111 protein-coding genes, 18 tRNA genes, 3 rRNA genes, 1 pseudogene and 2 riboswitches (2 of these 135 running past the window's edge) are annotated in these 115,343 nt (G+C 37.0%); of the genes and pseudogenes, 85 read left to right on the top strand and 48 right to left on the bottom strand.

The window, feature by feature from the left end; genetic code table 11:
* The 4 genes in view from AC3RV6_RS15435 to AC3RV6_RS15420 are tightly spaced (at most 19 nt apart) and all read left to right on the top strand, a layout consistent with a single transcriptional unit that may run on beyond the window.
* On the top strand, positions 1–77 hold the end of the coding sequence (locus AC3RV6_RS15435; RefSeq protein WP_489746857.1) for a TnsA endonuclease N-terminal domain-containing protein. It extends 739 nt beyond the left edge of the window; 77 of the gene's 816 nt are visible here — the last part of the coding sequence; its start codon lies off the left edge, out of view; the stop codon is at positions 75–77.
* Between the two features lie 13 nt (positions 78–90).
* The gene (locus AC3RV6_RS15430; RefSeq protein ID WP_489746856.1) at positions 91–2,214 is read left to right on the top strand and encodes a hypothetical protein; all 2,124 of its coding nucleotides are present in this window, start codon (positions 91–93) and stop codon (positions 2,212–2,214) included.
* Positions 2,215–2,233: 19 nt separating this feature from the next.
* Positions 2,234–3,703 carry an AAA family ATPase gene (locus AC3RV6_RS15425; protein ID WP_489749285.1) on the top strand — a complete coding sequence of 490 codons (1,470 nt, stop codon included), beginning with the start codon at positions 2,234–2,236 and terminating at the stop codon, positions 3,701–3,703.
* Complete coding sequence (locus AC3RV6_RS15420) at positions 3,696–5,204, top strand: TnsD family Tn7-like transposition protein (protein WP_489746855.1); 1,509 nt, start codon at positions 3,696–3,698, stop codon at positions 5,202–5,204. Before AC3RV6_RS15425 ends, AC3RV6_RS15420 begins: the two co-directional genes overlap by 8 nt.
* Positions 5,205–5,301: 97 nt before the next feature.
* Here the strand turns inward: AC3RV6_RS15420 and AC3RV6_RS15415 are convergent, their stop codons facing one another.
* Positions 5,302–6,096, bottom strand: a complete 795-nt coding sequence (locus AC3RV6_RS15415; protein WP_489746854.1) for a hypothetical protein — start codon at positions 6,094–6,096, stop codon at positions 5,302–5,304.
* Complete coding sequence (locus tag AC3RV6_RS15410) at positions 6,080–6,541, bottom strand: hypothetical protein (RefSeq protein ID WP_489746853.1); 462 nt, start codon at positions 6,539–6,541, stop codon at positions 6,080–6,082. The genes AC3RV6_RS15415 and AC3RV6_RS15410 overlap by 17 nt, the downstream gene beginning before the upstream one ends.
* Positions 6,542–6,708: 167 nt before the next feature.
* Here AC3RV6_RS15410 and AC3RV6_RS15405 point away from each other — a divergent pair, with 167 nt between their 5' ends.
* Positions 6,709–7,959, top strand: coding sequence for a hypothetical protein (locus tag AC3RV6_RS15405; RefSeq protein WP_489746852.1), 1,251 nt, complete (start codon positions 6,709–6,711; stop codon positions 7,957–7,959).
* A gap of 163 nt (positions 7,960–8,122) precedes the next feature.
* On the opposite strand, the gene AC3RV6_RS15400 is transcribed toward AC3RV6_RS15405, so the two are convergent.
* Complete coding sequence (locus tag AC3RV6_RS15400) at positions 8,123–10,672, bottom strand: AAA family ATPase (RefSeq protein ID WP_489746851.1); 2,550 nt, start codon at positions 10,670–10,672, stop codon at positions 8,123–8,125.
* A 256-nt stretch (positions 10,673–10,928) separates the two neighbouring features.
* Here AC3RV6_RS15400 and AC3RV6_RS15395 point away from each other — a divergent pair, with 256 nt between their 5' ends.
* The 5 genes from AC3RV6_RS15395 to AC3RV6_RS15375 all read left to right on the top strand — a co-directional run bounded on the left by AC3RV6_RS15395 (position 10,929) and on the right by AC3RV6_RS15375 (position 15,162).
* Complete coding sequence (locus AC3RV6_RS15395) at positions 10,929–12,131, top strand: hypothetical protein (RefSeq protein WP_489746850.1); 1,203 nt, start codon at positions 10,929–10,931, stop codon at positions 12,129–12,131.
* A 182-nt stretch (positions 12,132–12,313) separates the two neighbouring features.
* Positions 12,314–13,147 carry a DUF1835 domain-containing protein gene (locus AC3RV6_RS15390; protein ID WP_489746849.1) on the top strand — a complete coding sequence of 278 codons (834 nt, stop codon included), beginning with the start codon at positions 12,314–12,316 and terminating at the stop codon, positions 13,145–13,147.
* A 28-nt stretch (positions 13,148–13,175) separates the two neighbouring features.
* Positions 13,176–13,607 carry a YhfM domain-containing protein gene (locus AC3RV6_RS15385; RefSeq protein WP_489746848.1) on the top strand — a complete coding sequence of 144 codons (432 nt, stop codon included), beginning with the start codon at positions 13,176–13,178 and terminating at the stop codon, positions 13,605–13,607.
* A gap of 594 nt (positions 13,608–14,201) precedes the next feature.
* A complete protein-coding gene (locus AC3RV6_RS15380; protein ID WP_489746847.1) occupies positions 14,202–14,381 on the top strand; it encodes a hypothetical protein in 180 nt (59 codons plus the stop codon).
* A 127-nt stretch (positions 14,382–14,508) separates the two neighbouring features.
* Positions 14,509–15,162: a M48 family metallopeptidase gene (locus tag AC3RV6_RS15375; protein WP_489746846.1), complete on the top strand. Its 654-nt coding sequence runs from the start codon at positions 14,509–14,511 to the stop codon at positions 15,160–15,162.
* An 83-nt stretch (positions 15,163–15,245) separates the two neighbouring features.
* Here AC3RV6_RS15375 and AC3RV6_RS15370 read toward each other — a convergent pair whose 3' ends face one another.
* Positions 15,246–16,649, bottom strand: a complete 1,404-nt coding sequence (locus AC3RV6_RS15370; RefSeq protein WP_489746845.1) for a tetratricopeptide repeat-containing diguanylate cyclase — start codon at positions 16,647–16,649, stop codon at positions 15,246–15,248.
* A gap of 528 nt (positions 16,650–17,177) precedes the next feature.
* Here AC3RV6_RS15370 and AC3RV6_RS15365 point away from each other — a divergent pair.
* The 3 genes from AC3RV6_RS15365 (at position 17,178) to AC3RV6_RS15355 (ending at position 18,913) form a co-directional block, all read left to right on the top strand.
* Positions 17,178–17,831: a GGDEF domain-containing protein gene (locus AC3RV6_RS15365; protein ID WP_489746844.1), complete on the top strand. Its 654-nt coding sequence runs from the start codon at positions 17,178–17,180 to the stop codon at positions 17,829–17,831.
* Positions 17,832–18,000: 169 nt separating this feature from the next.
* Complete coding sequence (locus AC3RV6_RS15360) at positions 18,001–18,471, top strand: YbaK/EbsC family protein (RefSeq protein WP_489746843.1); 471 nt, start codon at positions 18,001–18,003, stop codon at positions 18,469–18,471.
* Positions 18,472–18,493: 22 nt separating this feature from the next.
* Positions 18,494–18,913: a hypothetical protein gene (locus AC3RV6_RS15355; RefSeq protein WP_489746842.1), complete on the top strand. Its 420-nt coding sequence runs from the start codon at positions 18,494–18,496 to the stop codon at positions 18,911–18,913.
* Positions 18,914–18,967: 54 nt separating this feature from the next.
* Here the strand turns inward: AC3RV6_RS15355 and AC3RV6_RS15350 are convergent, their stop codons facing one another.
* Positions 18,968–19,375, bottom strand: coding sequence for a DUF1761 domain-containing protein (locus AC3RV6_RS15350; protein WP_489746841.1), 408 nt, complete (start codon positions 19,373–19,375; stop codon positions 18,968–18,970).
* Between the two features lie 254 nt (positions 19,376–19,629).
* On the opposite strand from AC3RV6_RS15350, the gene AC3RV6_RS15345 reads away from it, so the two are divergent.
* On the top strand, positions 19,630–20,472 hold the full coding sequence (locus AC3RV6_RS15345; RefSeq protein WP_489746840.1) for an STAS domain-containing protein: 843 nt from the start codon (positions 19,630–19,632) through the stop codon (positions 20,470–20,472).
* A gap of 110 nt (positions 20,473–20,582) precedes the next feature.
* Complete coding sequence (locus AC3RV6_RS15340; RefSeq protein ID WP_489746839.1) at positions 20,583–21,572, top strand: lysozyme inhibitor LprI family protein; 990 nt, start codon at positions 20,583–20,585, stop codon at positions 21,570–21,572.
* 378 nt (positions 21,573–21,950) lie between these two features.
* Here AC3RV6_RS15340 and AC3RV6_RS15335 read toward each other — a convergent pair whose 3' ends face one another.
* A complete protein-coding gene (locus AC3RV6_RS15335) occupies positions 21,951–22,109 on the bottom strand; it encodes a hypothetical protein (RefSeq protein ID WP_489746838.1) in 159 nt (52 codons plus the stop codon).
* Between the two features lie 264 nt (positions 22,110–22,373).
* On the opposite strand from AC3RV6_RS15335, the gene AC3RV6_RS15330 reads away from it, so the two are divergent.
* From AC3RV6_RS15330 to AC3RV6_RS15315, 4 genes are all read left to right on the top strand, one after another.
* Complete coding sequence (locus AC3RV6_RS15330; RefSeq protein ID WP_489746837.1) at positions 22,374–23,603, top strand: carboxylate--amine ligase; 1,230 nt, start codon at positions 22,374–22,376, stop codon at positions 23,601–23,603.
* A gap of 56 nt (positions 23,604–23,659) precedes the next feature.
* Positions 23,660–24,700 carry a lipid II:glycine glycyltransferase FemX gene (locus AC3RV6_RS15325; protein ID WP_489746836.1) on the top strand — a complete coding sequence of 347 codons (1,041 nt, stop codon included), beginning with the start codon at positions 23,660–23,662 and terminating at the stop codon, positions 24,698–24,700.
* A 4-nt stretch (positions 24,701–24,704) separates the two neighbouring features.
* Entirely contained in the window at positions 24,705–25,436 is a 732-nt protein-coding gene (gene cuyB, locus AC3RV6_RS15320) for a cysteate racemase (protein ID WP_489746835.1), read from the top strand.
* A gap of 116 nt (positions 25,437–25,552) precedes the next feature.
* Positions 25,553–26,695, top strand: coding sequence for a DEAD/DEAH box helicase (locus tag AC3RV6_RS15315; RefSeq protein ID WP_489746834.1), 1,143 nt, complete (start codon positions 25,553–25,555; stop codon positions 26,693–26,695).
* A gap of 67 nt (positions 26,696–26,762) precedes the next feature.
* Here the strand turns inward: AC3RV6_RS15315 and map are convergent, their stop codons facing one another.
* Together map and AC3RV6_RS15305 are read right to left on the bottom strand one after the other, a co-directional pair.
* Positions 26,763–27,509 carry a type I methionyl aminopeptidase gene (map, locus tag AC3RV6_RS15310; protein ID WP_489749284.1) on the bottom strand — a complete coding sequence of 249 codons (747 nt, stop codon included), beginning with the start codon at positions 27,507–27,509 and terminating at the stop codon, positions 26,763–26,765.
* A 117-nt stretch (positions 27,510–27,626) separates the two neighbouring features.
* The gene (locus AC3RV6_RS15305; RefSeq protein WP_489746833.1) at positions 27,627–27,968 is read right to left on the bottom strand and encodes a magnetosome magnetite crystal formation protein family; all 342 of its coding nucleotides are present in this window, start codon (positions 27,966–27,968) and stop codon (positions 27,627–27,629) included.
* Positions 27,969–28,048: 80 nt separating this feature from the next.
* Positions 28,049–28,150: riboswitch (TPP riboswitch) on the top strand.
* Between the two features lie 107 nt (positions 28,151–28,257).
* On the opposite strand from AC3RV6_RS15305, the gene thiT reads away from it, so the two are divergent.
* Entirely contained in the window at positions 28,258–28,815 is a 558-nt protein-coding gene (gene thiT / locus AC3RV6_RS15300; protein WP_489746832.1) for an energy-coupled thiamine transporter ThiT, read from the top strand.
* A gap of 15 nt (positions 28,816–28,830) precedes the next feature.
* Here the strand turns inward: thiT and AC3RV6_RS15295 are convergent, their stop codons facing one another.
* Positions 28,831–29,574, bottom strand: coding sequence for a tryptophan-rich sensory protein (locus tag AC3RV6_RS15295; protein ID WP_489746831.1), 744 nt, complete (start codon positions 29,572–29,574; stop codon positions 28,831–28,833).
* A 160-nt stretch (positions 29,575–29,734) separates the two neighbouring features.
* Here AC3RV6_RS15295 and AC3RV6_RS15290 point away from each other — a divergent pair, with 160 nt between their 5' ends.
* Together AC3RV6_RS15290 and AC3RV6_RS15285 are read left to right on the top strand one after the other, a co-directional pair.
* Positions 29,735–31,537: a M3 family oligoendopeptidase gene (locus AC3RV6_RS15290; protein ID WP_489746830.1), complete on the top strand. Its 1,803-nt coding sequence runs from the start codon at positions 29,735–29,737 to the stop codon at positions 31,535–31,537.
* A gap of 6 nt (positions 31,538–31,543) precedes the next feature.
* Positions 31,544–32,089, top strand: a complete 546-nt coding sequence (locus AC3RV6_RS15285; RefSeq protein WP_489746829.1) for a GNAT family N-acetyltransferase — start codon at positions 31,544–31,546, stop codon at positions 32,087–32,089.
* Positions 32,090–32,208: 119 nt separating this feature from the next.
* Here the strand turns inward: AC3RV6_RS15285 and AC3RV6_RS15280 are convergent, their stop codons facing one another.
* From AC3RV6_RS15280 to AC3RV6_RS15270, 3 genes are all read right to left on the bottom strand, one after another.
* The gene (locus AC3RV6_RS15280; protein ID WP_489746828.1) at positions 32,209–32,787 is read right to left on the bottom strand and encodes a beta-class carbonic anhydrase; all 579 of its coding nucleotides are present in this window, start codon (positions 32,785–32,787) and stop codon (positions 32,209–32,211) included.
* 87 nt (positions 32,788–32,874) lie between these two features.
* Positions 32,875–33,015 (bottom strand): hypothetical protein, encoded by a 141-nt coding sequence (locus tag AC3RV6_RS15275; protein ID WP_489746827.1) that lies wholly within the window; start codon positions 33,013–33,015, stop codon positions 32,875–32,877.
* 112 nt (positions 33,016–33,127) lie between these two features.
* Complete coding sequence (locus AC3RV6_RS15270) at positions 33,128–34,357, bottom strand: aminopeptidase (protein ID WP_489746826.1); 1,230 nt, start codon at positions 34,355–34,357, stop codon at positions 33,128–33,130.
* Positions 34,358–34,588: 231 nt separating this feature from the next.
* Here AC3RV6_RS15270 and motA point away from each other — a divergent pair, with 231 nt between their 5' ends.
* Positions 34,589–35,404, top strand: a complete 816-nt coding sequence (gene motA, locus AC3RV6_RS15265) for a flagellar motor stator protein MotA (RefSeq protein ID WP_489746825.1) — start codon at positions 34,589–34,591, stop codon at positions 35,402–35,404.
* The gene (gene motB, locus AC3RV6_RS15260; protein WP_489746824.1) at positions 35,388–36,155 is read left to right on the top strand and encodes a flagellar motor protein MotB; all 768 of its coding nucleotides are present in this window, start codon (positions 35,388–35,390) and stop codon (positions 36,153–36,155) included. The genes motA and motB overlap by 17 nt, the downstream gene beginning before the upstream one ends.
* 232 nt (positions 36,156–36,387) lie before the next feature.
* Here motB and AC3RV6_RS15255 read toward each other — a convergent pair whose 3' ends face one another.
* Together AC3RV6_RS15255 and AC3RV6_RS15250 are read right to left on the bottom strand one after the other, a co-directional pair.
* Positions 36,388–36,609: a DUF1128 domain-containing protein gene (locus tag AC3RV6_RS15255; protein ID WP_489746823.1), complete on the bottom strand. Its 222-nt coding sequence runs from the start codon at positions 36,607–36,609 to the stop codon at positions 36,388–36,390.
* Between the two features lie 90 nt (positions 36,610–36,699).
* Positions 36,700–38,058 carry an alanine/glycine:cation symporter family protein gene (locus AC3RV6_RS15250; RefSeq protein ID WP_489749283.1) on the bottom strand — a complete coding sequence of 453 codons (1,359 nt, stop codon included), beginning with the start codon at positions 38,056–38,058 and terminating at the stop codon, positions 36,700–36,702.
* A 231-nt stretch (positions 38,059–38,289) separates the two neighbouring features.
* On the opposite strand from AC3RV6_RS15250, the gene AC3RV6_RS15245 reads away from it, so the two are divergent.
* The gene (locus AC3RV6_RS15245) at positions 38,290–38,670 is read left to right on the top strand and encodes a YtxH domain-containing protein (RefSeq protein ID WP_489746822.1); all 381 of its coding nucleotides are present in this window, start codon (positions 38,290–38,292) and stop codon (positions 38,668–38,670) included.
* A 104-nt stretch (positions 38,671–38,774) separates the two neighbouring features.
* Positions 38,775–39,692: a YihY/virulence factor BrkB family protein gene (locus AC3RV6_RS15240; RefSeq protein WP_489749282.1), complete on the top strand. Its 918-nt coding sequence runs from the start codon at positions 38,775–38,777 to the stop codon at positions 39,690–39,692.
* 428 nt (positions 39,693–40,120) lie between these two features.
* Here AC3RV6_RS15240 and AC3RV6_RS15235 read toward each other — a convergent pair whose 3' ends face one another.
* Positions 40,121–40,504 (bottom strand): OsmC family protein, encoded by a 384-nt coding sequence (locus AC3RV6_RS15235; protein WP_489746821.1) that lies wholly within the window; start codon positions 40,502–40,504, stop codon positions 40,121–40,123.
* 67 nt (positions 40,505–40,571) lie between these two features.
* Between AC3RV6_RS15235 and AC3RV6_RS15230 the strand changes: the two genes are divergently transcribed.
* Positions 40,572–41,747 (top strand): MFS transporter, encoded by a 1,176-nt coding sequence (locus AC3RV6_RS15230; protein ID WP_489746820.1) that lies wholly within the window; start codon positions 40,572–40,574, stop codon positions 41,745–41,747.
* Positions 41,748–41,783: 36 nt separating this feature from the next.
* Here AC3RV6_RS15230 and AC3RV6_RS15225 read toward each other — a convergent pair whose 3' ends face one another.
* Together AC3RV6_RS15225 and AC3RV6_RS15220 are read right to left on the bottom strand one after the other, a co-directional pair.
* Positions 41,784–42,587, bottom strand: a complete 804-nt coding sequence (locus AC3RV6_RS15225; protein ID WP_489746819.1) for a polysaccharide deacetylase family protein — start codon at positions 42,585–42,587, stop codon at positions 41,784–41,786.
* A 53-nt stretch (positions 42,588–42,640) separates the two neighbouring features.
* The gene (locus tag AC3RV6_RS15220) at positions 42,641–43,543 is read right to left on the bottom strand and encodes a TIGR01777 family oxidoreductase (protein ID WP_489746818.1); all 903 of its coding nucleotides are present in this window, start codon (positions 43,541–43,543) and stop codon (positions 42,641–42,643) included.
* A gap of 105 nt (positions 43,544–43,648) precedes the next feature.
* Between AC3RV6_RS15220 and recX the strand changes: the two genes are divergently transcribed.
* Both recX and AC3RV6_RS15210 read left to right on the top strand, forming a co-directional pair.
* Positions 43,649–44,458: a recombination regulator RecX gene (gene recX / locus AC3RV6_RS15215; RefSeq protein ID WP_489746817.1), complete on the top strand. Its 810-nt coding sequence runs from the start codon at positions 43,649–43,651 to the stop codon at positions 44,456–44,458.
* A complete protein-coding gene (locus AC3RV6_RS15210; RefSeq protein ID WP_489746816.1) occupies positions 44,448–44,780 on the top strand; it encodes a YfhH family protein in 333 nt (110 codons plus the stop codon). Before recX ends, AC3RV6_RS15210 begins: the two co-directional genes overlap by 11 nt.
* 72 nt (positions 44,781–44,852) lie before the next feature.
* On the opposite strand, the gene AC3RV6_RS15205 is transcribed toward AC3RV6_RS15210, so the two are convergent.
* On the bottom strand, positions 44,853–45,833 hold the full coding sequence (locus AC3RV6_RS15205; RefSeq protein ID WP_489746815.1) for a metal-dependent hydrolase: 981 nt from the start codon (positions 45,831–45,833) through the stop codon (positions 44,853–44,855).
* A gap of 134 nt (positions 45,834–45,967) precedes the next feature.
* Here AC3RV6_RS15205 and mutY point away from each other — a divergent pair, with 134 nt between their 5' ends.
* The 4 genes from mutY (at position 45,968) to AC3RV6_RS15185 (ending at position 49,859) form a co-directional block, all read left to right on the top strand.
* The gene (gene mutY, locus AC3RV6_RS15200; protein ID WP_489746814.1) at positions 45,968–47,029 is read left to right on the top strand and encodes an A/G-specific adenine glycosylase; all 1,062 of its coding nucleotides are present in this window, start codon (positions 45,968–45,970) and stop codon (positions 47,027–47,029) included.
* An 87-nt stretch (positions 47,030–47,116) separates the two neighbouring features.
* A complete protein-coding gene (locus tag AC3RV6_RS15195; protein WP_489746813.1) occupies positions 47,117–47,335 on the top strand; it encodes a gamma-type small acid-soluble spore protein in 219 nt (72 codons plus the stop codon).
* A 181-nt stretch (positions 47,336–47,516) separates the two neighbouring features.
* Entirely contained in the window at positions 47,517–48,062 is a 546-nt protein-coding gene (ntdP, locus tag AC3RV6_RS15190) for a nucleoside tri-diphosphate phosphatase (RefSeq protein ID WP_489746812.1), read from the top strand.
* Between the two features lie 75 nt (positions 48,063–48,137).
* A complete protein-coding gene (locus tag AC3RV6_RS15185) occupies positions 48,138–49,859 on the top strand; it encodes an ABC transporter ATP-binding protein (protein WP_489749281.1) in 1,722 nt (573 codons plus the stop codon).
* Positions 49,860–49,997: 138 nt separating this feature from the next.
* On the opposite strand, the gene AC3RV6_RS15180 is transcribed toward AC3RV6_RS15185, so the two are convergent.
* Both AC3RV6_RS15180 and AC3RV6_RS15175 read right to left on the bottom strand, forming a co-directional pair.
* Entirely contained in the window at positions 49,998–51,080 is a 1,083-nt protein-coding gene (locus AC3RV6_RS15180; RefSeq protein ID WP_489746811.1) for an FUSC family protein, read from the bottom strand.
* A 73-nt stretch (positions 51,081–51,153) separates the two neighbouring features.
* Positions 51,154–52,449, bottom strand: a complete 1,296-nt coding sequence (locus AC3RV6_RS15175) for a glutamate-1-semialdehyde 2,1-aminomutase (protein ID WP_489746810.1) — start codon at positions 52,447–52,449, stop codon at positions 51,154–51,156.
* Between the two features lie 125 nt (positions 52,450–52,574).
* Between AC3RV6_RS15175 and bcp the strand changes: the two genes are divergently transcribed.
* Positions 52,575–53,048, top strand: a complete 474-nt coding sequence (gene bcp, locus AC3RV6_RS15170; RefSeq protein WP_489746809.1) for a thioredoxin-dependent thiol peroxidase — start codon at positions 52,575–52,577, stop codon at positions 53,046–53,048.
* 137 nt (positions 53,049–53,185) lie between these two features.
* Positions 53,186–53,626, top strand: a complete 441-nt coding sequence (gene perR / locus AC3RV6_RS15165) for a peroxide-responsive transcriptional repressor PerR (RefSeq protein WP_489746808.1) — start codon at positions 53,186–53,188, stop codon at positions 53,624–53,626.
* A gap of 45 nt (positions 53,627–53,671) precedes the next feature.
* Here perR and AC3RV6_RS15160 read toward each other — a convergent pair whose 3' ends face one another.
* Positions 53,672–54,055, bottom strand: a complete 384-nt coding sequence (locus AC3RV6_RS15160; RefSeq protein WP_489746807.1) for a YgzB family protein — start codon at positions 54,053–54,055, stop codon at positions 53,672–53,674.
* 128 nt (positions 54,056–54,183) lie between these two features.
* Here AC3RV6_RS15160 and AC3RV6_RS15155 point away from each other — a divergent pair, with 128 nt between their 5' ends.
* From AC3RV6_RS15155 to AC3RV6_RS15045, 23 genes are all read left to right on the top strand, one after another.
* A complete protein-coding gene (locus AC3RV6_RS15155; RefSeq protein ID WP_489746806.1) occupies positions 54,184–55,065 on the top strand; it encodes a nucleotidyltransferase-like protein in 882 nt (293 codons plus the stop codon).
* Between the two features lie 501 nt (positions 55,066–55,566).
* Positions 55,567–57,122 (top strand): 16S ribosomal RNA (locus AC3RV6_RS15150).
* Between the two features lie 162 nt (positions 57,123–57,284).
* Positions 57,285–57,361, top strand: a tRNA-Ile gene (locus AC3RV6_RS15145).
* A 10-nt stretch (positions 57,362–57,371) separates the two neighbouring features.
* Positions 57,372–57,447 (top strand) — tRNA-Ala (locus AC3RV6_RS15140).
* 231 nt (positions 57,448–57,678) lie between these two features.
* Positions 57,679–60,634, top strand: a 23S ribosomal RNA gene (locus tag AC3RV6_RS15135).
* Positions 60,635–60,784: 150 nt separating this feature from the next.
* Positions 60,785–60,900: ribosomal RNA gene (gene rrf, locus AC3RV6_RS15130) — 5S ribosomal RNA — on the top strand.
* Together the 16S, 23S and 5S rRNA genes with 18 tRNA genes alongside form the textbook arrangement of a ribosomal RNA operon.
* 46 nt (positions 60,901–60,946) lie before the next feature.
* Positions 60,947–61,021, top strand: a tRNA-Asn gene (locus tag AC3RV6_RS15125).
* Between the two features lie 4 nt (positions 61,022–61,025).
* Positions 61,026–61,117, top strand: a tRNA-Ser gene (locus AC3RV6_RS15120).
* Between the two features lie 27 nt (positions 61,118–61,144).
* A tRNA-Glu gene (locus tag AC3RV6_RS15115) sits at positions 61,145–61,216 on the top strand.
* A 181-nt stretch (positions 61,217–61,397) separates the two neighbouring features.
* Positions 61,398–61,473: transfer RNA gene (locus tag AC3RV6_RS15110), tRNA-Val, on the top strand.
* Positions 61,474–61,501: 28 nt separating this feature from the next.
* A tRNA-Met gene (locus AC3RV6_RS15105) sits at positions 61,502–61,576 on the top strand.
* Positions 61,577–61,580: 4 nt separating this feature from the next.
* Positions 61,581–61,656 (top strand) — tRNA-Asp (locus tag AC3RV6_RS15100).
* Positions 61,657–61,677: 21 nt separating this feature from the next.
* A tRNA-Phe gene (locus AC3RV6_RS15095) sits at positions 61,678–61,753 on the top strand.
* A 22-nt stretch (positions 61,754–61,775) separates the two neighbouring features.
* A tRNA-Thr gene (locus AC3RV6_RS15090) sits at positions 61,776–61,851 on the top strand.
* A 123-nt stretch (positions 61,852–61,974) separates the two neighbouring features.
* A tRNA-Tyr gene (locus AC3RV6_RS15085) sits at positions 61,975–62,059 on the top strand.
* 92 nt (positions 62,060–62,151) lie between these two features.
* Positions 62,152–62,225 (top strand) — tRNA-Trp (locus AC3RV6_RS15080).
* Between the two features lie 18 nt (positions 62,226–62,243).
* Positions 62,244–62,319, top strand: a tRNA-His gene (locus AC3RV6_RS15075).
* A 24-nt stretch (positions 62,320–62,343) separates the two neighbouring features.
* Positions 62,344–62,419 (top strand) — tRNA-His (locus AC3RV6_RS15070).
* A gap of 9 nt (positions 62,420–62,428) precedes the next feature.
* A tRNA-Gln gene (locus AC3RV6_RS15065) sits at positions 62,429–62,500 on the top strand.
* Between the two features lie 8 nt (positions 62,501–62,508).
* A tRNA-Gly gene (locus AC3RV6_RS15060) sits at positions 62,509–62,583 on the top strand.
* A 10-nt stretch (positions 62,584–62,593) separates the two neighbouring features.
* Positions 62,594–62,667 (top strand) — tRNA-Cys (locus tag AC3RV6_RS15055).
* Positions 62,668–62,705: 38 nt separating this feature from the next.
* Positions 62,706–62,786, top strand: a tRNA-Leu gene (locus AC3RV6_RS15050).
* Between the two features lie 721 nt (positions 62,787–63,507).
* Positions 63,508–63,894 (top strand): Fic family protein, encoded by a 387-nt coding sequence (locus AC3RV6_RS15045; protein ID WP_489746805.1) that lies wholly within the window; start codon positions 63,508–63,510, stop codon positions 63,892–63,894.
* Positions 63,895–64,066: 172 nt separating this feature from the next.
* On the opposite strand, the gene AC3RV6_RS15040 is transcribed toward AC3RV6_RS15045, so the two are convergent.
* A complete protein-coding gene (locus tag AC3RV6_RS15040; RefSeq protein WP_489746804.1) occupies positions 64,067–64,531 on the bottom strand; it encodes an ASCH domain-containing protein in 465 nt (154 codons plus the stop codon).
* A 314-nt stretch (positions 64,532–64,845) separates the two neighbouring features.
* On the opposite strand from AC3RV6_RS15040, the gene AC3RV6_RS15035 reads away from it, so the two are divergent.
* The 4 genes from AC3RV6_RS15035 to gloA all read left to right on the top strand — a co-directional run bounded on the left by AC3RV6_RS15035 (position 64,846) and on the right by gloA (position 67,317).
* Positions 64,846–65,010: a hypothetical protein gene (locus AC3RV6_RS15035; protein WP_489746803.1), complete on the top strand. Its 165-nt coding sequence runs from the start codon at positions 64,846–64,848 to the stop codon at positions 65,008–65,010.
* 41 nt (positions 65,011–65,051) lie between these two features.
* Positions 65,052–65,525 (top strand): IS3 family transposase, encoded by a 474-nt coding sequence (locus tag AC3RV6_RS15030; RefSeq protein ID WP_489746802.1) that lies wholly within the window; start codon positions 65,052–65,054, stop codon positions 65,523–65,525.
* Between the two features lie 548 nt (positions 65,526–66,073).
* Positions 66,074–66,775 carry a hydroxyacylglutathione hydrolase gene (gene gloB / locus AC3RV6_RS15025; RefSeq protein WP_489746801.1) on the top strand — a complete coding sequence of 234 codons (702 nt, stop codon included), beginning with the start codon at positions 66,074–66,076 and terminating at the stop codon, positions 66,773–66,775.
* 161 nt (positions 66,776–66,936) lie between these two features.
* A complete protein-coding gene (gloA, locus tag AC3RV6_RS15020; protein ID WP_489746800.1) occupies positions 66,937–67,317 on the top strand; it encodes a lactoylglutathione lyase in 381 nt (126 codons plus the stop codon).
* An 88-nt stretch (positions 67,318–67,405) separates the two neighbouring features.
* On the opposite strand, the pseudogene rlmD reads toward gloA, so the two are convergent.
* The 6 genes and pseudogenes from rlmD to AC3RV6_RS14990 all read right to left on the bottom strand — a co-directional run bounded on the left by rlmD (position 67,406) and on the right by AC3RV6_RS14990 (position 71,377).
* Positions 67,406–68,020, bottom strand: a pseudogene (rlmD, locus tag AC3RV6_RS15015) (23S rRNA (uracil(1939)-C(5))-methyltransferase RlmD).
* A 28-nt stretch (positions 68,021–68,048) separates the two neighbouring features.
* Positions 68,049–68,339 (bottom strand): hypothetical protein, encoded by a 291-nt coding sequence (locus AC3RV6_RS15010; protein ID WP_489746799.1) that lies wholly within the window; start codon positions 68,337–68,339, stop codon positions 68,049–68,051.
* Between the two features lie 303 nt (positions 68,340–68,642).
* A complete protein-coding gene (locus tag AC3RV6_RS15005) occupies positions 68,643–69,584 on the bottom strand; it encodes an anti sigma factor C-terminal domain-containing protein (protein ID WP_489746798.1) in 942 nt (313 codons plus the stop codon).
* Positions 69,577–70,083, bottom strand: coding sequence for an RNA polymerase sigma factor (locus AC3RV6_RS15000; RefSeq protein ID WP_489746797.1), 507 nt, complete (start codon positions 70,081–70,083; stop codon positions 69,577–69,579). The genes AC3RV6_RS15005 and AC3RV6_RS15000 overlap by 8 nt, the downstream gene beginning before the upstream one ends.
* Before the next feature lie 221 nt (positions 70,084–70,304).
* Positions 70,305–70,517, bottom strand: a complete 213-nt coding sequence (locus AC3RV6_RS14995) for a hypothetical protein (RefSeq protein ID WP_489746796.1) — start codon at positions 70,515–70,517, stop codon at positions 70,305–70,307.
* 293 nt (positions 70,518–70,810) lie between these two features.
* The gene (locus tag AC3RV6_RS14990) at positions 70,811–71,377 is read right to left on the bottom strand and encodes a hypothetical protein (protein WP_489746795.1); all 567 of its coding nucleotides are present in this window, start codon (positions 71,375–71,377) and stop codon (positions 70,811–70,813) included.
* Positions 71,378–72,076: 699 nt separating this feature from the next.
* Between AC3RV6_RS14990 and AC3RV6_RS14985 the strand changes: the two genes are divergently transcribed.
* The gene (locus AC3RV6_RS14985) at positions 72,077–72,211 is read left to right on the top strand and encodes a hypothetical protein (protein WP_489746794.1); all 135 of its coding nucleotides are present in this window, start codon (positions 72,077–72,079) and stop codon (positions 72,209–72,211) included.
* Positions 72,212–72,575: 364 nt separating this feature from the next.
* On the opposite strand, the gene AC3RV6_RS14980 is transcribed toward AC3RV6_RS14985, so the two are convergent.
* Positions 72,576–73,232, bottom strand: a complete 657-nt coding sequence (locus AC3RV6_RS14980; protein ID WP_489746793.1) for a B3/B4 domain-containing protein — start codon at positions 73,230–73,232, stop codon at positions 72,576–72,578.
* 56 nt (positions 73,233–73,288) lie between these two features.
* On the opposite strand from AC3RV6_RS14980, the gene queG reads away from it, so the two are divergent.
* Both queG and trmL read left to right on the top strand, forming a co-directional pair.
* Positions 73,289–74,410, top strand: coding sequence for a tRNA epoxyqueuosine(34) reductase QueG (gene queG / locus AC3RV6_RS14975; protein ID WP_489746792.1), 1,122 nt, complete (start codon positions 73,289–73,291; stop codon positions 74,408–74,410).
* Positions 74,411–74,439: 29 nt separating this feature from the next.
* Positions 74,440–74,913, top strand: a complete 474-nt coding sequence (trmL, locus tag AC3RV6_RS14970) for a tRNA (uridine(34)/cytosine(34)/5-carboxymethylaminomethyluridine(34)-2'-O)-methyltransferase TrmL (protein WP_489746791.1) — start codon at positions 74,440–74,442, stop codon at positions 74,911–74,913.
* A 298-nt stretch (positions 74,914–75,211) separates the two neighbouring features.
* On the opposite strand, the gene AC3RV6_RS14965 is transcribed toward trmL, so the two are convergent.
* The gene (locus tag AC3RV6_RS14965) at positions 75,212–76,513 is read right to left on the bottom strand and encodes an NCS2 family permease (protein WP_489746790.1); all 1,302 of its coding nucleotides are present in this window, start codon (positions 76,511–76,513) and stop codon (positions 75,212–75,214) included.
* A gap of 149 nt (positions 76,514–76,662) precedes the next feature.
* On the opposite strand from AC3RV6_RS14965, the gene AC3RV6_RS14960 reads away from it, so the two are divergent.
* On the top strand, positions 76,663–77,487 hold the full coding sequence (locus AC3RV6_RS14960) for an aldo/keto reductase (RefSeq protein WP_489746789.1): 825 nt from the start codon (positions 76,663–76,665) through the stop codon (positions 77,485–77,487).
* A 43-nt stretch (positions 77,488–77,530) separates the two neighbouring features.
* Here AC3RV6_RS14960 and AC3RV6_RS14955 read toward each other — a convergent pair whose 3' ends face one another.
* From AC3RV6_RS14955 to AC3RV6_RS14940, 4 genes are all read right to left on the bottom strand, one after another.
* The gene (locus AC3RV6_RS14955; RefSeq protein ID WP_489746788.1) at positions 77,531–78,367 is read right to left on the bottom strand and encodes an RluA family pseudouridine synthase; all 837 of its coding nucleotides are present in this window, start codon (positions 78,365–78,367) and stop codon (positions 77,531–77,533) included.
* Entirely contained in the window at positions 78,367–78,840 is a 474-nt protein-coding gene (locus AC3RV6_RS14950; protein WP_489746787.1) for a thioredoxin family protein, read from the bottom strand. Before AC3RV6_RS14950 ends, AC3RV6_RS14955 begins: the two co-directional genes overlap by 1 nt.
* A gap of 1 nt (position 78,841) precedes the next feature.
* Positions 78,842–79,267, bottom strand: coding sequence for a disulfide oxidoreductase (locus tag AC3RV6_RS14945; RefSeq protein ID WP_489746786.1), 426 nt, complete (start codon positions 79,265–79,267; stop codon positions 78,842–78,844).
* 130 nt (positions 79,268–79,397) lie between these two features.
* Positions 79,398–80,732, bottom strand: coding sequence for a hemolysin family protein (locus tag AC3RV6_RS14940; RefSeq protein WP_489749280.1), 1,335 nt, complete (start codon positions 80,730–80,732; stop codon positions 79,398–79,400).
* Between the two features lie 485 nt (positions 80,733–81,217).
* Here AC3RV6_RS14940 and AC3RV6_RS14935 point away from each other — a divergent pair, with 485 nt between their 5' ends.
* Both AC3RV6_RS14935 and AC3RV6_RS14930 read left to right on the top strand, forming a co-directional pair.
* The gene (locus AC3RV6_RS14935; RefSeq protein WP_489746785.1) at positions 81,218–82,960 is read left to right on the top strand and encodes an ABC transporter ATP-binding protein; all 1,743 of its coding nucleotides are present in this window, start codon (positions 81,218–81,220) and stop codon (positions 82,958–82,960) included.
* 1 nt (position 82,961) lies between these two features.
* Entirely contained in the window at positions 82,962–84,710 is a 1,749-nt protein-coding gene (locus AC3RV6_RS14930; protein ID WP_489746784.1) for an ABC transporter ATP-binding protein, read from the top strand.
* A 47-nt stretch (positions 84,711–84,757) separates the two neighbouring features.
* On the opposite strand, the gene AC3RV6_RS14925 is transcribed toward AC3RV6_RS14930, so the two are convergent.
* Together AC3RV6_RS14925 and AC3RV6_RS14920 are read right to left on the bottom strand one after the other, a co-directional pair.
* Positions 84,758–84,910 (bottom strand): hypothetical protein, encoded by a 153-nt coding sequence (locus AC3RV6_RS14925; RefSeq protein ID WP_489746783.1) that lies wholly within the window; start codon positions 84,908–84,910, stop codon positions 84,758–84,760.
* A 51-nt stretch (positions 84,911–84,961) separates the two neighbouring features.
* Positions 84,962–85,165, bottom strand: coding sequence for a YheE family protein (locus AC3RV6_RS14920; RefSeq protein ID WP_489746782.1), 204 nt, complete (start codon positions 85,163–85,165; stop codon positions 84,962–84,964).
* Positions 85,166–85,237: 72 nt separating this feature from the next.
* Between AC3RV6_RS14920 and AC3RV6_RS14915 the strand changes: the two genes are divergently transcribed.
* The gene (locus AC3RV6_RS14915; protein WP_489746781.1) at positions 85,238–85,627 is read left to right on the top strand and encodes a ferritin-like domain-containing protein; all 390 of its coding nucleotides are present in this window, start codon (positions 85,238–85,240) and stop codon (positions 85,625–85,627) included.
* 36 nt (positions 85,628–85,663) lie between these two features.
* Here AC3RV6_RS14915 and AC3RV6_RS14910 read toward each other — a convergent pair whose 3' ends face one another.
* Entirely contained in the window at positions 85,664–86,440 is a 777-nt protein-coding gene (locus tag AC3RV6_RS14910; RefSeq protein WP_489746780.1) for an ABC transporter substrate-binding protein, read from the bottom strand.
* Positions 86,441–86,606: 166 nt separating this feature from the next.
* Positions 86,607–87,161 carry a phosphoribosyltransferase family protein gene (locus tag AC3RV6_RS14905; RefSeq protein WP_489746779.1) on the bottom strand — a complete coding sequence of 185 codons (555 nt, stop codon included), beginning with the start codon at positions 87,159–87,161 and terminating at the stop codon, positions 86,607–86,609.
* A gap of 201 nt (positions 87,162–87,362) precedes the next feature.
* Positions 87,363–87,463, bottom strand: a riboswitch (purine riboswitch).
* Between the two features lie 153 nt (positions 87,464–87,616).
* On the opposite strand from AC3RV6_RS14905, the gene AC3RV6_RS14900 reads away from it, so the two are divergent.
* Positions 87,617–88,774 (top strand): DUF445 domain-containing protein, encoded by a 1,158-nt coding sequence (locus tag AC3RV6_RS14900; protein ID WP_489746778.1) that lies wholly within the window; start codon positions 87,617–87,619, stop codon positions 88,772–88,774.
* Positions 88,775–88,785: 11 nt separating this feature from the next.
* The gene (locus AC3RV6_RS14895) at positions 88,786–89,133 is read left to right on the top strand and encodes a YlbF family regulator (RefSeq protein WP_489746777.1); all 348 of its coding nucleotides are present in this window, start codon (positions 88,786–88,788) and stop codon (positions 89,131–89,133) included.
* 49 nt (positions 89,134–89,182) lie between these two features.
* On the opposite strand, the gene AC3RV6_RS14890 is transcribed toward AC3RV6_RS14895, so the two are convergent.
* Positions 89,183–90,355 carry a protoglobin domain-containing protein gene (locus tag AC3RV6_RS14890; protein WP_489749279.1) on the bottom strand — a complete coding sequence of 391 codons (1,173 nt, stop codon included), beginning with the start codon at positions 90,353–90,355 and terminating at the stop codon, positions 89,183–89,185.
* Positions 90,356–90,549: 194 nt separating this feature from the next.
* On the opposite strand from AC3RV6_RS14890, the gene AC3RV6_RS14885 reads away from it, so the two are divergent.
* Both AC3RV6_RS14885 and AC3RV6_RS14880 read left to right on the top strand, forming a co-directional pair.
* Positions 90,550–92,058, top strand: coding sequence for a coproporphyrinogen III oxidase (locus AC3RV6_RS14885; RefSeq protein WP_489746776.1), 1,509 nt, complete (start codon positions 90,550–90,552; stop codon positions 92,056–92,058).
* 87 nt (positions 92,059–92,145) lie between these two features.
* A complete protein-coding gene (locus AC3RV6_RS14880; protein WP_489749278.1) occupies positions 92,146–92,928 on the top strand; it encodes an enoyl-CoA hydratase in 783 nt (260 codons plus the stop codon).
* A gap of 175 nt (positions 92,929–93,103) precedes the next feature.
* On the opposite strand, the gene mgsA is transcribed toward AC3RV6_RS14880, so the two are convergent.
* Both mgsA and AC3RV6_RS14870 read right to left on the bottom strand, forming a co-directional pair.
* Complete coding sequence (gene mgsA, locus AC3RV6_RS14875; RefSeq protein ID WP_489746775.1) at positions 93,104–93,508, bottom strand: methylglyoxal synthase; 405 nt, start codon at positions 93,506–93,508, stop codon at positions 93,104–93,106.
* A 159-nt stretch (positions 93,509–93,667) separates the two neighbouring features.
* Positions 93,668–93,853, bottom strand: coding sequence for a YhzD family protein (locus tag AC3RV6_RS14870; RefSeq protein ID WP_489746774.1), 186 nt, complete (start codon positions 93,851–93,853; stop codon positions 93,668–93,670).
* A 162-nt stretch (positions 93,854–94,015) separates the two neighbouring features.
* On the opposite strand from AC3RV6_RS14870, the gene AC3RV6_RS14865 reads away from it, so the two are divergent.
* The 5 genes from AC3RV6_RS14865 to yhaM all read left to right on the top strand — a co-directional run bounded on the left by AC3RV6_RS14865 (position 94,016) and on the right by yhaM (position 101,904).
* Complete coding sequence (locus AC3RV6_RS14865; protein ID WP_489746773.1) at positions 94,016–94,915, top strand: ABC transporter ATP-binding protein; 900 nt, start codon at positions 94,016–94,018, stop codon at positions 94,913–94,915.
* The gene (locus AC3RV6_RS14860; protein ID WP_489746772.1) at positions 94,908–96,173 is read left to right on the top strand and encodes an ABC transporter permease; all 1,266 of its coding nucleotides are present in this window, start codon (positions 94,908–94,910) and stop codon (positions 96,171–96,173) included. The genes AC3RV6_RS14865 and AC3RV6_RS14860 overlap by 8 nt, the downstream gene beginning before the upstream one ends.
* A 704-nt stretch (positions 96,174–96,877) precedes the next feature.
* A complete protein-coding gene (locus tag AC3RV6_RS14855; RefSeq protein WP_489746771.1) occupies positions 96,878–98,095 on the top strand; it encodes a metallophosphoesterase family protein in 1,218 nt (405 codons plus the stop codon).
* Positions 98,096–98,104: 9 nt separating this feature from the next.
* Positions 98,105–100,951 carry an ATP-binding protein gene (locus AC3RV6_RS14850; RefSeq protein WP_489746770.1) on the top strand — a complete coding sequence of 949 codons (2,847 nt, stop codon included), beginning with the start codon at positions 98,105–98,107 and terminating at the stop codon, positions 100,949–100,951.
* Between the two features lie 14 nt (positions 100,952–100,965).
* Complete coding sequence (gene yhaM, locus AC3RV6_RS14845) at positions 100,966–101,904, top strand: 3'-5' exoribonuclease YhaM (RefSeq protein ID WP_489746769.1); 939 nt, start codon at positions 100,966–100,968, stop codon at positions 101,902–101,904.
* 81 nt (positions 101,905–101,985) lie between these two features.
* On the opposite strand, the gene AC3RV6_RS14840 is transcribed toward yhaM, so the two are convergent.
* Positions 101,986–102,897, bottom strand: a complete 912-nt coding sequence (locus AC3RV6_RS14840; protein ID WP_489746768.1) for a peptidylprolyl isomerase — start codon at positions 102,895–102,897, stop codon at positions 101,986–101,988.
* Between the two features lie 146 nt (positions 102,898–103,043).
* Here AC3RV6_RS14840 and AC3RV6_RS14835 point away from each other — a divergent pair, with 146 nt between their 5' ends.
* On the top strand, positions 103,044–103,136 hold the full coding sequence (locus tag AC3RV6_RS14835) for a YjcZ family sporulation protein (RefSeq protein ID WP_084212358.1): 93 nt from the start codon (positions 103,044–103,046) through the stop codon (positions 103,134–103,136).
* Positions 103,137–103,195: 59 nt separating this feature from the next.
* On the opposite strand, the gene AC3RV6_RS14830 is transcribed toward AC3RV6_RS14835, so the two are convergent.
* The 6 genes from AC3RV6_RS14830 to AC3RV6_RS14805 form a co-directional block, all read right to left on the bottom strand.
* Positions 103,196–103,384, bottom strand: coding sequence for a hypothetical protein (locus AC3RV6_RS14830; protein ID WP_489746767.1), 189 nt, complete (start codon positions 103,382–103,384; stop codon positions 103,196–103,198).
* A gap of 67 nt (positions 103,385–103,451) precedes the next feature.
* A complete protein-coding gene (locus AC3RV6_RS14825; protein ID WP_489746766.1) occupies positions 103,452–104,045 on the bottom strand; it encodes an HTH-type transcriptional regulator Hpr in 594 nt (197 codons plus the stop codon).
* Positions 104,046–104,184: 139 nt separating this feature from the next.
* A complete protein-coding gene (locus AC3RV6_RS14820; RefSeq protein ID WP_489746765.1) occupies positions 104,185–104,547 on the bottom strand; it encodes a YtxH domain-containing protein in 363 nt (120 codons plus the stop codon).
* A 679-nt stretch (positions 104,548–105,226) separates the two neighbouring features.
* Positions 105,227–105,385: a hypothetical protein gene (locus AC3RV6_RS14815; RefSeq protein WP_489746764.1), complete on the bottom strand. Its 159-nt coding sequence runs from the start codon at positions 105,383–105,385 to the stop codon at positions 105,227–105,229.
* A 271-nt stretch (positions 105,386–105,656) separates the two neighbouring features.
* On the bottom strand, positions 105,657–106,196 hold the full coding sequence (locus AC3RV6_RS14810; protein WP_489746763.1) for a tryptophan transporter: 540 nt from the start codon (positions 106,194–106,196) through the stop codon (positions 105,657–105,659).
* A 107-nt stretch (positions 106,197–106,303) separates the two neighbouring features.
* A complete protein-coding gene (locus tag AC3RV6_RS14805) occupies positions 106,304–106,732 on the bottom strand; it encodes an HIT family protein (protein WP_489746762.1) in 429 nt (142 codons plus the stop codon).
* A gap of 118 nt (positions 106,733–106,850) precedes the next feature.
* Between AC3RV6_RS14805 and AC3RV6_RS14800 the strand changes: the two genes are divergently transcribed.
* The 6 genes from AC3RV6_RS14800 to AC3RV6_RS14775 all read left to right on the top strand — a co-directional run.
* Positions 106,851–107,600, top strand: coding sequence for an ABC transporter ATP-binding protein (locus AC3RV6_RS14800; protein WP_489746761.1), 750 nt, complete (start codon positions 106,851–106,853; stop codon positions 107,598–107,600).
* A complete protein-coding gene (locus AC3RV6_RS14795) occupies positions 107,584–108,786 on the top strand; it encodes an ABC transporter permease (RefSeq protein ID WP_489746760.1) in 1,203 nt (400 codons plus the stop codon). The genes AC3RV6_RS14800 and AC3RV6_RS14795 overlap by 17 nt, the downstream gene beginning before the upstream one ends.
* 78 nt (positions 108,787–108,864) lie before the next feature.
* Positions 108,865–109,101 (top strand): IDEAL domain-containing protein, encoded by a 237-nt coding sequence (locus AC3RV6_RS14790; protein ID WP_489746759.1) that lies wholly within the window; start codon positions 108,865–108,867, stop codon positions 109,099–109,101.
* A gap of 146 nt (positions 109,102–109,247) precedes the next feature.
* The gene (uvrB, locus tag AC3RV6_RS14785) at positions 109,248–111,230 is read left to right on the top strand and encodes an excinuclease ABC subunit UvrB (RefSeq protein ID WP_489746758.1); all 1,983 of its coding nucleotides are present in this window, start codon (positions 109,248–109,250) and stop codon (positions 111,228–111,230) included.
* 7 nt (positions 111,231–111,237) lie between these two features.
* On the top strand, positions 111,238–114,111 hold the full coding sequence (uvrA, locus tag AC3RV6_RS14780; RefSeq protein WP_489746757.1) for an excinuclease ABC subunit UvrA: 2,874 nt from the start codon (positions 111,238–111,240) through the stop codon (positions 114,109–114,111).
* Positions 114,112–114,177: 66 nt separating this feature from the next.
* Positions 114,178–115,343, top strand: the 5' portion of a protein-coding gene (locus AC3RV6_RS14775) for a DUF4097 family beta strand repeat-containing protein (protein WP_489746756.1). 10 nt of this gene lie beyond the right edge of the window; the window shows 1,166 of its 1,176 coding nt (coding positions 1–1,166); its start codon is at positions 114,178–114,180; its stop codon lies off the right edge, out of view.

Here is a 115,343-nt window from a genome sequence, read left to right as displayed (position 1 = left end):
TTGCAAAGAAAGAATTTCGAGTGGATATGAGTCAGGTGATAGTTCTTTCTGAAACTGTTAAGAATCTATCTTTATAAGGGGGGAATCCGAATGGAGCTAATGGAGAATATGTTGCTTCAGTACAGCGATGGAAGAATTGTAAGGGTCACTTGCTGTAATCGACTTTCTTCTATTATATATGTCATTGATATGGATGAAGGAAGACGATGGCCGTATCCGTTGGAAAAAGATGTTGTAATTAATGCAGTTGCGGCCGGTGAAATAAATTTGTTGAAGGATGATGCTTATTTTCGACATGTTAATGAAGAAGAATTGAGTGATGCTGAAAAGCAAAGGAGAGATCGTGCTTGGGATGTGATTTCACATGTTTTGCAACAAATTGAGCATGACCAGCATATCTATTTGAGTAAATATCGACAGAAGGCGATTAATAACACAGTTGTTACTTATCAAGTGAGTAAAAATAGAGTGAAGTGTTATTTTATTGAATATTGGAGAGGTGGCAAGGTTCGTAATGCTTTACTCCCCGCTTACTATAAATGCGGTGCAAAAGGTCAGGAAAAGAAAGTGAGCGAATTGAAAAGGGGAAGACCACGAAAGTATGGTGAACAGAAAGGTGTCAATGTAGATGAAAAGATCAAAAAAGTCTTTATGATTGGTCTCAATCGCTATTATTATACTGGGAAGCAGAATTCGTTGAAAACTGCGTATGAATTGATGCTTAATGATTTCTTCACCATAGAGGAGGTTGAACAAAATGGGTTAATCGTTCCTATATTAGAGTCAAATATACCGACGTATCATCAATTCTACTACTGGTATAGGACTATTAATAATCTTAAACATGAGATTTCAAGGCGACATGGTTCCAGAGTGTATCACCAAAAACACCGAGGAATTATTGGGGACTCAACCCAAGATAGCGGATTAGGGCCAGCAACGTTGTGGCAGACAGATTCTACCCCGCTCAATATCACATGCGTTTCAAGTATGAATAGAAGTATTCTGGTAGGAAAACCGTTGCTTCACCTTGTAGTCGATGTATATTCACGTTTGATTGTAGGATTTAACTTATCATTCGAATCGTTAAACGCATATAGCGGAGCCATGATTGCTTTACTCAATAGTATGACAGCCAAAAAAGAATTTTGTTTACGATTTGGAATTGAAATAGAAGAAAGTGGTTGGGATGTGGCCTGCATTCCAAATCGAATATTTACGGATAGGGGAGAGCTTAACGGCACTCAAATTGAAAGTGCAATAGAGGGATTGGGAATATCTATTCAAAACAGTCCAAGTTATCGACCCGAACTAAAAGGGTGTGTCGAACAGGCTCTGAATCAAATCCAACTACAATTGGCCCCTCATGTTGATGGGGCTTCAATCAGCGGAAAAAGAGTTCGTGAGCGTGGGGAAAGTGATTTGCGATTACAAGCGAATTTATCGATTCAAGAGCTGACGGCGGTTCTCATTAAGTTAATTCTTTTTCATAACAATTTTCACGTTCTTCAGGATTATGAATTAACAAAGGAAATGATTGAAGAGGGTGTTGAGAAAATACCCAAAAAAATTTGGGAGTTTGGATTAAGACATCAGAAAGGTCAATTGCGAACACTACCAGAGGAAGTTATAAAAATGTATCTGTATCAATCCGATATGGCAACCATCACTTCTCGAGGGGTGCGTTATAAGAAACTACTTTATGCATCTGAATATAGTTTGCAAAATAATTGGTTTGAATCTGCAAGAAACAATGGAAGCAAACGGATAAAAATTAAATTTGATGCAAGGAACTTATCCGAGATATATACAATAAATGAAGATGGTAGTCTTCATAAATTAAAACTTTTAGATCATCTTATGAAATACAGTGGAAAAGGAATTGAAGAGATCGTGCGGATAATCGAATTTGAAAAAGAAATGGAAACGAAAAGTAAGGAGAAAGAACTTCAAGAAAAGATGAAGCTGTTTGCTGATATTGAAGAAATTGTTGCGGTGGGAAAAAGAAAGACCGATTCCGAGCGGGATGATAGCGTGAGTAAAACACGGAAGTTGAAAGGGATAAAAGAGAATCAACGAATTGAACGGGAGTTACAGCGTGAATTACTGAAAAGGGAAAAAGACTTTGAAGAGCATGTCGCATCATATGAACCCGATGTTACCGAAATTGGTGATTATGATGAATTGGCATTGTTTAAGAATTTGAGAGACTAAGATGGGGGAATGGCAATTGGTGCAAAAAATATATCTGCCCAATGGAATGGAAGCAGTACAAGCACAATATACCGAATCTCCTCTTGAAGAATTTAATCAGAATCCATTTATCCAGGCATTGCCTCCATTAGCCGATAAGGTAACGATTATAAAAATGCTTGCGGTGAATCCAGCTTTTTCTGAAGAAGAAAGGAATATGGACAGTGTCTATCGCTTGCATATGACCCATAGACTCTATCAGTTTTTTCAGCCACTGCCGCTACATCTGGAAGTCTGGGAAATGATACATAGTATGTTAAGGCAGGGATATTTGGCGAGAAACCCATTCGATCCTGATTATAAACGTTATCTAAATGAGTCAGGCAAGCAGATCATTAATCGTTCTTTTGATATTAACAGTAGAAAAAACTTCCGTACAACAGCGGGATGCGGTACGTTGCTTGGATTTTCGGGAATGGGGAAAACGACATCGGTCAATCGTGTGTTGAGCAATATACCCCAGGTTATTGTACACAATATGTATAGAGGACAGCATTTTAATCAAATCCAACTTGTCTGGTTAAAGTTAGATGCCCCACCTACGTCCTCATTGAAAGCCCTATGTTTGCAGTTCTTTTTAAAGGTAGACGAATTGCTTGGCACGAACAGTTATAAGAAACATGTATCACGAAATTCATCTGTGGATATGATGCTCCCACTAATTGGTCAGCTATCACAAAATATCGGACTGGGATTACTTATTATCGACGAAACGCAAAACATAAAGGGTCGTGGAGCAGATCAAATCATGAACTTTTTTGTAAATCTAATTAATTCAGGTGTGAATCTTGCCGTAGTTGGGACACCAGGGGCATATGCACTATTCGGGGATGAATTAAGAATCGCCCGTCGATTAACAGAGAATGCGGAAATTATTTTCAACAACATGGAATATAACAATGAATTCAAATTTCTATTGGAATCAATGTGGCAGTTTCAATGGACAAAAAAGTTTGCTCCCTTGACTGAGGAAATGGAAAAAGTCATTTTTGATGAATCGCAAGGAATCTCATCCTTGATTATTAGAATCTTCGCCTATTCACAGCAAATCGCTATATCAACGGGGAAAGAGGAATTGACCGTTGAACTCGTTAGAAATGTCGCAAGTGAAAAGTTTAAATTGATGAAACAGATGTTGGATGCGATTCGTTCAGGTAATCCTTATAAAATTGCCCAGTACGAAGATATCAGGAGGATAGAATCCAAAACAATGCAAGTAGAAGGTGAGCCAACTAAAAAAGTTAAGGAAGTGGAAGGGCAAGAGAAGAAAGCAATAGAAACACTTCCGCCAGTGAAGAAAGTGAAGCGAAGTATAGAACTTGCAGACGGGGATTTAAGGGCACTATTAAAAAACGGTACTAAAGATGAAAAGTCCCCTTACGAGATTCTCTTGGATAGTGGCTTGATTGACGACATGGTGAGCTGGGATGAGGCTGTAATTCGTGATTAACTTTTTTCCGATTATTTATGACGATGAACTGTTATACAGTGTCATTGCACGTTATCAGCGAGCCTGTGGGATGATTAGCAAGCGAGCTCTACTAAAAGATATGTTTGGGAAATTGGTTGTTTTAAGATCAACGTCTTTCCCACAACATATTGATGCCTTTATTAACAATCTACCTCCAAATTCCAAGCTAACGACTGAAGAATTAATCATGAATCACACGATGTTTCCGTTCTATACATCATTTCTATCACAGAAGAAAGCACAATCAATATTTGAAAAGATGGCGGAAGGGTGCGGGAAAGGGATAGAAAGTGCCATTGGTTTCGGCGGGAGCAAGGTGAAAATACAAAGTTATTTGAGATACTGTCCAGTCTGTTTCAAAAACGACATCACAGAACTTGGCGAAAGTTACTTTAGAAGAACCCATCAAATCGTTGGAGCGATGTATTGTTCAAAACACCAAATCCTATTAAAAGACAGTTCGGTGTTAAGTACAGAGAGCGGGCTGGATTTTATTTGTGCGGATGCTGAGGTTTGCAATGACGAAGTTCCTCCCGATTCATTTGCATTAAAAACGAAGGAGTTGAATCTCCGATATACCCAAGACGCAGAACGTTTATTAAAAGGTAATTATCCAAGAAAGGATCTTCAATATATTATTAATTTCTACATTGATAAATTAAGGGACAAGGGTTTAGCATCTAATAGTGGAAGCTTGTATATGAACGATGTGGAATCACGATTTCTGCACCACTATCCAGCCGAATACTTAGAAATCATGCAAAGTAAGGTTGATCCGATGGTGGCAACGAATTGGCTACGAGCATTCGTTAGAAATAACAATAAGAATAGAAGTCCACTACGACATTTGCTATATCTCCAATTTCTTGAAGTGGATTTGGATGAACTTTTTTCTGCCAATGAAGTAGTGGGGAAGAGGGCAGTAATACAAAAACATATTCCATCTTTTGATGTTCAGGAAAGAAGAACGTTGTGGCTGAAACTACTGATAGAGAACCAAGGGGCCTCCAGGGAAGAACTGAGGGAAAAGGGGAAAGGATTGCATACATGGATTTTTCGACACGATCGAGCTTGGTATGAAAAGGTCACTCCAAGAGTAAGAGTCAGAAAGCCGAAGACGGATCTGATAGATTGGAATAAGCGTGACAGCGAATGCTTACAGCTTGCAATAGACTCAGTAGAACTAATACTTCAAAGTCAGGGGAAGCCGATAAGGGTCACTCCCTCGAGCATTAGAATGACTGTGGGGGCAAGGAACTGGTTTAGTAATAAGAAGCTGACCCAAACCCAGCAATATATGCAAGAAGCAAAAGAGGAAATAAATGATTTTCGTATTAGAAAAATCAGATGGGCCATCGATGAAATGAGCAAGCAGGATGAAAGCATTACCGCTTATAAGGTGCAACTGTATGCGGGATTTGGCGGGCAAGGTAAGGATGTTAGGGAATTGATTGTGAAGGAGTTGAAGGAATATTTATAAAAGGTGACCAATCTGTAATTGGTACGACTACGTTGATCACCTTTATTAGAAATTGAGGAACTTGCCGATTATACAAAATTGGCAGGTTCTTCGACTTTTATATGAAGTGTCTAAAATGCTCTATTAATTGTTGCCCAACATTGTTTAATCCATTAAGTCCAGTTCCTAATTTACCAGCGTATTCAACTTTTTCAATGGCATGTCTAATAAGTGAGCGTTTAGGTTTATCAGATACAATCTCGGCAATGGCGACCTCAATTATTTCTTTCGTATCTTCCTTTACTTCTTGATCCAAATCTACTGTTTCTAACAACTTGTAGAATGTTTCAACTAATTTTTTTAGTTCATGGGTTTGACCGTAGTGGTTATTTTGTGTTGCATTTACTGTTCCTTGGCCCTGTGCAATGGCAACTTGTCCGCCATTTACATTAATATGAATTTTTTCATCATCACCCAATCCTAACCACACCCCTTTTAAATAGACTTCAATATGTCCCACCAACAAGCTAACTACCCTGTTATTAAAGGTGTCTACCATATCTTGAAACTTTCTGCTTGATCCATAAAAACGACAGATAGAAAGATAATCGTTGCAATGTTCGGCACAGTATTTTAATAATTGATAGATAAAGGATATCTCAAAACTTTTATCGGGTTCAATTGCGTAGCCATCGTGTATTTCCCTTGTTTGAACTTCTTTTTCTATGTCAAAGTCAAAAGTATTATGTTCCACTATGAAGCCCAAAATTAAGGGATTACCCTCAATAAACATTAGAAATCTTTTCACATTATTTAAACCGTCATCCTGATCGGTCTTTAACAAACGGCTTGCAATTCTACGAAACTCGGTCGATAGCATTTGAAATTCTTTTTTATCAATCAATAGATCCATGTCTATCACCTCCGCAAAAAGGGCAATACAACGTATCATCAATAAGGGATGCCTTTATTCGACGATCACAGCATGTTAGATGGTAGGTTTCCATATTATCAGACTCAATAATGGTTTTCGGAGCATTCATATTAAATTTTGATCCTGTTTTCACCTTAATTGCTTTGCTGTTCTTGAATGCCTTCTTCGTATCATCAATAAAACCATTTAGCAATTCATACATATGATTTTCCGCTAAACGTAAAGCTTTTTCTTTTACTTCATCCGTATAGAACTTACTCGGCTCCGTGACTAATCCGCAATATGGACAAAACAATTCGTAAACGGCTTCGTCTTTAGAATCTTTACCAGTCAATTTAAAATGATTATCGCAAAATGGACATTGAAGAGTTACATTCCCATCGTCATCCAAGGGGATGGAGAAGGGGATAGTCACATCAGACACTATACATCGCTTCCTTTTAATATATATTTACTGAATATTATACCACTTATAGCAAGGAAGATGCAGTTGTGTGTAATTCATAGTAATATTAGTCTTGTAGACTTGAATCGTAGGGGCATAGTTTCCATTGATAGATAGGAGTGAGTTCAATAAATAGTGAGACTTTAATGGCTGAGGTTGCAAATGAGGTAAGAATGCTTTATTTAAAATCAAATGATTTTAATGGTGTTTCATTTCAAAGTATTCAAAACATATTTAAAGTAGGTGAAAAAGAGCTGACGGATATATTAATAGAGTTATTAAAGCAAAATGAAATTACATTTACCTTTTCAAGTGTTTTTATTAATCCGCATATAAAAGCATTCAAAGATTTATCTGTTGAAAATCAACTTGAATTACTCGGAAATGAGTCAACTCATGGTATTTGCATATATCCATCCACTACATCTTTAGAGAAATTTATAAATGTAGATAATTTGAGGGATGTACCATATACGAAACGGCTCTCCTTGGGCGAGCCCCAATTCGAACCAGTTTATTTTGAATTGTCTGTTTTGGAGAGTTTTTTCAATGATCCAAGATACCTTGTTCATAATGATGATTATTCGGGTAGTGTTTCTGTTAAAAGTGAATATGATGAAGAGGTATATGAAAAGGATAAGATTAACCTACAAACATTTGGTTTGGCATACAATGAAAACTTGGAACGGTTTATTATTGTTTATCTTAGATATCTAAATGAATTATCATCCGAACAGCAACAATACTGGAAGAGGTTCGAGTATAGTGGAAATTGCAAACAAAACATTGACTATTTAAAAAATACATTAGGATATTGGGCTGATAATGTTTCAATATTTCTTGCCTTTTTAGAAGAATTACACCATATTAACGAGATGTCGTTAATTATTGGAAAGCCTAAGTTATTTAGAAGTGACTTTAAGGACAATAGACCAAAAGAGTTTTCTATCTTCTTGCGACCAACTTTAAAAAATTATAATAGTTTCGTACATTCCTTAGATAAAATGCTTTCGGATAATTTGAATAAAGATTTCTTTAAAGGCGAAATTTCCTTGGAAACAGACTTTGAAAGGAAAGATGGCAAGATTGAAGTAAGGAATAAAGGAACTATTGTACTGCTTGAAGAGTGGTTTACAAAGAATTTCATCCCAAAAGATCCTGCACCTCAAAAAAAGATATTTACTACACTGAGGAAAGTAAGAAAAGAAAGGCAAAAACCTGCGCACGCTTTTCAAGAAGATGTATTTAATAAAAAGTATTTCAAAATGCAAAATGAAATAATAATAGATGCATACAGCGCCGTTAGGACATTGCGGTTAGTATTGGCAAACCATCCAAGATTAAAAGGATATGAAGTTCCGGAATGGCTATATAAAGGGAATGTGGAGTTGAATTAATAGGAACTTTACCCTTTTATTCTGTTATCAAGCAGTTTAGTGTATTGGGTTATAATAATGCTGTAAATGCCTTTTTATACAATGATAAAAGACTGTTGATATAAAAATCAACAGTCCTTCAATACCCCGGGAATCAGAATCTCTCAACCCTATATTCTACTATTTACTTATATTGCTTATAGAGTTGTTGTATATACTTCAAATCTTCATTGAATGCCTCTTTATTTGCTCGGTTGTGCTGGGTTTCAGTAGGTTGACTGTGGCCAGCCATCCAACGACAAGACTTTTCAAATAGGTCGTTTACAAGACCTAATTCTCCAACAAACTCCCCTTTTATGGACTTAGTCTTTGAAAACATTATGTTTGGCTCATATCTCCGTATTACTGATTTAAAGAAACCCTCTTCGACAATTAATTCGCACCAAGTTCGAATATCTGCGTATGCTTTTTTCAACGCTTCCTCTAATGCGTCGCCGAAACATGCTTTGGAATTAATTGTTTGCTCCTGTACTTTTATTTTACCCATTACCTCTTTTAAGTTCTCCAACCTACCACTAAATGACTCCGATACGATTCCCTTATTCATTTGGTCAAACTCATCGACCTTAAAAAATTTGTTTTCTTTATTTTTGTCACTGGTGTTGTACAAATAGTAATAAAACATGATATTGTGTGTGAAAACAATAACCTGTCTTTCCAATGATAATTGATAAATTAAGTTTGCAATCATTTCTGACCGTTTATAGTCTAATGAAGTTACTGGATCATCAAGTAGTATTGTATTATAATCTTTACGCATGGTTAAATCCGTAGCAAACTCGGCCATTGCCACAGCTTTTTGTTCACCTTCGCTCATAATTTGAGATACCTTAAACTTTTCAGGGGAAACAAATTTATTTCGCAATGTTTTCCCTTTCTTAGGCACAATCCTTAAATCGACATTAGGTACTTTGAGTTCCTGTGTAAAGTGTTCAAATGTTTTAATATAATTAGCCTGGACAATCTTTTTGAAAGCCATGGATTGTTTTTGAGTCAAGGAATTTGTTGAGAATTTTGTTTTTATTTTGTTGTAATCATTAATAGAATACTCCATTTCATACCATTCTTCTAAAGAACTTACTGATGTATGAAGCTTTTCATTCTTTTTCACTGTTTTCTTGAATGCTTTAAGAGTAAGAATAGTTTCTTCTGTTCCATTACTTGCTTTATTTAGATTGAGAATTCTGTCATCTGTATTTTTTATTTCCCCAATAATTTCCGTCAATATATCCGTAACATCAAATATTGCCTGATCAGTGATAATTTCTTTTGAAATAAGAAGGGAACTAAATAAATCTTTGTTGCGGTTCACTAACTGTATAGCTGTCTTGATTCTTTCCAAAAACTTTTCACTTTCAAATAAGGCGGCCTCCTCCTCGGATAAATTAATCATCATATTCTCTATACTGTGTTTCATAATTTCCTTTTCAATGGAATTTAATAATCCCTTGTTACTGTTAGAAATATGATTTAGGTTGTTCTCGATCGTTTTGACACCAGCTGAATCAAGGGGATGACTACAAAAAATACATGGTTCACTTTCTTGGGGATGAACTTTCTTGATGGATTCGTAATACCTCTTACCCGTTTTGACAAATGAAAACCATTCATCATTGACAATTTCGAGAAAAGATATATTCTTTTGGAACTTTTCATTATACTCGTGTTCCTCTTGTATTTTTTGTTCATAATCCCTGATTAGTTCATTTACTTTTTCTATATTCTCCCGACTTAGCACTGTAGATAATGTAGTAAACGAATCTTTGATTGAATGAAGTCTTGATTTTTGTGCAGATAAAATAGTGATTTTATCTTTAGGATTAGAAGATTCCAACTCTTTAATTTGTAATTCGGTTTCTTCAATCACCTCTTCGTATGATTCGCTTCGTGGATAGTTACTGTTAAGAAAGCCTTTTACATCTTTGGATTCTGTTATTTCTTTCCTGATTTTATCAAGCTCTTCCTGAATAAAATCATAAGATGAATCAGCAAAAGTTTTAACTTGTCTTGTCTTCAGCGAATCAATAGACCTGGAAATTTCTTGGCGGAGCGTGTCCAATAAATCTGAAATAACCTGGAAGTTCTCGAACCCTTTAGGAAGTATACTAAATGTAAGATCACTATTAATCAAAGGTAGAACCGATTCACTATCGAAAACATTTATCTTGCGTAAATCAGAATGTGATTTATTAATGTCTACAAGTTCGCTTTTTTCATTTTCACCAAGTAGATATGTGACTTCGACCGTTTGTGATGTCTGTCCTCCTATGGATTCTTCGTCGTAAACGTTAGGTATTATTGTAAGATCCTTTTCGGAAGTGAAATAGTGATCTGCTAATTTACGAAACATCCGAACATATGATGACTTTCCTGAACCATTTTCTCCATAAAAAACATTAAGACCTTTACCTAAATAAAACTGTGATTCATTGGATAGGGCGTTAATATTTTTTGGGGACTTTATTTCATTTATAATTAGGTTTGCATTATCGAGTTGTTCGCTCTCTGTGTCAGAAAATATATCAACCGTTTCTTTGGTATTTATCAAATGGAGCACATCCTCTAACAGTCGAGGTGAATCAATTTCTCTTTTACTTACGACTTCATTAATAATGTGTATTTTCCACATCTCTCCGTCTGCCCATTCATACAAGAAATGTACCGCTGTTTTCATATTACTCCCCCTCGTATAATTAATGTTCGTAAAAGCCATTACCGATGTAAAAATATTGCTATAATTAAATCAATGATATCATATTAAACAGGTATTGATGATTTACTAAACGGGATGTTCTAAAACTTTATCGACTTAGCCCTCCTTCTTACATGTTCTACGAAGAGGTATTATCCATAATAAAAACCGCTGGAGAATTATTAAATAGTTAAAGGCAACAATCAGTAATATAGAGAGTGCTAAGGAGGTTGAAATTATGATACTTATATCCCGAAAAGATCTTTATGAAATGCTCTGGTCGATTGGAACTTCAAAAACAGCCAAGGAATTAAATGTTCCATATAATAAGCTTAAAAATGCTTGTATTTCCAATGAGATTCCTCTGCCCACAGCATCATATTGGAGTCGTTTGCACATGGGAAAGGAAAAACCTACACAATCATTACTTCCCAATCCAAGTGATAACCCAGAAATTATTATAGAAGAAGTAAAAATGAAAACTGCACCTCCGCAAAAAGTATTATCACCTCAAATAGAGAATAACTCTAAAACGACTGCCAATAATAAGGTTGCTTCTCCAAAAAATGAAATAGCAAAACACCAACTATACTTCTCGTATCTCGAAGCCGAACAATCGCTACTCATTCAGACTTTCAATTCATTAAAAGTCAATAAAACCTTGTCTGCGAACCCGCACAAAGAGATAGTTAAATATCGTCAAAAGAAAAAGGACGGTATTTCGTATTATCGCAGAGAGGCAAAACTACAAATAAACTCTTCATCTGGGGTGATTATTCCTGAGACCTTTCCTTTTATAGATAGCTTATTTAAGGCGATTGAAAAGGCAGGAGCAAAAATTAACAATACGCATGATGAAACACAGGTGCTATTTAAAAGTTACGTATTTACTTTAAACTTCAAATTACCGTCAAATAAAGTGATGTTATCATCTGACGATAAAGAGTATTCGACATATAAGAACTACAAATTTGTTCCAACTGGGAAAATGAATGTTGAAGTAGGGTATTATCTTGAATGGCGGAAGTGGAGTAAACATGAAAAACTTATTCAACAAACCAAAACAGACACATTTGATACCTTGTTAAAGAAAGTATTTCTCTATATTTTTTCACTGCCCCAAAAAATTGATAAAGAAGTAAGAGCCCATGAAATTGAAGAAGAGAAAAAAAGACAAGAGGAAGAACAAAGGGCGGTTATAAAAGAGCGACATGATCGAGAGTACAAGCGTACAGAGGAATTAATGCAAAAGTCAATTCACCACTTCTACTCGCAATTAGTGGGAAAATATATTGTGTCTGAAATGGATGAAACCTCGGATGAATATAATTGGGCTATAAGCAAATCCAATTGGATTAAGGACTCTGAAAAATACCCAGACAATTTATTGACAACTAACGATAAAGAGAAACTAATTAGTTCCAAACTACCGAAAGGTTAGAAAAATTGAAGCTAAAAAGCAGAAACTTTAAAAAGGTATCAAGTACTCACACAATGAGAGTGTAAATAACCATCACCTGTATGTGCTTGTTAAAGAAAAAGGTCAACTTTCAATACAATATCTTTTGAAGACTTTTGCTTTAATAAGAACGATTAGAAATGAAACAGGAGGGGAATTTTCAAATGATCCATATTATTTTCGGTGATGCCTCTGCGGGCAGTTTAAGAGTAGCTTTAAAGGGTTTAGGTAGATACAAAATGGAGAAAGTTATATCCTTTTGGGACATGTTCTCTATTGGGCCAATCTGGCAGTTGCATGAAGAACAGGGAGTAAACGCAAGACTTGATTGGATGAAAAATGTTATGAATGATGAAAATGAAGATTTTCATGTCTTTGTAAAGAGCTTTCAAGAATCTGTAAATCAAATAAAATCTATTTCAGAAGACGTAACGATTACTATATGGATTGCTGATAACCCCCATGAGCAGACTGGACTGCGTTACGTTCTCCATCTGTTAAAGAGTAGGGATAACGATATCATGGTCATCAATACGACCAAGAAACATAGCGAACTTTTTAATAAAGAAGATATAGAATATACTGTATTACATACAGGAGAAATTCATCCTGAAAAACTTCAAGTTATATATGAGCATAGTAAAAATAAAGCTCCTCTTACAAAACATGAACGAGAGGATTTAGAGAATGAATGGCTTTCTCTTTCAAATAACCAAGAAACATTAAGAATATGGAAAAATGATAGAATACAGAGCGTTCCTGAAGACTTTTATGACCAATTTATTATCCAAAGAGCGAGATATCTACATAGACAACCAGAGCTGAATGGCTTCATGAAATCTGCAAGATTAATTGGTGACGTTCTGGGCCATTTGGAACAACATGTAGGTGACTCATTTTTAGAATATCGGCTTAGAATGCTAATAGATGCAGGGGAATTTGAGTCGGAAGGAAGTCTGAGGGCCATGAGATTTTATAGTGTGAGATTGAAACAATGAGGCTAAGAGGTAATATAGGGAGATTAAATTGAGAAAGATAATTTTAATAATATCTATTTTAGGAATGCTGGTTTTAACAGGTTGTCAATTAAGTACAGCAGAAACGATGGTTCTTTTAGATGAAAAGGTTTCAGAAGTGAAGATTTCAAAATCAAACGGATTTGGCGGAATGAATGAAGACATTATGCAATCCTATACCGATGTCGAATCAATTAAAACGTTTAAAAATGCAATCACAACCGCTCAAAAACAAGTGGGAAAAGTAGATGTATCGGAACCAGAATATGATGTGATGGTTGAATACACATCGGTGGAAGGCCAATTGCCAACACATGGTATTCATTTGTGGCTGGCTAAGGAAAATGAAAAGAGCATGCTCATGTACATCGGGGATGATGAAGTTTATCTTACCTCGGCAAAAAACACACAGAAATTAAGATTATTAATACAATCTAATTGAAAACTATGATATTTACTTAAAAAATTTACGAGGTTATTTGCTAATCTACTTTACCTACTAAGCCTTAACCCTTATTTCTTCTATGTAGCTCCAAAATAAACTCCAGCACTTTATAATAAACTCGCACCATCCATTTTCAACTTTTTAAAACAAAGTTCTTTATCCAAAATCTCTTTAACCCTTACCACACCTGCTTTTCTTCGAACCCTTATCTCTACTATCTTTATTATAAAGAGAGAAAAACGTGAACAAAAAGCGTGAAAAAAGGGTGAAAAAGCGGTCAAAACGTGAACGGAAAAGGGTGAAAACGGGGGAAAGGTATGGGGACTTTATTATAAATGGAAACGAAGGAATGCGGGTTTGCGGTGTTTTTTGTGTGGCAACTTAATTTTAATTGGTCAGAAGGTGGAAATAAGTAATAAAACATTCTTATAATATAGTTTTAATTTAAAAAATATTTATACGACAATGTGCACTTACCCCTCGTCCCCGCATTACGACAACGTATTATACGAAGAGGGGGGAAAGTATCGGGGGTAAAATTACAATGCTTTCATGATTCCTTTCTCGCATAAAGTGGAGGGAGGTTTGGACATGTCATTATTTTTTGAAGATGAAATACGAAAAGTAAAAAGGAAAGCGGGTTCTTCAGAGCTTGGGGAAATGATTTCTCAAGATCCGCGTGTGAACGGTCAGATGCCAAGTGGAACTACTAGATCATCTTTTAGGAGTATTAACACAGATCAAGAAACTTCAAGAAAACGTCATTGGTAAAAGGGCTCCAGGTTCTAAAAAAACTGATATATGATTAATAACCTGAAGATTTTATGAAGGGGTAGCTAATTATAATTAGTTACCCCTTTGTAATTAAAATATTACATAATTAAAAATGAGGGTAATTATGCAAGTTAAAATTGGAAATGAAGTAATAGATTTTAATGTACAGTATGGAAAAAGGAAAAAGATGTCCATTCATTTTGATTCGTTTGGCTTCCTAACGTTGAAAGTTCCCAACAATACTAGTAAAGAAGCGATTATTAGTGCAGTAGAAAGTAAAGTGGAATGGATAGTAGAGAAAATGCGTTCAGTCGAGGCGAACCAAGTAACTTCTAATCATAGGAAGTATGATGAACAAGGGATTTTTCTATATCTAGGGAAAGAGCATCTCCTTCATGAATTAATTGAAATAGGTGAGTTCAATGAAGAGGCACTCAAAAATAATCTCAAAAAGTTTTATTTTAATAGTTGCAAGACGATTGTAGAGGAACGAATAAAAATATATCAAGAAAAACTGAAAGTAAAGCCTAAAATCATCGAGATAGTTGAATCAAAAGGTAAGTGGGGTAGTTGTAATACGAATAAAAAAATCACTTTTAATTATCGTCTTGCTATGGCGCCAGTTGACGTCATTGATTACGTAATTATCCATGAACTTTGTCATTTACTTCATATGAACCATGATCGTTCATTTTGGAGACGTGTCGGAAGCATCATGCCGGACTATAAAGAAAAAGAAAAGTTTTTAGAAAGGAACGGGCAATCAATGTCATTTTAATAAGTTTTTAATAGATGCCCATACAACACTAGTTTTAATATAGTGTTGTATGGGCATCTATTTTTAAAAATTGTGCAGATATTTTATATGCAAACTTGATTCTTTCCATTCTTTTTAGCTTTGTATAATGCAACATCAGCATTATGAAATATATCCTTGAATTTTAAAATTGAACCGCTCAAATTATCTGCAATTCCAATACTAACTGTAAGTACTATTCGTTTACCATCTTTTTCAATGACTAAGTCACGAATGGCCTTCGACAGCTGTTCGGCTTTCTTTTTACCGAAATCTAGAGATAGACCTTTTAGAATAATGACGAATTCATCACCACCGAAACGACCAACTAAGTCATCTTCTCTCACAAGCGATACGCAAGTTTTGCTTACTAGTTGAATCAGTTTATCACCAAAGAGGTGCCCATATGTATCGTTCATAGTTTTTAAATTATCCAAATCTAGAGCAATGCATACTATTTGTTTATCATTCCGACGCGCTTCGGTTAATAAAGCGTTTGTAGCCGTTTCTATATAACTCCGATTGTACAATCCAGTTAGGAAATCAATATCTGCTTTACGTTTTACCTCAGAAATATTAATTTTAACATCTAACCTTTTTGCTTCTAATGCAATTTCTCTTTCGCTCAATTGATGTAAAAGTGCAATATAATCCTGTTGCACCAGAAAGCCTGCGTGAATATCTCCCATTAATTCACATAGCTCCATACGCTTTTCATGAAGTCCCTTTAGTAAGTAAATGTCATTGTAACTAGTTGCTAGTTCAACAGCTTTTGATAACGAATTAAATGCCTTTTGATAGTCTTTACTTTGCATAAACCAACGCCCCTGTAAATCATAAACATGTGTTTTTTCTCTGATAAATGATTCTAAAATCGTATTTTGAATCATTTCATCAATCATATACTTAGATTTCTTTAAGTTTCCTAATCCAATATGAGCATTTGCTATATTTAATTTTACTCTTAATTCAAGTATCTCAGTTTGCGGCTCATGTGCTTTTGCCGCTTGTAATCCTAATAAGCCCATTTTAAGCGCTTCACCAAAGTTTTCTTCTTTGGAATAAATGGAACTGTAATTACTATAGCCATTGCTCACAATATTAAATTTTTTGAGCTCTGTCCCAAGTGCAATACTTTTGGTAAGTGTCTCTTTAGCCTTATCATATTCTTTATTATATTCATGCAATAAAAATAAGATATTAAAAGAATTTAATTGATCTGCCTTATCCCCATACTTATAGCTGTAATCGACATGTGCTTCAATACTTTGAAATGCTCTTTCAATCATTCCTAGACAATAATAAGATGCTGCATTATTTATATGTGCAATTAAGATGGATTTATGATTTTCAGATTGGAGCCCGAGTTCCAGTAATTGATTGCAAACTTCTATCGTTTCTTTATAATTACCTTCAACTCTTAATAATGAAGCCTTCTGTTGAAGTTGGATCAAATTATCATTTTTCATGTCAATTACTCCAATCATACTTGTACTATCCGAATTAATTCAATCATACAACAGTTGTAGTTCTTGTGCACCATGTTATTTAGAATCAATTGTTATGAAAGTAGTGAATTATTATAGGTTAATAGACAGGTTTTTAGTAAGATTAATCTCTTGAGTTGTATATGTACTGTCTTTATGGAGCACCTAATTAATTAGCCTGTGCTGTCTTAGAACATAATGATTGGGTGCACAATCACTAATATATTTTGAATTGGAATACTTATCCAGTATAATAAAGGTAGGATTATTATCCTGAACAATCTGGTCTATATTGAAGTTTTTTTATATTTTAGAAGGTTTTATTTATTATTCTAAATAACAGTTCTTTAGCCCTGGATATAAATCTGCTACAGTTAAGGAGTAGTTTGGGCTGTTTAATTAATATACATTTATTCGCTTTATCGGAGAAGCATTTGTACAAGTATTAGGTAAGTATGAGGCATATTTATTATAGACAAATAAATGATAGTTAAAAAAAGAGGCGAATTAATGGGATATAAAGGTAGAGCTTTTGCTGTTGGAGTAGTATTTTTGTTCAATATTCTTCGTTATTTTTATTACCATAAATACTTCGGACTTCCATTTGGAGCAAGCTTTTTTATATTAACAAGTGTATTTTTAATGGTTGCTTGGGTGGGTGGTAAGCAATATGATTTAGCTAAATACTACGCAGAGAAAGATCCATTAACCGATACGTATAATCGACGAATGATAAAAAAAGCGTTTCAAAAAAATGTTTTGTTTTTCCGAAATAAAAACAAAAAGTTTGCTGTAGTTATTATTGATCTTGACAACTTTAAAGAAGTTAACGATAGTTTTGGACATCAAAAAGGTGACGAGTTATTAAGTTACGTTGCAAACGTAATAAAGAAAAATGCAAACAAGGATGATTTCGTCATACGTTGGGGTGGCGATGAATTTTTACACATCGTATCAAACATTAAGGAAGGTTTTCAAAAATATTATGTGCAAAGACTTCAAAAAGAATTAGCACATAGTGAAATTCCTTTAATCCCTTCAGTTGAAGTTTCTATTGGTATAGCTATTTTCCCAGATTTAGGGGAAGACATAGAGGAGTTAGTTCGACAAGCTGATTTATCGATGTATAAAATGAAAAAATATGCGGATATTGCCAATGAATAATAAATCTGATTGGATTATTCAGTACGACGATTCAAACATTTATAGTCATTGGTTGAATATTATGATTACTTATTAACTAAAACATTTAAAAACCTGAAGCACTAGAACAAATTACTATTAACTATTGGGATTAGGAAATTCAAAATTCGTAAAAAACAGGAGGCAGAAAATGGCTATTGAATTAGTAAGAGCATATTTTGCAAATTTAGGAATTGAACATAGAATACAAGAATTGGAAGCATCGAGTGCAACAGTTGAACTTGCAGCACAAGCATTAAATATAGAGCCAGCACGTATTGCGAAGACATTGTCTTTTAAAAAAGGTGACGAATGTATTTTAGTAGTAGCTGCGGGAGATACGAAAATTGACAACCCAAAATTCAAAAAAACATTTAGTGTCAAAGCCAAAATGCTATCTCCTGATGAAGTGCTGGAACACGTTGGGCATGCAATTGGTGGCGTTTGTCCGTTTGGTATTCCTGAAAATGTAAAAGTGTATTTGGATGAATCATTAAAACGATTTGATACTATTTTCCCTGCATGTGGGAGTAGTAATAGTGCAATTGAGCTGACTTGTGATGAATTATATACATATGCTAAAGGTCAAGAGTGGGTAGACGTTTGTAAAGGTTGGGAATAAAAGTGGTTCGGGGGTAAGAGAGTTGAAAGAGACATACAATAAAACAGTAAGTGGGTTATCAATATACTTGTTAAGTGGGATTCTCGCTTCAATATTATCTGGAGTACTTGCTGCTTTATATGATGTCTCATTTTCAGAGGATTCTTGGGGATTTTTTGATGTTGCTTTTTTATTTATACTTTTTACACTGCCTGTCTTCGGTTTAGTCGCTATCCCTTTCGCTTTATTTGTCGACTATTCTAGAAAAACAAAGGCATTGCCAGCTGTTAAGAAGTTATTACTTTATCTGGTTGCAGGAATCGTATCAGGATTTCTTTACGGATTAATTATTTTTAGTCCTGCAAATTACGGTTTCTCAGAATATATAGTGCTGATTTTCTTCGGTGTGGTATGCTCAGTCACCTTTTTCTTCTTCTTGACAATGTTTAAAAAGTGGAAATAAAAGAAGATACGCCACATCCATTACGGATATGGCGTATCTTTTTTCTCATACAACTTACATCATTAAACCATGCAACCCGCCTAACAGCGTAAAGATAACGAGATGATCCCCAATTGCAATGATAAATGATTTTTTCTTAATTAGGCCAAATAATGTGTTTTTAAAATAAACAAGTGCAATGACAATACCAACCATGAAGCCCACCACTAAGCCGTCTAATATGCCGTCTGAACCTATAATATGAACAAGCGTGTACATGATAAATGAGCTGATAAAGGCAACGATAACCGAGACAATATACTTAAACGAACTGCTGTTTTGCTTTTCATCTTTAATATGTGCGGTATTCTGCATTCTTTTGTCAGAGAGTAGAATAGAATAGTAAATTCCGCCGTATATCATATACAAGATCGCTCCAAATAAAATAGCCAAATAATTTAATTCATTAAATTCCAATAACAAATATAAGACCTCCTCTATTTCATGCTTTTACTTTCAACTCTATATTAACATTTCGAATGTAAGTAATAAAAGATTGTGTGTTTGAACATGGCGTTTGAATAAATTCTGTATATAGTAGAATATCACTTTAAATTTAACTATTCGACGCTCACAATTATTTCATTTTTTTGTTGAAAGAACAAATTTCTGATAAACTTATAGCAAGTATGAAATATAGAAGATGAACAACTACACAGTAAGAGAGGTGAAGGCTAATGAGTCAAATAGATTCACAGCTTTACAATTATATTATGGACAATTTATCTGCGATTTCTGATGAATGGCTTTCTCACCGGAACGATAGTGGATCGTCCATTTATTCAATAAATGCGGATCAATCCGTAGAAGCATTATTACGTGAACAAAATCGATTTACTAATTTGACCGTAACAAGTATTTTATTGAATGATAAAAAAGTATTTGATGATAATAAAGAGGAATGGGCATTGAATTTAGCTAAAAGTAGGGTAAGTACTAATACGCCCATACATGAAGTGTTGGATGCGCTTTCTAATGCCAGAAAAGCGTATTGGACGTTTTTGGAACGATTTGTGGATTCGAACATGGAAGAAATTACACATGCAGACCTCTTAAAATGGGGGATGATTATTCATTCGGCATTTGATAAATTGACGATTAAATTCTCAAAGACATATTATGAAATGATGAAAAGTAAGTTTAGAATCCAAGAAAGCTTAATTGAAGAACTTGGTTCACCGGTAATACTCATCAATTCGTCAATAGGGGTTTTACCATTAATAGGAGAAATGGGCACAATGCGTGCTAAAAGCGTCATGGATCTAATCCCAGAAAAATGCTTGAAAGCTGATATCACCCAATTATACATAGATCTCTCAGGTGTTTCTTTTGTTGATACGACAGTAGTTCATCAGATCTATGAACTAACAAAAGTTCTACAGTTATTAGGTGTTAAATCAGTTATTACAGGAGTACGGCCAGAAATTGCACAAACCGCAAATCAGTTAGGTGTAAATTTTTCTAAAATAGAATCATTTAGTTCACTTCAACTTGCTTTTAAAAAAGACTTTATGAATTGAAATTGGCTTTCAGTTCACATATAAATGAGGATGCAAAAGTCTAGTACGAGTAATAATTTGAAATAGTAAGTAATTGTAGCCGAAAAATAGTAAGAATGTTGGTGCGATCTATGAAGAAGTTAGCTGTAGCTATTATGTTAAGTTTCCTTTTAGCTGGATGTGGAAATAGGGTTTATGATAAAGCAATTGAGGATGCAAAACTAGCCTTAGCTAGTGGGGAAATCGATAAGGCATATGGATTATATGAATTGGCGTTAGATGAAAAACCGAAAGATGAAGTAGCGAAAAAAGCTCTTCAACAATTAACCGATATTAATGAAGTGAAAGAGGCAATTGAACAAGCTGATTGGGACGAAGCCTTACAAAAAGCAAAAATAATAATAGGGCTCCAAAAATTACCTATTAGTCTTAAAAAAGAACTTGATACTTTTATAAAGTTAGCCGAAGAAAACAAAGAGCAAAGTAAAACGATTACGAATAAAATACAGGAAATTCAAAGTCAAATTAATAACATGTTTTACGAAGAAGCGCAAAATCAATTAGATGCATTAGTAAATAACGAAGAACTAAAAATTGGATTAACCCAATTCACAGTTGAAGTTGATGAAATAAAAAGCACAATAGTTGCAGGCGTTCAACAACAAAAAATTGACGCGGAAGAAAAGGCTAAAGCAGAGATTGTGGCAAAGGAGGAACAAGCAAAGTTAAAAGAAGAAAAAACTGAAAAGTCGAAAGCCAATAGTACGAAAAATGATTACTTGAATAAATTAAGTCAAATTGAAGAAGGTTTGAGTGACCTAGATTATTTATTCGAAACTGGTATCACGGTTAATTTGGTAGAGGCAACGGCTGAAGTTTACGATAGATATGACAAAGCATTAAATGAAATTTATGGTGTTTTAAAAAAGCAATTACCAAAAAAAGAAATGAAGTCTTTACGCGACAAACAAAGGCAATGGATTAAGGATAGGGACAAACAAGCGGATGAAGATGCTGCATATTATGAGGGAGGCACATTTGCTAGTGTTCAACGTTTAGATACGTTAGGCCAACTTACCAAGCAAAGGTGTTATGAACTAGTCAATCAGTACATGAGGTGAAAAATGCCATCCAAAACTTCGGGCGGCTTTTGTATTAAAATGATAAGGCATTGAACGTGACCTTAGGAACTTCGGGGACCCCGACTTTATTAAAAAACGCCTAACCGAGCAACGTCGCGGCCAAACTATACTACGTTATATTGAAACCTTGCAACGTCAGGCGCAAACAATGAAACGTCGCCCGAACTTCACAACAAAAATGGGAAACCTATCAACGTCGCGGCCAAGCTATACAACGTTATATTGAATCCTCGCAACGTTAGGCAAAAACAATGCAACGTCGGTTACCCTGTATAGCAACTTCCCTCGGGAATACCTAGTAATTATAAAATCCAATACGCGCCGGTTAGGCAAGTATTGGATTTGTTTTGTATTAAATTAGTTATCATCTGGGTTATTATAACTTTGTTTAGTATTATTAAGTTCTTCTTGCGCTTCACGCTTTAACTTCTCTAATTCTTCTGTTGCTTTTTTTTCTGCATTATCTGCAGCTTTTGCCCAGTCCTCGGGATTATTTTCATGGCTTTCCCCACTCATTATACTGACCTCCAATATTTTGTTATTTACCTTTTTATTCTTCCCTATTACTAGGAAATTAAACTTCTGTAGAGTGACTATTAATTTATAAATAAAGTATTTCCACTTAATTCTGGATATATGGATAAATTGACAGAAAATGCTTAATCACGTATATTTAATGCTGTATGAACACTTTCTAACATTAAAAAGAAGTGCATATGTTATATTTTAATTGAACTATTTCCTTCACGGGAACATGTTGCGGGAAAAGGGGAATTAACGATGGAAAAAGTAGACTTTCTGCCAGTAATACTTGGCTCTGATGATAATGCATACGGCATGGCTAGGGCTTTTCATGAAGAATATGGAATAAAAAGCATCATAGTCACGAAAGGTCATATCTTACCGACTATGCATAGTAAAATAATAGAAAAGAAACTATATGAAAAATTAGATGAACCAGAAATATTTATTAAAAGTTTACTTGATTTACATGGTGAGTTAAAAAATAGAGCGGACAAGTTGTTGATGATTGCAAGTAATGAAAATTATGCTGAACTTGCTATACGCCATCGAGATCAACTAGAGCCTCATTTTATTTTGCCTTTTATTAGCGAAAAGCTAATGGATGAAGTTGTTTATAAAGAACGATTTTATGAAATGTGTGAAGAATACGGTCTGGATTACCCAGACACTGTTGTATTTAAAAAAGGTATGGATGTTGAAATGGAATTTCCATTTGATTATCCTATTGTCGTTAAACCTTCTGATAGTATGACTTATTTTAATGCGCAATTTGAAGGGAAAAAGAAGGCTTACGTTCTTAAAGATAAGGCTTCTTTTATAGACACAATCCAAAAAGTATATTCATCGAGTTATGAAGACTCTCTAATTATTCAAGATTATATACCAGGAAATGACACAGTAATGCGTGTATTAAATGCCTACGTTAATCAAAATGGGAAAGTCCAAATGATGTGTCTGGGACGTGTTATTTTAGAAGATTACACACCAGTACTAATAGGCAATTACGTCGGGATCATCGGCGAGTATAATGAAGATACTGATAAAATTTATGCGCAATATAAAAAGTTTCTAGAAGAAATTGGCTTTATAGGCTATGCAAATATAGATTTAAAATATGATAGACGTGATGGGAAATATAAAATATTTGAATTGAATATTCGTCAAGGTAGAAGTAGTTATTTTGTTACGGCAAACGGCTATAATATGGCTAAGTACCTTGTTGAAGACCGTGTTTATAACCGTGAATCACCAATTGAATACGGTAAAAACACGCATTTATGGCATACAATTCCAAAGGATCTTCTTATTCAGTACACGATGGATGAAGAACTTAAAGAACAGGTTGTTGAACGATTTAAAAAAGGTGAATCCTCAAACACATTGTACTATTCAAAAGACTTTGGTTTGTTAAAACGATTCAAAGTGAATGCTTATTATAAAGGTTATTATGAGCGGTTTGAAAAGTATTTTTCGTTGAAGGATTGATGAATGCGGCATTATTTATAGGTGTTTGCATGAAATATAGTGGAGGTTTTTGGTAAATGGCAATTCTCGACAAATCGAATAAAGAAGATGTGAATCGATACGACGATTTCGTTCTTCATTCAAAGTTTCGTTCTGTGACACAGGATCGTCGTTGGTCAGAAGTTAAAGATGACTGGGGAAATGAACATGTCTATCTTGAGGAAGATGGCGAGATCATTGCTGCAATGTCTATACTTATTAAACGGTTACCTTTAGGGTACTCTGTCTTATATGCACCAAGAGGTCCTGTGTGCGATATTTTTGATATGGAATTAGTTCAAGCAATTTTGAAAGAAGCGGAAGCAGTAGCTAAAAAAAATAAAGCAATTATGCTGAAATTTGATCCTGAAGTGTCATATTCGGATGAACTTTATAATCTCTATAAAGATGCTGGTTTCCGTTTAATATCTAAAGATGATGATCAAGATAAGCTTATTCAACCTCGGATGAATATGATTTTACAATTAGAGGATCATGATGAAGAGACAATCATGTCGAAGTTTTCGAAAGGGTGCCGCAGTAGTATTAGAGGTGCTATTCGAAAAGGTGTGAAAGTGCGTTATTCACGTACAGATGAAGATATTGAAATCTTTCATAAAATATACGAAGAGATGGCGTTGCGAAACAAAATTACAACAAGATCAGTTGCCTATTTTAAATTAATGCGAGATTCATTCGATAGTTTGCGCGTATACCTTACATATCATGAAGAAGATGTATTAGCTGCTAGTGTTACGATTAATTACAATGGTAAATTTTACTATCTTTATGCAGGTAGTAATAATGTGAAAAGGAATTTGAATCCGAATCATGTGATGAATTATGAGCTCATTAAGTGGGCGATTGAAGAAGGTGCCGAACAATATGATTTCGGTGGTGTGTTCGAATTAAGTAGCAATGATGGGTTATATAAATTCAAGAAAAGTTTTTGTAACAAGGATGAACCTGCGCAATATATCGGAGAGATTGACAAAGTATATAACCCGTTAATGTACAATGTATTAGAAAAGTTTATCCCACTAGTAAAGAATTTCAGAAAAAAACTTAGACGGCGGTGAACCGTTGAAGAATTCACATAGTAAAGGTCTTGAAAATCAGATGAATAAAAAATCATTAGGAATTATAGGTGGCGTTGGACCACTGGCGACTATGTTTATCGGAGAAATGATTGTTCGGAGAACTGATGCTGAAAAAGATCAGGATCATGTAAATATGACAATCACCAATAATACGAATATACCAGATAGAACTGCATTTATATTAGGAGAAAGTACGAATAATCCTGTGCCATTCATATTATCAGATGCAAATCGATTGAAAGCTGCTGGTGCTGAAGTATTAATTATACCTTGCAATACTGCCCATTCATTCTATGAGCAGATTCAAGCTGGTACTGATTTGCCGGTTATTAATATGATTGATGAAACAGTGAAGTATGCAAAAAGAGCTGGTGCAAACCGGGTAGGAATTCTTGGTACAACTGGGACAATAACAACAGGGATTTATCAATCAGCTTGTGAACGTAACGAATTAACACCCGTTATTCCAGATGAATCTACACAAAAAGTATTAATGTCACTAATTTATGATGATGTGAAAGCTGGCATGCCGATAGATCCGGAGAAGTGGATGATGATGGAACATTCAATGCGTGAAGCTGGTTGCGACACAATGATTCTTGGATGCACAGAATTATCAATTGTGAAAAAAGAGCTTCATTTGGTGGATTGTATTGATTCATTGATGGTCCTAGCTGAAACAGCAATCCAAAGATGTGGCTATAAATTAAAATAATGGGGGGCATTCAGGAGTAATCTTCGTAACTTCTGAATGTCTTTTCATTTTAGAATAACGTGTTGAATGTAATGCTATGGTACACTAAATAGAGTAGAGAGAAAGTGGTGAAGGCGATGTCCTTTGTAGAAAAAATGGATGAAGTATTCCAGGAGAAATGGAAGTTTGACAAGGCGTTACCCATTCAAGAGAAAATGATACCAGAAATGATTGCAGGAAAAGATATCGTTGCTGAATCACCGACTGGAACGGGTAAGACACTTGCCTATGTAATTCCGTTGTTACATTTAGTTGATGGTTCAAAGCAACAAACGCAGGCTCTTATCATTGCACCGTCACAAGAATTAGCTATCCAGATTACGGATGTTATTAGAGATTGGGTTTCAGGGACTAAAATTACCGTAGCACCATTAATCGGTGGGGCTAATGTAAAGCGCCAAGTAGAGCGTTTGAAAAAGAAACCGACAATTGTTGTTGGGACACCAGGTAGATTATTAGAGCTTGTACAATTAAAAAAATTAAAATTATTTGATATTCGGCATATGGTTCTTGATGAAGGTGATTTGTTATTAGCTCGCGAACACAGAGTTCTCATAAAAAACATGATTGATGGGGCTAATCATGATAGACAAGTAGTTGTTGTATCAGCTACGATTACAGAAGAAATTGAACGTGTTGCCGAGGATTTTATGGATAATCCACTTCGAATACAGTTCGGTAAAAAAGATATGCCGAAATCAGGAGAAGTCGTTCAGTCATTTATCAAGACACCACTACGTGATAAAACGGATATACTCAGAGGGCTTTCACATATAGAAGGAATAAGGGCATTAGCTTTTGTTAGTAATGTTGATCAAATTAGAATGAAAGAAATGAAACTTCAATATAATAAAGCACCAATCATCGTTCTACATTCCAATATGCGTGCTAACGATAGACAGCAGGCATTGGAAAGTTTCCGAAAAGGAGAACACAGAATTTTAATTGCGACTGATCTTGCGGCACGTGGGCTTGATATAGATGGACTATCACATGTTATTCACGTTGATATCCCACGTACTGTTGAACAATACTTGCATCGTTCGGGAAGAACTGGTCGAGCAGGAAAATCAGGTGAAGTATTGGCTTTATTGACGCCATCAGAAGAACGTGATTATCGGAAAGTAACAAAAGGAATAACAACGGTAGAGAAAATCTGGCGTAACGGTGCGCTTCAGACGGCAGGACCGAATAAAGAGAGACCTAGAAATAAAAAATAATTAAAAAGGAGTCGTTGCAGAACTCTCTTCTTGAGGATTTCTGTAACGACTCTTTTTTGAAAATTAATTAGAGTTTTGTTAAAATAATTGGTTCGCCTTTTGTAACGATAATCGTATGTTCAATTTGTGCAACAAGTGAATTATCTGGCGTAACGAATGTCCACCCATCATCTAATTCAACGATACTTTCAGCTTTCTGTGATATGAAGGGCTCTACTGCAAGAACCATACCTTCTTTGAGTAGTGTTTTATCCCAAGGATCATAATAGTTAAGAATATGCTGAGGTTCTTCGTGTAACGACTTTCCGATACCGTGGCCGGTAAGATTTCGAATGACAGCAAGTCCATTCTTCTTGGCTTCACGCTCTACCGCTTTTCCAATGCCGCTTAAACTAGATCCGGCTTTCACTTTTGTCATTGCGATATCGAATGCACTTTTTGCAACATCACATAATAGTTGTTTTTTAGCATCTGGTGTTCCAACTACAAAAGAGATACCAGTATCGGCAAAATATCCTTCAAAAGAGCCTGAAACGTCTATATTGACGATGTCTCCATCTTTTATGATACGTGAACCTGGTATGCCATGTGCGACTTCATTGTCGACGCTGATGCATGTATAGCCAGGGAAGTCATATTCAGCGATAGGGGCTGAGAGCGCACCTTTGTCTTCGAATAGACGTCCTCCAATTTCATCGATTTCTTTCGTTGTCATTCCGGGTTTAGTCGATTCTTTCATGGTATCCCGGATTTCAGCGACTATTTTTCCAATCTTTTTTAGACCTTCAAAGTCTTGATCAGTTTTTGCGATCATGATGCTCAAATCCTTTCTTCCGCTCATTTTATTTCATCTTATACTATATCACATGAGACAACACAAAAATGCCTACTTTAACTTAAAAAAGTAGGGAGTTTGTGTTGATAATTTTCATTACTTCAGTATTTTAACTCCTTGAAATACATTCCAAATTAGGATGACCAAAAATAAAAGGCCATATAAAATTGTGAATATAAATGGAGCTATACTTAAAAGGTCAAATTCACCAGTCATTATGGAAGTCATTCTACGTTCGACTGAAAATAATGAAATTGAAAAAATAATAAAACCTAAAATTAATACAATAGCAGGAAGTAGATGTGAAATAAATGAACGTTTTGCATGTATTTTAACTTCTTTATCATCAGTAACTAAATAAATGATAAAAGGCAGTAGTAAGGGGAAGAAGAAAAAACTAAAATAGCATAGCGCGGATAATAATTTATTGTTTGTCATAGTGTCTTCGCTCCTATACAAGTAGTATAGAGTCAGCTTGCTTAATAGTTGGTGGTCTTATACAATATAGGAAGAAGTAATTAACCCACAAGGGGAGCTTTATTAGCTGAGATAGGACATTATGTCCTGACCCTTTAAACCTGTAAGATAATTCTTGCGTAGGGATGTGGATGGAAACCGGTATGAAATAACGAGGGTATTTCCCTGACTTATTTTAGACGTCCCATTCAATCTGGGATGTCTTTTTTTATTCCCAAACCCCTGCGTAAAAGATAGGGAGAGAAATTTATTGGATAGAAAACGTTTACTTTTTTTACTAGAAGTTGCAATTTTAGGGGCTATCTCGTTGATACTTGATAAGATTGGCTTTTCGTTTCCACAAGGTGGTGCGATTACACTTTCGATGCTACCTATAATCGTCATGGCTTTTCGTTGGGGACTTGCAGGTGGGGTATTAACAGGATTTGTTAGTGGTTTATTACAAGCGATTACTGGTGGAACTGTTTTTACACCACTCCAAGCGTTCCTAGATTATTTTGTTGCTTATCCGCTCGTAGGCGTCGCTGCGTTGACGGGAAGCTGGCTAGTTAGAAGTCGGTTAAAAGGCAGCAAAAGAGGGGTAACAACTGCCATTATCGTTGGAACAGTATTAGGTGGGATCCTTCGTTACATCATTCACTTTATAAGTGGTATCGTTTTTTTCGGAAGTTACGCACCCGAGGGAACGCCAGTTTGGAAGTATTCACTTATTTACAATGGTTCTTATATGATTCCAGCAACAATATTATCAGCAATGGTTGCTGTTTTCTTGTTTACAACAGCCCCACGCCTCTTGAAACGTACATAGAAAAATCGCCAACCCTTATTGGGAAGGCGATTTTTCAAACTTGTCTTGTTTGATTAGAAAAAAACTTATCCCAATAACTGCTGTTAAGAATAGGGCTACAGACGTTACAAACAATGAATCAAAACCATTCTTTACTGCAATTCCAATGAAAGTCCACATGAATACGCAGTTTAATGGTATATCTTTATGGTGATATAAGAAATGTAGTGCTATTGCAGCTGCAACGGTTAAGAAAATAACAGTCCAAAGGGAAATACTTACGCCCCAACCGCTCCATTCCCAAAGTGTTAGAACATAATTCATATTTTCAATAAATAAAATAATAATCCAGCCTAAGTAAAGTGAAATAGGAACTCTTTGCAAAAAGCGGTTTTCAGTTTTTGGATACGTAAAGTACAATGCCGTTAAAGTTGCCAGAAGTGCAGCCATTACAACAATCGACCAATTAAAAAAACCATAATGCCAAAGCAAAATCCAAAAGACGCTGAATAAGGAACTAAAATTAAAGTAAATCGATCTTTTTTTCATAATAGGCAAGTTGATCTTCCCTAGATTGGTCCAAAAACCATATAACCAGATAGCAAGGAATGTATGAATAATTCCCCAAATGATAAAAGTGTAGTTTGATGGTGTGAAAAGTACTGGAAGTCTATTGGCTATTTCAACTGTCGTTTTTCCATTTAGTGGTACTAAATTAGCAATTAAATAAAAAGCAACCATAGTAATAAGCGAAAGGGTCATACTAATTAATCGTAGCATTTTCGAATCCTCCTATAGCATAGTATACAGAGGAATCGCCTGTTCTGCGCTGGAAAGTATGAACCTTTCGTCACAAAGTGATTTTTTTGGTAAATAGATGATTCATGATACAATGAAGATGTGTATTTAGAAAACTTAGAAAGATAAAGGAGGAAGTCTAATGCAACAAAAATTGTATTCTGATATATGGGATCTTGATGTATTTTTTAAAGGTGGAAGCAAGTCCTCAGAGTTAAGATCACATCTTGATAAATTAGTAGCAAACATAGATTCTTTAGAGAAAGAAGCGATAAATTTTGAGGTTCCAACGATTAAAGAGGAACAAAGTAAAATTGCTCACTTAATTGAAAGAATTAAAGATGTCGCACTAAATCTATCGCAAGCAGGCGCGGTGATCGGCTGTTTTCTTGCGGCCGATATAACTGATAAAAAAGCGCTAATACTCGAAGGAGAAGTCAGTGAAATTGGTGCGAGATTTACTTCTGCATTACTTAAAATTCAACAGGTACTTTCAAAAATTGATTCAGCTATATGGGAGCAACTTATTAACTCAGTCTTACTAAAAGAATTTAAGTTTGTTTTAAATGAATGGCGTGAAGAGGTTAAGTTAAAGTTATCGGAAGAAGAGGAGAACTTAATTACGTCTTTAAGCATTGATGGTTACCATGGCTGGGGACAGTTATATGATCAACTTGTTGGTGAAATTAAGATAAAGACCATAGTTGACGGTGAAGAGAAAACTTTATCAGTAGGACAGGCGGACAACTTAAGTACCCACTCAGATCCAGCTGTTCGCAAAAACTCTTTTGAAGCATTGGAAGTTGCATGGGGAGAAAAGGAAGATTTCTTTGCTTCAACATTGAACCATTTGGCAGGTTTTAGACTTGCTGTTTATAAAAAAAGAGGATGGAATTCAGTATTACAAGAACCTTTATCATATAATCGCATGAGTGAAGATACTCTGAATGCGATGTGGGGAGCTATTGTTGCACAAAAAGCACCTTTTATAGATTTCTTGAATGTGAAGGCTAAAATGCTTGGTACGGAAAAAATGAACTGGTATGACATTGATGCACCAGTGACAGCGTCTACCAAGGAACTATCTTATCAAGAGGGTGCGGAATTTATTTTGGATCATTTCGGGGAATTTGGAGATAAACTTGAATCTTTTTCTCGTAAGGCCTTTGCAGATAATTGGATAGAAGCAGAGAACCGTCCGAATAAGCGTCCAGGCGGATTTTGTACAGATATGCCAATTTCTGAACAGTCCAGAATTTTCATGACTTATAACGGCTCTATGTCTAATGTTGCAACGCTAGCTCATGAACTGGGGCATGCGTTCCATTCACATGTACTTCGCCCAGTACATTGGATGAATCAGCAGTATGCAATGGGAGTAGCGGAAACAGCATCTACTTTTGCTGAAATGATTGTTGCTGATGCTGCGGTAAAAGCGGCAGAAACAAAAGAAGAAAAGATAGCGTTATTAGAAGATAAGATTCAGCGCAGTGTAGCGTTTTTAATGAATATCCATTCTAGGTACTTATTTGAGACAAGATTTTATGAAGAACGGAAAAACGGAATTGTATCGGCATCGAGATTAAATGAGTTAATGGCTGAAGCCCAACAAGAAGCATACGGGAATGCGCTCGATACAGTACATCCTCATTTCTGGGCATCAAAGTTACATTTTTATATTACAGATGTTCCATTTTATAATTTCCCATATACTTTTGGTTACTTATTTTCGTTAAGTATATATGCAAAAGCACTTGAAGAAGGGGAAGGTTTTGAAGATAAGTATATAGCGCTCCTTCAAGATACAGCTGTTATGACAGTGGAAGATCTCGCAATGAAACATCTAAAAGAAGATATTACTAAACAAGAATTTTGGGCAAAAGGTGTAGCACTTTGCGTAAAAGACGTAGATGACTTTATGCTATTGATGAATGAAGAAGGTTGACTGAGTATGATTTTACTAAAAGGGGATAGCTGTTACTTACGAATATTGACCGAGGACGATGCTACCGTCTTTACAAAGGTGTTAATTGAGAATAGAAGCTATTGGTCTGTCTTTGAGCCTCGACAAGAGGCGGGCTTCTTCACGGTTGCAACTCAAAGAGAAAAGATTAGAGAATCATTATATCAAATGAGGGATCGAAGAGAGTATAACTTTGGTATTTTTGATTTAGCTACGAATAAGCTAATTGGCCATATCTCTCTGTATAGTATTAAAAGATTACCTTTTTCTAGCGGCTTTATTGGCTACTCAATAGACGAAAAAGAAGTCGGGCGCGGTATTGGAACGAAAGCGGTTCGCCTCGTTACGGAATTTGCGTTTAGGAAAGTCGCTTTGCATCGGGTAGAGGCGTACGTATCACCGCGAAATATGGGTTCTATTATTGTGCTTGAAAGAGCAGGGTATGAAAGAGAGGGATTACTAAGGCAATTGTTATATATAAACGGTGTTTGGGAAGACCATTTTATGTATGCGATTTTAGAAGAAGATTTTTGAAAGGGTAAGACCGCTATGCGGAAACTTATAGAAATAATTAAAAGTCGATTCCTGTAAGAAGGAATCGACTTTAATTATGTTAAGTAAGTATGTGTTTATTCCCCAGGAAATATGTCGAATTAATTTCGAGTAGTTACACCAGCATACCCATCAACGATAATATCTAGTTCTCCGGTAGTAGGGTGAATAACTAATCCATGTATAGGAACAGAAGTGTCCATCAACGGATGATTTTTAACGAGATCAACACTCATTTTCACTGTCTCGGTTACATCATCAAATCCACGTAGCCAATCCTCCATATCGATACCTGAATATCGTAATGTCTCAAATAAACTTTTGTCAATTCCGCGTCCAACCATTTCCTTAATAATTACATCAGTATTAATTGAACTCATCCCGCAATCATGATGACCAATAATAAATACTTCATCAGCCTTCAGTTGATAGACAGCGATGATTAGGCTACGCATAATCCCACCGAATGGGTGTGTAACGACTGCACCAGCACTTTTGATGATTTTTGCATCACCATTTTTAAGGTTCATTGACTTACCAAGTAATTCTGTTAATCTTGCATCCATACAAGTTAGAATAACAACACGCTTATCAGGGAACTTAGTCGTTTTATATTGTTCATATTGTTTTTCTGCAACAAATTCCTTATTAAACTTAAGTATTTCTGTAAGTAATGTCAAAGTAGTTTTCCCCAATCTGTATTGTTTTCAAATATTTAAAGATATAAGTATATATTTTATAATAAAAAAGCCGCCAACAGGCAGCCCTTAATAATTTGTCTCGGGTTTTGGATCAATTGTTACTGATTCTGAAGAATCGAACGCTTTAACGAGAAAGTACATTACTAATGTCATTACTATAGCTAGAACAATCATATATCCGATTACAGTTGTATACATCAAGCCCATGTGAAAGACTCCTCTCTAAATTACAGTAATAATAGCTACTTTCATTATACTATAAGTTTAGGATAAAAATAAGGTTTTTTGTTGAATACGTAATTAACTTGTGACGATTTTATTAAGCCCAATTCCCATTGCGGAAAATAGCATCAACCGTACCATCATGATGAATGCCGTCAATATCCATTTCCTCAGAGCCAATCATGAAGTCGACATGTGTAATGCTTTGATTTAAGCCGTGACTTTCCAGACTTTGCCTTGACATAGTTTTCCCATTTTCTAAACAAAATGCATAGGCACTTCCCAGCGCTAGATGATTCGATGCATTTTCATCAAATAATGTATTGTAAAATAATACGTTTGATTGTGAAATAGGTGAATTATGTGGAACTAACGCAACTTCACCCAGGTATTTTGCGCCTTCATCCGTGTCAAGAAGTCGCTGTAAAACATCTTCACCTTGTCCGGCTGAAATGGTAGTAACTCGTCCATCCTTAAACGTGATTTTAAAGTCATTAATTATAGCGCCGCCAAAGCTTAAAGGTTTAGTGCTTGAAACATGACCATTCACACCTGTTTTATGGGGTACTGTAAAAACTTCTTCAGTTGGCATATTGGCCATGAAGCTATTGCCTTTACTGTTTTCACTACCTGCACCACACCATAAATGGCCTTTTGGAAGTTCGATAGTTAGGTCTGTCCCAGGGGCACGGTATTTTAGTTTTACGTATTTCTTGTTATTTAAGTAATCAACTTTTTCGTGTAGTTTTCTGTCGTGATCAAACCAAGCTTGAATCGGATCTTGCGTATCAGCACGAACGGATTTAAAAATAGCTTCCCAAAGTTCGGGGATTTGTTCTGATTCGGGTAGTTCAGGAAAAACTTTTGCAGCCCAATCTTTTGATGGAGCAGCAATGACTGTCCAACTAAACTTATCCGATTGCATATCTTGACGAAAGTTATCAAGTGCGAGTCCAGATGCTTTTTGGAATGCACCAATGCGTGATGGTTCAACATTCTTAAATAAATCTGGGCTTTGAGAAGTGATGCTGATGAATGCCGCCCCTTTTTGAGCAAGTTGTTCACGTTCCATTACTTTCCACTCTGGAAATTCTGAAAATGAGTCAGTAGGTGCCTTTTCGTATCGAAGACGTGAGATTTCATCGTCTGAGAAATCTACGAAAACTTGACGCGCACCTACCTCGTAGGCTTTTTCAGTTAATAGGCGGACAAAATCTACTGTCTCCGTAGATGCACTTATATAGAGGTATTGATTTTGTTGTATATTTACGCCGATTTTAATTGCCAACTCAGCGTAGTTTGACATTTTTTGATTGAATGTATACATAGTTAATTACCCCTTTCTGTTGTGTCTCTATACTACCAATTAGGGAGGAAAGTTTGCAATGATAGTATGTTTTTAATTATAAGTACTGTAACTTTAATAATTTTTAGCTTATGTTGCAGATTAGTGACAGCATGCTTTATAATCTTCCGCTGATTTCTAAAGAAAATGAAAAATATGCCGAAATATAGAATAGAATGAATAAATGAAAGAATGTATTTGGGGGTTCTATGTATGGATTTGTCAACAGTAATTGGACTAGTACTAGGAGTTGTCGCACTCTTTGTTGGGATGTTAATGAAAGGTGTCGCGGCAAGTAGTTTATTTAATTTAGCAGCAATTCTAATAATTATTGTAGGAACAGTGGCTGCAGTTGTTATTGCATTTCCTGTGAACGAATTAAAAACTGTACCAAAGCTTTTCGGTATCATATTTAAAGAGAAAAAATTAGCTTCAGATGCAGCTATTATAAGAATGTTTTCTGGTTGGGCAGATATTGCTAGACGTGAAGGGCTCTTATCATTAGAGGCGAAGACCGATGAGATTGACGATCCATTTTTGAAAAATGGACTTGGTCTTGCAATTGATGGACAAAATGCGGACTATATTCGAGATGTGTTAAGCGAAGAAGTCGAAGCAATGGAGAATAGACATGTTGTAGGTGCGCTTATATTTTCACAAGCTGGTACATATGCACCAACGCTAGGGGTATTAGGAGCGGTTGTTGGACTTATTGCTGCATTATCTGACTTGAATGATATAGATAAATTGGGTGTTGCGATCTCAGCAGCATTTATAGCAACACTACTTGGAATTTTTACGGGTTATGTACTTTGGCATCCATTTGCAAATAAATTGAAGCGAAAGTCTGCAGAAGAGTCACGTCAAAAAATGATGATGATTGAGGGGATTCTTTCTGTGTTAGAAGGTGAAGCACCGCGTGTCATTGAGCAAAAGTTAGCATCTTACATATCAATGTCAGAACGCCTCAAATTAGCCAAAGGGGATTCGGAAGGCAAGGAGGGGGAAAAGGGTGCCGAAAAGACGTAAAAAGAAAAAGGATTCTGGTCACATAGATGAATCTTGGCTGTTACCCTATGCAGATTTAATGACGTTATTACTTGCATTATTTATCGTGCTTTTTGCATCGAGTACAGTCGACGAATCGAAGCTTAGTAAGTTATCAGCAGTTTTCAGCGAAATATTCGAAAGTGGCACAGGCATTATGCAAAATAATTCACCATTCGAAGTACCGATTAAAAGTCCAACAGAAGGTGAAGAAGATATAGATACTCCATATTTAGAGGATCAGCGATCACTTGAGGAAATACAGGACCGTGTTGATGAATATATTGCAGTCCATGAGTTGGAAAATCAATTCGAAACGAAGCTTACCGATGAAGGTCTTCTAGTCACGATTCGAGATAGCATACTCTTTAGTCCTGGTAGAGCAGATATAAAAGAAGAGTACTTAGTTATTGGTGAAGAATTAGCGGATCTGCTGACCTTCGATCCGTCACGACATATTGTTGTTACTGGTCATACGGATAACATACCAATGAACAGTCAGCAGTTTGCTTCCAATTGGGAACTAAGTGTTATGCGAGCAGTGAATTTTTTGAAGATTATTGTGAAGAATGATGAGATTAATCCATTGTTATTTAGTGCAAAAGGTTACGGGGAGTTTCAGCCAATCGAATCAAATGATACTTCAGAAGGTCGGAGTAAAAATAGACGTGTTGAAATATTGATACAACCCCTTGTCTTGAAAGATGGTACAGCTTTTGAAGTTACACAATAAAGTTAACCTAGGAGTCGTCAGATTTCGATTAAAAGGTTAATTATAATTTAATTGACACCTCACAAAGCGGAATTTATAAACAACGCTTTGCGGGGGATTTTTTTAGTTGAGTTCTTAATTTTATGCAATAAAAAGACCCGGAATTTAGAATCACTTTATAGGATTCTATACTCCGGGTCTAATATTATTAATCTCTGGGTATACTATAAAGTATAGTATACCCGTTTGAATATTATTTGCGTAAGGAACCAAGTTCCATTGCAATTGCTTCCATTTCATTAGAAGAAATATGCCCACGTTTCATAATCATTTTATACATATAGTGCAAGTCTTCATATTTAGATGTATTGAAACTATCTGGCTTCATTGCATCCACATTAACCATACGAAGTTTTTCTTGAATCTGCTCAATCATATACGAAACATTTTCTGTTGTCGGGTTTGTTAAATCCATAAGTAATAGCCGCCTTTCATTTGCATAATACTTATCATTTCATTATTTGCCCGATGTGTCAAATTGTTTGTATAGGAACATTCAATTAAATTAAGCTTTTCCTTTAGCCGCTTTTTCCGCTTTAATTTTATCTTGAACTCTTTTTGTTTCAAAGACGATAACACCAGATAAGCCAAGAAGACCAATAAGGTTAGGAATAGCCATAAGACCATTCAATACGTCTGCGAAAGCCCAAACAACGTTAAGAGATGCAGTTGCACCAACAAAGATAAACAGAACGAATGCTAGACGATAAACTTTAATAGCTGTTTTGTTAGGGAATAAGTATTGGAAACATTTCTCTCCGTAATAGCCCCAACCGAAAATTGTAGAAGTAGCAAAGAATAGAAGACCAATAGACACGACTAGAGGTCCTGCGCTGCCAAGGAATGTACCAAATGCAGCAGCTGTTAGTGCGCCTGCTTCAATAGATGTATCTTTCCACTGACCTGACATAACAATCGTAACACCAGTGATAGAACAAATGATAAGTGTATCAAAAAGTACTTGAGTCATTGAAACAAGTGCTTGTGTACCAGGCATATCAGTTCTTGCTGCTGCAGCTGCGATCGGTGCAGATCCAAGTCCTGCTTCGTTGGAGAATAGTCCACGAGCAACACCGAATCGAATTGCAGCTCCGATGGCTCCGCCTGCAGCTGCCTCACCAGTAAATGCAAATTTGAATATCGTCGCAAAAGCTTCTGGAACTAACTCAAAGTTCATAACCATTACGATTGCTCCTGCGATTATATAGAAGCCCGCCATAATTGGTACGAAGAAAGAAGTAACCTTACCAATCGTCTTAATTCCACCGAGAAGAACTGCGCCTGCAACTAGAACAAGTACAACACCAGTAATCCAGTGTGGAACGCTAAATGTTTGGTTCATTACATCTGCAACAGCTTTGGATTGTGTTCCGTTACCAATACCAAATGCAGCTAGAGCACCAAATATTGCAAATAAAACACCAAGCCATTTCTGTTTGAGACCATGTTCAAGATAGTACATGGGTCCACCGGCCATTTGGCCGTTTTCATCTTTTACGCGGTACTTAACTGCAAGGATAGCTTCACCATATTTTGTTGCCATTCCGAAGAATCCTGCCATCCACATCCAGAAAATTGCACCAGGTCCACCAAGCACAACTGCTGTTGCAACACCAACGATGTTACCAACACCGACTGTAGCTGCCATGGCTGTCATTAGAGCTTGGAAGTGAGAAATATCTCCTTCAGCATTTTTATCTTTACTTTTGGTAAATACGAGTTTTAAAGCATAAGGTAATAATCGTAATTGAAGTAGTCCGAGTCTAAAAGTTAAGAAAATACCTGTACCTACTAAAAGTATTAAAAGTGGTGGTCCCCAAATTATCCCACCAATTTGGTCTAAGAAGTTTTGAATTGCATCCATTACTGTTCCCTCCAGTTTTTTAAAAGATGTTAGCGCTTTCATCATTATTATCCACTTTATTACATATATCACCCTCTTTTTGCATACAGTGGTTGTATTCCTATTCTCAATCTTCCGAAACTTGAGACCAATAGTCAAGCTTTTTTTTAAAAAGCGCCGAAAAAAGGTTTTGTATATATCGTTTAGGGTATAATGAAACTATCTAAAAAAAGTAGTAATGGAGGGTTTTATATGAGGAAAAACAAATTTGGTATGTATATTATTTTAGGATCGATTGTTGGTGCAGCTGTAAGTTTATTCGATCGTGGAACTCGGGATGAAATGAAAAGGATGACGAAAAATGTTTCAAGAGATATCAGCTATTATTCCAAAAATCCCGATGTATTAAAAATCAAATTAAAAAAGAAGAATGATAAATTACAACTACTTTATAAACAATTTACAGACGATGCATTTTACCTAAAAGAAAAAGTAAATGAAATAAAAGAACTGAGTCCACAAGTAAAAGAAATGGTTGTGGATACCAAAGATGCTTTTACGGAGGCGAAAGATGAATATCAATCTATAGTAGAAGACTCCACAAGTAAGGATTTGGGAAAGTCATTGATGTAGAAGGGTGTGACATTGGTTTGAAGAAGGATATCCGTAAAACTTCAATGAACAAAAATGTGAATAAGAGTAAAGTAAAAAGAAATAATAAAAAGTCATCAGCCTTTATGGAAGATTCGACTATTATGAAATTTGTTGATGATATAAAAGATGGGGAACTTAATCAGTTTGACGTTACGACTACGAATGGTTTTATTAAGGAATTAATTACAAGAATAAAGAAGGTAGATGTTACAGGGCTCGGCTCACAATTAGCTTTCTTTTTCTTGTTGTCGTTATTCCCGCTACTAATCTTTCTTTTTACGCTTTTGCCATACTTAAATCTAGATCAAGCTCAAATATTTTTGCTTATTAGAGACTTTGCACCTGAAAGTGTTGCTTTGCTTATAGAAAATACTATAGGAGAAGTATTAGGTAGCAGAAATGGCGGTCTTCTATCAGTTGGTATCATTGCCACGATCTGGTCCGCTTCAAAAGGAATGAACGCATTAACTAAAGCATTAAATCGGTCTTATTTCACCGAAGAATCTCGTTCATTTATAGTATCACGCGGTATGTCTATTGTTTTCACAGTACTTTTAATTGCAGTGCTAGTTGTAGCACTGGTATTACCAGTATTTGGACAACAAATTGGTGTTTTTGCATTTTCGTATTTAGGTTTAGAAGAAAGCTTTCTTATTTTGTGGAATAGTTTGCGTTGGGTAATACCACCGGTTCTAATATTTTTTATATTTACGATCCTTTATTGGTTAGTTCCGGACGTGAAAATTCGCATTACGAGCGCCATTCCAGGAGCCATTTTCGCAACTCTAGGTTGGATTATTACATCTCTTGCATTCTCTTATTATGTTGGTAGTTATGGAAGTTACTCGAGCACTTATGGAAGTATTGGTGCAATTATTGTACTGATGATGTGGTTATACTTTTCAGCTATTATATTAATGCTCGGTGGACAATTAAATGCAGTTATGGGCGAACGTAAAGAAGCAGTATATGCGAAAGTGAAAAGTAATGTTATCAACTGACAACATTACATTATTAATTTTGAAAAGAATTATATAATTAATTATAATTGTTTATTTGGAATATTTGCAAATGTTAAATAGTATGTTATAATAAGGGTAATCAATTGAAAGGGAGGCTGTAGTTTTCGTTTGAAGGGATTTCAATTGAAAGGGAGGCTGTAGTTTTCGTTTGAAGGGATTTCAATTGAAAGGGAGGCTGTAGTCTACGTTTGAAGGGACTCCAATTGAGAGGGAGGTTGTAGTATTTTTGTAAAGAAGAATTCCAAATTCAAAATTATAGATAAAGGAGGCGGTTCGTAAAAGTCCGCTTAGTATAATTAATTAGGACATATACGATTTATGAAAACTGATGATGATTGTTTAATCCAAACATAGAAGGCTTAGCCGTAATCTGGAATTCAGATATGGACTAAGCCTTTTATTTGCAGTTACTTAAGTTCGTAAGTTTCGATAACTTCAATTGAGTTAATAACGGATTGAACCATCGAACAATTTTTTTTTGTTAGTGCCATAACTCTAGGCATCTGAGGGCTATCAATTTCATTGCCTTCAATGATGAAATGGAGGTGAATTTTTTCTACTCGGCTTGCTTGCTCTGCATTTCTCACAACATCTTTTACTTCAATTGTAATATTTCCTGCAGGCATTCTCATTTTTTCTAATATATTCCGCAATACACCGCCACTGCATACCGCGATAGACGAAACAAGCAATTGATAGGGACGAAAACCGTATTGATCATCTCCTGAGATTATTAAATTACCAAACTCTGTTTCAGTTTCGAAGCCATGTTCTCTCATAGTAAATTTCATTTTGCATTACCTCCTATTATGATAGAATTATAATATAACAGCAGTTGTATTAGGGAGAAAACGACTTATGCATGATTTTTCAGATGTGGATGTAAAAAGATTTAGGGTACTTGTAATTATCGTAGCCATATCAGGGTTTTCGCAAGGCATGCTGCTACCGTTAATTTCAGTCATATTTGAGCGAGATGGTGTCTCTAGTGCGTTGAATGGATTAAATGCGACAGGCTTATACATAGGAACACTTCTTATATCGCCATTCATGGAAGCTCCACTTCGCAGATTTGGCTATAAGCCAGTCATTGTTGCCGGAGGTATACTTGTATTTACATCGCTATTATTATTTCCTTTATGGAAGAGCATCGTGTTTTGGTATATATTAAGATTAATTATTGGAATTGGTGATCATGCACTTCATTTTGCTACACAAACATGGGTGACGAGTTTTTCACCACAAAAAAGACTAGGTCGTAATATCGCGATTTATGGTTTGTCCTTTGGGGTTGGATTTGCAGTTGGTCCATTATTCATTCCGCTTGTAAATATATTTGAAGGGTTACCATTCATCGTTTCGGGATTCCTTTGTCTTATCGCTTGGTCTTTTGTATTTTTAATAAAAAATGATTTTCCAGATGTGATAAAAGGAACGACTAAACAAGTAGGATTAATTTTACGTTTCAAGGCAGCTACTGTTATTGCGTGGTTAGCCTTTTTAGGTCCATTTGGATATGGATTTTTAGAGTCATCCCTTAATGCGATTTTTCCAGTATACGCACTTAGAAAGGGTTTAGGAGTTACTTCTGTCTCGATTATACTAGCTACATTTTCAGTTGGTGGAATCGTATCGCAATTACCGCTTGGAATGCTTTCAGATCGTAAAGGGAGACATCCAGTGTTTTTAGTGGCGCTTGGCGGCGGAGCCGTTTCTTTTTTTATTGCAAGTTTTTTTGAAGCTTCTATTTCTGTGTTACTTTTCTTCGTTTTTGTAGCGGGTTTATTTGTGGGATCAATTTATTCTCTAGGAATATCTTATATGTCTGATCTTACGCCAAAGGAATTGTTGCCAACTGGTAATTTACTCTGTGGTATTTTCTTTAGTCTAGGAAGCTTAACAGGTCCTTTATTCGGAGGATTATTTTTGGAGTACGGTAATGATTTTAGCTTTTTAATGCTTATTTCATTATTATTAGCTCTCCTATTTATAATTTTAGTATTAGGTAAGCGGAAAAATGTTCGAGTAATATAAAAAACTAAGCGTTCCCAATTTTGGAACGCATAGTCATTATCTCAAAATCGAATTAATGTTTTCATATTCCATTACAAGATCATCCAAAGATTTAAAAGTATAGCCTTCTTTTTTAGCATCTCGGATAAAATCTGGGAGTGCTTCTGCGTTATCCGGAGATACTGTGTGCATTAAGATAATTGCGCCTGGATGGAGTTGCTTCATCAATTCACCATATGCATAAGCTTTACCTTTTGGTTTATCCTTATGCCAATCAATGAAGGCAACGGACCAAAATATATGTCTATATCCAAGGCCGTTTACGGTACTTAACAAATCTTCTGTAAAAACACCTTCAGGGGGTCGGAAATAAGTTGTTCGTTTAATACCGGTCAATTCCTTGAGTTTATTATCAAAACGAGATAATTCATCTTCTACTTTTGCTGCAGATAAGTTGCTCATATTAGGGTGGTCATACGTATGATTTCCGATCGAATGTCCATCTGAAACCATTCTTTTAACGAGTGCGGTAGCGCTTGTTAGATAATGTCCCGTTAGAAAAAATGTTGCAGGAGCATTTTCGTTCTTTAATGTGTCAAGTATAGATTCGGTAAATCCATTTTCATAGCCGTTATCAAAAGTTAAATAAGCAATCTTTTCGTCTGGTTTACCTTTGTAAATCGCTCCATGCTTATCAAGCAAAGCATCTAATGAAGCTCCAGCACTTGGTGGCTCACCACCGACAGATTTTTTAAATCCCCAATGTAAGGCTTGTGCATCTGCTGTAAAAGGATTAAATAAGACACCAGAAACAACAATAATGCAAGCAATTAAAAATCCACGCCAATGCCATTTAATCAATAAAAAGCACCCTTCCTTTTTAGGTAGGATGCGTTGTTATTGGAGAAGTATACTTATTCTTTTAATAAATTCTTAAGAGCTGAATCTAATGAGGGAAATGAATATTTAAACCCATTGTCAATTAACACATTCGGCAAGACATGTTGACCAGTTAAAACAAGTGCGCTTTTCTTTCCAAGCGCAAGTTTCATGGCTAATGAAGGAACAGGTAGCCAATGTGGTCTATGTAAAACCGAGCCGATAGTGCGGCCGAAGTGTTTCATACGTTTTGGACATGGTGACGTTACATTAACAGGACCATTTATAGTTTTCTGATCCATGACGAATTTCACCGCACGCGCGACATCTTCTACATGTACCCATGATAGCCATTGTTTACCCGAACCAACCGTTCCGCCCGTAAATAGCTTGTAAGGAAGTACCATGAGAGGTAGTGCGCCTTCATCTTCTCCTAATACAACACCAAAACGCATTAAAACGACACGTATACCTTGAGATGTAACGGTTGAAGCTTTTTTCTCCCAATCAAATACTGTTTTAGCTAGAAAGTCATCGGCTACTTCTGTAGACTTTTCGGTATAAACTGCTTTTTCCGAAGCCGGATAAATTCCGATTGCGCTTGCGTTAATTAAGACAGATGGCTTCTTTGGTAAAGCGCTAATTATTCTTAATAATTCATCTGTTGCTGTCATACGGCTATTGTAGATTTTGTCTTGGTGCTCCTTCGTCCAACGCCCCTCATTAATAGAGACACCTGCTAAGTTAATAAAGACATCAGCTTCTTTGATTTCATTTTCTGGAAAGACATTATATTGAAGCCATTTTACATAGGTAATATTTGCTTCGTTTTTATTATTATTTCTAGATAAGATAATGATTTCATGTCCACTTGCAATAAGAACTTCAGTTATTTTTTTGCCGATAAATCCTGACCCACCTGCTATCACAATTTTCATCCCTAGCGCCTCCTTTTATAAGTCAATACCCTTATAATGAATCTATTAAGCTGATTCGAGTGAATAGAACATGTATACTGTAAGAAAGTACAGGAGGTTATATGAATGCCTGTTATTACAAAGATAACACAGCAAAAAAGAGATCTCGAACGATATAATATTTATTTAGATGAGAAGTATGCTTTTAGCGTACATGAAACTGTTTTCGTTAAATTTGGTTTGACTAAAGGAATGACGCTTGAAGATTGGTCTCTTAGTGAAATGGTTTATGAAGAAGAGATAAACAAGGCATTTAACCGCGCGCTACATTATTTGGGATTTAGAATGCGGAGTGAACATGAAGTTAAGTCTAAGCTACTTGAACTTGAGTACGGAGAAGCAGTTGTTCTTGAGGCAATTGTGAAATTAAGAAAATTGGGCTTTTTAAACGATGAAAACTTTGCAGAAGCATTACTGGAAACCCAAAAAAGAAAAACTGGACGGGGCCCGCGTGCGATTCAACAAGAATTGAAACAAAAAGGTATTAAGAAGGAGTTGTTGGATAAAGTGATTGAATCATATTCTGAAGAAGAGCAAATAGCAATCGCAAGATCTCTAGCGGAGAAAGAAACATTGCGTAATCGATCGCAGTCACCAAGACAAACAGAACAAAGAATCCAAAATTTGTTGCTGCGTCGCGGGTATTCATTCAGTATCATTAAAGAAGCACTTAGAGACATTGATTTTGGTATTGAAGATGATGAATGGGATAAAGTTACAAATTCAATTGGCGAAACTGCATGGAGAAGGTACAGTCCTAAATATAGTGACAGGGATTTACATAATCGTGTAAAACAAGCAATGTATCAAAAAGGGATTCCTTTTGATCGAATTGACCTGTTTATAGAGAAAAAGGAGAATGAAGATGTCGATTGAAAAAAAATATAATGAGATGAACGAGCATGAATTACGCACTGAAATCGCTCGTTTACGTGAAAAAGCACGTAAGGCTGAAACACTTGGTATTTTAAATGAATATGCTGTTTACCAAAGAAAAGTCGTTATGGCAGAAGCTTATTTAGTAGACCCTGCAACAATACTGCCAGGTGAAATCTACCGTATTGAGGGCGATGAAGGCATGTTCTTTCAAGTTGATTATCTAAAGGGACGATTTGCATGGGGACATCGATTGGGTGGAGAAAAAGCTGATGAAGCACTACCTATATCTATGCTCAAGACAGTAAAAGTTGGAAAGTGAATAACAAAAAGCTATGGACTGAAAACTTGTCCATAGCCTTTTGATTTATTAAGGTAATATACTAATTTCTTATCATTCTGATATGAAATTGAGCTTTTTGTTTAGCTTATCTTCTGAGAATATCCATCCAGTATAGGAGTTTACTACATTTAGCTCCGAGTCGATATGAGCAACTGCAACAAATGGATAGTGACCTTTATTGCGATATCTTAAATCAATTAGACGCACCTCACATAATTCACCAATCTTCGTAACTTCCCATCGATAAATCGGCGAAAATGAAGTGAATGCTTTTACGTTGTTATCCAAAAGGGCTGCTTTTACTTCAGGAAAGTCTGGCAGTGGTTCCTTTTTAAATTGATCGTAAATTGTAATTGATCGCCCGTAAGCACGACCTACATAATGACTTGTAGCAGAAGATGCGGCGACACGCCACTGGAAAAAACGAATTGTTGGTGCAATTATTATTTCTGTTGCATCAGAAATTGTATTGGCAACAGCTCTTTTTACTGCTGATTTTACTGCGAAGCGCAATAAATAATAAACGAAAATCACAAAATACATTGTCACTATCGGATAGAAGGGATTCATACCTAAAGCCCAAATAGTAAGTGCAACGACATGCAAAGAAAAAATAATTGGGTCGAATGTATTAATAACACCTATTGCAACCCAGCGACTGGAAAATGGTCGTAAAGCTTGTGTTCCGTATGAATTAAATATATCAACGAAAACATGAAGGAAAACAGCTAGAAAAGTCCAAGCCCAAACATGTAAAATTGACATACCCGGCATTAATATTGAAAGTAGAAACGTTATGAGTATTGGCCAAAGGATTACTGCTGGGATTGAATGCGTAATACCTCTATGGTGTCGAATATATACAGCATTGTTTCTGAGTTTTAAAACGGTGTCAATATCGGGAATTAAAGATCCGACAATAACCCCAGTAAAAATAGCGCTAACGGTAATCGCTTCTGATGAAACGACAGGGTCAGACAATGCTAGGCCACTTAGGGCGACACCCATAACAATATGTGTTCCTGTATCCAAAAAAATCAGCTCCTTTTGTCGGAAGAGTGGTTTGACTCTTTCCTACACTTTGGAAAGGCAATTTAAAAAGAATCATCACTATTTATGTATACCCTTTTCGAGTTAATCATAACATACGCATTAAGGAGAATGACATGAAAATAATTGAAAATAAAACTGGTTTTCGTCAATCTCTTCTGACTTGGTATAGGAATGAAAAGAGAGATTTACCATGGAGAAGGACGACAAACCCTTATTATATATGGATATCTGAAGTCATGTTACAGCAAACACGGGTCGATACAGTGATACCCTATTATGAACGTTTTATTGAAAAGTATCCGTCAATTAATGCACTTGCAGAAGCGGAGGAAATTGATTTATTAAAAATGTGGGAAGGTTTGGGTTATTATTCGCGTGTACGGAATTTGCAAGCAGGTGTTCAAGAAGTTGTATTAAACTATAATGCTGTAGTGCCGAACACACGTAAAGAAATTTCAACTTTAAAAGGTGTTGGTCCATATACAGCTGGCGCGGTGTTAAGTATTGCTTATGGCGTTCCAGAGCATGCAGTTGATGGTAATGTAATGCGTGTCTTGTCGAGAATATTACTTATTAAGGAAGATATTACAATACCACGTACAAAAAGAATCTTTGAAGATGTCGTTATGGATTTAATTGACAAAGAGGATCCTTCTTCCTTTAATCAAGGGCTAATGGAACTTGGCGCAACGATTTGTACGCCAAAACCGAGATGTTTGTTATGTCCTGTGCAAGACTTTTGCGTTGCTTTTGAAGAGGGACGACAAGAGGAGTTTCCAGTACGGACAAAGAAAAAGAAAGGGAAAGTAACTCCAATGGCTGCATTCGCTGTGCAAAATTTAAATGGAGATTGGTTACTTAGGAAGCGTCCGGAAAAAGGATTGCTGGCGAATCTGTGGGAATTCCCAATGGTTGAACTAATGGGAGACCAATTACCAGAGGAACTTTTTAACAAAGAATACGGTCTAGAATACGACATGATTACCGAAACGATTGCTTTCAAACATATTTTCACACATTTAACTTGGGAGATGAAGGGTTTTTATGTATGTGCAAGTCAAACAGATGTAATACCAGGTGGCTTTCAATACTTTACTGAAGAAGAAGCTGAACTACTCCCAAAGCCAGTTCCTGTATTAAAGCTATGGGATTCATTAATGAAATGGCGGAAATGACTTAATTATTAAACTTATATGTAAATATTTCCAAGGAATAAATTCACGTCATGTTGCACATAGTAGTCATGACGGAGGTGAACATCCATGCGAAAAAACCAAAACCAAAACCAAAACCAGAACCAAAATCAGCAAAACCAAAAGAATCAACAAAATCAACAAAATCAGAACCCAAATGCAATGCAAGAGGAATTTGGATCTGAAACTGATGTGAATACAGTTAAAAAGCAGAACCAGCAAGCTGAAGCCAACAAGAAAAATGCTTCTGGAGCACGTGCAAATCAATACGAAAACGGTTCTAAGTAAATGGATGTACATCACCGACTGGCAGAAGCGATATCGCTTCTGCCAGTTTTTGCATTATAAAATCATATAAAAAATAGTCAAAGCGGGTGCAAACACTTAGACATTAAGAATGCAGTTGTTATACTAATGGAATAAGATAAAATGTTGTTTAATTTTTTGGCAACTAAAAGGTGGGCTACATATGGCAATTCCTAAGGAAGGGGAAACAATCCAAGTACATAGTTACAAGCATAACGGTAATATACACCGTGTTTGGCAAGAAACGACTGTGTTAAAAGGTACTCGTAATATTGTTATTGGAGCAAATGAAAGAACACTTGTAACTGAATCTGATGGACGCACTTGGTTAACGCGTGAGCCTTCAATTTGTTACTTTCACGCAGAGCTTTGGTTTAATATCATTTGTATGTTGCGTGAAGATGGTGTCTACTATTACATTAATTTAAGTTCTCCATTTGTTTATAACAATAAAACACTTAAATATATCGATTATGATCTAGATGTTAAAGTATTCCCTGATATGAGCTATATGATTTTAGACGAAGATGAGTATGCAGATCATAAAAAACAAATGAATTACCCAATTGTGATTGATCAAATATTACGTAATAATTTAGATAGACTACTCGGTTGGATAAAAGACCGTCGTGGGCCATTTGCTCCTGATTTTATTGAAGTGTGGACTGCAAGATATGCATTTCAAAAGCAAGTCAAAGAAAATAAGTAAATGCCTGATCGCTAAAAAGCGGCAGGTTTTTTTGTGTTAGGAGGAAGTCCTTTGGGTGACAGTATTAAACGTTACATGAAATTTGTTAAACCATATAATTGGCAAATTATATTTACTGTACTAATTGGTGTCGTGAAGTTTGCGATTCCGTTATTTATTCCCTTACTTATCAAAATCGTTATTGATGATATCATAGGTTCCCCGACCTTAAACGATGCGCAAAAAACAACGGAATTATTTTATTGGTTAGGCGGTACGGCGCTCGTGTTTTTCCTTGTTAGACCGCCTGTTGAATATTATAGACAGTATTATGCACAGCTTGTGAGCAATAAAATACTTTTTGATATACGTGCAAGTCTTTATTCACATCTACAAAAATTGAGTCTGCGTTATTATTCGAATACACGTGCAGGCGAGGTTATTTCACGTGTGATTAATGATGTAGAGCAGACGAAAAACTTTGTTATGATTGGCTTGATGAATGTCTGGTTAGATCTGGCAACAATCGTTATCGCAATTATTATTATGTTGACGATGGATGTACCACTTACACTTGTAACGCTCTTGGCATTCCCATTCTATGCTTATAGCGTAAAGCACTTTTTTGGAAAGCTACGTGAACTAACTCGGAAGCGTTCACAAGCACTAGCGAATGTCCAAAGTTATTTACATGAAAGGATTTCCGGAGTGAGCGTTATCAAAAGTTTCGCTCTTGAAGAAATTGAACAAAAGCGATTTGATGAGACAAATGGAAACTTTTTAGATAAGGCAATTGATCATACAAAGTGGAATGCGAAGGCGTTTGCTGTCGTAAATACGATTACTGACGTAGCGCCATTACTTGTCATTGCGTTTGCAGGTTATCAAGTAATCAATGGACCGTTATCAATAGGAACTATGGTTGCTTTTATCGCTTATATTGACCGTTTATATGGGCCGCTTCGTAGACTTGTAAATTCATCAACTTCTCTAACGCAGTCATTTGCTTCAATGGACCGAGTCTTTGAGTTAATGGAAGAAGATTATGATATTACAGATAAAAAAGACGCAGTTGAGCTTCCTACAATTAACGGAGAAATTGAGTTTAAAAATGTTAGTTTTTCATATGAACTTGGTGATGAAACTGTATTAAAAGATATAAGTTTTAAAGTGAATAAGGGAGAAACTGTGGCGTTTGTCGGTATGAGCGGTGGTGGGAAATCGACAATCGTAGGGTTAATTCCTCGTTTTTATGATGTTAAAGATGGTTCGATCCATATTGATGGATATGATTTACGTGATATCAAAGTAAGATCATTACGAGAGCAAATAGGTATGGTTATGCAAGATAGTATTTTGTTTAGTGATTCTGTAAAGAGTAATATACTTATGGGAAAACCTGATGCAACGGATGAAGAAGTCATTGCTGCTGCGATTGCCGCAAATGCACATGAATTTATTATTGGGCTTCCAGAAGGTTATGATACGACTGTTGGCGAGCGTGGTGTGAAGTTATCTGGTGGACAAAAACAACGTGTAGCTATAGCACGTGTGTTTTTAAAAAATCCTCCATTATTAATTTTAGACGAAGCAACATCTGCGCTTGATCTTGAAAGTGAAGCGCTAATTCAAGATTCTCTAGAGCGTTTGGCCTATGAAAGAACGACGCTAATCGTCGCGCACAGATTGTCGACGATTACACATGCTGATAAAATTTTAGTAGTAGATCATGGTGAAATAAAAGAGATGGGTACACATGATGAACTAATGGCATTGGAAGGGATTTATTACGGATTATTCCAAGTGCAACATTTTTAAAGATTAACGTATTCGAATTTAGTTTTATAATTTATAGTTTAAAGTACGCAATAGTTCATTGAAAGAAAAACTAAACATTCATTTGCAATAACAAAACCTGCCTGTCTAATTATTCATAGACAGGCAGGTTTTGTTGATTCAATAAACATCTTCTATTTGGTTAATATCCATCTCATTTTCATGATGACGTCTATTACTAACAATGAGTTTATCAAGATGTTCAAGTTGTTCTTCGTAATTTAAAATAGCAGATAGAACATGTAATAAGTGATACGATGAAAAAGTTTCACTTTCCTTAGCTAATGAAATTTCCTTGACGAATATTTCCATTACTTCATGTCTTTGAATGTATTCCACACTTGTATCAACCGTCATATTTTCCGCTTTTAATTTACCAGCAAATTTAAGGTGAAGCTGTTCGTGATAAGTCAAAATTGTATCAAGACGTTCTTGAACCATGAGTCGAAAATGTTCGGGTAAATCAATTAGCTCGTTTTCATACTTGTGAAGTTTACTAAGTACTTCATAACTACTTTTGGAAGTTGCGATCATTTGTCTATAAATAACTAATTTCCTAATCTTAGCACGTGAAGATTTTTTGAAATAACTGCGCTCCTCTTTATAAAGTAAAAAGGTAATATCGATTTGCGAAAGACGTTCTTTCATTTTTTTTAAAGACTTTTTTGTAGATATATGTTCTGAAGCCTGTCTTCCGGCGAGTCGTGTCCAACGTATAATCTCATCTTGAGCAAGATGAATTGAATCAAAAAGTTTTGTTTCATATTTAGGTGGCATAAATACAAGGTTAACTATAAATGCTGCTAGAACACCAACAACAATAGTTGAAAAGCGAATGAGCGCGTATGATAAAAAGTTATCATCTTTTATCTCCATAATTACAATCATCATGACTAATGCCATTGAAATTGACTTTTCGATTTTTAACTTAATCATTATTAAAATAATAACAACTGCTGCTAGACCGACAACGACAAGCTGATTTCCAAATACTAGCACGAAAACTATTGCAACAACTGCCCCAATAATATTACCTTGCAAGTGTTCTACGATGGTCACGTATGACCGATAAATAGAGGGCTGAATCGCGAAAATAGCCGCAATCCCCGCGAACACTATATTAGGAAGACCAAGTAAATCCGCCATAAATAAAGCAAACACGATCGCAACGCCCGTTTTAACAATGCGGGCACCAAGTTTCATAAAGTTATTCCTTTCTAATTAGCAACTTATTTTTAGCATATTATCTAATTCTAAATCAATTTGTTGTTTACAATTACATCGTCGCAAGTTCTTCAAATGACTTATCTACTGCGCTTAGCGTATCAATAATATCCTGTTCAGTATGTGCAGTCGTTAGGAACCAAGCTTCGTATTTCGAAGGAGCGATATTAATGCCATTCTTTAACAATAACTTGAAAAACTTTGCAAACATGTCGCCGTCTGTTGCTTCGGCTTGCTCATAGTTTTCGACTTTTACATCTGTAAAGAATAAAGTAAGTGCACCACCCAAGCGATTAGTAGTCATTGTTATACCATGCTTTGCGGCAGATGTAACAACACCTTCTTCTAGTAAAGCGCCAAGTCGATTCATTTCATCATATACTCCTGGTTCTTGAAGTACTTCAAGACAGGCAATACCTGCAAGCATTGAAGCTGGGTTTCCGGCCATTGTACCAGCCTGATAAGCAGGTCCAAGTGGTGCAACATGGTCCATAATTTCTTTTCTTCCACCATAAGCACCAATAGGTAGTCCGCCGCCAATAATTTTCCCGAGAGCTGTCAAGTCAGGTGTTAGTCCTAGCATATCTTGTGCGCCGCCGTAGTGGAAGCGGAAAGCGGTAATGACTTCATCATAGACAATTAATGCTCCTTTTTCAGCTGCCAGTGCGTGGACGAGTTCTAGGTAGCCTTCGTTTGGTTCAACAATTCCGAAGTTACCGACGATAGGTTCTACTAGGACACAAGCAATTTGGTCACCCCATTTGTCCATTGCTTCCTTGTAAGCATTTGGATTGTTAAAAGGAACTGTAATTACTTCCTCGGCAATAGACTTTGGAACACCTGCAGAGTCGGGGGTTCCAAGTGTAGCAGGCCCTGAGCCAGCTGCAACAAGGACTAAATCTGAATGGCCATGGTAACAGCCAGCGAATTTCATAATTTTAGTCCTGCCAGTATAGGCGCGAGAAACGCGAATCGTTGTCATGACAGACTCTGTACCTGAGTTTACGAATCGTACTTTATCCATATTAGGCATTGCTGCTTTAAGCATTTTTGCGAACTTTAATTCATGAGGTGTCGGTGTACCATATAGTACGCCATTTTCAGCAGCTTCAACAATTGCTTTCGTAATGTGAGGGTGCGCATGCCCAGTAATAATTGGACCGTATGCAGCAAGGTAATCAATATATTTATTGCCGTCTACGTCCCAAAAATAAGCACCTTTTGCACGTTCCATTACTGTCGGTGAACCTCCGCCAACCGCGTGATAGCCGCGTGAAGGACTATTTACGCCTCCTACAATATGTTTGTTTGCTTCATTAAATACTTTTTCTGAATTTGTTCTTATCAATTTAATTCCTCCGTTTTCATATATCTACTCTCTATTCTAAACAAAATCTCCTCAATACGCCAAAGAAATTGATAAAATTGAGTTAGATAGATAAGATTGAGGAAAGAAACTAGGAGGAATAATTTATGACAACACTTGTCGGAATGCATGCACCAAAATTTTCGCTTCTTAATGAAAAACAGGAAACTGTGACATTAAAGGACTTTTCAGGTAAGGAATTCGTTATTCTTTATTTCTATCCAAAAGATGCAACGCCTGGTTGTACTACGCAAGCTTGTGATTTTAGAGATTCGTATGATGACTTTAGTAATCTAAATGCCGTGATTTTAGGTATTAGTCCTGACAACGCGGTCTCACATGAAAAATTTATTAAAAAACAAGGATTGCCATTTTCATTACTAATTGATGATGACCATTCAGTATCAGAAGATTATGGTGTTTGGAAATTAAAAAAGATGTTCGGTAAAGAGTATATGGGAATAGAAAGATCTACTTTTTTAATAGATCCAACAGGAACAGTAGTAAAGGAATGGCGAAAAGTAAAAGTAAAAGATCATATCGAGGAAGTTCTTAAGACTTTGAAAGAACTGACAAAGTGACAATAAAAAAGGCTCTTTAATTGAAAACCTGATTTTGTTCAAGCTACCGTTTTAGTTGACAGGCATATGCTATTTTAAGTACACTAATGATAATGATTATAAAGTGATAATCTTTATAAGGATTGGGGTGCAAAGCGATGTCTGAAATACTAATAGTAGACGCGCTGGACACGTTGAAAAAAAGCGGTGTTAGAATTACCCCGCAAAGACATGCTATTCTAGAATATCTAGTCACTACTAAATCACACCCAACAGCAGATGACATTTATAAATCGCTGTCAAGTAGCTTTCCTAATATGAGCGTCGCAACAGTTTATAATAACTTGCGAGTCTTTCGTAACGTTAATCTTATTAAGGAGCTTTCTTATGGGGACGCTTCAAGTCGTTTTGATTTTGTGACAAATGACCACTACCATATTATTTGTAATGATTGCGGGAAAATTGTCGATTTCCATTATCCGGGCTTAAAAGAAGTAGAACATTTTGCTTCTCATGTGACAGGATTCAAGGTGGACTCACATCGGCTAGAAGTATATGGAACATGTCCAACATGTGCGGCGAATACTGCAACGGATTAAATTAATAAAAGCATCCAACGAGTCCTTAGACTCGTTGGATGCTTTTTAGTTTTTATCACCATCAACACTAACTTCTTTGTTTCTCTGGCTTGGTTTATTATAGATTTCATCGAATTCTTTACCTTCTAGAGTGGGGTCAAGGGTTAAAGGTTCGCGGCAATGACCACACATGTCGACTCTACCAAGCATTTTAGTTTGTTTTCCACAATTAGGACAAGTTATTTGTGCCGCTCTCGTTGATAATGCGCCTATCCATGCGTAAACTACCGTACTAGCTATAATGGCAAGAACACCGAGCAGCATGAAAATTAGCATAACGATTTCATTTGATCTAAAGAAAATACCGAGGTACATTATAACAACGCCTATAAATACTAACGATAGCGCAAAAGTACGTATACGGTTGATTTTATTTTTATATGGCTTCATTTTTCGAACTCCTCCTTATATATCCTCAATTACTATAGCATATTTTTAATTGTCTTGATATTTTTCATACTTGATTAGAGGATTCTGTAAGACTGTCGTCGAAAAAGGGAGATAACGGAGGTGTAATAATGGAACAAGTTTTAAGGTCTATCTATCAAGAAAGAGCAAGTGACGCTGATACGCTCGGTGTTATCTTAGTTGAAAAGAGAGAAGAAGTTGATCCGATTACAGATACATTTGATGCGCTCCTCCTTATCATTACTTCCAATAAAGAAGTACCGATCTATACCAAACATTACTCTGCAGGTATAAGGAAGGCAACAATGCATGTAATTAGCGAAGACCAATTAAGAAAATGGCTGCTAATCGGTTCAAAAAGAAAAGTCGTTGACTGGATTTATTACGGTAAAATTTTATTTGATCGTAATGAATACGTAGAGAACCTCAAAAAAGAATTACAGGAATCTAACTACTTAGATAGGAAAATTAAAATGGGATTAGAGTTTTCAAAGTTAGTTAGAAGTTATATAGAAGGAAAGTCTTTCTTTGAAGAGGAAAACTATATGGACGCTTATAATCATGTAGTTAATTCCTTGCGACATCTTGCTAGGTTAGCCGTAATCGATAACGGGTTATTTCCTGAAGTAACCGTTTGGTCTCAAGTAAAGAAAATTGATCCATCTATTTATAAACTATACGAGGAACTAACAACGAGTGTTGAGCCACTAGAGAAAAGACTGCGCCTTCTTTTTCTTGCAAGTGACTTTTTTATTCATAATAGAACAGAAGATGGTGCTGAACATATTCTAGAAGTTATGTCGACGAAAGATCAATGGGAAATTCAAGAGCTTCATGAAAATAATGTTTTACGCATGTATTCTATTGATTTAGAGGTGTTCATTGAATTTTTAGTTGAAAAAGGTTTTATCAAAATTGTACAGAATGAATCAAAAAACCATCATATATCACATAGAACTTATAGTGTGAATACCGATAAAAAGGCGCAGTAACAGTATTGTTAGGAACGATTTAAAATCGTTCCTAAATTAGTGTTGACAGATATAGCAGAACCATGGTAATCTATTACTTGTCGCTTGAAGCAGTAACGACATTGAAAAAGAAAAAAAAAAGACTTGACACTTCGTTGAAGAATTGTTATTGTTGAGAAGTTGCTTTTGTAGGACGCACAATGAACCTTGAAAACTGAACAGCAAAACGTCGATATAAGTCATTCGTGTTTACACGATATGATTAATAACTCAGGACGCTTCGGCGCACTTGAGTATAAACGTTTCTATATGAAACAAAATTGTCATTCAATAGAAGTAGTTAACGCTACAACTATTAATGCCAGCAAAAAGAAATGAGCTTTCATTTTCTTCTTGTTCTGGCGGTCGAGACGTAGTGCAGTGCTAGGAAACGATTGAGCAAAGGAAGGAGCGTACATTAGTACGTGACTGACGGAGTGAGAGAAGTTGACAACGCAATGTGCTGCGTATCGGCTAGCCAGTATTATGGAGAGTTTGATCCTGGCTCAGGACGAACGCTGGCGGCATGCCTAATACATGCAAGTCGAGCGAACAAAATTTGGAGCTTGCTTCAAATTTTGTTAGCGGCGGATGGGTGAGTAACACGTGGGCAACCTGCCCTGCAGATGGGGATAACTCCGGGAAACCGGGGCTAATACCGAATAATCAGTTTGTCCGCATGGACGAACTCTGAAAGACGGTTTCGGCTGTCACTGCAGGATGGGCCCGCGGCGCATTAGCTAGTTGGTGGGGTAATGGCCTACCAAGGCAACGATGCGTAGCCGACCTGAGAGGGTGATCGGCCACACTGGGACTGAGACACGGCCCAGACTCCTACGGGAGGCAGCAGTAGGGAATCTTCCACAATGGACGAAAGTCTGATGGAGCAATGCCGCGTGAGCGAAGAAGGTTTTCGGATCGTAAAGCTCTGTTGTAAGGGAAGAACACGTACGGGAGTAACTGCCCGTACCTTGACGGTACCTTATTAGAAAGCCACGGCTAACTACGTGCCAGCAGCCGCGGTAATACGTAGGTGGCAAGCGTTGTCCGGAATTATTGGGCGTAAAGCGCGCGCAGGCGGCCTGTTAAGTCTGATGTGAAAGCCCCCGGCTCAACCGGGGAAGGTCATTGGAAACTGATAGGCTTGAGTACAGAAGAGGAAAGCGGAATTCCACGTGTAGCGGTGAAATGCGTAGAGATGTGGAGGAACACCAGTGGCGAAGGCGGCTTTCTGGTCTGTAACTGACGCTGAGGCGCGAAAGCGTGGGGAGCAAACAGGATTAGATACCCTGGTAGTCCACGCCGTAAACGATGAGTGCTAAGTGTTAGGGGGTTTCCGCCCCTTAGTGCTGCAGCTAACGCATTAAGCACTCCGCCTGGGGAGTACGGCCGCAAGGCTGAAACTCAAAGGAATTGACGGGGACCCGCACAAGCGGTGGAGCATGTGGTTTAATTCGAAGCTACGCGAAGAACCTTACCAGGTCTTGACATCCCACTGCCCGGTATAGAGATATACTTTTCCCTTCGGGGACAGTGGTGACAGGTGGTGCATGGTTGTCGTCAGCTCGTGTCGTGAGATGTTGGGTTAAGTCCCGCAACGAGCGCAACCCTTGATCTTAGTTGCCATCATTAAGTTGGGCACTCTAAGGTGACTGCCGGTGATAAACCGGAGGAAGGTGGGGATGACGTCAAATCATCATGCCCCTTATGACCTGGGCTACACACGTGCTACAATGGACGGTACAGAGGGTCGCCAACCCGCGAGGGGGAGCTAATCCCATAAAACCGTTCACAGTTCGGATTGCAGGCTGCAACTCGCCTGCATGAAGCCGGAATCGCTAGTAATCGTGGATCAGCATGCCACGGTGAATACGTTCCCGGGTCTTGTACACACCGCCCGTCACACCACGAGAGTTTGTAACACCCGAAGTCGGTGAGGTAACCCTTAGGGGAGCCAGCCGCCGAAGGTGGGACAGATGATTGGGGTGAAGTCGTAACAAGGTAGCCGTATCGGAAGGTGCGGCTGGATCACCTCCTTTCTAAGGATATATGTCCATAGTCGGATTACACCTTTGGTGTATGAAAGCTAGGCATACGGAAAATCGACGTTTTGCGTTCAGTTTTGAAGGTTCAATAAATTTATATAATATACTTTTATATAAATGATTTAATTGAATTTTTCTCTTAAAGTTCCCGAAAGGGGGCCTATAGCTCAGCTGGTTAGAGCGCACGCCTGATAAGCGTGAGGTCGATGGTTCGAGTCCATTTAGGCCCACCATTAAAGTTTAGGGGCCTTAGCTCAGCTGGGAGAGCGCCTGCCTTGCACGCAGGAGGTCAGCGGTTCGATCCCGCTAGGCTCCACCAAATTAATTTTATTGGATTTTTTTGTTCTTTGAAAACTGGATAAAACAATAATTGAAACAAATCAAGAATCAACCAAGATAAACAAATCTTCGTTTATCTATGATAAACATGTTTTTGTTAATTTTAAAGAACGACCTTTTTACGAAACGTTGATTTTTACATCGCTGTAAAATCACGTTTATTTAAAAGATAAGAATTAGCGACGCAATGCGACGTTAAGACCTATTTTTTGGTTAAGTTAGAAAGGGCGCACGGTGGATGCCTTGGCACTAGGAGTCTATGAAGGACGGCACTAACACCGATATGCTTCGGGGAGCTGTAAGTGAGCTTTGATCCGAAGATTTCCGAATGGGGAAACCCACTGCTCGTAATGGAGTAGTACGTTTACGTGAATACATAGCGTAATCGAGACAAACCCGGAGAACTGAAACATCTAAGTACCCGGAGGAAGAGAAAGAAAAATCGATTCCCTGAGTAGCGGCGAGCGAAAAGGGAACAGCCCAAACCAGGAAGCTTGCTTTCTGGGGTTGTAGGACATGCTATACGGAGTTACAAAGGAATGGATTAGGCGAAGCGACCTGGAAAGGTCCGCCGTAGCGGGTAATAGCCCCGTAGTCGAAAGTTCATTCTCTCCAGCATGTATCCTGAGTACGGCGGAACACGTGAAATTCCGTCGGAATCCGGGAGGACCATCTCCCAAGGCTAAATACTTCCTAGTGACCGATAGTGAACCAGTACCGTGAGGGAAAGGTGAAAAGCACCCCGGAAGGGGAGTGAAATAGATCCTGAAACCGTGTGCCTACAAGTAGTCAGAGCCCTTGTTGACTTTCCTTCGGGAGAGTCACGGGTGATGGCGTGCCTTTTGTAGAATGAACCGGCGAGTTACTGATTTCATGCAAGGTTAAGCAGAGAATGCGGAGCCGCAGCGAAAGCGAGTCTTAATAGGGCGAATTAGTATGAGGTCGTAGACCCGAAACCAGGTGATCTACCCATGTCCAGGGTGAAGGTAAGGTAATACTTACTGGAGGCCCGAACCCACGTATGTTGAAAAATGCGGGGATGAGGTGTGGGTAGCGGTGAAATTCCAATCGAACCTGGAGATAGCTGGTTCTCTCCGAAATAGCTTTAGGGCTAGCCTCAAACTTTAGAATCTCGGAGGTAGAGCACTGTTTGGACTAGGGGCCCATCCCGGGTTACCGAATTCAGACAAACTCCGAATGCCGATGATTTATGTTTGGGAGTCAGACTGTGGGTGATAAGATTCATAGTCGAGAGGGAAACAACCCAGACCACCAGTTAAGGTCCCAAAGTCTCTGTTAAGTGGAAAAGGATGTGGCGTTGCCCAGACAACCAGGATGTTGGCTTAGAAGCAGCCATCATTTAAAGAGTGCGTAATAGCTCACTGGTCGAGTGGCGCTGCGCCGAAAATGTACCGGGGCTAAACAGAGCACCGAAACTGTGGACTTACATCTTAGATGTGAGTGGTAGGAGAGCGTTCTAGGGGCGTCGAAGTTAGACCGTAAGGACTAGTGGAGCGCCTAGAAGTGAGAATGCCGGTATGAGTAGCGAAAGAAGGGTGAGAATCCCTTCCACCGAATGCCCAAGGTTTCCTGAGGAAGGCTCGTCCGCTCAGGGTTAGTCGGGACCTAAGTTGAGGCCGAAAGGCGTAGACGATGGATAACAGGTTGATATTCCTGTACCACCTCCCCGCCGTTTGAGTAATGGGGGGACGCAGTAGGATAGGGTGAGCGCGCTGTTGGTTATGCGCGTCTAAGCAGTGAGGTGTGAAATGAGGCAAATCCCATTTCTATAACATTGAGCTGTGATGGCGAGGGGAATTATTCCCTGGAGTCCCTGATTTCACACTGCCAAGAAAAGCCTCTAACGAGGCGGGAGGTGCCCGTACCGCAAACCGACACAGGTAGGCGAGGAGAGAATCCTAAGGTGATCGAGAGAACTCTCGTTAAGGAACTCGGCAAAATGACCCCGTAACTTCGGGAGAAGGGGTGCTCTGGTAGGGTGTTAAAGCCCGAGAGAGCCGCAGTGAATAGGCCCAGGCGACTGTTTAGCAAAAACACAGGTCTCTGCAAAACCGCAAGGTGATGTATAGGGGCTGACGCCTGCCCGGTGCTGGAAGGTTAAGGGAAGAGGTTAGCGCAAGCGAAGCTTTGAACCGAAGCCCCAGTAAACGGCGGCCGTAACTATAACGGTCCTAAGGTAGCGAAATTCCTTGTCGGGTAAGTTCCGACCCGCACGAAAGGCGTAACGATCTGGGCACTGTCTCAACGAGAGACTCGGTGAAATTATAGTACCTGTGAAGATGCAGGTTACCCGCGACAGGACGGAAAGACCCCGTGGAGCTTTACTGTAACCTGATATTGAATTCTGATGCAATCTGTACAGGATAGGTAGGAGCCTTAGAATCCGGAGCGCTAGCTTCGGAGGAGGCGTTGGTGGGATACTACCCTGATTGTATTGGACTTCTAACCCATGCCCCTTATCGGGGCAGGAGACAGTGTCAGGTGGACAGTTTGACTGGGGCGGTCGCCTCCTAAAGAGTAACGGAGGCGCCCAAAGGTTCCCTCAGAATGGTTGGACATCATTCGCAGAGTGCAAAGGCATAAGGGAGCTTAACTGCGAGACCTACAAGTCGAGCAGGGTCGAAAGACGGGCTTAGTGATCCGGTGGTTCCGCATGGAAGGGCCATCGCTCAACGGATAAAAGCTACCCCGGGGATAACAGGCTTATCTCCCCCAAGAGTCCACATCGACGGGGAGGTTTGGCACCTCGATGTCGGCTCATCGCATCCTGGGGCTGTAGTCGGTCCCAAGGGTTGGGCTGTTCGCCCATTAAAGCGGTACGCGAGCTGGGTTCAGAACGTCGTGAGACAGTTCGGTCCCTATCCGTCGCGGGCGCAGGAAATTTGAGAGGAGCTGTCCTTAGTACGAGAGGACCGGGATGGACACACCGCTGGTGTACCAGTTGTCTTGCCAAAGGCATAGCTGGGTAGCTACGTGTGGACGGGATAAATGCTGAAAGCATCTAAGCATGAAGCCCCCCTCGAGATGAGATTTCCCATTACGCAAGTAAGTAAGATCCCTCAGAGATGATGAGGTTGATAGGTCCGGGGTGTAAGTACGGCGACGTATGTAGCTGACGGATACTAATTGATCGAGGACTTAACCAAATAACGTAAGAAGTAAGTGGGCTGATTCCCCTGATTTGTGAAGATTATCTGTTTTATTCAGTTTTGAGTGAATAAAAAATATTTATATTTTAATTTCGCTTGACATTTATTGTAAGTTTGTTATAATTAATCATGTTGTGTGTAAAACAGTTCAGTGGCGATAGCGAAGAGGTCACACCCGTTCCCATCTCGAACACGGTAGTTAAGCTCTTCAGCGCCGATGGTAGTTGGGGGTTTCCCCCTGCAAGAGTAGGACGTTGCTGGTCTGTTTTAAACAAATTTAATTTAATTATACAGTTTGTTATATACTATTCCGCAGTAGCTCAGTGGTAGAGCTATCGGCTGTTAACCGATCGGTCGTAGGTTCGAATCCTACCTGCGGAGCCATATTGGAGAGCTGTCCGAGTGGCCGAAGGAGCACGATTGGAAATCGTGTAGGCGGTTTACGCTGTCTCAAGGGTTCAAATCCCTTGCTCTCCGCCAAAGTCGTATCAGTTTATTATTAATTAAGGCCCCTTGGTCAAGCGGTTAAGACACCGCCCTTTCACGGCGGTATCACGGGTTCGAATCCCGTAGGGGTCATTAAGGCTTTATCAACGCGTAATCTGCGTTGAAAATAGCCTACCTTGAAGCACTAATCAAAACTAAGTTTTGTTAGTTGAGGCAGTTTTCGAGGCAATAATCGAAAATGTACTTGCCGGAAAACTTCACAAAGAAAAACATTCAAAAGGTATCTTTTGAAATGGATTTCAAATAACACCCAGGAGGATTAGCTCAGCTGGGAGAGCACCTGCCTTACAAGCAGGGGGTCGGCGGTTCGAGCCCGTCATCCTCCACCATTTTAATTAGTATTAGTTTTATTATTATCGCGGGGTGGAGCAGTGGTAGCTCGTCGGGCTCATAATCCGAAGGTCACAGGTTCAAATCCTGTCCCCGCAACCAAATAGGTCCCGTAGTGTAGCGGTTAACATGCCTGCCTGTCACGCAGGAGATCGCGGGTTCGATTCCCGTCGGGACCGCCATTTTTTTAAATAATAATATGTGGCTCAGTAGCTCAGTCGGTAGAGCAAAGGACTGAAAATCCTTGTGTCGGCGGTTCGAATCCGTCCTGAGCCACCATTTAAATACAATAAAATAAGTAGCCGGAGTAGCTCAACTGGTAGAGCAACTGACTTGTAATCAGTAGGTTGAGGGTTCAAGTCCTTTCTCCGGCACCATTTCTTATAGTATAAGCTACGCAGTAATGTGAAGCTTATCGCAGCTCTTTATAAAATTGAGAGAAGCACGAGTAGAATAATAAAGCTGACGCAGTATTATGAAGCTTATTGCAATTATAATATGGTGGGGTAGCGAAGTGGCTAAACGCGGCGGACTGTAAATCCGCTCCCTACGGGTTCGGCAGTTCGAATCTGCCCCCCACCACCAACTTTTCAAAAAACTGTTGGATAAAGTGAGAGCTTTTAAGAATTAATTTTATGTATATTATTATTAATGCTTTAATATAATATTTATATTACAGGGGTATAGTTCAATGGTAGAATAAAGGTCTCCAACACCTTCGATGTGGGTTCGAATCCTACTACCCCTGCCATTTTTATGTTTTATTATGGCGGTTGTGGCGAAGTGGTTAACGCATCGGATTGTGATTCCGACACTCGGGGGTTCAATTCCCCTCATCCGCCCCATTTAAATTAAATACTTATATTATGGCGGTTGTGGCGAAGTGGTTAACGCATCGGATTGTGATTCCGACATTCGGGGGTTCAATTCCCCTCATCCGCCCCATTAGATTTTTGGGGTATAGCCAAGCGGTAAGGCAACGGACTTTGACTCCGTTACTCGTTGGTTCGAATCCAGCTACCCCAGTAAAGTTCGCGGAAGTAGTTCAGTGGTAGAATACGACCTTGCCAAGGTCGGGGTCGCGGGTTCGAATCCCGTCTTCCGCTCCATTTAAATTATGGCGGCATAGCCAAGCGGTAAGGCATGGGTCTGCAACACCTTTACCACCGGTTCGATTCCGGTTGCCGCCTCCATATTGAACTTATTTATAAAACTAAATATATATTGTTAAGCCCGAGTGGTGGAATGGCAGACACGTCGCACTCAAAATGCGATGCCGCGAGGCGTGCCGGTTCAAGTCCGGCCTCGGGTATAGCCTGGTCTTTTCTAGTCAAGTTGAGAAAGGCCTATAGCATCTACAAACGTTGATAACACAGCGTTTGTAGATGCTTTTTATTTTGGCTGAATACGATAGGTTTTGAAGACTTTATGCACAAATTCTGCACAAGGATTACATAAACATGTTCTCAAAGATCGAAATTGTTTCTTCTTTATCTTTTTCTCTCATCTCATCTAAGGTTTGCGAATAGGTCTTCCAAGTTGTCTCTACATCCTTATGTCCAAGTCATTCGCACATAGTTCATAGAAACCTTTTGATTGGATTCACCACAATATAGAAGCACACTTGCATGTGTGTGACGTAAGCCGTGCACATTGGGTATTACTTATGATATCCTGGTAGTAGAACAATGGTGTTGATTAGGCACTGTGAAAACTTGATAATCTATCTGGACTTCGATTGCTAGTCGTTGGCAAGCAACATGAAAACCTAATCAGAGTATTTAGGAAGAAGAGTGTGAGTAGTAATACTTACCGCTCTTCTTTTTCATTTTTAAAAAAGTTGATTAATGATGATGAATAAATCAGTGTTATTTGAAGAACAAAAAAAATTCCTATTCGGAGCTTAATATAGTGTTGCATGAGCATCTCACGAAATGTGTTGAACTCCTTTCATTTAAAGTAGTTGTACACTAATACCTTCAGAATTTTAATAATGGTATAATTAAAATACAGAAATAAGGGTGGTGGTGTACATGAGCCACTTAATAGAAAAGATGACATATGAATATTTAGAGGATTTTTTGGTTCGTTTAGCACATCATTCAAGTGCAATTGAGGGTAATACAATTACGTTACCAGAAACAGTGACAATCATACTAAATGACACGCTTCCAAATAACGCAAACATAACTAGAAGAGAATTTTACGAAGTATATTCTCACCAACAAGCATTTGAGTATCTTGTGCATTCGATAGAAAATAATAAACCTTTATCAGTCTCTATCATAAAAGAGATATATGAAAAGTTAACGGATTGGTTGCAACATGATAAAGGGCAATTTAAAACTGAGGATAATTATATAAAAGGGGTAGAATTCTCAAGGGAATCACCTGAACAAGTACCACAATTAATGGATTAGTTAATTGGAAACTTGAATTATCATTTGGAAAATGTAGGAACGTTGAAGTTTATAAAAATGCTGCGAAACGTCTCAAAAATATAAAGAAAAAGCATCAATGAAATCAATTATGATTTCATTGATGCTTTTTTAAGAATGAAGCTTAGCTTACTTCACAATCGCCCCCGAATGCTTAAGGCATAACCGGCTGTTCATCTTTTACATGAATCACTTCAAAGCGTTCACAAACAAGAAGCATATCCTCCGAAAATTCAAGTTCAATCGAATTTAGTTCTTTTCTAAAGAATTCCTCATGTGCTTCCCACCAATATCGGTAAGTCCTATCTCCTTCGCCTTCCGCAATAGCAAATACCTCACTGACCTTATTCATTGGAGTTATCGTAACTTCTACAGTCTTAGTGATTGCTACGGGTTTATCGTCACTGTTTAAAATAATATTGTAAGCTTCCGTTGCTGGAAGTGGTTCATTCTCAAGTTCATAGAAAATGTGACCTGAACATGTTGCAGTTTTAATGCCGTCAACTACTAAACCTGCAAGGTAATCAGGTGAAACCCCGAATTGCCATGAACTAACAGATTGTGGTTTTTCTTGATTCCCCCAATATTCATCCCAGTATGCTTGTGTAGCTTGATTCATAATTATTACCCCCGTTAGTTTTATCTTTATCGAACTAAATGGCCCGATTTTAGTACGATCCTTATTAAATAATCAGCACCCTTATCTAGCATAAACAATTCACTATTCTCCTATGTACCTCTGGATAGTCTACACTTAGTTAGACAATAAAATTAAGGGCATGTAGAATCATACAAAAGAAGTGAGGAGATCTACTATGTCCAGCAAAAAGAAGAACTATTTCAACAGATTTTAAAAAAAAAGTCGTCGCGCTCTATTAAAATGGGAAAAGCCGACAAGCGATCACCGAGGAATATCAATTAAAGCCATCTGCATTGGATAGATGGATCAAACAATTTAAGGCGTCTGGTTCTTTCAAAGAGAAAGACAACAGAACTGCAGAAGAACAAGAAGTAATTGAACTACGTAAGCGAAATAAACAACTTGAAATGGAAGTTGATATTTTAAAGCAAGCAGCGCTGATCATGCGACGAAAATAGAGGATATTCAAAAGAATCGCCACAAATATTCGGTATCAGCAATGTGTAAAATCCTTCAAATCGCACGTAGTACCTTCTATTATGAAACTGAAATATCCGCTCAAAAAGAACAAGAAAAATTAGAAGAAGAACGCCTATTAAAAGAACATATTACGAAAGTTTTTAATAACAATCACAAAGTGTATGGCACTCGAAAAATAAAGATTGAATTAGATAAAGAGGAAGCATTATTTCCAGTCTCCAGACGTCGAATTGGACGTTTAATGAGCGCGCTAGGCCTTGAATCAAAGTATGCCGAACCATCTTATAAACCAATGGCGACAAGCTCTAATGAAGAATCTATTCGAGATGTATTAAACCGAGAATTTGAAGTGGACAAAGAAATGTCCGTGTTAGTCAGCGACTTAACGTATGTAAAAGTAGGACGCCGCTGGTATTATGTTTGTTTTTTAATTGATTTATATAATCGTGAAATTGTCGGGTGGAGCGTTGGTGCACAAAAGACGCAGCCCTAGTTCAACGTGCCTTCGATTCAGTTAACTATCCATTGGGAAGTGTGAACTTGTTTCATACAGACCGCGGTTTAGAATTTTAAAACGTTGGAATCGATGAGCTATTAAGTGATTACAAAATTACGAGATCTCTTAGCCAAAAGGGAAACCCTTATGATAATGCGGTGGCAGAAGCCACATTCAAGATTTTAAAAATTAAATTGATTAACGGCGCGAAATATCAAACGCTTGATAACTTCGATAGACCAATGGCATTACTTAAAATGAAAATGTTTTTTGCTGGAAGGTTTACTCCTTCTAATAGAGTGGATGTACAAAAGATGTTTTTTATTAATATTCATTAAAGCGGTTCAATCTTTTCTCAAATCATTTGTGGTTCTCTCCAAAATGATAGGATTAAGGATTGAATTACAGACAGAGGAAGTTGTTTCCTTCATGTATATTAATAATCTCTGTGTTATGATAGTAGGCTAAACTAAAACTTGTCGGTGCAAGGGGAAAAATAGTCTCCAAACCGCAAATTAAATATATAAAAGAGGAGGAATCATAAGGTGATTATTCATCCAATCAAAGCCTTTTCTGATAATTATATATGGTGCATTCAAGAAGAAACAGAGGCAGTTGTGGTTGATCCAGGAAAAGCAAGAGTTGTCCTTGATTACCTTGAAGAAAAGCAGCTTCGTTTGGCGGCCATACTTTTAACTCATATGCATGAAGATCATACCGGCGGGGTACGGGAGATTCTAGCCAGTCATCCGGAAAGTCTTGTTTATGGACCGGAAGAAACGAAAGACTTGGTGAATAGCGTTGTAAAGGAAGGGGACTTCTTTAACTTGTTGGGCCAAACTTTCCAAGTCTACGAATCAGGAGGCCATACGCAAGGCCATATCAGTTTTTTAATGGACAATAATCTCTTTTGCGGGGATGCCTTGTTTTCAGCTGGATGCGGTCGGGTTTTTACCGGCAATTACGAAGCTCAATATGAAACTTTGCAGAAATTTAAGCGCTTAGATAATGATATAAGTGTTTATCCCGGTCACGAGTATACCGATACTAATTTACGTTTTGCATACGACATGCATCCGGAAAATAAAAAAATTTCCAAATCATTGGAAGAAGTCCAGGAATTGCGTGCTAAAGGACAGCCAACACTTCCGACAACAATCGGCAGGGAGAAGGAAATAAACCTTTTTCTGCAAGCAGAAACATTGGAGGACTTTATCGAATTGCGTAAAGCCCGTGATGACTTCTAGAACAATTACTGGGTTGCTTTTTGCCGAATGATATATAACGAAAATTGAAAAGACAAGAATTATAAAAAAGGTACAGTACCTTCCAGGAAGAAATCGCATCAAGTGTACTTATATAGTATCTATGATAAGATAAGATCAATAAAATTATGGAGGATGATACAATGAACCAAGTGCTCGTTGAAATTTGTTTACGTGTTAGAGACATTGATGCTACTTTAGATTTTTATACTGAGCTTTTTGATTTTGAAGTAGCCAGTCGCAGAGAATTCCCTGATGATAAATTTGATTTAATCTATCTAAATTCACCAGGTTCTTCAGTACAAATAGAACTTACTTATAATTATGATGCAGATCCATATGTTATAGGAGATGGCTTCAGTCATTTAGGCGTAACAGTAAATGATTTAGAAGAAATGCATGAAATTTGTAAAGCTTCTTCTTATGAAACAGGTGAATTGAGAGGACTTTCAGGTGGAACACCTTCTTACTTCTTTGTTACTGACCCTGACGGCTATAGAATCGAAGTAAAGCGTAAGAACTAAAACGTTCTAAATACAAAAATAATTGTAAAAAGCCTAACCCTCGACCCTCTAATTACAAAACAGAGAAACGAGGTTTAGGCTTTTATTATTATGTCGTGTCATTTCTCGTTAGGAGAGTGACTGTTTCAATATGATTTGTTTGCGGAAACATATCGACAGGCTGTATGCCTTTAACTTGATATCCGTGTTCAACTAAAAATGCTAAATCTCTCGCCTGTGTTTCTGGATTGCAAGAAATATAAACGACTTTTTCGGCTTTAGTTTTCACATAGAAGTTAGAAACGCTTCGTCGCTACCTGCTTGGAGTATCCATAATGACTGCAACAACCGCTTCGTTTTTTATTGCCAGTTTGACCATGAATTTCCCAGCATCTGCTCGGTGAAAACGTACGTTGTTAATGTTATTCCGTTTTGCATTCATAACCACGTCTTTTACACCATCATTATTGATTTCTACTCCAATAACTTCTTTGACTTGATCAGCAACGATTAAAGAAATTGTTCCAATTCCTGAATAAGCATCGATTATTTTTTCATGCCCTTTAAAATCAGCCATCTCTATCGCTTTTTTATACAAAACTTCTGTCTGTGTTGGATTGATTTGATAAAATGATTTTGATGAAATTCGAAAACGCAGCCCACAAAGGATGTCCTCGATAAATCCTTTCCCATAGATAACGGATTCGGTTTCCCCTAAAATCATGGATGGATGTATCTTTCTTATTTACATTTTAAATGCCCGTTATTATTTGAGGATGTTTCTTCTTCAAAATACTGACAAAGTTTTTCCTGCCATGGAACATAGAGTCCGATATAATTAAAACAACCATCACTTCTCCAGTTGCGTAGCCGGTCTTAATTAGCACATGCCTTAAAAATCTCTGGCCGGTATCTTCATTATAATGTTTCATTTTATATTTTTTCATAATGCTTTTTATCGTCTTCATGATCGGATCTGCGATTGGATCTTGGATTAGACATTTGTCAATATCGAAGATGTCGTGGCTATTGGTTTTATACATCCCAGCAATTATGCTTCGGCTTTTAGTTGTTGAACAATCGCACCCGGAATCTGGAATAGCGTTAAACCCGTTGATTTACGTTCCAGCCGTACGCTTTCCGGAGGGCGTGGCTTGAGCCGCTTCCTTCGCTTCGCTACATCCAGGGTCTCAAGGCACACGCTAATCCTCCCGGAGTCGACGGCTTGCACTTCAATCAACTAAGAGTCTACTACTTAAATAAATGCCCCTTTTAATGAAAGAAGATAACATATCTAATATTAATAAAAGAATCATTATTCCAGTGCCCTTCAAACATGAAATCCATCAATAATTATCAATGACGCCGCCCAATGAAGATGCTTTAATGAATGGCTTTTTGATGATTTCTTCTATTTCATTCTTTGTACCATAAATGACGATTCCTAATATTTCTACGTCATTCATCTTTATATCTTTCAGTATGTTGTAGGCGTTTTTGTGTTCATGAAAAAAACTTGTCCGTAAATGATTTAAGAAGTCTTTATATTCATAATCCAATTTAATCGTTGAAAAGATAGCAGAGTTTGTAGAAAATCCTAAGGCTTCATTCTCTCCAATAAAAGTTGAAGACCAATCGTGTTCTTTCGCTTCTTGTTTGAATGTTTTTAGTTGACGATCACCATAGGTATTTATCCAAAACCAAGTCATAGCAGGAAGTTCAAATAAAGGTATTTCACTCTGTTTATATGGCTTATCAAAAGAGAGTGCTACTTCGTAAACTTTATCACCTTCCATACGATTAATCAGATCTTCATCATTTTTATATTTTTTATACGTAATATTTGGGTGGAAAAATAGCAGTTCTCGCCAGCCATTTTCTTTATAGCCGAATTGCCAGTCCTCTCCATTGGTTCCTATATTGCCGCCAGCACCTCTTGAAATTAAGTGTGACGGGATCAAACCGAATGAATATTGGTTTTGTTCGATAATGACTGGCTTTATTTTCATGTCTTTAGAAACTTTATAGTTACTCTGTCCTCCTAGAAGTCCTGCCGAATCCTTGGTTTCACTGATGTAGCCGTTGGGCGTACTAAGACGGACGTAAGAATCCCATTGTTTAAATGCCTTTTCGCTAAAGTAAACAGAAATAGCAAAGTTGGCTATAGTGAGCACGATAAACACAATAACTGAAACGAAAACAATCGTTAAAACGGATTTTCTTTTCCCTTTTTTTATTGCCTTTTTTATCTTCTTCTCATCAAAAACATCCTCTGTAAATTCATCCATGTAAATCCCTCCACTTCTCTTGAAATTCTTTTCTTGCTCGAAATAAGTAGGTTCTAACTGTTTCTTTCTTCATTCCCAATAATAAGGCGATTTCATTATAACTAAGCTCAAGCTCATATTTTAATACAAGTAGCTGTCTATAAACCTCTTTCATTTTCTCTAACGTAAGTGAGATTTCCAGATTCATTTCGAAGTTTAAGACACTTGACTCAGTATCTTGATCACCCGTAAAGTTATTCCAGAAATGATGATCATTAATTGAAATCACTTGTTCTTTTCCTTTTTTCTTCAACTTCTTTTTGAATTCATTCAGAGCAATGGTGAAAATATATGAAAGGGCTTTATCGGATGAAACACCGCTACTATAGGCGATATATTTCATATAACTTTCTTGAACAATATCTTCCGCATCTTCATGACTACAGCCATTCTTTTTTAAATAAAAATAAATCATTTTCGCCTGCTTGTTATATATTTCTAATAAAAACTGAGAATCCATAGTTCCTCCTTTCTAACGCCCTTCACTAATAAAGAGTCTTTGTCATTGAAAAAGTTTACAACTAAAAAAAAGAAAATTAAAACATGGAATTTTACAGTCTGAGTAAAAGGTGATAAAAGACAAAATCAAAGCTTATGTAATTGATATTCCTCATTTATGAAACAATTACCCGAACTAAAAAAGCTACTCTTCTTATTGAAGAATAGCCCCTGATTCTGGTATTACGAATTCATATCGCAATCAAAATAAGTTATACTGAGCACTGATTTTTCAACGATAGGTAAACCGCCTTTGTCGTAACAACCATTAGACATTGCACGATTTTCGCTATAAGTAAAATACATTTGTGAAATTACTGAAAAACCAACTACGACCATCAAAGTTGAAATTGTAATTGCAACTCCTTGCTTTGACATCAACTGTTTAATCTTCAAAATTTAATCACCCCTTTTTATCAAACTATCATAGTGCCTCAAAATGGCCCGTTAATGGCATAAAATTTGTGCAACAATCGCACCCGTTAGTTGAGTGGTACAAAATTCAAATTTATTTATCAAAAAGTTCACAAATTAACAGGGATTCAAACATTCTTTCAACACTGATAGTGTTCAGTAATTAGCAGTACCATTGTGATGCTTTTTTCTAACTTGCTAGGGTTAACTTATAACTTTCCTATCATAATAAGCGTATTTGATGTGCTGCATTTAAGTAATGCTGCAACTGATTTTCACTTTTCACTATCCACATAAAAATCAATTTGTGCTTCCATAGATATTTCTTCATCTTTGTCTGTTAGAGTGAAATTTGTACGTCCATTTACGACATAATGACCACTTGGGTACTCATGTTTCATAACTTGTTTCATAAACTCCTTGTACTCTTCTTTATCGTCGTAAGCATAGCCTCCAACACCTCTAACTTCTTGACGCATCGGTTCACCTTTCTTTAGTTTTGTACGTACTAATTGCAAACCTACCGGGTTTTCTATTTCATAATTTCTTGTTGTTTCAGTCATAGGAAAGGAAAATGCTGAACTAGCATGATTGATTTCAACTTCATCTCCTTTTCCTATATACTCCAACTCAGCGTATATCTTCACATCTTCACCCTCGTCATAGTGATTTTTCTCAGCAACGAGTCTATAGATAAAGTCACCCTCGCTTGCTTCTGCCTTGTTGCTAAGTTTTTTCGAATTAGGTGACTCTGGCTTCTCTTTCACTTGCTCTGTTTGTTGGCAACCCAACAAACCAAATGTCATCAATACAATTGTTATTATTAAAGTAATATTTTTCATTCAACATTCCTCCTTTCTTTTTTAGACTCTTAAAAATAGATAAAGTTACAAACTTCTGTTATTTCCTAACTACAGCATTTGGATCACTTTTTCTTTATTTTAGTTTGATAAAACAAGCATTTAGCAAAAACAGTAGTTGCTAATACAACTGCTGAAAACCTTTTCATAATAACCTTCACTACAAACGTTCATTTATCTATCTTAAGAACACACCTAATTAAGTAATGAATCCATAAAATGGCCCGTTTGTTGAATAGTCATATATATAATACTCTCCGTTGCTTGAAGTGTAGGCGCCGACTCCGGAAGGATCAGCGTGAGCCTTGAGACCCTGGACGGAGTGAAGCGAAGGAAGCGGCTCAAGCCACGCCCTCCGGAAAGCGTGCGCCGGAACGCAAAGCAACTCTTCTAGGAAGGCTCCTGTCAATGGCGGGTTTGCGGCATATTGATTCCATTATACATTATATAAACACTTCAATACATTCAATTTATTTACCATAATTAATTTAGACAAACTAGAAAAAGATAATTTTATGTAGGATCGACTTTGAACTACTTTATTTCAAGACTTTTGATTCTTTCAATTTAAACTCTTTTAATAGAAGGAACATGTTTAATCGAAAGAGATGGGGAACATGGCGATTATAATTCCTTTTAAAAACTAGACACAAATTAGAAACAGAAAATGCAGTTAAAGTTATGCGGGATTGGGAAGCACATTTAGAATGGGAAGAAAAGAATTGGCATAATGTAATTGCTAAAGAAGAAAAAGAACAATCCTTGTCACAGGAAGAAATCAACTGGCTTAATAATTGCCTTAGTGAAGAAAAATAATTAATATAAAAGTTATTCAAACGAAGCTTAACTATTTATATGTTTTAACATATTTCGGCATGTTGTAAAATAACACATGCAATAAAAAACTTGTTTATTAAAAACCCCATTGGCGAATATTTTAGGGAGATATTTGTATAAAAAAACGTTTACTCTGTCAAAAGAGTAAACGGCTACAATACACACTAAAATGATCTTTCAAAATTTTACACAAGAATTATCGAGAGTGTTGTACTTACAGCATCCATAGACGTTAATAGAAACCGGCCACGGGTATTAAAGAAAAAAATAAAGCTTTCGTTGAAAGCATCCTCGATATATTTACTCAGGATAGTATTAATTAATTACGCCGAGGCGTAATTAATTATAGGGTAAGAGAAGGCTGTCCGTGATGTAAGATATGCGTTTCGCTAGCCCCACCGCTAATATCCGTGAACATTTTTCCACATCTAGTTGTTAGTACGAATGATTCATCGATGCCCATCGAGGGGCGTAGAAATACAATTTGTATTGCTTCAGTTGTATTTTCCGTTGATGTTGTCCGAGTAGAATTGATGAATGGGCTACCAAAGGAATTGATATCATCTTTTAATGTTAAACTATTACTTTCAACATCTTCAGTACCTAATTCAAGGATTACATCACCTTGAATTTTATTAGCGTCGTAAACACCAATTGGTATTTCGTATTGTAATGTGAAAAAGTTATTTAAATCGATTGCAGAGTTATAAGTATTTAAGTAATTTTGTTTCTTAATTTGCTTCAGTAATGCTTCCGTATATAGTTGGTTGTGATCTGGGTCAATATCTAATAAAGTACATACTTCGCGCCATTCTTTTATTCCCAAGAAATTCGTGATAGGTTTATCTAATAGATCGAAATAGAGATGTTCTTGAAATAATTGTAGTCGACCTTTTAGCATTTGAGGAGATTCTGATACGGTAATTTTGGTATAATGATTAATGCCTACTTTTAGATTTGGAACTTTTTCGAATAGTGATGAATCTAAATGAATTTTCATGGTTATCATCCTTTACCTGATATGATTTAATTTTAACATAGAGAAGGTGGTTCTGTATGAATATCGTTGAGTTGCAGCATGAGGTAATGGCTTATGCGGAATCGATAGGAATCGATAAGATAGGTTTTACAACTGCTGCACCATTTAGAGAGCTGAAAAATCGATTGAAGCGTCAACAAGAGCTTAAGTTTCAGTCAGGCTTTGAAGAGAAAGATTTGGACAAAAGAACTGAGCCGGCGCTACTCTTGGATCAAGCGGAAAGTATTATTGCAATTGCGATTGCTTACCCATCGCGAATGAGTAATTCGCCAAAAGGAAAAAAAGGGGAGCGACGGGGTATTTTTTGCCGTGCTTCCTGGGGGACAGATTATCATACTGTTTTAAAAGAACGTTTGAATTTACTTGAGGAATTTATTTTAACGCTTGTCCCGGAAGCGAGATTGCGTTCGATGGTTGATACAGGAGAGCTTGTTGATAGAGCGGTTGCAGAGCGCGCGGGAATTGGATGGTCTGCAAAAAACTGTTCAATTATTACGCCAGAGTTTGGTTCGTATGTCTATCTTGGCGAAATGATTACGAATATCCCATTTGCCCCTGACGAGCCGATGGAAGATGAATGTGGTGATTGTACGCTTTGTCTAGATGCATGCCCTACAGGCGCCCTTATACAAGGTGGACAGCTTGATGCCCAACGCTGTATTGCGTTTCTAACGCAGAGCAAGAAATCTATCCCTGAAGAGTTTCGCGCGGAGATTGGGAATCGTGTTTACGGGTGTGATACTTGTCAAACAGTATGTCCGAAGAATAGAAAGAAACATAATTTACATCAAAATGTATTTCAACCTGAATTGGAACTTGCGAAACCACTTCTTCAGCCGCTACTAAGATTATCGAATCGACAATTTAAGGAAGAATTCGGTCATATGTCGGGGTCTTGGCGTGGAAAGAATCCAATTCAGCGCAATGCAATTTTAGCGTTAGCTCATTTTAAAGAAGCAGCAGCTGTTCCAGAACTAGTTGAAATGTTAATGAGTGATCCTCGTCCCGTGATGCGTGGGACAATAGCCTGGGCGCTTGGGAGAATTGGGTCAGAGGATTGTTATGCTGCAATAAAGGAAGCACTTTTAGTTGAGGACGACGTTGATGTACGATTTGAATTAATGGAAGCAATGAAATAGGTAGACTTTAGAATAGAGGACGTGTTGAAATGGCTATACATGTAGCATTATTTGAACCACAAATTCCCGCGAATACTGGGAATATAGCAAGAACTTGTGCAGGTACAGGTGCAAAACTTCACCTTGTGAAACCATTGGGATTTTCTACAGAAGATAAAATGTTGAAGCGCGCTGGACTTGATTATTGGCAGCATGTAGATATTACTTATCATGAGGGAATAAATGAGTTATTTACTGCATTTCCAAATGCTCAATTCTACTTTTTAACAAAACACGGAAAAAAAACATATTCGGATTTTGATTTCTCGAATGTTAATGAAGATATCATTTTTGTCTTTGGGAAAGAAACGACAGGTCTGCCTGATGCTGTCATTAAGAATAATGAAGAGCATTGTTTACGTGTACCAATGAATGAAAATATTCGGTCGCTAAATTTATCAAATACAGCTGCTATACTAATTTATGAGGCGTTTCGTCAGCAATCATTTCCAGGTTTAGATTAAAAAAAGGTACATGCGCATTTTGGCATGTACCTTTTACTATTAAAATTATGTTGGTTGGTGACCTTTTTTGCTCTTTGCACCAGGCTTGTCTTCATATCCACCAGTCAGTATTGCAACTAGGAATGAAACACAAATTCCTAAAATTAAGATAAGTTTCATTTCGCAAACCTCCTATAAATTCAATTGTACTATGCTTAGTATACCCTATATTATAAAAAATTGTAATGTTCTGTTGGAAAAGTTGTGACAGAGTTTAGAAATATTTTATTCTAAACGCATCTTTCATACTGAGCGTTATTTAATGAGGTAAGAACATAAGTTGATAAATAAATAATAATGCAAAGATATAAAGAAGTAGCGGAACTTGTTTCCCTTTACCTTTTGCTACTTTCATAACTGGATATGCTATGAAGCCTAGTGCAATTCCTGTTGCAATGCTTGACGTCAACGGCATAGTCAAGATGATTAGAAAAGCTGGGAATGCTTCATCAAATGAATCCCAATCAATATGCTTAACGTTACCAATCATTAAGCTCCCAACGATTATGAGTGCAGGAGACGTAATTGCGGCTACGCCTGATAAAGCACTTACAAATGGACCGAAAAATGCTGCAATGATAAACAAAATAGCGACGGTAAGCGTTGTAAGACCTGTGCGTCCTCCTACTGCTACGCCGGAAGATGATTCTATATATGCAGACGTTGGACTAGTCCCGAACATTGAACCGACTGTTGTAGCGATTGAATCTGCTAGAAGGGCTTGTCTTGCACGTGGTAAAGTTTTCCCTTTCATTAAACCTGCCTGCTTTGCTACACCAATCATTGTGCCTGTAGTATCAAAAAGCGTTACGATTAAGAATGCAAACACAACTCCGTATAAACCATGTGAGATAACGTCTTGGACTGCAACAATTGGGTTCCAAACTATTATGCCTTCTGGTAAAGTTGGAATTTGCCATAAACGTTCGTTAAATTTCAGCTGCCCTGTAAAGAATGCTAGAATACCGGTTAAAATCATGCCGATAAAAATAGAGCCGTAAACATTCCGTGTCATAAGAATCACAGTAATAAAAAGTCCGAATAATGCCAGTAGAACTGGTGGAGAAGTTAGCTCTCCGAGTTTAACTAAATTAGTCTCGTGAGCAACAACTAAACCGGATAGTTTTAAACCAATAAAAGCGATGAAGAGTCCAATACCAGCTGTAATTCCGTGCTTTAAATTTTCAGGGATGGCTTCAATAAGTTTTTCCCTGAAGCTAGTCATAGAGAGAATAACAAATAGGATACCAGCGACGAATACGGCAGAAAAAGCAGTCATATAATCAAGCTGTCCATTGGATGCTAGGACGACGGAAGTGAAATAAGCATTCAATCCCATGCCGGGTGCAATTGCAATCGGATAGTTAGCGAATAAAGCCATCCAGAGTGTTCCTATTACTGCTGCAATAATTGTTGCTAGAAATACTTGATCAAATGGTACACCAGCATCGGCAAGTATGATTGGATTTACAATAACAATATATGCCATTGTCAAAAATGTCGTCATTCCTGCTAGTACTTCGGTTTTTACGTTTGTTTTTAACTTTTTCAAATGAAACAAAAGGTTTTTCCTCCTAAAAGACGAACGATATAAACTACATTAACAATAATATTCGTTTTTGTTCATGACTGCAAGAAAAAACGAGTAATCTTTACAATATATTTAAGTAAATTGTACAATTAGATTATCTAGAAATGGGGGCATATATAATGACAAAATTGTTTAATGGAATAAAAACACTTCATAACGGCATTACAATACCACAACTGGGACTAGGTGTTTATAAAATGACTGATTCAGAGGAGGCATATGAATCAATTACTTACGCTATACGGAATGGATATCGCGCTATTGATACGGCGGCAATTTATGAGAACGAGAAAGAAACTGGGGAAGCAGTTAGGAATTCAGGCGTTACTCGTGAAGAATTATTTATCACGTCGAAAGTGTGGAATACAGATCAAGGATATGATGCAACATTACGTGCTTTCGAATCATCACTTGAAAAACTAGGACTTGAGTATCTTGATTTGTATTTGACGCATTGGCCTGTTAAAGATAGCTTTTTGGATACTTATAGAGCGATTGAGCGACTATACGATGAGAAACTTATTCGTGCGACTGGGGTTTCTAATCATCACGCTCACCATCTTGAAAAGATATTCTTAAAAGCGAATGTTTTACCGATGGTTAATCAAATTGAAATTCATCCAAGACTAACACAGGTGCCACTTCGTGAATTTTGTCATGAGCATAATATTGCAGTAACTTCTTGGTCACCACTTGCAAGAGGTCAGTTGTTAAATGAACCAACGTTACAAAATATAGTGAGAAAATACGAGAAAACACCTGCACAAATAATTATTCGTTGGCATTTACAAAATGATTTAATTGTTATTCCTAAGTCTGTAACACCCGAACGTATTACTGAAAATATAGAAGTAGGGGATTTTAAGTTATCAGTGGAGGATATGACCTTGATAGATGCGCTAAATTTAGATGAGCGTACAGGTACAAATCCTGATAAGTTTTGACGATAAAAAATGCCTAAGAGAAATTCTCTTAGGCATTTTTTTATTATTCTATTGTCAGGTTTTTAAGAGTAATCGGATGGATGAATGATAGTGATGTAGCATTCAAACGATATTTGCCATCTTTTGTTTTGCTGCCGTCATAAAGAACATCACCGACAACTGGGTGACCAAGATGCGCCAAGTGAACGCGAATTTGATGTGTACGACCAGTTTCAAGTTTGGCCTCAACCATTGTTGTATCTTCTTTACGCTCAATAATGCGGAAGTGTGTAACTGCAGATTGGCCAGAAAGGGAAACCCGCCTCCTAGCAGTTTGATGACGGTCTCTTCCAATAGGGAGTTTAATTGTGCCTTTTGGTTTTTTGAGTAACCCGTCCACTTCCGCTTGATAGGTCCGCACAATTTCATTTTGTTCAAGCATACGATCAAAGAGTGTTTTTGCAACAGGATGTTTGGCGATAAGTAGAACGCCCGCTGTTCCTTTATCTAATCGATGGATATGCTCAGCATATACGCCACCATTTTTTATTACATAAGCCATCACCTGGTTCATCAACGTACCAGTTTTAAGTTTATCGTCTGGGTGAGTAGCAATGCCAGCTGGTTTTTTCACTGCAAGAATATGTTCATCTTCATAAATAACTTTGAGTGTTGATGTTTCTTCTGGAATATACGTAGATTTAGTATCTGGAAATACAAAGTTTAAAGTTGTTCCAGCAGGGAGGGGTAAACGCCAGTCAATGGGCTCGCCGTCTTCGCCTGTAACACTTTTCTCCATACGCATTGAGTGAACCATCTTTTTTCCAGCTTGCCATTGGTCTCTTAGTATACCTTCGATTGTTAAGCGGTCTTCAAGTGTTTCATATTGGAATGATGTCATTATTTTGTAGCCTCATGTTCTTCGAAAAACAAACGAATATTTTCTTCAGGTTGAAGTCCTACTGTGCGACCCGTTTCTTTCCCATCTTTAAAGTGGATAAGTGTAGGTGTAGCCTCAATTTCATAAGGTTCAGCTTCTGAATTAAATTCAAGTAAATTGTATTGAAGGACATCTACTTTCATTTCATCTGCAATAGGCATCATGACTGGTGTCATTTCCATGCAATAGCCACATTCAGGACTGAAGAAGTAAGCAGTAACAGATTCTCCAGAATCAATTTTCTTTTTAAGATCATTAGGTAAGATAATATTATTGTAATCATCATTACCAATTAAACCTATAGTGGATTGCTCAAGTTCTTTCGTACCATAAGGATTGTCCTTCAATTTTGCATCATTTGATTTGTTTGTAAGAACGATGATAAGAACAAATATGACGATGACTACAGCTGCAATAGCAAATAGTTTTTTCAAGTTATTTCGACCCCTTTTGCCATTTCATTATGAATAGGCTAGTAATTGCAATAAATAAAAATGTGACTAATGCGAGAAAAGGAATAGTGATAAAACCTAAATAGTTTACGTATTGACCAGTACACGGGACTAACCCACAAGATGGGGCATTATCACTTAGAAAGCTCAATTTTTGAATACCATAATGGTAAAGCGAAGTGCCAAATCCAATGAAAGCAAAAACTGCTATTGTTAAAGCAATACGAGCATTCTTTTGGAACAATGCAATTCCTGAAATTAGAATGATTGGATACATAATAATTCGCTGATACCAACAAAGTGTGCAAGGTTTAAATCCACGCACTTCAGAAAAGTACAAAGAACCTAGAGTGGCAATAAGTGATAGTGTGAAAATGAGAAGAAGTCCATTTTCAAAGCGTTTTTGCATAAAATCCTCTCCTGCATTAAAGTTACATCTACGATTATAAGCTGTAGACGGATACAAGTAAATTAATCTTCCCTGTATGAATTGACATAAAAATACGACTCCTTTTAAAAGAGTCGTAATATATCTAAGTCTATATAATTTCTTCAGGAACAATATTGGCTTCTTCAGGAACATATTTTAATACTTCTAAGTAGAGAATATGGTGTCCATCCATATCTTTTACCATAAACTCATACCCTTGTTCAATTATCTTTTCACCCTTTATTGCTTCAAAACGTTTGGTCATAAACCAGCCACCAATTGTGTCGATGTCTTCTTCTTCAATAGAGATGTTAAGAATATCATTTACGCTTTCAATTAGCACTTTTGCATCTAATATAAAGTGGCTTTCACCAATGTTTTGTACTTCGGGTACTTCATCTGTGTCAAATTCATCTTGTATATCCCCGACGATTTCTTCCAAAACATCTTCCATCGTAACTAATCCTGCTGTGCCTCCGTATTCATCAACTAGAATAGCCATATGAATTCGTTCACGTTGGAATTTTAGTAGTAAATCACCAATTGGAATGTTTTCAATTACGTGAATGATAGGTTGGATATAATCAGTAACAGGTTTATTTCCCGTTGAAGGATCCTTAATAAATTCTGTTAATAAGTTTTTCATGTTAACGAGTCCAACAATATGATCCTTGTCCCTATCTGTTACTGGATAGCGTGTGAATTGTTCGACGCCTATCATATCGAAAACTTCACGTAAGGTCATTTTGTTTTCTATTGATACCATTTCAGTCCGGGGTGCCATTACTTCTTTAGCAACTCGGTCATCAAATTCGAATATTTTATTAACATATTTATATTCTGATTGATTAATTTCGCCGCTTTTAAAGCTGTCTGATAAAATCATCTGTAGTTCTTCTTCTGAATGGGCAACTTCAGAATCAGATATTGATTTAAAGCCTAAAATTTTTATTAAAAGTCGTGCGGAACCATTCATGCCTTTAATGATTGGGTACATAAGGCTGTGAAATATAATAAGCGGTTTAGAAAAGAGTAGTGTAATTTCCTCCGCTTTTTGAAGAGCTATCGTTTTAGGTGCTAATTCTCCTACAACGACATGTAAGAACGTCACAAATGAAAATGCTATACCGAAGGAAAGAATGGAAGCCATGCTTACTGAAACATCAAATTCGGCTAACAATGGCTGTAGCATGAGTTTTACAGTTGGTTCTCCCAGCATACCGAGTCCAAGTGCTGTAATGGTAATGCCTAGTTGACATGCCGATAAATATTCGTCTAGGTTATTTAATACTTTTTTAGCACTTAAAGCACGACGATTACCTTCCGTGACGAGTTGATTAATTCTTGTTGTTCTAATTTTTACAATTGCAAATTCACTCGCAACAAAAAATGCGGTGAGAGCGATCAAGACAGCAAATGCTGTCAATCGTATGGGAATTTCCAAATAGTTACTTTGTTTCAAACCTGAGATAGATTGATTTACTCTATTTAAAGAGAATAAATACAATTTTTCTGACAGGGGAAACAAAGTGTACACCTCCTGTATTGATAAATCGTTAGATAAATTCTATGATAAATTACTTAGAGGAAAAACACAATTGGAACCTCTTATTTTTTTGTTCTATTGAAAGATAAATAATAGCCATTATTGTTTTCTTTAATTATTTCTAAATGTATTGACAATTATAAATTGAGAATGGTAATCTAATATTATTAGGGACTCGAAATAAATAGGAGGTATGGATGATGAATAATATTAATACTGTTTGTATAAATTTAATAGTTATCCGTATCTCTCTGTTTTATAACTTTTGATTATTTATAAATTGAAGGGGCATGGTTGCCGTTTCAATTAGTTGAGCACACGCTTAAGTATAGAAGCGTGTGCTTTTTTCTATTTTGATTTAAAAGAATTGGAGTGGAATATTGATGTTTGATGTTTTATTTAAATTGAAATGGTTTTTTAAAGAGAACCGTAAGAGGTATACAATTGCATTGATGTTATTGTTAGTGACAAATGTACTTGTTGTTTTGCCGCCATTAATAATAGGAAATGTAATAGATTCAATCTATACAGAGTCATTAACAACGAAGATGCTAATGTTTTTTATCGTAGCAATGCTTGCAATAATGACAATATCTTATGTGAGTAATTATGTCTGGCAATATCAGTTATTCGGTGGTGCTTACGTTATTGAGAGACAGTTACGCACTCGTTTAATGCGCCATTTTTTGAAAATGACACCAACTTTTTACGAGAAAAATAAGACCGGTGATTTAATGGCACGGTCAACGAATGATTTACGCGCAATATCAGAAACTGCAGGCTTTGGAATTATGACATTGATTGATTCAACAGCATATTTAGGAATTCTGATTTTGACAATGGGTTTCGTCGTCTCGTGGAAATTGACTCTTTTCGCAATACTCCCTTTACCGGTACTTGCATTTATCATGCAAGTACTAGGGAAGAAAATTCATGAGAGATATATGGTTTCGCAAAAAGCTTTCGGCGATTTGAATGATGAAGTACTTGAAGCAGTTGCAGGAGTTCGAGTTGTTCGGGCTTATGTGCAAGAACGTGCCACTGAAAGCGTGTTTGCAAAAATGACGGAAGATGTCTATGAAAAAAACATGCATGTCGAGAAAATTGACGCACTCTTTATGCCCATATCTAAGGTGCTGACGGCATTAACTTATATGATTGGACTTGGATACGGGGCTTATCTCGTATCGTTAGAAGAAATAACGCTTGGTAATTTGGTTACATTCAATGTCTATCTTGGATTAATAGTTTGGCCAATGTTTGCGATAGGAGAATTAATTAACGTTTTACAAAGAGGGAATGCGTCCCTAGACCGAGTGATGGAAACATTGGATTATGAAGAAGATGTAAAAGATCCTGAAAAAGCGCAAGAAAGTGCTAATAATCCAGGAGACATAGGGTTTCGCGATGTAGTCTTCACGTATCCAACTTCAATGTCAGTAAACTTAGATCATATAAAATTGAATTTGTTGCGTGGCGATACACTTGGCATTGTGGGGAAAACGGGAAGTGGGAAGACGACATTTATTAAACAATTGTTACGTGAATATCCACTAGGTGAAGGTCAAATAACATTTGATGGAACGCCAATTCAATCAATGACGAAAGATCAAGTAAGGGATTGGATTGGTTATGTTCCGCAAGAACATGTTTTGTTTTCGCGTTCAGTGAGAGATAATATTTTGTTCGGACGTCCAGATGCCACTGAAGAAGAAATTCAACAATCTATTCGACTATCTTATTTTGAGAAAGATCTTGAGATGCTTCCTAGAGGGCTTGACACGCTGGTCGGGGAAAAGGGAATTGCTTTATCTGGCGGACAGAAACAACGGATTTCAATTGCACGTGCTTTAGTGAAAAATCCTGAAATTCTATTATTGGATGATTCTTTATCTGCTGTTGATGCGAAAACTGAAGCGAAAATAATTGAAAATATACAAACTGAACGTGCTGGTAAAACAACTATCATTACGACACATCGTTTGTCAGCGGTCCAGCATGCAGATTGGATTATTGTAATGGATGATGGACGGGTAATTGAAGAAGGTAACCATGAGACTCTGCTCGCAATGAACGGCTGGTACAAGGAACAATTCGACCGTCAGCAGATTGGGGAGGTTGAATAAAGTGAGTACTGGGAAACGTTTAGTGCGCTATGCGCTTGATTATAAAAAAATATTAATGATTGGTTTGGTTCTTTTAGCATTTGCTGTAGTTGCTGATTTGATGGGGCCGTTAATTGCTAAAGAAATAATAGATGAACATATTGCTGGTGCTGCTAATGGCGGAATTGAATTTGCACCAATCCTAAAACTGTTAGCGTTATTTTTCATACTCGCAGTAATAACAGCTGTGTTAAGGTACTTCCAGTATTTATTACTGCAGCAAGCTGCTAATCGTATAATCCAAAAGATGCGTAATGAATTATATGCACATATTCAAACATTGCCAATTCGTTATTTTGATGATTTGCCAGCAGGTAAAGTAGTCGCAAGGATAACGAATGATACTGAAGCCATTCGGAATCTTTATGTAACTGTTGTATCGCAATTTGCGATTAGTGGTATGTATATGGTTGGAATTTTTGTCGCTTTATTCTATTTGGATCCGAAGATGGGCGCCATTACTTTATTTATCCTACCAATTTTGTATATTTGGATGAAGACTTATAGGAAGTTTGCTTCTAAGGTTAATCACATTATCCGAGGCAAAGTAAGTGATATGAATGCAATGATTAATGAATCGATTAACGGCATGACTATCGTTCAAGCGTTTCGCCGTGAAAAACAAATGGATGATGAATTTGCGGAGTTGAATGATGAACATTATCGTTACCAGAATAAGTTATTAAATGTAGAAGCGGCGACGTCACATAATCTAGTGGACATGATACGCTCGTTGACTTTTGTATTTTTTATATGGTATTTCGGTGGTGCATCAATTGGTGCAGAAAGCATTGTTTCCGTCGGGATGCTTTATGCTTTTGTTGATTACATTACGAGATTATTTAACCCAATTACAGGTGTAGTCAATCAGTTTGCACGTCTTGAGCATTCACTTGTTGCAGCGGACCGCGTCTTTAAATTACTAGATAGAACTGGTGAAGCAGTTAGTGATGAAAAGATTGAGCGCTACGAAGGAAATGTGAAATTTGATGATGTTTGGTTTGCTTATAAAGATGATGAGTATGTATTAAAAGATATTTCATTTGAAGCGAAAAAAGGGGAGACTATTGCACTTGTCGGGCATACCGGTTCAGGTAAAAGTTCAATTATGAATTTATTGTTCCGTTTCTATGATGCATCGAAAGGAACCATTACGATTGATGGGATGGATATTAACAAGCTACCGAGACAAGTGATCCGTGCCCATATGGGGATAGTGCTACAAGATCCTTATTTATTTAGCGGAACTGTGGAATCAAATATCACTTTGGACGATGCTCGCATAACAAGTGAGAAAGCACGCCAGGCGTTAGATGCGGTTGGTGGAGATCGTGTGTTGAAACATTTACCGAAGGGGATTGAGGAGCCAGTAGTTGAAAAAGGGAGCACACTTTCATCTGGCCAACGTCAACTTATATCCTTTGCTCGAGCACTTGCCTTTGATCCTGCAATTCTCATTTTGGATGAAGCAACGTCGAATATTGATACTGAGACGGAAGAAATCATTCAACATGCGATGGATGTACTGAAAAAGGGGAGAACGACATTTATCATTGCACATCGATTATCGACGATTAAAAATGCAAACAGAATACTCGTGTTAGAACGCGGAGAGATTGTTGAGAGCGGCTCACATGATGAGCTTTTAGCGTTAGGCGGACAGTATGCTAACATGTACAAGCTCCAAGCAGGAACGTCTAAAGAGTCATAATAAATTGAGAAAGCTCCCTACATAAATAACTTGTAGGGAGCTTTCGCTTATTCGCCTCTTTTATATTGCGTCTCTTTCCAAGCGTTTTGTTCATTTGGAATGTGGTCTTTGTCTTCGAATACATTTTCTGTTTTTTGATTTTGTACCCTTAATTGGTCTTGTTCTTTACGAAGTTCTTCTGGCGATTTTTCTTTATCCATTGGAAACCTCCTCCATGTAGTTGAAGTTAGTATCTCCGATATTAGTCGAAATCAATCATAGACGTGAAAAATCATTAATTCGTGGACCATATTTTTTAGGTTTTCTTCATCGGTGGGTGTTTCATTTGTCCATTTAATCTCTCCGTCAGGTAAGTATTCTCCTGTATATCTGGTGTTTTTAAAGAAAAATGAAAAAGTCCAGCCTGGTAATTGTTTATTTTCATACATTGGTTTGTAGTTGAAATGTTGAAGCAAATTAATTCCCCTTTCATAACATGTCGTCCAACCGCATAAAATAAAGATAATGAAATGCGAAAGGATGCTGATTTGTTTACAGAACAATTAAAGCAGTCCATTGAGGACAAATACAAGAGTTTTCATTTGTATAAATCGATGTTTGAGCTAACGAACGATCGACTGTGGAAAGATTTTATTAAACACGTCTATGAAGATGAAAAAAGTCACTATGAAATGTTTCAACAACTTTATTATATGATGACAGGGAAGTTTGTACAAAATCCTCGACAACCACTCCCGTGTTATGATTTGAAAGAGTGCTCGAAGCAAGCACTTGTGAATGAACTTGAATCTGTTGAATCGATTAAAGTAATGCTTCTTACAATCCCAACACAAAAGGCATATAACCCTTTGTTTATCGCATTACACGATGATATGGAACATGCTATACGTTTTTCAACAATATACAATGCTTTATAAATTGCGTGAATAATAGGTTCTAATACAGTTTATGTGTTAGAACCTTAACTTTTTTAAGTAATGAATAGCATCTAGCATTCTTGGACCATACCAAAACATTTCGCCATCAACAACTTTGGGTTCAACGTCTGGCATCATCTTTAAAAATTCAGCTTTGTGCTTGTCCTTATATGGATAAGGCTCAGAAGCGAGCAATACATAGTCAAGCTTAGCATTTGCAAAATCATCTTCAGTAACTGATGGATATCGTCCTTCAAATTCAACAAAAGGATTGATAAAACCCATTTCATTTAACACAGACTGAATATATGTATCCTTGCCGACAACCATATATGGCTTTTTCCAAATGACATAAGCCGCGCGTTTTCCTTCAACGTTTTGAAAGGACATGAATTGGGCTTGAATTAATTCCACCAAACTTGTTGCTTCTTTTTCCCGGTCTGTTAATAGGCCTATTTCATGAATCATGGTGTAGGCTTCGTCAATAGACTGTACTTCTGCGACATATACGGGGTAAAATTTTTCTAGTGTTTGCATGATTTCTAGTGTATTCTCTTCTTTTTCAATAATGATTAGATCAGGTTTTACTTCATGGATTGCTTCAAGATTAATATCCTTAGTACCTGCAACGGTTCGAACCATTTCAACTTTATCTTTAGGATAAATACAAAATCTGGTGCGACCGACAATCTCATTTTCTAAATTTAGCGAGAATAATGTATCTGTAATACCCGGACAAAGCGTCACAATCCTTTTCGGTGGAAAATTGTACTGGATGGTTCTTCCAAGTTGATCAATGACTTCTTTTTTCATCGTATCACTTCCTTAATTTCTATTTATATTTCGAAAATGAATAGGTGTATTAAAAGTTTGAACTTGTAGCATTAGCTTATCATTATAGAACTTTATTGTCTTTCATTGGCTTTTATAATTAAAAAGAGAGCTATAAACCACTACGGTTTATAGCTCTTTTAAAGTTTTATGACTTTGTTGAATCCGTTTTAAAAAGAGGTAAGTGTTCTAAGAAGATAATATCGTCTCTTTCTACGGCATCACCCTCAGCCAGTATAGCTGCCTTCGCTACGACAGTAGCACCAGCATCTGCTACTAATAAGCATAATGCGCGGAGTGATTCACCACTGCTAATCACGTCATCTATAATGGCAACACGTTTGCCTTTAATATGATCCACATCGGCTTTATCAAGACATAGAAATTGTTCGGTTTGAGTTGTGATTGAAACAACTTTTGTTACGAGTGGGTTATTCATATAAGGCTTTATACTTTTTCTTGCTACGATATAACGGCTTAATCCGAGTTGCTTTGCAATTTCATAAGCAAAAGGGATTCCTTTTGCTTCAGCAGTGACTATGGCATCGATAGGTGGTAGTTTTTTTGCAAGTAATGGTGCAGTTGCTTCGACAATTTCCGTATCACCTAGAATAACAAAGCTTGCGATGCTTAATGTGTCAGTGATAGGGATAATTGGCAATTCTCTTTCCAAACCAGCAATTTGTAGTGTATAAGTATTCATTTTTATCCTCCAATTAGAATCCAAATATATTCATACACACCATACCTACGGAAATAATCTTATGAAGATACAATAATAAATTTATGATCAATATAGGGAAACGGTGAAGGAAGATATAACGAAATTTCTGCACCAAATCTAATTAAACATTATTAAAGTTCTATCTAAAAAAACGGATAAACAAAGTATCCTAATCGATAGATGAATTTATGTACCATCCATAGTGAAGCAATTAAGGTCGCTCCGTAGAAACTCCTAAACCAAATTATTAGGATTATATGGGGTGTGTTTCCTGTTAATTTCCTTTATAAAAGTACCATAAAAGCAGATTTGATTCAACCTAAGAATAACTGGCTATATTTATGAAATACAGAAATAGTTTAAACGACTAGCACTGAATGTTTTTCCGTTTCATAACGTTCTGTTATAATAAAAACGTAAACAAACGGGAAAAGGTGAAGCGATTGAATTTTTTATGGACATTATTATTTATGGCATTCATTGGCGCGATAATTGGTGGATTTACGAACCACTTAGCGATAAAAATGCTGTTTAGACCGCATGAAGCAAAATATATCGGATCGTGGCGTGTGCCATTTACACCTGGGCTTATCCCAAAACGACGTGATGAACTTGCGGTACAATTTGGGAAAACAGTGACCAAATATTTACTGACGCCTGAAACATTTAAGAAAAAACTTCTGACCCCGGCGATGCAGGACAAAGCACAAAACTTTCTTCAAAACAAACTTGAAAAACATATTTTTCAATCGGATAAATCATTAAATGATTGGATTGAAGTTGCTGGTGTATCAGGAATATCAGAAACAGTAGAGCATAAAGTGTTAGAAATCCTCGATGTGCAATTGGCTTCAGTTCGAAGGAAATTGACGACAGGTACGGTAGAAGAAGTACTTCCTATGAAATGGCGCGTGGAAGCCGAAGAACGTATACCTCAAATCACGACGTACATTTTAGGTCAATCAGAACATTATTTTTCATCAGAAGAAGGAAAAGATATGTTCAGGAAATTAATTGATGATTTCCTTGCTTCAAAAGGGACACTTGGTAGTATGGTGAATATGATTTTCGGGGAATCTGAATCACTTGTTGGTAAAGTGCAAAAAGAAGCACTGAAATTTATTGCTGCTCCAGGGACATATGATTTAGTGAACAATGTTATAATAAACGAGTGGAATAAATTACAAAAACGTCCTATTGATGAATTGCTCTCAGGGTTTGATTGGGATGGCATGTTTGATTCAGTTAAGTCATATGCATTAAAAGAACTTGCGATTGAATCCAGATTAGACAAATCAATACAAGATTATTGGCCAGAAGGTTCGAATTGGATTGCTCTAAATGTGACACCTGCCTTAACAGATTTCGCATTTAAACAAGCAAGTATTCAATTAGAATCGTCATTGCGTAAATTGAAAATAGACGATATGGTTAAAGAACAAGTCGATACATTCCCAGTTGCCGTATTGGAAGATCTTGTACTAGGAATATCTAGACGAGAGTTCAAGATGATAACTGTTTTAGGGGCAGTGTTGGGTGGCGTAATTGGTGTTGTTCAAGGTATAATCGTATTTGCATTAAATTTATCTTAGGGGGAATAATCATGACAGTAAATATTTATGATGATTTAAACAAGTTGGAATCAACATTTCGTAAGACAGAGGAATTCGTTGAAGTAGAAAAAGCAATTGCTGCTGTAAGTTCAGATGAAGAATCACTTACACTTTTTAAAAACTTCCGTGAAATTCAAATGGTACTTCAAGAGAAGCAAATGGCAGGACAAGAAATTGATGATGCAGAGCTTGAGAATGCACAGAAAACAGCACAATTTGCACAATCAAATGCTAAAATATTAGCGATGTTAGAAGCTGAAATGAAATTAAGTGGTTTGATTGAAGAAGTAAATCGCGTGCTTATGAAACCAGTACAAGATATGTACGAATCAATCTAAAAAAAACCGGCCTAGGCCGGTTTTTTTATGTAAAATAGTATAAGTTTTTTTACATATTAGCTAAGCTATCTGCAGAGGCGGCGATTTCTTCTGAGTTATGGTGAATGGAGTTAATACTTGCCAGAAGTCTTTGGATATCTAAGTGAAGTTGGTTATTTCTTTCATTTAAAACAGCCATAGAATCTACAGTAGAGGAAAATGACTTACCCGAGTCTATAATTTGGTCATGTTCCTTTTCAATTAGCTTTCGTAACTCTTCAACTTCAATCAAAATAGTTGCTGTTGTTCGTTCTGTATCTTGAAGGATCCCATCGATTTCTGATAATGAGGACTTTGTATTTTCAGCCAGTTTTCGAACTTCATTTGCGACAACAGCAAATCCTTTACCATGTTCTCCAGCACGTGCTGCCTCTATGGATGCATTTAAAGCGAGTAAGTTTGTCTGGTTGGCAATTTGAGTCACAATTCCTGCTATCGAAGTAATTTTATCAGTTAACTTGTTGAGTTGTTCAGTACGGCTATGAATATTTTTCACTTTAGATTGAAGATTTTCACTTTGACTTTCTGTTTCAGCAAGCTTATGCTGTTCTTTTATTGCGCCATTAGAAATCTGATCAGCTAAAGTTGAATTATCATTTGAAAGCTTTTGTACATTCTGAAGAACGTCTGTCATTTCACTAATATCATCATTTGTATTATGGATAGATTCTTTAAGAAAAGTTGTACTTTGGTGAATATTTAGCATGATTTTGGTCTTATGATTACTTTCAGCAGATATCTGTCTTTCGTTTTCTGCTTCATAAATTTCCAATACAAGCTGTTGCTCAAAATTAAGTATTTTTGAAATCGCATGAATCGCTTTAAATTTATCTTCTCCTGTGAAACTGGTTTTCTCGATAATGACAAAGAAACTATTTAATAAATCTTGAAAAGCTGATAAGTACCATTTTGGTTCCAGACCTATTCTTGCGTGAATAACCGCAATATGGTGTCGTTTTTCGATAAATTCCTTATTAATGGTACCATTAAACATTTCACCGATATGACGTTCAAGCGTCACTTTTAACCTGTTAACTGTGCTATTCGTATTAATAATTGTAGAAAGTGATGATTCATTTTCTAGATTCACATAGAAGTTAGCAACAATGGATTCTACATTCTTTTCTAGGAGAGGTTTTAATACGCGTAGTAAAGCTAAATCATCCTCATAAAGACCAATCATCTTTAACTGGGTTAGAATATCTTTGTCTAATTCCTTAGAGATAAGTACGTTAGATAGTTCTTTAGAAGATAAGGTTGAGAGTGATTGAACTGCGTTTGCATTTCTTTTGAAAAATGAATTCATTGATATATCCTCCTAATTACTAGCTGAAGCTGAGTGAAAAAATATAGATAAAAGAAAGTTGGTCATTTTTAATGCAGAAAATCACAATAAAAGAGGAATTTAGCCAGGGCTGGGTTCGAATGTTTGCCCACTTAGCCACGCTATTCTTCGAACAGTGTAAAATTATTACAGAAGATGAAGAAGGCGCAATGACGGTTGATTTTATTTTGGATCGTCAAATTGAAGGTCGATTAACAGGAAAAGCTATTTTAACTAAAGATGGTGTGAATTATTCATCAGAATTTACAGAAATAGAATTAGTTGGTGACGAAAAAGTTACGACTCGCCAGTTAAAAAGAATTTATTCACATATATTTCTGGAAGTTCTTGAACAAGCGACTGGCATGAAGCAGTCGTGGGGTATTCTAACCGGAATACGTCCTATGAAACTTTACCACAAATATAGGCAGGAAGGCTATAGTACACAAGATGCAGTTCTGCAATTAATGGGAGATTATCGTGTATCCCGTGAAAAAAGTGAGTTACTAGCTAAAATCGAATCAATACAACTTCGGGCTGTACCAGATTTACATGAATTGAGAGAAGAAGTAAGTATTTATATTGGTATTCCTTTTTGTCCGACTAAGTGCGCTTATTGTACTTTTCCGGCGTATGCTATCAATCGGAAAAGTGGACGAGTCGAAACCTTTTTAGATGGCTTGCATGAAGAAATTCGTGAGATGGGGAAATGGCTTACTGAAAAAGACATGAAGATTACAACAATCTATTTTGGTGGTGGAACACCTACAAGTATAGAAGCAGAGGAAATGGATGCACTTTATGAGACAATGTATGCCTCTTTCCCGAATATGGATGGTGTGCGTGAGATTACGGTTGAAGCGGGTCGTCCAGATACAATTACGCCTGCCAAAATTGAAGTCTTGAAAAAGTGGGGCATTGACCGAATTAGTGTAAATCCACAGTCTTATACGGATGAAACATTGAAAGCGATTGGCAGACATCATACGGTACAAGAAACGATTGATAAGTTCTGGTTGTCTCGTAATATGGGGATGAAAAATATTAATATGGATTTGATTATTGGATTACCGAATGAAGGGATGGACGAGTTCACTAATTCTTTAGCTGAAACCGAAAAAATGCAACCTGAATCACTTACTGTCCATACATTATCATTTAAACGTGCATCTGAAATGTCGCAAAATAGGGAAAAATATAAAGTCGCGGACCGTGAAACTGTCGAGCAAATGATGAAGCTCGGGGAAGAATGGAATGAAAGAAACGGCTACGATCCTTATTATTTATACCGGCAGAAAAACATCCTCGGTAATTTAGAAAACGTCGGTTATGCAAAACCTGGTGAAGAAAGTATTTATAATATCATCATCATGGAAGAAGTGCAGACGATTATCGGTGTCGGATGTGGTGCGTCTAGTAAGTTTATTCATCCTGAAACGGGTAAAATTACTCAGTTCTACAATCCAAAAGATCCAGCAGCCTATATTTTGACTTATGAAGAATCGATTGAGAAGAAACTTGCTTATTTAGATTCAATTTTCCCTGAAGTTGTAAATAAATAAATAAATAAATAAATAAAGGAGTTATTGAAAAAAAACTAGAAATAGATAAAGTGAATGGTTATTCATTTTAAAATAAAAGGGGTGTTAATTTTGTATAACACGATTGAATTAGTAAAAGAAGGACGTCTAGCACGATTGACATTAAATAGACCTGACTCGATGAATGCGATGGACGATGTCATGATGAAAGAACTTGCCGATGCATTTGATTCATTACAAAATGATAAAACTGTTCAAGTGCTAGTTATTAAGGGAGCAGGTCGAGCATTTTCTGCAGGTGGGGACATTAAGAAAATGGTTGATCCGAATAACCCAATGGATATTAGTAAAGTAATGGTAGATATAACACGACTTGCAAAAGGACTTTATACATTGCCACAAATCACGATTGCAGCAGTGCATGGTGCAGCTGCGGGACTAGGGTTCAGTTTAGCACTTGGTTGCGACACGATTATTGCGGAAGAAGAGAGTAAACTTGCGATGAATTTCATCGGCATAGGGCTTGTTCCGGATGGTGCTGGGCACTTCTTCATGAGCGAACGCGTAGGCGTGCCGAAAGCGAAACATCTTATTTGGTCGGGTAAAGTAATGAGTGGCGATGAAGCGCTTGAAAAAGGTTTGATTGATGAAGTTGTAAAAGCTGGAATGGTGGGGGCGACATCAGATGCTTTGGCGGCTAAGCTCCTTAATTCGCCAATCGCTGCGATGATGGCAACGAAGAAAATCTTACATGCACAAAAAATAGCTGAACTGAGTGAAGTATTGAAAATGGAAAGTGAAGCGCAGATTGCGATGCGTGAAACGAAAGACCATTTGGAAGGAATTATATCGTTTGTTGAGAAACGAAAACCTGTATTCTTAGGGAAATAATAGGATGTATAGACAGTAACCAGCTTGTGGGGTATAGCCTGGATAACTTTATTTATTTCATATATTTAAACCGCAAAACTGGTAGGCATGAGTCGAAAATTAATAATTTAAGCCGATGTTTTCATTCATAAAAAAACACCTAACTCAAATTATAAAAAATTGAGTTAGGTGTTTTTTATTTGTATTTATCCGCGGTTTCACGCCATGCAAAATAGCCTTTTTCAACTGCACGAATGAGAAGCTCGCCAGTTGCGATATTCGTAGCAAGCGGAATGCCATAAACATCGCATAGTCTGAGTAGTGCGCTAACATCAGGTTCGTGAGGTTGTGCAGTAAGTGGATCCCGGAAAAAAAGAATTAAATCCAACTTACTAGTCGCAATCATTGCGCCGATTTGTTGGTCGCCACCAAGAGGTCCAGACATCAATCGATTAACTTCTAAATCAGTTTCATCCATAATTCTAAGTCCGGTTGTGCCAGTTGAGTACAGTGTATGTTTAGAAAAGATGTGTTCATAAGCAATCATGAAGTTCACCATTTCACTTTTCTTTTCATCATGGGCAATTAAGGCTATATCCACTGTTCATCCCTCCATTGTTACATTCGACTCCATTATAACAGAAATTACACTTTGCAATCCTACTTTAATCTAAATCATAGAAATTTTCCGTTTCTACTTATTGAAAGTTGAGAAAAGAGTAACGGAGCGAAAAATTCACTTAGTTACACTTTTACCATTTCAAGAATGGAATAATATTAATTTGCCAGTTGGTGATGCAAGGCGATGTGTTTTATCGAGTAATTCTTTTTCTTTAAGGATTGCATGGCCTTTTTCTTTTGCTTCTTCATCTGTTGATGCTTCGAGCGTTTCTTCTATTATTAATTTCCCTTTTGGTTCAAATGCCGTTAATTTATAGACTCTCATGATTTCACCCTTTCTAATCTAGTACATTTATTATACTATGAAATAACAAGAAATGAATAATGATTCATGTTCTGTGTGATTTTTAATAAAAAGAGATAATTTGAAACTTCTGTTTGCTAGATTCGTATAGATTAGAAGTAGCTTTTTGAAAGGGGAATGACAATGTCTTTAAAAATTGAAAATGTAACGAAGCGCTTTGGTAATTTTACAGCGGTTGATGATTTAACTCTTTCCGTTGGAGAAGGTATGATGTACGGTTTTCTTGGGGCAAATGGTGCGGGGAAAACGACGACTTTTCGTATGATTTTAGGACTTCTTCGATCAAATGAAGGAAGAATTACTTGGAATGATAAACCTATAAACTACTCGACGAGTCCTGAAATTGGATATTTACCAGAAGAACGTGGACTTTATCCAAAAATGAAAGTGGAGGAACAGCTTATATTTCTAGGCCAGTTACGTGGTATGAAAAAAAATGATGCGAAGATTGCTTTGAGTGAATGGCTTGAACGGATGGAAATTCCTCAATATGCAAATAAAAAAGTGGAGGAATTGTCCAAAGGAAATCAACAGAAAATACAAGTCATTGCTTCACTTATGCATAATCCAAAGCTATTAATTTTAGATGAACCATTTTCTGGACTAGACCCAGTGAACGTTGAAATGTTAAAGAAAGCGATTATTGAATTCCGAAATAGTGGTGCAACAATTGTTTTTTCTAGTCACAGAATGGATCATGTGGAGGAACTTTGTGAGCAACTAAGTATTGTTCATCATGGAAAACAAATTGTGAGTGGCACGCTTCGGGACGTAAAGCGTTCGTATAGTAAGCATAAAGTAAGGATTCATTCAGACAATGATTTATCACTTCTTGATGGGATTTCAGGTGTTACTGCCGTGCAAAAATCCGTAGAAGGTGCGATTTACCAAGTTGAAACGGAAGCAGTTGCGGAAGTACTCCTAGCGGAAGCTTTAAAATCAGGACCGATTCGCCATTTCGCTATTGAAGAACCTTCACTCCAAGATATTTTCATCGAAAAGGTGGGGAAAGAATATGCGTGAGTTTTGGATTATTTTCAAACAAGCATTTTTAACGAAAGCGAAGACAAAATCATTCATTATTACGACAGCGATTATGATTGCTAGTGTATTTCTTTTTGCGAATATATCTAACATTATTAATATAGTGCAAGATGTTACTGGTAGTGAAAAGGATAAAGAAGAGATTCTTCTTGTCATTGATGATAGTGGTGTGATTCTTGATCGTTTGAAGACAGAATTATCTACGGATGAATCGGGAATTTCAATTGAAACTACTGATCAATCAGAGCAAGCGCTAACGAAGCAAGTAGAAGAAGAGGAGATAGATTCATTCCTAATGGTTGGACTAGATTCAGCTAATAAGATATCTGCAAAATATACGTCAATGAGTGCTAGGGACTTCGCTTTACCGATGAGAATTGAAGATGCTTTGCAGTCGATTCAAACGGAAATGCAAGCGAATGAATTATCATTATCAGCAGATCAAGTGCAGACATTATTCGCACCAATTATGTTCGAGCAGCAATCTGTCTCACCATCTTCGAAATCAGAAGAGGAATTAGGCCAAGCGCGTGGGCTTGTTTATGTATTGATGTTCTTAATCTATTTTGCTGTTATTCTTTATTCGAGCATGATAGCTACAGATGTCGCAACTGAGAAGTCATCACGAGTGATGGAGATTCTGATTTCAAGTGTCTCACCAGTGAAGCATATGTTTGCAAAAGTGCTTGGCATTGGCACGTTAGGATTGTTACAAATGACTTTATTCGGAATTGCAGGATTTATAGCGCTTAAAACTTCTTCTTCAGATATGGTAGATGGTGTCTTCTCGAGTTTTGGCTTTTCAAACATGAATATTGCAACGATTATTTACGCGGTTGTGTTCTTTTTGTTAGGGTTCTTCCTTTATGCAACACTTGCGGCACTTTTAGGATCTCTAGTGAGTCGAGCAGAAGATGTGCAACAGATGATTATGCCGATGACTTTATTAATTGTAGCGGCGTTTATGATTGCTGCAACGGGGCTTGGAAATCCTGAGCTTGCATATTTGAAATATGCTTCTTATGTACCGTTTTTTGCGCCTCTTGTCATGTTTTTACGTGTAGGTATGCTTGATTTGCCCTTATGGGAGCCGTTACTTTCAATCGGAATTATGCTTGTGACGATTTTTATCCTTGGTTGGTTTGGTGCGAAAGTTTATCGTGGTGGCGTTTTGATGTATGGTCCATCGCGTTCGTTGAAAGATTTAAAGAAAGCAATTCAGTTAGGGAAAGAATAAGTGATAAAATACAGCGCTACATTTGTAGTGCTGTTATTCGTTCATTTATAAAGAAGTTACTTGATGATTTGGCTAGGTATGATAAAGAGTAGAATCTACAAAAAAAGATGGTTCTGGATCATTTTGGTGATCTTTTCTTGTACTAATGATTGTTGTGAGTGAATGAGTTTGCGTTGTTTCCCGGCAACGTTGCATAGTTCGCATCCGATGTTGCATTGTTTTGCGGAAACGTTGCGTACTTCTTTTTACGTTGCATTGTTTTGCGGCAACGTTGCGTAGTTTGCACCCGATGTTGCATTGTTTTGAGGAAACGTTGCGTACTTCTTATTACGTTGCATTGTTTCCCGGCAACGTTGCATAGTTTGCACCCGATGTTGCATTGTTTTGAGGAAACGTTGCGTACTTCTTATTACGTTTCATTGTTTCCCGGCAACGTTGCATAGTTTGCACCCGATGTTGCATTGTTTTGAGGAAACGTTGCGTACTTCTTATTACGTTGCATTGTTTCCCGGCAACGTTGCATAGTTTGCACCCGATGTTGCATTGTTTTACGAAAACGTTGCGTACTCCGCTTGCATTTGTTCACAGACGCTGTCTACCTATCTGTTTAAAACATTTCTCAAAGACTTGCTGAAATAGTTAGCAGAGTCTTTTTTTGTATGGTAAAATAAGAACAAGTATTCGTTATTTGAGGAGGTTTTTAATTGTCGACAATCCGTTTTATCCACACGGCAGATCTGCATCTTGATAGTCCTTTTAAAGGGATGACTGGGCTTCCGCTTGATCGACTTAATGAGTTGCGTGAAAGTACGTTTACAGCATTTACTAGATTAGTAGACTATGCGGTCGAATCGAAACCTGATTTCATGTTAATAGTCGGAGATATATATGACGGAGAAGACCGGAGTTTACGGGCACAATTAAAGTTTCAAGAAGGAATGGAAAAATTAAATGTTGCAGGCGTTCCGGTTTTTATTTCCTACGGGAATCATGATCATTTAGGTGGTCGTTGGACGCGATTTGAGCTGCCTATTAATGTACATGTTTTTAAAGAAAATGTTGAAGAAGCGAGACTTCGGGTGCGCGGATTAGATGTTTCTATTTACGGGTTCAGTTATAAAGAAAGACATATTCGTGAGGCTATGGTTGAACATTTTCCTGTGGCAAATACAGATGCATTTCATATTGGTATGTTGCATGGTAGTTTGGCAGGAGATGTGTCACATGCAGTTTATGCGCCGTTTACGAAAGAACAATTACTTGAAAAACGCTATGATTATTGGGCTTTGGGGCATATTCACCTGCGACAACAACTTCATGCAGAACCACCGATTGTATATCCAGGGAATATTCAAGGCCGCCATAAGAATGAACGAGGTGTAAAGGGTTTTTATGAAGTGGAATTATCCAAGTTGGGTGCTTCGTTTGAGTTTATTTCCACATCGGCACTTGTTTTTGAACGGTTGAATGTTCCGTGTGGGGGCATTAGACATGCGAATGAATGGATGGAGGCTTGTCTGGAAGTACTTGAGTCGTTCAAGAAGACATATGGTGCCGGAGTTGTAGAGTTGACGATGACAGCAGTTGACGAAGGTGCTGCGGAGTTGTTTCGCCAATCGAGTGAGGGAGAGTGGCTCGATTTACTTCGTGAAGTTGTAGAGGAAAATGAACCATTTGTTTTTGTGCAAAAAATGCTTGTTGAGAAGCGGTCCGGAAATGAAGCTGGTAAGAGTGCATTTGCGCAATCCGTACTATCTGTAATAGACGAATGGACAACTGATGATTGGAAAATAATTTTAAAAGAAGCTTATCAACATAAGCAGGGGATTAAGTATTTAGATGTGTTAGATGAAACAGAAATTAATTTAATTAAAATTGAAGCAACAAGTTTACTTATGAATGAAATGTCGAAAACGGAATGAGGTGAGAGAGTGAAATTTGAAAAACTCAACATTTATGGATTTGGAAAACATGAAAATATAACAATGGAATTTGGTCCTGGAATGAATGTGTTGTATGGACTTAATGAGGCTGGGAAAACGACAATACAGCAATTTATTTTACATATATTATTTGGTTTTCCTCAGCGTAACAGTACAATACTGCGTTATGAACCGAAATCAGGTGGTCGATATGGCGGACAAATTGTTTTGACGGACGACAGATACGGGAAGTGCATCATAGAAAGAGTACAAGGGAAGTCAGCGGGTGATGTAACCGTTTATTTCGAAGATGGTAAGACAGGTAATGAGGAAACATTAAATATGATTTTGGGACAGTATGACCGTGCTTCATTTGAATCGATATTTTCGTTTTCTTTATTGCAATTACAAGGATTTGAGAAAATGGATGAAAAAGAATTAAGCAGAACATTGCTTGCATCGGGAACTACTGGCGTTGAATCCCTTTTACAACTTGAGAAGCGATTGGAGAAAGAGCGTGGGGATTTATTTAAGAAATCTGGGAAGAATCCTGAGATGAATCTTATGATGAAAGAGCTGCGTGAAATAGAGTTGGAACTAAAAGATGAACAAGGGAAAGTTGAGCAATATGGACCGTCAATTGAGCGGATAAAGAAAATTGATGAGCAAGTGACGTTTTTACGTGAATCAGAAAATGAAATTAAAAAGTCTATGGAACAGCGTTCACGATTACGGCAATACTTACCGCTTTATAAAAAGAAAGAAGAGATCGAAAATCATCTCCAGGAAATAGGTATTATTAATTTCCCTGCTGATGGAATTAGACGCTTTGAATCGTTAATGGGAAAATTGGATGAAACAAAGGCAACTAAGCGTAGAATTGAAAATGAGTTAACTGAGATAAATAATGACTCGATAAGTGAACAGATGTCAGAAAGAATAGCAGAAATTGAAAAATTGTTGGCCAAGGAAGCTGAATGGCATGGATGGCGAGCTAAACTTGTTTCAATTGAAGGTGAATTAAAGCGTTTAGATGGGTCTCAGTACAGACTTTTTGACCGTCTAGGTATCCAGATGGAACAGAAATCAGTTTTATTTAATGCAGATGTATCCATTCGAAAAGAAGAGGAAATGCATGAGCTAATTCAAGAAACAAATAGATTAAATCAAGAAATAGATTTTGTAGGTTCACAGTTAGAAGCTGTAAAAGATGAATTGAAATCAATAGATTCTAATATAAAGGATCTACAAGTGCCGTCTAGCAAGGAAATTGAAAACTCGCGTGAGTGGCCTACGATACGTCAACAGCTTGCGGAGGCAAGAGCGTATATGTCATTTGGAGAAAGTCCTCTTGCACAAAGTTCAAAATTAATTCCGCTAATATTAATATTTCTATCCCTGGCACTAATTGGCTTTGGTTTTATTCAAAAGCAGTGGTTCATCGTTATAATGGGTGCTGTTGTTGGGGGAATTGGTTTGTCTTTTTATTTAAAAAAGAAACCAAGTACGGATTCGAAAATGGACAAAATGAAAGCAATTATAGCGGCATATAGTGAACAGGAAGCAGATATGGAGCGTTTGGTTAAGTACGTTGAGGATTATCGACGTGCCAAAGAGCGATACGAGGAAGGGTTGCATAACCAACGCATTAAATATGGTAACTTTGAGACGAAATTAGATATGCTGGAAAAGGATCGTTTAGAAGCTACTGCCAATTTCGAAAGTTTTACACAAGGTTATGGCTTCGACGGATTTCCATCAATGGCAATTGTCCCAGAACTGTTCCGAATGATAAGGGAAGTGCAAGAAGTTACGAGGGATATTATGGATTTCGAAGTGCAGAAGAGCGTTATTGAAAGAGCTGTGGCGGAACGAATGACTGATGCTGGTAATGTTTTGAAACAAAATGTCCCACCAGAGATTTTATATGAGGCGTTGAGAAAAGAATTTCTAAGGATGCATGAGGCACAGGAAAAAATACATTCGCTTGAGACTAGAAAAATTGCTTTAGTAACTACTTTAAAAGAAATAGCTTTACTTGAAGATGCTCAGCAGTCGAATTTAAGTGAGTTATTAGGCACAGCGGATGTTAAAACCGAAGATGCTTTTTATAAAAAGTACGATACCTATCAAGAAGCGATTCGTTACAATGACCAGCTTACGGATGTTGTGCAGCAACTTGAAACGGGCGAAGCATTCATTACAACTGTCGATATAACTGATGATGAAATAGTACTTGAAGTTGCTGAAATGGCGTCACATTTATTATCTATTAATGAAGAATTAAGTCATTTAATTAATGAAAAAGCTGCTCTCACTAATAAAACTGAACAGTTGTTAACTGATGCGACTTATGGAGTAAAGCTACAGATTTTTGAGATGAAAAAAGCTGAGCTTGCGGAGGTAGCAAAAAAATGGGCGACTAGAACTGCAGTTACAGAAGCGATTAAACAGACGATGCTTGAATTGAAAGAGAAAAAGTTACCTCAAGTACTTACGCAAGCTGAAATATTATTTAAAAAACTAACAGGTGGAAAATACGAAGCGTTAGTTGTGACAGAAGCAGGTTTTTTCATTGCGGTAGCAAATAATGGTTTACGATATCCAATAGCGGAATTGAGCCAAGCGACTAAGGAGCAGGCCTATATTTCTTTAAGGTTTGCACTTGCATCTTCAGTTTTGGATACGGCGCCTTTTCCAATAATGATGGATGATCCATTCGTACACTTTGACGAAGAGCGACTTTCTAGTATGATTGAAGTATTACGTACAGCGAATGACCATCAGTTCATCTATTTTACTTGTCATAAAAAAATGAGAGATAAGTGGACAGATGCAGTCATTATAAACGTTTAGGGGGCAGTTATTATATGAAAATGCTAATGGATTACAAAGTTGGAGAGTCAATTGATCTTTTTTTATTAATTAAACAATCAATCCCGGGTGTAACAACACAAGGTAGCTCGTTTATGACGCTCATTTTGCAGGATAAAAGTGGTGATTTGGAAGCGAAGTTATGGGATACGAAAGAAGAGCAAGTGAAGACCTATGCGGCTGCAACTATCGTTAAAGTGAACGGGGAAGTTCATGAATACCGAGGGAAAAATCAATTGCGCATTAAAGGTATACGCCCGGTTAAAGATGAAGAGGGTGTAACCATTGCAGAATTAGTTCCGTCATCTATAAAAAGTAAAGAAGTTTTACTGGAAGAATTAATGGGGTATTTCTTTGAAATGGAAAATCCACAAATTCAGCGTATTACACGTCATTTATTGAAGAAGCATGAGGCGGCATTTACGACTTATCCAGCAGCAATGAAGAATCACCATGATTATGTGTCCGGTCTTATTGATCATGTTGTTTCTATGTTGAAATTAGGAAAAGCATTGGCGGAACTGTATCCAACGCTTAATAAAGATTTATTGTATGCGGGTATTATTTTGCATGATGTAGGTAAAGTCATTGAATTAACAGGGCCGATCGCCACTCAGTATACTGTGGAGGGAAATTTAATTGGCCATATTTCTATTATGGTAAACGAAATATCGAAGGCGGCAGATGAATTGGATATAGCCGGCGAAGAAGTGATGTTACTTCAGCATATGGTGTTGTCACATCACGGGAAAGAAGAATGGGGAAGTCCAAAACGTCCGATGTTAAGAGAGGCTGAAATGCTTCATTATATTGATAATATTGATGCGAAGATGACAATGCTTGATCGTGCACTCAGCAAGACTAATCCAGGTGAGTTTTCGGAGCGCATTTTTCCGCTTGAAAATCGCTCATTTTATAAGCCGACATTTGAATAAAATAAAACTAGGAAAATAACATAACTTAAACAAAAAAAATCTCCGCGAGACATAAGCCTCGTGGAGATCTTTTTGTGCTGATTATTTTTTATCTTCTTTAGCTTCTTTTTCTGTATCTGCTTCTTTTTCATCTTGCAAGAACATAGCAAGCGCCTCTTTCAGGTCAGCATCTTTAACTTTAACATCCGCTTCCTTCATGAGTTTCGAAATCTTTTCAACGATTGTGTTAGGATCAGCTTTTTCAATTAATAAAGCTTTTTGAACATCTTTATCGTCTTTAGATACTTTATCTTCTTTGATTTCTCGCTTGTCAGTTACTTTGATAATATGGAAACCTTCTTGTGTTTGAACTGGTTCACTGATTTTATTAAGTTCAAGTGAGAAAGCTGCATCTTGGAATTCTGGAAGCATTGCACCGTAACCGAACCATCCAAGGTCACCACCTGATTCTTTTGCAGCAGGTTCAGTAGAGTATTCTTTTGCAATTTCAGCAAAGTCTGCTCCACCTTCAATTTTTTTCTTCACTTCAAGAGCAGTTTCTTCGTCAGCTACTAGTACATGTTGTGCATTTACTTCTGTATTCATTAATTCTACACGTTCTGCAATTTCTTTATCTGATACTTCAACGCCTTCAGTAAGTGCTTTTTCTTGTAATGCATTTAGACGAAGAACGTCTTTATAAGATTCTGGTGTAAGACCTTCTTGAGCTAAAGATTGTTCAAAGTTCTCGCCAAGCTTTTCTTCAGTTTTCTTATATTCGCTATCGATTTCTTTGTCTGTAACTTTATATTTATCGCTTAGTACCTTTTCGATAACAAGAAGTTGTAATTTTTGTTCACCAATTTCACTCTTCATGTCTTCGTATAATTCACTTTTTGTAATGTCTCCAGCTTTTGATGTAACAAGAACCTCATCGCCGGCATTTTTATCGCTGCAAGCTGATAGTGCTAGAATTGATGCTGAAATAGTTAATGCTAATATCGTTTTTCTCATAGTTATTCTCCCCTAACATTAATGTGTAACAGTAGATACTATAACATAAGAACGTCTATAAAACAAAAAGGTTTCACTGTAGATGATTTGCCCATAAACCTTTTAATTTATTGCATAGGATACATAGAGAGAGAGGGGGTGCTACCGTGAGCGGATATAACCAAGGTTCTTCCGGATTTGCGCTAATCGTCGTGTTGTTCATTTTATTAATTATTGTCGGTGCAGCCTATTTATATTAATCGATAATATGTAGTCGATAAAAAAAGTCCATTTCCTAAAAGGAATTTGGACTTTTTTTTCATGTCGATGCTAATAACACTTCTAAGAAGAAGGACAGGATTAATATAGTAACGAGTATGTTAACTGTACCAAATATTTTGGATTGCTTCTCTTCAGGAATCTCTCTTGATTCACAAAGTGCATATGTCATACGATTAATTTGGAATAAGTAAAATAACGAAAAAATCACTGTGCCTATAATGATCAAATTAGTACCTCCCTTTTAATCATTGCTATTAATAATTATAGCAGAAGAAGATAGAGAAAGAAATTATCTAGGTTAACTTAACTTTCCTTTCTTCCTCATATTCATTTTCTTTTATTGCTAATAAAGCACCGGACGCATCATCAAATGAATTTCCAATTGAGTCAAAGCCGCGTTCAAAAATTTCCATAAAATCATCTCCATAAATATTACGAATGACAGACATCACATCTAGAAACTCAGGAAACTTACCATATAAATCTTTTAGTGGGAGAGCACCATCCAAAATGCCATGCTTTGTATTGTGATAATTTTTATTCATTTCAAATAAAAGACTTTCTCCCTCTTCTGTTACTGAAACATATGTATTTCGACGGTCGTCGTCTTTCTTATAAAATTGTAAGTATCCACGTTGTTCTAACTTTTTAGAAAAGTTAAATGCAGTAGATACATGCATAACGCCGAATTTAGCAACCTCCGAAATTGTAGCGCCTTGCAGATGATGGGAAATCCACAAGATGTGGTGTTCATTAATATTTAAGTCATAGGGCTTAATCCACTGCTGCCAGTCTTTTTCAACAGCTTTCCAGAGTGCTTTAGACATCTGTGCAACGCGTTGGCTAAAAATCATTGCATCTTTCAATGAATACTTTTCTTCTGTCATGAGGACACCAACTTCCATTAAACGTAGTTTCTTTTATTATAGCAGAAAAGAAAACTATGGAGAAGTAAATATTAAGAATTGCAGAAAAAATCAGCATATAAAAAAGATTATCCTTAGGAAAAAGGATAATCTAAATTATTTATTTCTGTTGTGAAGCAATTGATTGTTCTAAATTCTCCAGTGCTGTTTGAATTGCAGAAAGTTCTTTTTCCATTCGTTTACGATTTGGTTCAGTAGATTGTTGCCAGTTTTCAAATGATTCTTTGAGTCCATCCACTGCTTCAGGGACTGTCTCTTTTGCTTCTTTTGTAAGTTTTGAGATTGAGCTTTTTAAGTCATTCAGTTTCTCTTTTGCATCACTAAACTTTTCTTTCATGTCTGCTGAAGCGCTCTTAACAGATGTGCGAAGCTCAGTGCCAGACTTTGGAGTAGAATAGAGGACAGTTATTGCTGCTGCAACTGTTCCAGTAGCAAGGCCGAGAAAAAAAGTAGATACTTTCATAATAAGTAACGCACTCCTCTCTATTTAAGTATTATCCTATTACTAGTTTAATTAAACCACGCAATGTGAAGATGAGCAAATATAAAGTTAATCTTCAATCTAATGAATAAAAAGAAAAAGCCTCTCGTCATTAGACGAAAAGCTTATCTTTGCGAATTTAGGTTCTTTGTCAAATGACGTTGATGAAGAATAATAGCCAACCATAACTTAGTTATTGTAGGGCTATTCAAGAAGTCAGTAAAGCTGATTTTTTAGGATAGTCCTTTTTCATATAGTCTTCCATATATCCCGTTGTTTTCCGTTCCAGATGGACACTTTCCGCGGGCACGGCTTCAGCCTCCTCGTCGCGAAAAGCACGCTCCTGTGGGGTCTTCAGCTCGCGCTGTTCCCGCTGGAGTCGCCATCTTGCACTACAAACAACTAGTATTGCACTTGTGAATTACATAAAAATAGACAAAAGACTTTCAAGCCTATTAAATTCTCATAAATGTTACGCAGCGTCAAAATGGGATTGTCCTTGTTCCTGCTGTTTAACCGATTGTTTTAACTTGAAGTGTAACAGAATCCGTTTTCTATAGTTCTGGAAGTTTCTATATCCAATATGTCGCCTGATTCCGCATTTATATATTCGAAGGCCATTTCACCTTTTGCGTATTTGAACTCATCAAAAGAAAGGTGCTTAGGTAGGGCCTTGTAGTGTGGGAGTATTGGTTAATTTTCCAGAAATATATTTACACCGTTTGCCATTATAGGTTCCTTCTTTTACACAATCTTCATCAAAAATAACATTTGGGTCTTGAATATCAAGCAAAGATTTAATACTATTAGAACACGACAAGTGAATTTCCTCCTGAATGATGGTTTTGGTCGACTTTTATTCTACAGGGAATTTAACTTGTTTTCTCTCTATATATAAAGGGAATTTATCTTACCCAGACCCTCCAGCTGCTTGAAGTGGAAAGCGTCCGCTTGGAACGGAAACCAGCGGGTAGTAGGATTACCTTATCCAATATATTTATAAAAAATGACGTTAGTGAAGATCCTCCTCATCTCCCTTTAAAGGGATGGGGATTTTCTTTCACCAACGTCATTTATTGTACAACCCGAATTTAGTTTATTATGGGTGACTTTATGGAAGAACGCACCATTAATTTTTTTACGATAGGCTGGATAATGAAAAATGCAATCCCATTTAGAACAACAGCTGGTAGTACCACTGTTACATAGAAGAATGGAAATGGATTTTCAACACCGGGAATTTCCACGCGTAACATGAAAAATGCGACACCGAGGAAAATTGCACCTGAAAGTAAAGTACCAAACCCGACAAGTATAGTTGCACTAATTAAGTTTTGTGTAACCTTTTTTAATGCAACAACAACTGCAAAAACAACGAATGCAGTAATAAATTTATCAATTATATTTGGGAAAAATCCTAATGGAAAAGTTGAAAATAGTCCTGATATAACACCAGTAGAAATGGCTAGTAAAAAGACGCTCCGTATATCTGGGAATAAAAAGATCCCAATAAACATCATTGTTAACATGAAATCAGGTTTCATCCCACCGTTATAACCAGGTATAACCAAGTACAATGCAGTACCTACCGCAACTAATAAAGCCATTAATACAAGTTTCTTCGTATTCATTTCTCATCTCTCCTCGACTCGTCTGATATTACTTTCCTATCGTATCCTCATGATCGATAGCGAAAACTTATTTATAATTTTACATGATTTATAGACTTCTTGCAAGTTTACATTTTTAATGTATTTTCAAATTTTTGTGCCATAACTTTAATAGTCTCCAGTGTAAATTCGTCTGTTTTTGGTTCCCATGAAGAAAGTTGGAATCCATCAGTTTCATCATAACGTGGGATAAAGTGCAAGTGGAAATGGAAAACACTTTGCCCGGCGGGTGCACCATTATTTTGCAGTAAATTCATTCCAGCTGGTTTGAATTCATCTTTAAGCGCATTAGCAATCTTAGGCGCCGCCGCAAATAAACGAGAAGCTTGTTCTTCATTAAAATCATAAACATTCTCAATATGTTTTTTAGGAATTAAAAGTACATGTCCTTTCGTTACAGGCATGATGTCCATAAAGGCATAAACATGTTCATCTTCATAAATTTTTGCGCTTGGAATCGTTCCTTCAATGATTTTACAAAAAATACAGTCAGTCATTTAGACACTTCCTTTCATGATTAAGGTCAGTGTAGCATATTTTATAAGAATGATTCGATGATGGACAAGGTATTTTTTCCAAAACTTTGTTAAAATAAAATTAGAACGGAGGATGAAGATGGCGATTGTACAATTAAGAGATGTGACGGGTGGATATTCACGTAAACCTGTCTTGCATGATCTATCATTTGAAATCGGAGAAAGCGAACTTGTTGGCTTAATTGGCTTAAACGGTGCCGGGAAAAGTACGACGATTAAACATATTATTGGGCTCATGAATCCACATAGCGGAGAAATACGAGTAAATGGTGTCACATTTAGTGAAGACCCTGAAACGTATAGAAAATCTTTCTCCTACATACCGGAGACGCCGATTTTATATGAAGAGTTAACACTACGTGAGCACTTAGAATTAACTGCGATGGCCTATGGCTTAGAACAAGACGTTTTTGAAGCGCGTTCGGCTGCCTTGTTAAAAGAATTTATGATGGAAAAAAGGTTGAAGTGGTTTCCATCACACTTCTCCAAAGGAATGCGTCAAAAAGTAATGATAATGTGTGCATTTCTTGTTAATCCACAATTATATATTATTGATGAACCATTCGTCGGTCTTGATCCAATAGGGATAAAATCATTATTGGAGCAGATGACACAGCGCAAAGCGGACGGCGCATCTGTCTTGATGTCGACGCATATTTTGTCTACTGCAGAGAAATATTGTGACCGCATTATTCTTCTTCATGAAGGAAGATTACGTGCAGAAGGTACGATGGATGAACTAAGAGCGGCATTTGGTTTGCCTAATGCTTCATTAGATGACTTATATATTGCGATGACAGAGGAATCTGACGATGAAAAATTTGCATGAGTTATGGGGAAATAGATTTATTAATTATATGACCGAATTCCAAAGGTACATGAAATATGTATTTACGGGACATTTGGCGATTGTGTTTGTCTTTATGCTAGGTGCTGGCGGATATGCCTATAGTGAGTGGTTAAAGGAAATTCCAGCTGATTTTCCAGCAGCGCTACTGACTGCATTTTTAATTGCTGCAGCTTTAGCTTATTCTCCACCCGTCACGTTGTTAAAGCCTGCAGATGCAGTGTATTTATTGCCATTAGAGACTAAGTTGCACATGTATTTAAAAAGTGCACTTCGTTGGTCAGTCGTATCTCAAATTGGTTTGCCGCTTATTTTGTTTGTTGTAGCGATACCGTTACTTGCTGCTACTGGGACAACGTCAAAAATGCTGTACTTATGGATTGCTATTTTTATTATTGCTTTAAAATTCATATTTGTAGATATAGAATATTGTGTGCGACATGTCTTAAGTGGTGAAAAAGTATGGGTGGACCGGGCAGTTCGCTTTGTGCTTGCAGGATTACTCATTTATTTATGGCTTGGTCCATATCCCTATTTAATTTTAATTGTTGCAATTGTGATTGGTCTTTATTTTACTTATTGGCTTAAGAGGAAGAATAAAGTACCGTTTCCATATAATCATTTCATTGAAGTAGAGCAAAATCGAATGATGCGTTTTTATCGATTTGCAAATTATTTTACAGACGTTCCACATTTAAAAGGTTCTGTTAGTAGAAGAGGTTGGCTTGGATTCTTTATGGGTACTTCGAATATTAATAACGCAAATGCACAGTCGTTTTTAATTCGTCGGACATTCATTAGAACTGATGATACATTTTGGTTATGGGTAAGGTTGACAGTACTATCTATTATAGGTGCATCTTTTATTCCATTTCCAATAGTCGTTTATATCTTCTCGGGGGCATTGGCATTTGCGTCGTCGATTCAACTTGTCTATGCGTTGCGTGCAGGGTATGAATTCAGGATGGATATGCTTTTTCCTATTAATGAAAATTCGCGTTCAGTAGCAATTCGAAGAACTGTTCGAAGTGTACAATATTTACAAGCGTTGGTAGTGACGATAGCTGCTTTGTTTTTATTTGGATTAACAGTTACACCATTTCTATTAGGAGTTGTTGTCTTAATCGTCTCAGAAGTTACAATCCAAATGGTTAAAGAAAATAAATAATAAAGAAAATTCAAAAATCTCTTGCAACTAATGAGTATTATTCTATATACTTATTAAAAGGCGTCAGGGGTGAGCGTATTGGAAAAAAGTTATTCATATGCTGAATTCATGAAAACCGTTGGAAGAAATAGTTCTTCGATTCACGCTGAGAAAATGTTGAATGAGATATACATGGATTTATTTTTGCAACATATCCACAGAAAACAAATACGAAAACGATTAGTAGAAGAGGTTGATCGTTCATTAGACAACAAGAATAAAAGTGAATTTCTAAAGTATTCTGCGCAACTCTTGAAATTTGTGGATATCGATTAGCAAATAAGGAAACGCTACACGAAGGTATATGTGTAGCGTTTTTTTGTATGATAAAGTATATTAAAACATACGTTCCCTTTTAAGCTTGGACAATTTAGGGAATAGGTACGCTAACTATAAAAATGAGTTGAGGAGGTGTTAGACGAATGGTGGAGAAATTCAATTTACAAGCCCCATATACTCCGCAAGGCGATCAACCTTATGCGATTAAAAAGCTGTTAGAAGGATTAGAAAAAGGGGAAAAACACCAAACATTACTTGGCGCAACGGGAACAGGAAAAACATTTACCGTTTCTAATATTGTTAAGGAAATAAATAAACCAACACTTGTCATGGCGCATAATAAAACATTGGCTGGACAATTATATAGTGAATTTAAAGCGTTTTTTCCTGATAATGCAGTGGAATATTTCGTTAGTTATTATGATTATTTTCAACCTGAAGCTTATGTGGCGCATACAGATACTTATATTGAAAAAGACTCAAGCATAAATGATGAAATTGACAAGCTTCGCCACTCCGCTACTTCTTCTTTATTTGAACGTAATGATGTGTTAATCGTGGCATCGGTGTCTTGTATTTATGGTCTTGGTTCACCTAAAGAATACCGTGACATGGTCGTTTCCATTCGAAAAGGGATGAATATTGGTCGTGACGAGTTATTACGAAAATTTGTGGCGATTCAATATAATAGAAATGATATTAGTTTTACGAGAGGTACTTTTAGAGTCCGAGGAGACGTTGTAGAATTATTCCCAGCATCAAGAGATGAGCGATGTATCCGTTTTGAATTTTTTGGAGATGAGATTGATCGAATTCGTGAAGTAGATGCTTTGACTGGTGAAATCATTGCAGACCGCGAACATATCGCTATTTTCCCCGCATCTCACTTCGTTACAAGTGAAGAGAAGATGATAAAGGCAATAGTAAATATAGAAGTTGAACTTGAAGATAGATTGAAAGTGCTTAAAAGTGAGGATAAATTACTAGAAGCGCAGCGACTCGAGCAACGTACACGCTATGATTTGGAAATGATGCGGGAGATGGGTTTTTGCTCTGGAATTGAGAACTATTCAAGACATTTAACACTTCGACCAGCTGGTGCATCACCTTATACGCTTATTGATTATTTCCCTGAAGACTTCTTATTAATCGTAGATGAGAGTCATGTTACATTACCGCAAGTTCGGGGGATGTATAACGGCGACCAAGCTAGAAAGAAAAATCTAGTGGATTACGGTTTCAGACTTCCTTCGGCCTTGGATAATCGTCCACTCACATTTGAGGAATTTGAAGGTCGTGTACATGAAGCGATATACGTTTCTGCGACGCCTGGGCAATATGAAATTGAGCATACGCCGGAAATGATTCAACAAATTATCCGTCCAACCGGCTTACTTGATCCAACTATTGATGTTCGTCCTATTACAGGTCAGATAGATGACTTAATTGATGAAATAAATGAACGCGTTAAAAAGAATGAACGTGTATTAATTACCACATTGACGAAGAAAATGTCTGAAGACTTAACCGATTATTTAAAAGATATCGGCATGAAAGTGCAATATCTCCATTCTGAAATTAAAACGTTAGAACGTATCCAAACGATTCGCGACCTGCGATTAGGCGTTTATGATGTGCTCATTGGGATAAACCTTTTACGTGAAGGGATTGATATTCCAGAAGTTTCTCTTGTCACAATTCTTGATGCAGATAAAGAAGGTTTTCTGCGTTCTGAACGTGCACTTATCCAGACAATTGGACGAGCAGCTAGAAACTCAAATGGTCATGTAATTATGTACGCAGACAGAATGACTGACTCGATGACTAAAGCGATTAGTGAAACTGATCGCAGACGTGAAATACAACAAGCATATAATGAAAAACACAATATCACACCGACTACAATTAAAAAGGATATACATGATGTTATTCGAGCAACCGAGGTTGCCGAAGAAACTGAAACTTATTTAGAAAAGATTACGAAAGGTAAGAAACTGACAGGAAAAGAAAAAGATTCAGTCCTTCTTGTACTTGAAAAAGAAATGAAAGCGGCAGCCAAAGATTTACAATTTGAATTGGCAGCTGAATTAAGAGATGCAATTTTAGAGCTTAAGACAGAAAGGTAGATTGCTCATGAGAAATAAAGAAATCGTCATACAAGGCGCTAGAGCGCATAATCTTAAAAATATTAATGTTAATATTCCCCGCGATAAGCTTGTCGTGATGACTGGATTGTCAGGGTCGGGGAAATCATCACTTGCTTTCGATACCATTTATGCTGAAGGGCAGCGTAGATACGTTGAATCACTTTCCTCTTATGCTAGGCAGTTTTTAGGGCAAATGGACAAGCCCGACGTTGATGTAATCGAGGGGTTGTCGCCAGCAATTTCGATTGATCAAAAAACAACAAGTCGAAACCCGCGCTCAACAGTTGGAACAGTAACTGAAATTTACGACTATCTTCGCTTGCTTTATGCAAGAATCGGAAAACCAGTTTGTCCGATTCACGGCACAGAAATATCTTCGCAAACGATTTCGCAAATGGTAGACCGATTGATGCAACTGCCTGAACGCACACGCATTCAAGTTTTAGCGCCAATTGTATCTGGGCGTAAAGGAACACATGTGAAGCTATTTGAAGACACTAGAAAAGAAGGATATGTTCGTGTTCGCGTAGATGGTGAAATTATCGATTTGGACGACAATATCGAGTTAAATAAAAATAAGCGCCATAATATTGAAGTTGTGATTGATCGTATCGTTATTAATAAAGATATCGCTTCAAGACTAAGTGATTCACTCGAATCTGCGCTTCGTCTTGCCGGAGGTACTGTATTAGTTGATGTAATAGACGGAGAAGAATTGTTATTTAGCGAACACCATGCATGCCCGTTATGCGGTTTTTCAATAGGTGAACTAGAGCCAAGGATGTTTTCATTTAACAGTCCATTTGGTGCTTGTGGTGAATGTGATGGACTTGGAACGAAGCTTGAAGTGAATCCAGAAACTGTTATTCCTGATTACTCGCTTAGCTTAAAAAATCATGCAATTGCGCCTTGGGAACCGACAAGTTCACAATATTATCCGGAACTATTGAAGGCAGCCGCAAAGCATTTTGGGATATCAATGACAGTCCCTGTCAGCAAATTAAAAGAAGAAGATCTCGATAAAATCTTACATGGTTCAAAGGACGAAAAAATTCGTTTTCGTTATACGAATGAATTTGGTGGGACAAAGGACAGTGACGTCTATTTTGAAGGTGTGCTTTCCAATGTTGCACGACGATATAAGGACACAGCTTCAGATTATGTCCGTGATCAAATGGAGAAATATATGGCGCAACGACCTTGTCCATCTTGTAATGGTTACCGTTTAAAGGAAGAGACGCTCGCTGTAAAAGTGAATGATGTCCACATAGGGAAAGTAACCGATTTATCAATTGAAGATGCGGATCTCTTTTTCAAGGAACTTAAACTGTCTGAAAAAGATCAGCAAATTGCAGCACTTATTTTACGTGAAATTGCAGAACGATTAGGTTTCCTTATTAATGTTGGTCTTGATTATTTAACATTGTCGCGAGCTGCTGGAACACTTTCGGGCGGGGAGGCGCAACGAATCCGACTAGCTACACAAATCGGTTCACGTCTTTCTGGTGTTCTTTATATTTTAGATGAACCGTCAATTGGTCTGCACCAACGTGATAATGATCGACTGATTGAGACTTTAAAAAGTATGAGAGATATTGGCAATACACTTATTGTTGTTGAGCATGATGAAGACACCATGTTAGCGGCAGATCATTTAATTGATATGGGTCCTGGAGCTGGAGAGGCTGGCGGTGAAGTTGTTTCGGCCGGCACGCCAGAAGAAGTAATGAATGATCCGTTATCGTTAACTGGTGACTATTTAAGTGGCAGAAAATTTATCCCACTTCCGCTTGAACGACGTAAACCAGATGGTCGAAAAATTTCTATTAAAGGTGCAGCAGAAAATAATTTAAAAAATGTAAATGTCGATATTCCACTGGGCCAGTTCATCGCGGTGACAGGAGTTTCGGGTTCGGGTAAGAGTACGCTTGTGAATGAAGTACTATACAAAGTTTTGGCGCAAAAATTAAACCGCTCAAAACAACAACCTGGAAAACACAAATCGTTAACAGGTACTGAGGAACTTGAAAAAGTAATTGAAATCGATCAATCCCCAATAGGCAGAACACCGAGGTCGAATCCTGCTACTTATACGAGTATGTTTGACGATGTGCGGGATGTCTATGCTTCGACGAATGAGGCAAAAGTACGCGGCTATAAAAAGGGGCGCTTTAGCTTTAACGTCAAGGGTGGCAGATGTGAAGCTTGCCGCGGAGATGGTATAATCAAGATAGAAATGCATTTCTTGCCAGACGTCTACGTACCATGTGAAGTGTGCCAAGGTAAAAGATATAATCGAGAAACACTAGAAGTACTTTACAAAGGAAAGAATATTGCAGATGTCCTAGCTATGACAGTAGAAGATGCACTTGTATTTTTTGAAAACATCCCGAAAATAAGCCGTAAATTACAAACAATTGTTGATGTAGGATTAAGCTATATTAAATTAGGACAGCCGGCCACTACTTTATCAGGCGGTGAAGCCCAACGTGTAAAACTAGCTTCAGAACTGCATAAGCGGTCAAATGGAAAATCATTCTACATCCTTGACGAGCCAACAACTGGACTTCACACATACGATATAGAAAAGTTACTTGTCGTGTTGCAACGCCTTGTTGATTCTGGAAATACAGTACTTGTTATTGAACATAATTTGGATGTAATTAAGACCGTTGATTATATTATCGATTTAGGTCCTGAAGGTGGCGATAAAGGCGGAGAAATATTAGTAACGGGTACGCCGGAGAAAGTAGCTAAATCAGTGAAATCCTATACAGGTAAATATTTAAAGTCTATTCTAGAACGCGATAAGAATAGAATGTCTTTGTTAATCAAAGAAGCAGAAACTGCCAGTAAATGAAACTTTTTTTCATGTCAATCGTATATATATTAATACTACGAATAAACAAAATTAGGAGGCGTCACTATGCAAACCAAAAGAAAAAGAATTTTAGCCATGCTTGAAAATGGAACGATATCGACAGAAGAAGCTTTAACACTTCTTGAGAACATAGGAAATGATTCAGTAGCGGATCAATCAGAAACTAAAGAAGATGCGACTCAAACTTCTTTTGAGGATCATTCAACAAGTCATGAAGAACCAGATAGTCAAACTAGAAAAGAATCTCAGAAATCCAAAGAAAGTGAACCGTCAATGGATGAATTTCTTGAAGATTTACGGAAAGACTTTACTCATGTAGGAGATCGGTTCATGCAGTTCATGCAAACCGCTGTTCAAAAAGTAAAAGAATTTGACTTTGATTCTCCGTTTGGACATTCATTTGAGTTTGATCATACAATGACTAAAAGGTTAGATGGAATCGATGAAATCATAATTGATGTTGACAATGGAAAAGTAACGGTTCATGGCACAGATGGCGATGAAGCGCGTGCTGAGTTTTCCGTTAAATCATCCAATAGTGAATCAGAAGAAACTGCGAAAGAAACATTTTTAAGTAAAGTGATTTTCGTTACAGATGATAATAAGCTGCGTGTATGTAGTGATATGAAAATGACGAAGGTAAATGTAGATTTATATATTCCGCGGAAGAACTATAAAAAATTATCAGCTCGTCTTATGAATGGTTCATTTGATATGGAAGATATGATTTTTGATAAAATACGTGTTAAAACTTCAAATGGAAAAGTTGATGCTTCCTCACTTTCATTTAAAGATGCCGAATTCGAAGCAGCAAATGGTTCAATCAATCTTCAAAAACTTGTCGGTGAAAAACTTTCTGCGGAAACACTTAACGGGCGCGTTTACGTGGACGGTGAGTTAATAGAAGTAGAAGCACAGTCGTTAAGCGGACATGTTGTTGTGACAACAACAAATCCAAATGCGCAGAAAATCGAAGCGAAGACGATGAGTGGTTCAGTTGAAATATATATTCCGACAGACATCGCATTGTCGGGCGAAATAACGTCTAATATGGGCCGCCTCAATCTGAAATTAAATGATGTCGATCGCACTACAGAAACTGAGCAGCTTCTTCAGCGAACGATTCGTTTTAAGAAAGATTTAGAAAGTAATACACCGCTTTATTTATTCGGAGAGGCTAAAACGGGCTCAGTACTTGTTTGTTATAACGC

This window comes from Sporosarcina sp. So3-204 (genome assembly GCF_058068165.1).
Note: the sequence above shows the minus strand (reverse complement) of the source record. Positions and strands in the feature narration are given on the sequence as shown.

What these genes read in the sequence shown, in the direction of transcription:
- AC3RV6_RS15430 (WP_489746856.1), top strand. Translation starts at nt 91, where the DNA reads ATGGAGCTAATGGAGAATATGTTGCTTCAGTACAGCGATGGAAGAATT.
- AC3RV6_RS15415 (WP_489746854.1), bottom strand. Translation starts at nt 6,096, where the DNA reads ATGGATCTATTGATTGATAAAAAAGAATTTCAAATGCTATCGACCGAG.
- AC3RV6_RS15405 (WP_489746852.1), top strand. Translation starts at nt 6,709, where the DNA reads ATGGCTGAGGTTGCAAATGAGGTAAGAATGCTTTATTTAAAATCAAAT.
- AC3RV6_RS15400 (WP_489746851.1), bottom strand. Translation starts at nt 10,672, where the DNA reads ATGAAAACAGCGGTACATTTCTTGTATGAATGGGCAGACGGAGAGATG.
- AC3RV6_RS15395 (WP_489746850.1), top strand. Translation starts at nt 10,929, where the DNA reads ATGATACTTATATCCCGAAAAGATCTTTATGAAATGCTCTGGTCGATT.
- AC3RV6_RS15390 (WP_489746849.1), top strand. Translation starts at nt 12,314, where the DNA reads ATGATCCATATTATTTTCGGTGATGCCTCTGCGGGCAGTTTAAGAGTA.
- AC3RV6_RS15380 (WP_489746847.1), top strand. Translation starts at nt 14,202, where the DNA reads ATGTCATTATTTTTTGAAGATGAAATACGAAAAGTAAAAAGGAAAGCG.
- AC3RV6_RS15375 (WP_489746846.1), top strand. Translation starts at nt 14,509, where the DNA reads ATGCAAGTTAAAATTGGAAATGAAGTAATAGATTTTAATGTACAGTAT.
- AC3RV6_RS15370 (WP_489746845.1), bottom strand. Translation starts at nt 16,649, where the DNA reads ATGAAAAATGATAATTTGATCCAACTTCAACAGAAGGCTTCATTATTA.
- AC3RV6_RS15365 (WP_489746844.1), top strand. Translation starts at nt 17,178, where the DNA reads ATGGGATATAAAGGTAGAGCTTTTGCTGTTGGAGTAGTATTTTTGTTC.
- AC3RV6_RS15360 (WP_489746843.1), top strand. Translation starts at nt 18,001, where the DNA reads ATGGCTATTGAATTAGTAAGAGCATATTTTGCAAATTTAGGAATTGAA.
- AC3RV6_RS15345 (WP_489746840.1), top strand. Translation starts at nt 19,630, where the DNA reads ATGAGTCAAATAGATTCACAGCTTTACAATTATATTATGGACAATTTA.
- AC3RV6_RS15340 (WP_489746839.1), top strand. Translation starts at nt 20,583, where the DNA reads ATGAAGAAGTTAGCTGTAGCTATTATGTTAAGTTTCCTTTTAGCTGGA.
- AC3RV6_RS15335 (WP_489746838.1), bottom strand. Translation starts at nt 22,109, where the DNA reads ATGAGTGGGGAAAGCCATGAAAATAATCCCGAGGACTGGGCAAAAGCT.
- AC3RV6_RS15330 (WP_489746837.1), top strand. Translation starts at nt 22,374, where the DNA reads ATGGAAAAAGTAGACTTTCTGCCAGTAATACTTGGCTCTGATGATAAT.
- AC3RV6_RS15325 (WP_489746836.1), top strand. Translation starts at nt 23,660, where the DNA reads ATGGCAATTCTCGACAAATCGAATAAAGAAGATGTGAATCGATACGAC.
- AC3RV6_RS15315 (WP_489746834.1), top strand. Translation starts at nt 25,553, where the DNA reads ATGTCCTTTGTAGAAAAAATGGATGAAGTATTCCAGGAGAAATGGAAG.
- map (WP_489749284.1), bottom strand. Translation starts at nt 27,509, where the DNA reads ATGATCGCAAAAACTGATCAAGACTTTGAAGGTCTAAAAAAGATTGGA.
- AC3RV6_RS15305 (WP_489746833.1), bottom strand. Translation starts at nt 27,968, where the DNA reads ATGACAAACAATAAATTATTATCCGCGCTATGCTATTTTAGTTTTTTC.
- AC3RV6_RS15295 (WP_489746831.1), bottom strand. Translation starts at nt 29,574, where the DNA reads ATGCTACGATTAATTAGTATGACCCTTTCGCTTATTACTATGGTTGCT.
- AC3RV6_RS15290 (WP_489746830.1), top strand. Translation starts at nt 29,735, where the DNA reads ATGCAACAAAAATTGTATTCTGATATATGGGATCTTGATGTATTTTTT.
- AC3RV6_RS15285 (WP_489746829.1), top strand. Translation starts at nt 31,544, where the DNA reads ATGATTTTACTAAAAGGGGATAGCTGTTACTTACGAATATTGACCGAG.
- AC3RV6_RS15275 (WP_489746827.1), bottom strand. Translation starts at nt 33,015, where the DNA reads ATGGGCTTGATGTATACAACTGTAATCGGATATATGATTGTTCTAGCT.
- AC3RV6_RS15270 (WP_489746826.1), bottom strand. Translation starts at nt 34,357, where the DNA reads ATGTATACATTCAATCAAAAAATGTCAAACTACGCTGAGTTGGCAATT.
- motA (WP_489746825.1), top strand. Translation starts at nt 34,589, where the DNA reads ATGGATTTGTCAACAGTAATTGGACTAGTACTAGGAGTTGTCGCACTC.
- AC3RV6_RS15255 (WP_489746823.1), bottom strand. Translation starts at nt 36,609, where the DNA reads ATGGATTTAACAAACCCGACAACAGAAAATGTTTCGTATATGATTGAG.
- AC3RV6_RS15250 (WP_489749283.1), bottom strand. Translation starts at nt 38,058, where the DNA reads ATGGATGCAATTCAAAACTTCTTAGACCAAATTGGTGGGATAATTTGG.
- AC3RV6_RS15245 (WP_489746822.1), top strand. Translation starts at nt 38,290, where the DNA reads ATGAGGAAAAACAAATTTGGTATGTATATTATTTTAGGATCGATTGTT.
- AC3RV6_RS15240 (WP_489749282.1), top strand. Translation starts at nt 38,775, where the DNA reads ATGGAAGATTCGACTATTATGAAATTTGTTGATGATATAAAAGATGGG.
- AC3RV6_RS15235 (WP_489746821.1), bottom strand. Translation starts at nt 40,504, where the DNA reads ATGAAATTTACTATGAGAGAACATGGCTTCGAAACTGAAACAGAGTTT.
- AC3RV6_RS15230 (WP_489746820.1), top strand. Translation starts at nt 40,572, where the DNA reads ATGCATGATTTTTCAGATGTGGATGTAAAAAGATTTAGGGTACTTGTA.
- AC3RV6_RS15220 (WP_489746818.1), bottom strand. Translation starts at nt 43,543, where the DNA reads ATGAAAATTGTGATAGCAGGTGGGTCAGGATTTATCGGCAAAAAAATA.
- recX (WP_489746817.1), top strand. Translation starts at nt 43,649, where the DNA reads ATGCCTGTTATTACAAAGATAACACAGCAAAAAAGAGATCTCGAACGA.
- AC3RV6_RS15210 (WP_489746816.1), top strand. Translation starts at nt 44,448, where the DNA reads ATGTCGATTGAAAAAAAATATAATGAGATGAACGAGCATGAATTACGC.
- mutY (WP_489746814.1), top strand. Translation starts at nt 45,968, where the DNA reads ATGAAAATAATTGAAAATAAAACTGGTTTTCGTCAATCTCTTCTGACT.
- AC3RV6_RS15195 (WP_489746813.1), top strand. Translation starts at nt 47,117, where the DNA reads ATGCGAAAAAACCAAAACCAAAACCAAAACCAGAACCAAAATCAGCAA.
- ntdP (WP_489746812.1), top strand. Translation starts at nt 47,517, where the DNA reads ATGGCAATTCCTAAGGAAGGGGAAACAATCCAAGTACATAGTTACAAG.
- AC3RV6_RS15185 (WP_489749281.1), top strand. Translation starts at nt 48,138, where the DNA reads ATGAAATTTGTTAAACCATATAATTGGCAAATTATATTTACTGTACTA.
- AC3RV6_RS15180 (WP_489746811.1), bottom strand. Translation starts at nt 51,080, where the DNA reads ATGAAACTTGGTGCCCGCATTGTTAAAACGGGCGTTGCGATCGTGTTT.
- bcp (WP_489746809.1), top strand. Translation starts at nt 52,575, where the DNA reads ATGACAACACTTGTCGGAATGCATGCACCAAAATTTTCGCTTCTTAAT.
- perR (WP_489746808.1), top strand. Translation starts at nt 53,186, where the DNA reads ATGTCTGAAATACTAATAGTAGACGCGCTGGACACGTTGAAAAAAAGC.
- AC3RV6_RS15160 (WP_489746807.1), bottom strand. Translation starts at nt 54,055, where the DNA reads ATGAAGCCATATAAAAATAAAATCAACCGTATACGTACTTTTGCGCTA.
- AC3RV6_RS15155 (WP_489746806.1), top strand. Translation starts at nt 54,184, where the DNA reads ATGGAACAAGTTTTAAGGTCTATCTATCAAGAAAGAGCAAGTGACGCT.
- AC3RV6_RS15045 (WP_489746805.1), top strand. Translation starts at nt 63,508, where the DNA reads ATGAGCCACTTAATAGAAAAGATGACATATGAATATTTAGAGGATTTT.
- AC3RV6_RS15040 (WP_489746804.1), bottom strand. Translation starts at nt 64,531, where the DNA reads ATGAATCAAGCTACACAAGCATACTGGGATGAATATTGGGGGAATCAA.
- AC3RV6_RS15030 (WP_489746802.1), top strand. Translation starts at nt 65,052, where the DNA reads ATGTGTAAAATCCTTCAAATCGCACGTAGTACCTTCTATTATGAAACT.
- gloA (WP_489746800.1), top strand. Translation starts at nt 66,937, where the DNA reads ATGAACCAAGTGCTCGTTGAAATTTGTTTACGTGTTAGAGACATTGAT.
- AC3RV6_RS15010 (WP_489746799.1), bottom strand. Translation starts at nt 68,339, where the DNA reads ATGTATAAAACCAATAGCCACGACATCTTCGATATTGACAAATGTCTA.
- AC3RV6_RS15005 (WP_489746798.1), bottom strand. Translation starts at nt 69,584, where the DNA reads ATGGATGAATTTACAGAGGATGTTTTTGATGAGAAGAAGATAAAAAAG.
- AC3RV6_RS15000 (WP_489746797.1), bottom strand. Translation starts at nt 70,083, where the DNA reads ATGGATTCTCAGTTTTTATTAGAAATATATAACAAGCAGGCGAAAATG.
- AC3RV6_RS14990 (WP_489746795.1), bottom strand. Translation starts at nt 71,377, where the DNA reads ATGAAAAATATTACTTTAATAATAACAATTGTATTGATGACATTTGGT.
- AC3RV6_RS14985 (WP_489746794.1), top strand. Translation starts at nt 72,077, where the DNA reads ATGCGGGATTGGGAAGCACATTTAGAATGGGAAGAAAAGAATTGGCAT.
- AC3RV6_RS14980 (WP_489746793.1), bottom strand. Translation starts at nt 73,232, where the DNA reads ATGAAAATTCATTTAGATTCATCACTATTCGAAAAAGTTCCAAATCTA.
- queG (WP_489746792.1), top strand. Translation starts at nt 73,289, where the DNA reads ATGAATATCGTTGAGTTGCAGCATGAGGTAATGGCTTATGCGGAATCG.
- trmL (WP_489746791.1), top strand. Translation starts at nt 74,440, where the DNA reads ATGGCTATACATGTAGCATTATTTGAACCACAAATTCCCGCGAATACT.
- AC3RV6_RS14960 (WP_489746789.1), top strand. Translation starts at nt 76,663, where the DNA reads ATGACAAAATTGTTTAATGGAATAAAAACACTTCATAACGGCATTACA.
- AC3RV6_RS14955 (WP_489746788.1), bottom strand. Translation starts at nt 78,367, where the DNA reads ATGACATCATTCCAATATGAAACACTTGAAGACCGCTTAACAATCGAA.
- AC3RV6_RS14945 (WP_489746786.1), bottom strand. Translation starts at nt 79,267, where the DNA reads ATGCAAAAACGCTTTGAAAATGGACTTCTTCTCATTTTCACACTATCA.
- AC3RV6_RS14935 (WP_489746785.1), top strand. Translation starts at nt 81,218, where the DNA reads ATGTTTGATGTTTTATTTAAATTGAAATGGTTTTTTAAAGAGAACCGT.
- AC3RV6_RS14925 (WP_489746783.1), bottom strand. Translation starts at nt 84,910, where the DNA reads ATGGATAAAGAAAAATCGCCAGAAGAACTTCGTAAAGAACAAGACCAA.
- AC3RV6_RS14910 (WP_489746780.1), bottom strand. Translation starts at nt 86,440, where the DNA reads ATGAAAAAAGAAGTCATTGATCAACTTGGAAGAACCATCCAGTACAAT.
- AC3RV6_RS14905 (WP_489746779.1), bottom strand. Translation starts at nt 87,161, where the DNA reads ATGAATACTTATACACTACAAATTGCTGGTTTGGAAAGAGAATTGCCA.
- AC3RV6_RS14895 (WP_489746777.1), top strand. Translation starts at nt 88,786, where the DNA reads ATGACAGTAAATATTTATGATGATTTAAACAAGTTGGAATCAACATTT.
- AC3RV6_RS14890 (WP_489749279.1), bottom strand. Translation starts at nt 90,355, where the DNA reads ATGATTGGTCTTTATGAGGATGATTTAGCTTTACTACGCGTATTAAAA.
- AC3RV6_RS14885 (WP_489746776.1), top strand. Translation starts at nt 90,550, where the DNA reads ATGCAGAAAATCACAATAAAAGAGGAATTTAGCCAGGGCTGGGTTCGA.
- AC3RV6_RS14870 (WP_489746774.1), bottom strand. Translation starts at nt 93,853, where the DNA reads ATGAGAGTCTATAAATTAACGGCATTTGAACCAAAAGGGAAATTAATA.
- AC3RV6_RS14865 (WP_489746773.1), top strand. Translation starts at nt 94,016, where the DNA reads ATGTCTTTAAAAATTGAAAATGTAACGAAGCGCTTTGGTAATTTTACA.
- AC3RV6_RS14860 (WP_489746772.1), top strand. Translation starts at nt 94,908, where the DNA reads ATGCGTGAGTTTTGGATTATTTTCAAACAAGCATTTTTAACGAAAGCG.
- yhaM (WP_489746769.1), top strand. Translation starts at nt 100,966, where the DNA reads ATGAAAATGCTAATGGATTACAAAGTTGGAGAGTCAATTGATCTTTTT.
- AC3RV6_RS14840 (WP_489746768.1), bottom strand. Translation starts at nt 102,897, where the DNA reads ATGAGAAAAACGATATTAGCATTAACTATTTCAGCATCAATTCTAGCA.
- AC3RV6_RS14825 (WP_489746766.1), bottom strand. Translation starts at nt 104,045, where the DNA reads ATGACAGAAGAAAAGTATTCATTGAAAGATGCAATGATTTTTAGCCAA.
- AC3RV6_RS14820 (WP_489746765.1), bottom strand. Translation starts at nt 104,547, where the DNA reads ATGAAAGTATCTACTTTTTTTCTCGGCCTTGCTACTGGAACAGTTGCA.
- AC3RV6_RS14810 (WP_489746763.1), bottom strand. Translation starts at nt 106,196, where the DNA reads ATGAATACGAAGAAACTTGTATTAATGGCTTTATTAGTTGCGGTAGGT.
- AC3RV6_RS14805 (WP_489746762.1), bottom strand. Translation starts at nt 106,732, where the DNA reads ATGACTGACTGTATTTTTTGTAAAATCATTGAAGGAACGATTCCAAGC.
- AC3RV6_RS14800 (WP_489746761.1), top strand. Translation starts at nt 106,851, where the DNA reads ATGGCGATTGTACAATTAAGAGATGTGACGGGTGGATATTCACGTAAA.
- AC3RV6_RS14795 (WP_489746760.1), top strand. Translation starts at nt 107,584, where the DNA reads ATGAAAAATTTGCATGAGTTATGGGGAAATAGATTTATTAATTATATG.
- uvrB (WP_489746758.1), top strand. Translation starts at nt 109,248, where the DNA reads ATGGTGGAGAAATTCAATTTACAAGCCCCATATACTCCGCAAGGCGAT.
- uvrA (WP_489746757.1), top strand. Translation starts at nt 111,238, where the DNA reads ATGAGAAATAAAGAAATCGTCATACAAGGCGCTAGAGCGCATAATCTT.